86 protein-coding genes, 1 tRNA gene and 10 pseudogenes (2 of these 97 only partly in view) are annotated in these 115,343 nt (G+C 69.8%); 54 read left to right on the top strand and 43 right to left on the bottom strand.

Annotation, left to right across the window (positions count from 1 at the left end; all coding sequences use genetic code 11):
* Positions 1–266, top strand: the final stretch of a protein-coding gene (locus ACIP8Z_RS34030) for a S8 family peptidase (protein ID WP_402090293.1). 931 nt of this gene lie to the left of the window's left edge; only the last 266 of its 1,197 coding nucleotides appear in the window; its start codon lies beyond the left edge, outside the window; its stop codon occupies positions 264–266.
* 326 nt (positions 267–592) lie between these two features.
* On the opposite strand, the gene ACIP8Z_RS34025 is transcribed toward ACIP8Z_RS34030, so the two are convergent.
* A complete protein-coding gene (locus tag ACIP8Z_RS34025; RefSeq protein WP_402090292.1) occupies positions 593–1,729 on the bottom strand; it encodes a PI-PLC domain-containing protein in 1,137 nt (378 codons plus the stop codon).
* 263 nt (positions 1,730–1,992) lie between these two features.
* Between ACIP8Z_RS34025 and ACIP8Z_RS34020 the strand changes: the two genes are divergently transcribed.
* Positions 1,993–2,994, top strand: a complete 1,002-nt coding sequence (locus tag ACIP8Z_RS34020) for an MDR family NADP-dependent oxidoreductase (RefSeq protein ID WP_402090290.1) — start codon at positions 1,993–1,995, stop codon at positions 2,992–2,994.
* 38 nt (positions 2,995–3,032) lie between these two features.
* A complete protein-coding gene (locus ACIP8Z_RS34015; RefSeq protein WP_402090288.1) occupies positions 3,033–3,401 on the top strand; it encodes a MerR family transcriptional regulator in 369 nt (122 codons plus the stop codon).
* Positions 3,402–3,571: 170 nt separating this feature from the next.
* Here the strand turns inward: ACIP8Z_RS34015 and ACIP8Z_RS34010 are convergent, their stop codons facing one another.
* Positions 3,572–4,627: a hypothetical protein gene (locus ACIP8Z_RS34010; protein ID WP_402090286.1), complete on the bottom strand. Its 1,056-nt coding sequence runs from the start codon at positions 4,625–4,627 to the stop codon at positions 3,572–3,574.
* Between the two features lie 116 nt (positions 4,628–4,743).
* Here ACIP8Z_RS34010 and ACIP8Z_RS34005 point away from each other — a divergent pair, with 116 nt between their 5' ends.
* A complete protein-coding gene (locus tag ACIP8Z_RS34005; RefSeq protein WP_402090284.1) occupies positions 4,744–5,820 on the top strand; it encodes a hypothetical protein in 1,077 nt (358 codons plus the stop codon).
* Positions 5,821–6,008: 188 nt separating this feature from the next.
* Here ACIP8Z_RS34005 and ACIP8Z_RS34000 read toward each other — a convergent pair.
* Both ACIP8Z_RS34000 and ACIP8Z_RS33995 read right to left on the bottom strand, forming a co-directional pair.
* Positions 6,009–6,301, bottom strand: a pseudogene (locus tag ACIP8Z_RS34000) (transposase family protein); the annotation flags it as partial.
* 44 nt (positions 6,302–6,345) lie between these two features.
* Positions 6,346–6,969 carry a hypothetical protein gene (locus ACIP8Z_RS33995; protein WP_402090282.1) on the bottom strand — a complete coding sequence of 208 codons (624 nt, stop codon included), beginning with the start codon at positions 6,967–6,969 and terminating at the stop codon, positions 6,346–6,348.
* Between the two features lie 302 nt (positions 6,970–7,271).
* Here ACIP8Z_RS33995 and ACIP8Z_RS33990 point away from each other — a divergent pair, with 302 nt between their 5' ends.
* From ACIP8Z_RS33990 to ACIP8Z_RS33975, 4 genes and pseudogenes are all read left to right on the top strand, one after another.
* Entirely contained in the window at positions 7,272–7,853 is a 582-nt protein-coding gene (locus tag ACIP8Z_RS33990; RefSeq protein WP_402090280.1) for a dihydrofolate reductase family protein, read from the top strand.
* 386 nt (positions 7,854–8,239) lie between these two features.
* Positions 8,240–8,788, top strand: a complete 549-nt coding sequence (locus tag ACIP8Z_RS33985; RefSeq protein WP_402090278.1) for a hypothetical protein — start codon at positions 8,240–8,242, stop codon at positions 8,786–8,788.
* Positions 8,789–8,987: 199 nt separating this feature from the next.
* The gene (locus tag ACIP8Z_RS33980) at positions 8,988–9,203 is read left to right on the top strand and encodes a hypothetical protein (RefSeq protein WP_402090276.1); all 216 of its coding nucleotides are present in this window, start codon (positions 8,988–8,990) and stop codon (positions 9,201–9,203) included.
* Positions 9,204–9,327: 124 nt separating this feature from the next.
* Positions 9,328–10,329, top strand: a pseudogene (locus ACIP8Z_RS33975) (sugar ABC transporter substrate-binding protein); the annotation flags it as partial.
* Between the two features lie 1,336 nt (positions 10,330–11,665).
* Here ACIP8Z_RS33975 and ACIP8Z_RS33970 read toward each other — a convergent pair.
* Together ACIP8Z_RS33970 and ACIP8Z_RS33965 are read right to left on the bottom strand one after the other, a co-directional pair.
* Positions 11,666–12,133, bottom strand: a complete 468-nt coding sequence (locus ACIP8Z_RS33970; RefSeq protein ID WP_158710453.1) for a hypothetical protein — start codon at positions 12,131–12,133, stop codon at positions 11,666–11,668.
* Positions 12,130–18,882 (bottom strand): polymorphic toxin-type HINT domain-containing protein, encoded by a 6,753-nt coding sequence (locus ACIP8Z_RS33965; RefSeq protein WP_402090274.1) that lies wholly within the window; start codon positions 18,880–18,882, stop codon positions 12,130–12,132. Before ACIP8Z_RS33965 ends, ACIP8Z_RS33970 begins: the two co-directional genes overlap by 4 nt.
* Positions 18,883–19,391: 509 nt before the next feature.
* Between ACIP8Z_RS33965 and ACIP8Z_RS33960 the strand changes: the two genes are divergently transcribed.
* A complete protein-coding gene (locus ACIP8Z_RS33960; RefSeq protein WP_402090272.1) occupies positions 19,392–23,822 on the top strand; it encodes an FG-GAP-like repeat-containing protein in 4,431 nt (1,476 codons plus the stop codon).
* Positions 23,823–24,213: 391 nt separating this feature from the next.
* Entirely contained in the window at positions 24,214–25,755 is a 1,542-nt protein-coding gene (locus ACIP8Z_RS33955) for a M4 family metallopeptidase (RefSeq protein WP_078944737.1), read from the top strand.
* A gap of 149 nt (positions 25,756–25,904) precedes the next feature.
* Here the strand turns inward: ACIP8Z_RS33955 and ACIP8Z_RS33950 are convergent, their stop codons facing one another.
* Both ACIP8Z_RS33950 and ACIP8Z_RS33945 read right to left on the bottom strand, forming a co-directional pair.
* Positions 25,905–26,588, bottom strand: coding sequence for a maleylpyruvate isomerase N-terminal domain-containing protein (locus ACIP8Z_RS33950; protein WP_402090270.1), 684 nt, complete (start codon positions 26,586–26,588; stop codon positions 25,905–25,907).
* A gap of 35 nt (positions 26,589–26,623) precedes the next feature.
* Positions 26,624–26,779 (bottom strand): hypothetical protein, encoded by a 156-nt coding sequence (locus tag ACIP8Z_RS33945; protein WP_402090268.1) that lies wholly within the window; start codon positions 26,777–26,779, stop codon positions 26,624–26,626.
* A 218-nt stretch (positions 26,780–26,997) separates the two neighbouring features.
* On the opposite strand from ACIP8Z_RS33945, the gene ACIP8Z_RS33940 reads away from it, so the two are divergent.
* The 4 genes from ACIP8Z_RS33940 to ACIP8Z_RS33925 all read left to right on the top strand — a co-directional run bounded on the left by ACIP8Z_RS33940 (position 26,998) and on the right by ACIP8Z_RS33925 (position 29,449).
* A complete protein-coding gene (locus ACIP8Z_RS33940) occupies positions 26,998–27,546 on the top strand; it encodes a GNAT family N-acetyltransferase (RefSeq protein WP_402090266.1) in 549 nt (182 codons plus the stop codon).
* A gap of 11 nt (positions 27,547–27,557) precedes the next feature.
* Complete coding sequence (locus ACIP8Z_RS33935; RefSeq protein ID WP_402090264.1) at positions 27,558–28,223, top strand: M15 family metallopeptidase; 666 nt, start codon at positions 27,558–27,560, stop codon at positions 28,221–28,223.
* Positions 28,224–28,427: 204 nt separating this feature from the next.
* Positions 28,428–28,754, top strand: coding sequence for a GYD domain-containing protein (locus tag ACIP8Z_RS33930; RefSeq protein ID WP_030318902.1), 327 nt, complete (start codon positions 28,428–28,430; stop codon positions 28,752–28,754).
* Positions 28,755–28,906: 152 nt separating this feature from the next.
* Positions 28,907–29,449 (top strand): GNAT family N-acetyltransferase, encoded by a 543-nt coding sequence (locus ACIP8Z_RS33925; protein WP_030318904.1) that lies wholly within the window; start codon positions 28,907–28,909, stop codon positions 29,447–29,449.
* A 134-nt stretch (positions 29,450–29,583) separates the two neighbouring features.
* Here ACIP8Z_RS33925 and ACIP8Z_RS33920 read toward each other — a convergent pair whose 3' ends face one another.
* Positions 29,584–32,046 carry a glycoside hydrolase family 9 protein gene (locus ACIP8Z_RS33920; protein WP_402090262.1) on the bottom strand — a complete coding sequence of 821 codons (2,463 nt, stop codon included), beginning with the start codon at positions 32,044–32,046 and terminating at the stop codon, positions 29,584–29,586.
* Positions 32,047–32,278: 232 nt separating this feature from the next.
* Here ACIP8Z_RS33920 and ACIP8Z_RS33915 point away from each other — a divergent pair.
* Positions 32,279–32,728: pseudogene (locus ACIP8Z_RS33915) on the top strand (nucleotidyltransferase domain-containing protein); the annotation flags it as partial.
* A 152-nt stretch (positions 32,729–32,880) separates the two neighbouring features.
* On the opposite strand, the gene ACIP8Z_RS33910 reads toward ACIP8Z_RS33915, so the two are convergent.
* Positions 32,881–33,921, bottom strand: coding sequence for a hypothetical protein (locus ACIP8Z_RS33910; protein ID WP_402090260.1), 1,041 nt, complete (start codon positions 33,919–33,921; stop codon positions 32,881–32,883).
* A gap of 409 nt (positions 33,922–34,330) precedes the next feature.
* On the opposite strand from ACIP8Z_RS33910, the gene ACIP8Z_RS33905 reads away from it, so the two are divergent.
* Positions 34,331–34,507: a hypothetical protein gene (locus ACIP8Z_RS33905; RefSeq protein ID WP_402090258.1), complete on the top strand. Its 177-nt coding sequence runs from the start codon at positions 34,331–34,333 to the stop codon at positions 34,505–34,507.
* A 586-nt stretch (positions 34,508–35,093) separates the two neighbouring features.
* Here ACIP8Z_RS33905 and ACIP8Z_RS33900 read toward each other — a convergent pair.
* Both ACIP8Z_RS33900 and ACIP8Z_RS33895 read right to left on the bottom strand, forming a co-directional pair.
* Complete coding sequence (locus tag ACIP8Z_RS33900; protein WP_402090256.1) at positions 35,094–35,627, bottom strand: hypothetical protein; 534 nt, start codon at positions 35,625–35,627, stop codon at positions 35,094–35,096.
* A gap of 722 nt (positions 35,628–36,349) precedes the next feature.
* Entirely contained in the window at positions 36,350–37,822 is a 1,473-nt protein-coding gene (locus tag ACIP8Z_RS33895; RefSeq protein WP_402090254.1) for a carotenoid oxygenase family protein, read from the bottom strand.
* A gap of 1,193 nt (positions 37,823–39,015) precedes the next feature.
* Between ACIP8Z_RS33895 and ACIP8Z_RS33890 the strand changes: the two genes are divergently transcribed.
* The 3 genes from ACIP8Z_RS33890 (at position 39,016) to ACIP8Z_RS33880 (ending at position 42,110) form a co-directional block, all read left to right on the top strand.
* Positions 39,016–39,777 (top strand): hypothetical protein, encoded by a 762-nt coding sequence (locus ACIP8Z_RS33890; protein WP_355962281.1) that lies wholly within the window; start codon positions 39,016–39,018, stop codon positions 39,775–39,777.
* Between the two features lie 715 nt (positions 39,778–40,492).
* On the top strand, positions 40,493–40,879 hold the full coding sequence (locus tag ACIP8Z_RS33885; protein WP_402090252.1) for a VOC family protein: 387 nt from the start codon (positions 40,493–40,495) through the stop codon (positions 40,877–40,879).
* A 793-nt stretch (positions 40,880–41,672) separates the two neighbouring features.
* On the top strand, positions 41,673–42,110 hold the full coding sequence (locus tag ACIP8Z_RS33880) for a hypothetical protein (protein WP_402090250.1): 438 nt from the start codon (positions 41,673–41,675) through the stop codon (positions 42,108–42,110).
* Between the two features lie 162 nt (positions 42,111–42,272).
* Here the strand turns inward: ACIP8Z_RS33880 and ACIP8Z_RS33875 are convergent, their stop codons facing one another.
* Entirely contained in the window at positions 42,273–43,712 is a 1,440-nt protein-coding gene (locus ACIP8Z_RS33875; protein ID WP_402090248.1) for a sensor histidine kinase, read from the bottom strand.
* The gene (locus ACIP8Z_RS33870) at positions 43,709–44,431 is read right to left on the bottom strand and encodes a response regulator transcription factor (protein ID WP_402090246.1); all 723 of its coding nucleotides are present in this window, start codon (positions 44,429–44,431) and stop codon (positions 43,709–43,711) included. Before ACIP8Z_RS33870 ends, ACIP8Z_RS33875 begins: the two co-directional genes overlap by 4 nt.
* A gap of 64 nt (positions 44,432–44,495) precedes the next feature.
* On the opposite strand from ACIP8Z_RS33870, the gene murG reads away from it, so the two are divergent.
* The gene (gene murG, locus ACIP8Z_RS33865; RefSeq protein ID WP_402090244.1) at positions 44,496–45,647 is read left to right on the top strand and encodes an undecaprenyldiphospho-muramoylpentapeptide beta-N-acetylglucosaminyltransferase; all 1,152 of its coding nucleotides are present in this window, start codon (positions 44,496–44,498) and stop codon (positions 45,645–45,647) included.
* Positions 45,644–46,651: a GDP-mannose 4,6-dehydratase gene (locus ACIP8Z_RS33860; protein WP_402090242.1), complete on the top strand. Its 1,008-nt coding sequence runs from the start codon at positions 45,644–45,646 to the stop codon at positions 46,649–46,651. The genes murG and ACIP8Z_RS33860 overlap by 4 nt, the downstream gene beginning before the upstream one ends.
* Before the next feature lie 213 nt (positions 46,652–46,864).
* On the opposite strand, the gene ACIP8Z_RS33855 is transcribed toward ACIP8Z_RS33860, so the two are convergent.
* Positions 46,865–47,173 carry a WhiB family transcriptional regulator gene (locus ACIP8Z_RS33855; protein ID WP_402090240.1) on the bottom strand — a complete coding sequence of 103 codons (309 nt, stop codon included), beginning with the start codon at positions 47,171–47,173 and terminating at the stop codon, positions 46,865–46,867.
* A gap of 1,384 nt (positions 47,174–48,557) precedes the next feature.
* On the opposite strand from ACIP8Z_RS33855, the gene ACIP8Z_RS33850 reads away from it, so the two are divergent.
* The 3 genes from ACIP8Z_RS33850 to ACIP8Z_RS33840 all read left to right on the top strand — a co-directional run bounded on the left by ACIP8Z_RS33850 (position 48,558) and on the right by ACIP8Z_RS33840 (position 50,924).
* On the top strand, positions 48,558–49,481 hold the full coding sequence (locus ACIP8Z_RS33850; RefSeq protein ID WP_402090383.1) for an RNA polymerase sigma-70 factor: 924 nt from the start codon (positions 48,558–48,560) through the stop codon (positions 49,479–49,481).
* Between the two features lie 123 nt (positions 49,482–49,604).
* Positions 49,605–50,195, top strand: coding sequence for an NADPH-dependent FMN reductase (locus tag ACIP8Z_RS33845; protein ID WP_402090238.1), 591 nt, complete (start codon positions 49,605–49,607; stop codon positions 50,193–50,195).
* Positions 50,196–50,216: 21 nt separating this feature from the next.
* On the top strand, positions 50,217–50,924 hold the full coding sequence (locus ACIP8Z_RS33840; RefSeq protein ID WP_402090236.1) for an NAD(P)-dependent oxidoreductase: 708 nt from the start codon (positions 50,217–50,219) through the stop codon (positions 50,922–50,924).
* 780 nt (positions 50,925–51,704) lie between these two features.
* Here ACIP8Z_RS33840 and ACIP8Z_RS33835 read toward each other — a convergent pair.
* Entirely contained in the window at positions 51,705–51,908 is a 204-nt protein-coding gene (locus ACIP8Z_RS33835) for a hypothetical protein (RefSeq protein WP_402090235.1), read from the bottom strand.
* A gap of 482 nt (positions 51,909–52,390) precedes the next feature.
* Between ACIP8Z_RS33835 and ACIP8Z_RS33830 the strand changes: the two genes are divergently transcribed.
* The gene (locus ACIP8Z_RS33830) at positions 52,391–53,755 is read left to right on the top strand and encodes an NAD(P)/FAD-dependent oxidoreductase (RefSeq protein WP_402090233.1); all 1,365 of its coding nucleotides are present in this window, start codon (positions 52,391–52,393) and stop codon (positions 53,753–53,755) included.
* Between the two features lie 554 nt (positions 53,756–54,309).
* On the opposite strand, the gene ACIP8Z_RS33825 is transcribed toward ACIP8Z_RS33830, so the two are convergent.
* Positions 54,310–55,263 (bottom strand): transposase family protein, encoded by a 954-nt coding sequence (locus tag ACIP8Z_RS33825; protein ID WP_402090231.1) that lies wholly within the window; start codon positions 55,261–55,263, stop codon positions 54,310–54,312.
* Positions 55,264–55,359: 96 nt separating this feature from the next.
* Here ACIP8Z_RS33825 and ACIP8Z_RS33820 point away from each other — a divergent pair, with 96 nt between their 5' ends.
* Positions 55,360–55,656 carry a barstar family protein gene (locus tag ACIP8Z_RS33820; protein ID WP_402090229.1) on the top strand — a complete coding sequence of 99 codons (297 nt, stop codon included), beginning with the start codon at positions 55,360–55,362 and terminating at the stop codon, positions 55,654–55,656.
* A 21-nt stretch (positions 55,657–55,677) separates the two neighbouring features.
* Here the strand turns inward: ACIP8Z_RS33820 and ACIP8Z_RS33815 are convergent.
* A pseudogene (locus ACIP8Z_RS33815) lies at positions 55,678–56,536 on the bottom strand (IS5 family transposase).
* A 504-nt stretch (positions 56,537–57,040) separates the two neighbouring features.
* On the opposite strand from ACIP8Z_RS33815, the gene ACIP8Z_RS33810 reads away from it, so the two are divergent.
* The 4 genes from ACIP8Z_RS33810 (at position 57,041) to ACIP8Z_RS33795 (ending at position 59,183) form a co-directional block, all read left to right on the top strand.
* Positions 57,041–57,454 carry a phage holin family protein gene (locus tag ACIP8Z_RS33810; RefSeq protein WP_402090227.1) on the top strand — a complete coding sequence of 138 codons (414 nt, stop codon included), beginning with the start codon at positions 57,041–57,043 and terminating at the stop codon, positions 57,452–57,454.
* Entirely contained in the window at positions 57,451–57,939 is a 489-nt protein-coding gene (locus tag ACIP8Z_RS33805; RefSeq protein ID WP_402090225.1) for a DUF3618 domain-containing protein, read from the top strand. The genes ACIP8Z_RS33810 and ACIP8Z_RS33805 overlap by 4 nt, the downstream gene beginning before the upstream one ends.
* Entirely contained in the window at positions 57,936–58,202 is a 267-nt protein-coding gene (locus tag ACIP8Z_RS33800) for a DUF4235 domain-containing protein (RefSeq protein ID WP_402090223.1), read from the top strand. Before ACIP8Z_RS33805 ends, ACIP8Z_RS33800 begins: the two co-directional genes overlap by 4 nt.
* Positions 58,203–58,706: 504 nt before the next feature.
* Positions 58,707–59,183: an SMI1/KNR4 family protein gene (locus tag ACIP8Z_RS33795; RefSeq protein ID WP_402090221.1), complete on the top strand. Its 477-nt coding sequence runs from the start codon at positions 58,707–58,709 to the stop codon at positions 59,181–59,183.
* Positions 59,184–59,328: 145 nt separating this feature from the next.
* Here the strand turns inward: ACIP8Z_RS33795 and ACIP8Z_RS33790 are convergent, their stop codons facing one another.
* Complete coding sequence (locus tag ACIP8Z_RS33790) at positions 59,329–60,192, bottom strand: helix-turn-helix domain-containing protein (RefSeq protein WP_402090219.1); 864 nt, start codon at positions 60,190–60,192, stop codon at positions 59,329–59,331.
* Between the two features lie 145 nt (positions 60,193–60,337).
* Between ACIP8Z_RS33790 and ACIP8Z_RS33785 the strand changes: the two genes are divergently transcribed.
* The 5 genes from ACIP8Z_RS33785 to ACIP8Z_RS33765 all read left to right on the top strand — a co-directional run bounded on the left by ACIP8Z_RS33785 (position 60,338) and on the right by ACIP8Z_RS33765 (position 65,639).
* The gene (locus ACIP8Z_RS33785) at positions 60,338–61,225 is read left to right on the top strand and encodes an alpha/beta hydrolase (RefSeq protein WP_402090217.1); all 888 of its coding nucleotides are present in this window, start codon (positions 60,338–60,340) and stop codon (positions 61,223–61,225) included.
* A gap of 583 nt (positions 61,226–61,808) precedes the next feature.
* A complete protein-coding gene (locus tag ACIP8Z_RS33780) occupies positions 61,809–62,000 on the top strand; it encodes a hypothetical protein (RefSeq protein WP_402090215.1) in 192 nt (63 codons plus the stop codon).
* 1,463 nt (positions 62,001–63,463) lie between these two features.
* Positions 63,464–63,691: a DUF5133 domain-containing protein gene (locus ACIP8Z_RS33775; protein WP_402090213.1), complete on the top strand. Its 228-nt coding sequence runs from the start codon at positions 63,464–63,466 to the stop codon at positions 63,689–63,691.
* 558 nt (positions 63,692–64,249) lie between these two features.
* The gene (locus ACIP8Z_RS33770) at positions 64,250–65,161 is read left to right on the top strand and encodes an NAD-dependent protein deacetylase (RefSeq protein ID WP_402090211.1); all 912 of its coding nucleotides are present in this window, start codon (positions 64,250–64,252) and stop codon (positions 65,159–65,161) included.
* 359 nt (positions 65,162–65,520) lie between these two features.
* A tRNA-OTHER gene (locus ACIP8Z_RS33765) sits at positions 65,521–65,639 on the top strand.
* A gap of 100 nt (positions 65,640–65,739) precedes the next feature.
* Here ACIP8Z_RS33765 and ACIP8Z_RS33760 read toward each other — a convergent pair.
* On the bottom strand, positions 65,740–66,537 hold the full coding sequence (locus tag ACIP8Z_RS33760; protein WP_402090209.1) for an SGNH/GDSL hydrolase family protein: 798 nt from the start codon (positions 66,535–66,537) through the stop codon (positions 65,740–65,742).
* Between the two features lie 631 nt (positions 66,538–67,168).
* On the opposite strand from ACIP8Z_RS33760, the gene ACIP8Z_RS33755 reads away from it, so the two are divergent.
* From ACIP8Z_RS33755 to ACIP8Z_RS33745, 3 genes are all read left to right on the top strand, one after another.
* Positions 67,169–68,143, top strand: coding sequence for an ROK family protein (locus ACIP8Z_RS33755; RefSeq protein ID WP_402090207.1), 975 nt, complete (start codon positions 67,169–67,171; stop codon positions 68,141–68,143).
* A 129-nt stretch (positions 68,144–68,272) separates the two neighbouring features.
* The gene (gene manA / locus ACIP8Z_RS33750; protein ID WP_402090205.1) at positions 68,273–69,463 is read left to right on the top strand and encodes a mannose-6-phosphate isomerase, class I; all 1,191 of its coding nucleotides are present in this window, start codon (positions 68,273–68,275) and stop codon (positions 69,461–69,463) included.
* A 341-nt stretch (positions 69,464–69,804) separates the two neighbouring features.
* Entirely contained in the window at positions 69,805–70,629 is an 825-nt protein-coding gene (locus ACIP8Z_RS33745) for a cellulose binding domain-containing protein (RefSeq protein WP_402090203.1), read from the top strand.
* 64 nt (positions 70,630–70,693) lie between these two features.
* Here ACIP8Z_RS33745 and ACIP8Z_RS33740 read toward each other — a convergent pair whose 3' ends face one another.
* Entirely contained in the window at positions 70,694–71,740 is a 1,047-nt protein-coding gene (locus ACIP8Z_RS33740; protein WP_402090201.1) for a LacI family DNA-binding transcriptional regulator, read from the bottom strand.
* Positions 71,737–74,136: a glycoside hydrolase family 2 protein gene (locus ACIP8Z_RS33735; RefSeq protein WP_402090199.1), complete on the bottom strand. Its 2,400-nt coding sequence runs from the start codon at positions 74,134–74,136 to the stop codon at positions 71,737–71,739. Before ACIP8Z_RS33735 ends, ACIP8Z_RS33740 begins: the two co-directional genes overlap by 4 nt.
* A gap of 273 nt (positions 74,137–74,409) precedes the next feature.
* Here ACIP8Z_RS33735 and ACIP8Z_RS33730 point away from each other — a divergent pair, with 273 nt between their 5' ends.
* The 3 genes from ACIP8Z_RS33730 to ACIP8Z_RS33720 all read left to right on the top strand — a co-directional run bounded on the left by ACIP8Z_RS33730 (position 74,410) and on the right by ACIP8Z_RS33720 (position 77,695).
* Complete coding sequence (locus ACIP8Z_RS33730) at positions 74,410–75,735, top strand: ABC transporter substrate-binding protein (protein WP_402090197.1); 1,326 nt, start codon at positions 74,410–74,412, stop codon at positions 75,733–75,735.
* Positions 75,736–75,854: 119 nt separating this feature from the next.
* Entirely contained in the window at positions 75,855–76,832 is a 978-nt protein-coding gene (locus tag ACIP8Z_RS33725) for a carbohydrate ABC transporter permease (RefSeq protein ID WP_402090381.1), read from the top strand.
* Positions 76,829–77,695, top strand: a complete 867-nt coding sequence (locus ACIP8Z_RS33720; protein WP_402090195.1) for a carbohydrate ABC transporter permease — start codon at positions 76,829–76,831, stop codon at positions 77,693–77,695. Before ACIP8Z_RS33725 ends, ACIP8Z_RS33720 begins: the two co-directional genes overlap by 4 nt.
* Before the next feature lie 76 nt (positions 77,696–77,771).
* Here the strand turns inward: ACIP8Z_RS33720 and ACIP8Z_RS33715 are convergent, their stop codons facing one another.
* Complete coding sequence (locus ACIP8Z_RS33715; protein WP_402090379.1) at positions 77,772–78,803, bottom strand: LacI family DNA-binding transcriptional regulator; 1,032 nt, start codon at positions 78,801–78,803, stop codon at positions 77,772–77,774.
* A 130-nt stretch (positions 78,804–78,933) separates the two neighbouring features.
* Here ACIP8Z_RS33715 and ACIP8Z_RS33710 point away from each other — a divergent pair, with 130 nt between their 5' ends.
* Both ACIP8Z_RS33710 and ACIP8Z_RS33705 read left to right on the top strand, forming a co-directional pair.
* Positions 78,934–79,194: a hypothetical protein gene (locus ACIP8Z_RS33710; RefSeq protein ID WP_402090193.1), complete on the top strand. Its 261-nt coding sequence runs from the start codon at positions 78,934–78,936 to the stop codon at positions 79,192–79,194.
* Positions 79,195–79,635: 441 nt separating this feature from the next.
* Positions 79,636–81,396 carry an ABC transporter ATP-binding protein gene (locus ACIP8Z_RS33705; RefSeq protein WP_402090191.1) on the top strand — a complete coding sequence of 587 codons (1,761 nt, stop codon included), beginning with the start codon at positions 79,636–79,638 and terminating at the stop codon, positions 81,394–81,396.
* Positions 81,397–81,453: 57 nt separating this feature from the next.
* On the opposite strand, the gene ACIP8Z_RS33700 is transcribed toward ACIP8Z_RS33705, so the two are convergent.
* On the bottom strand, positions 81,454–82,758 hold the full coding sequence (locus ACIP8Z_RS33700; protein ID WP_402090189.1) for a cellulase family glycosylhydrolase: 1,305 nt from the start codon (positions 82,756–82,758) through the stop codon (positions 81,454–81,456).
* Positions 82,759–83,665: 907 nt separating this feature from the next.
* Here ACIP8Z_RS33700 and ACIP8Z_RS33695 point away from each other — a divergent pair.
* Positions 83,666–83,917 (top strand): hypothetical protein, encoded by a 252-nt coding sequence (locus ACIP8Z_RS33695; RefSeq protein WP_402090187.1) that lies wholly within the window; start codon positions 83,666–83,668, stop codon positions 83,915–83,917.
* 198 nt (positions 83,918–84,115) lie between these two features.
* On the opposite strand, the gene ACIP8Z_RS33690 is transcribed toward ACIP8Z_RS33695, so the two are convergent.
* The 6 genes from ACIP8Z_RS33690 to ACIP8Z_RS33665 form a co-directional block, all read right to left on the bottom strand.
* Positions 84,116–86,041: an acyl-CoA synthetase gene (locus tag ACIP8Z_RS33690; RefSeq protein ID WP_402090185.1), complete on the bottom strand. Its 1,926-nt coding sequence runs from the start codon at positions 86,039–86,041 to the stop codon at positions 84,116–84,118.
* A gap of 176 nt (positions 86,042–86,217) precedes the next feature.
* Complete coding sequence (locus ACIP8Z_RS33685) at positions 86,218–87,450, bottom strand: amidohydrolase (protein WP_402090183.1); 1,233 nt, start codon at positions 87,448–87,450, stop codon at positions 86,218–86,220.
* Positions 87,447–88,235, bottom strand: coding sequence for an ATP-binding cassette domain-containing protein (locus ACIP8Z_RS33680; protein ID WP_402090181.1), 789 nt, complete (start codon positions 88,233–88,235; stop codon positions 87,447–87,449). The genes ACIP8Z_RS33685 and ACIP8Z_RS33680 overlap by 4 nt, the downstream gene beginning before the upstream one ends.
* A 34-nt stretch (positions 88,236–88,269) precedes the next feature.
* Positions 88,270–90,171 carry a dipeptide/oligopeptide/nickel ABC transporter permease/ATP-binding protein gene (locus ACIP8Z_RS33675; RefSeq protein WP_402090179.1) on the bottom strand — a complete coding sequence of 634 codons (1,902 nt, stop codon included), beginning with the start codon at positions 90,169–90,171 and terminating at the stop codon, positions 88,270–88,272.
* On the bottom strand, positions 90,171–91,199 hold the full coding sequence (locus ACIP8Z_RS33670; protein ID WP_402090177.1) for an ABC transporter permease: 1,029 nt from the start codon (positions 91,197–91,199) through the stop codon (positions 90,171–90,173). The genes ACIP8Z_RS33675 and ACIP8Z_RS33670 overlap by 1 nt, the downstream gene beginning before the upstream one ends.
* A complete protein-coding gene (locus ACIP8Z_RS33665) occupies positions 91,196–92,764 on the bottom strand; it encodes an ABC transporter substrate-binding protein (RefSeq protein WP_402090175.1) in 1,569 nt (522 codons plus the stop codon). Before ACIP8Z_RS33665 ends, ACIP8Z_RS33670 begins: the two co-directional genes overlap by 4 nt.
* Positions 92,765–92,870: 106 nt before the next feature.
* Between ACIP8Z_RS33665 and ACIP8Z_RS33660 the strand changes: the two are divergent.
* The 3 genes and pseudogenes from ACIP8Z_RS33660 to ACIP8Z_RS33650 all read left to right on the top strand — a co-directional run.
* Positions 92,871–93,044 (top strand): annotated as a pseudogene (locus ACIP8Z_RS33660) (AsnC family transcriptional regulator); the annotation flags it as partial.
* 78 nt (positions 93,045–93,122) lie between these two features.
* Entirely contained in the window at positions 93,123–93,935 is an 813-nt protein-coding gene (locus tag ACIP8Z_RS33655; protein WP_402090377.1) for an Lrp/AsnC ligand binding domain-containing protein, read from the top strand.
* A gap of 152 nt (positions 93,936–94,087) precedes the next feature.
* Positions 94,088–94,279, top strand: a complete 192-nt coding sequence (locus ACIP8Z_RS33650; RefSeq protein WP_402090173.1) for a hypothetical protein — start codon at positions 94,088–94,090, stop codon at positions 94,277–94,279.
* Between the two features lie 382 nt (positions 94,280–94,661).
* Here ACIP8Z_RS33650 and ACIP8Z_RS33645 read toward each other — a convergent pair whose 3' ends face one another.
* The 5 genes from ACIP8Z_RS33645 to ACIP8Z_RS33625 all read right to left on the bottom strand — a co-directional run bounded on the left by ACIP8Z_RS33645 (position 94,662) and on the right by ACIP8Z_RS33625 (position 101,212).
* The gene (locus tag ACIP8Z_RS33645; RefSeq protein WP_402090171.1) at positions 94,662–96,239 is read right to left on the bottom strand and encodes a long-chain fatty acid--CoA ligase; all 1,578 of its coding nucleotides are present in this window, start codon (positions 96,237–96,239) and stop codon (positions 94,662–94,664) included.
* Positions 96,240–96,317: 78 nt separating this feature from the next.
* The gene (locus tag ACIP8Z_RS33640) at positions 96,318–98,027 is read right to left on the bottom strand and encodes an aldehyde dehydrogenase family protein (RefSeq protein ID WP_402090169.1); all 1,710 of its coding nucleotides are present in this window, start codon (positions 98,025–98,027) and stop codon (positions 96,318–96,320) included.
* Positions 98,028–98,157: 130 nt separating this feature from the next.
* Positions 98,158–99,513 carry an MFS transporter gene (locus tag ACIP8Z_RS33635; RefSeq protein WP_402090167.1) on the bottom strand — a complete coding sequence of 452 codons (1,356 nt, stop codon included), beginning with the start codon at positions 99,511–99,513 and terminating at the stop codon, positions 98,158–98,160.
* 53 nt (positions 99,514–99,566) lie between these two features.
* Positions 99,567–100,490, bottom strand: a complete 924-nt coding sequence (locus tag ACIP8Z_RS33630) for a TauD/TfdA dioxygenase family protein (RefSeq protein ID WP_402090165.1) — start codon at positions 100,488–100,490, stop codon at positions 99,567–99,569.
* Positions 100,491–100,609: 119 nt separating this feature from the next.
* Positions 100,610–101,212: a TetR/AcrR family transcriptional regulator gene (locus ACIP8Z_RS33625; protein ID WP_402090163.1), complete on the bottom strand. Its 603-nt coding sequence runs from the start codon at positions 101,210–101,212 to the stop codon at positions 100,610–100,612.
* A 121-nt stretch (positions 101,213–101,333) separates the two neighbouring features.
* On the opposite strand from ACIP8Z_RS33625, the pseudogene ACIP8Z_RS33620 reads away from it, so the two are divergent.
* Together ACIP8Z_RS33620 and ACIP8Z_RS33615 are read left to right on the top strand one after the other, a co-directional pair.
* Positions 101,334–101,453, top strand: a pseudogene (locus tag ACIP8Z_RS33620) (IS5/IS1182 family transposase); the annotation flags it as partial.
* Positions 101,454–101,636: 183 nt separating this feature from the next.
* Positions 101,637–102,068 (top strand): cupin domain-containing protein, encoded by a 432-nt coding sequence (locus ACIP8Z_RS33615; protein ID WP_402090161.1) that lies wholly within the window; start codon positions 101,637–101,639, stop codon positions 102,066–102,068.
* A gap of 247 nt (positions 102,069–102,315) precedes the next feature.
* On the opposite strand, the gene ACIP8Z_RS33610 is transcribed toward ACIP8Z_RS33615, so the two are convergent.
* Both ACIP8Z_RS33610 and ACIP8Z_RS33605 read right to left on the bottom strand, forming a co-directional pair.
* On the bottom strand, positions 102,316–102,441 hold the full coding sequence (locus tag ACIP8Z_RS33610) for a hypothetical protein (RefSeq protein ID WP_402090388.1): 126 nt from the start codon (positions 102,439–102,441) through the stop codon (positions 102,316–102,318).
* An 81-nt stretch (positions 102,442–102,522) separates the two neighbouring features.
* The gene (locus ACIP8Z_RS33605) at positions 102,523–103,590 is read right to left on the bottom strand and encodes a tyrosine-type recombinase/integrase (protein ID WP_402090159.1); all 1,068 of its coding nucleotides are present in this window, start codon (positions 103,588–103,590) and stop codon (positions 102,523–102,525) included.
* Between the two features lie 428 nt (positions 103,591–104,018).
* Here ACIP8Z_RS33605 and ACIP8Z_RS33600 point away from each other — a divergent pair, with 428 nt between their 5' ends.
* Positions 104,019–104,753 (top strand): dienelactone hydrolase family protein, encoded by a 735-nt coding sequence (locus ACIP8Z_RS33600; protein WP_402090157.1) that lies wholly within the window; start codon positions 104,019–104,021, stop codon positions 104,751–104,753.
* A 310-nt stretch (positions 104,754–105,063) separates the two neighbouring features.
* On the opposite strand, the gene ACIP8Z_RS33595 is transcribed toward ACIP8Z_RS33600, so the two are convergent.
* The 4 genes and pseudogenes from ACIP8Z_RS33595 to ACIP8Z_RS33580 form a co-directional block, all read right to left on the bottom strand.
* Positions 105,064–108,285 carry a Tn3 family transposase gene (locus tag ACIP8Z_RS33595; RefSeq protein WP_402090155.1) on the bottom strand — a complete coding sequence of 1,074 codons (3,222 nt, stop codon included), beginning with the start codon at positions 108,283–108,285 and terminating at the stop codon, positions 105,064–105,066.
* 111 nt (positions 108,286–108,396) lie between these two features.
* Positions 108,397–108,489: pseudogene (locus tag ACIP8Z_RS33590) on the bottom strand (IS5/IS1182 family transposase); the annotation flags it as partial.
* Between the two features lie 286 nt (positions 108,490–108,775).
* Positions 108,776–109,576, bottom strand: coding sequence for a maleylpyruvate isomerase family mycothiol-dependent enzyme (locus ACIP8Z_RS33585; protein ID WP_402090153.1), 801 nt, complete (start codon positions 109,574–109,576; stop codon positions 108,776–108,778).
* A 296-nt stretch (positions 109,577–109,872) separates the two neighbouring features.
* A pseudogene (locus tag ACIP8Z_RS33580) lies at positions 109,873–110,689 on the bottom strand (transposase); the annotation flags it as partial.
* Positions 110,690–111,106: 417 nt separating this feature from the next.
* Between ACIP8Z_RS33580 and ACIP8Z_RS33575 the strand changes: the two are divergent.
* Both ACIP8Z_RS33575 and ACIP8Z_RS33570 read left to right on the top strand, forming a co-directional pair.
* The gene (locus ACIP8Z_RS33575) at positions 111,107–112,126 is read left to right on the top strand and encodes a hypothetical protein (protein ID WP_402090151.1); all 1,020 of its coding nucleotides are present in this window, start codon (positions 111,107–111,109) and stop codon (positions 112,124–112,126) included.
* A gap of 13 nt (positions 112,127–112,139) precedes the next feature.
* On the top strand, positions 112,140–113,225 hold the full coding sequence (locus tag ACIP8Z_RS33570) for a hypothetical protein (RefSeq protein WP_402090149.1): 1,086 nt from the start codon (positions 112,140–112,142) through the stop codon (positions 113,223–113,225).
* Positions 113,226–113,631: 406 nt separating this feature from the next.
* On the opposite strand, the pseudogene ACIP8Z_RS33565 reads toward ACIP8Z_RS33570, so the two are convergent.
* Positions 113,632–113,775, bottom strand: a pseudogene (locus ACIP8Z_RS33565) (HNH endonuclease); the annotation flags it as partial.
* A 228-nt stretch (positions 113,776–114,003) separates the two neighbouring features.
* Between ACIP8Z_RS33565 and ACIP8Z_RS33560 the strand changes: the two are divergent.
* Together ACIP8Z_RS33560 and ACIP8Z_RS33555 are read left to right on the top strand one after the other, a co-directional pair.
* Positions 114,004–114,936, top strand: coding sequence for an SMI1/KNR4 family protein (locus tag ACIP8Z_RS33560; protein WP_402090147.1), 933 nt, complete (start codon positions 114,004–114,006; stop codon positions 114,934–114,936).
* 125 nt (positions 114,937–115,061) lie between these two features.
* Positions 115,062–115,253 (top strand): annotated as a pseudogene (locus ACIP8Z_RS33555) (IS5/IS1182 family transposase); the annotation flags it as partial.
* A 36-nt stretch (positions 115,254–115,289) separates the two neighbouring features.
* Here ACIP8Z_RS33555 and ACIP8Z_RS33550 read toward each other — a convergent pair.
* Positions 115,290–115,343, bottom strand: the final stretch of a protein-coding gene (locus ACIP8Z_RS33550) for a transcriptional regulator (protein ID WP_402090145.1). The gene runs 642 nt beyond the window's last position; the window shows 54 of its 696 coding nt (coding positions 643–696); its start codon lies beyond the right edge, outside the window; the stop codon is at positions 115,290–115,292.

Genomic DNA, 115,343 nt, shown 5'->3' with positions numbered 1-115,343 from the left:
TCTCCAACCACGGCCGGTGCGTGGACCTCTTCGCGCCGGGCCAGGACGTCGTGTCGGCGAAGCTGGGCGGCGGATCCGTCGCCATGAACGGCACATCCATGGCCGCCCCGCACGTGGCCGGCGTCGCCGCGCTCTACAAGGCCCAATACCCCGCGGCGAGCCCGGCCGAGATCGGCCAGTGGCTCGATGGCAACTCCACCAAGGGCGTCCTGAACAACCTCAGCACCGGCACCCCCAACAAGCTGCTCTACACCGGCGGCCTGTAACCCGAGGCTCCGCCCACGCCCTGGTCGCGACCCGGGCGTGGGCGCGCCTTCTGTCTCGCCTCGCGAGCGCCGCGGTCCCGGTCGGACGGCGGCGTCCAGACCGAGTGGGGATTTGCCGCTGGTGGCGGCCCTCGTTGCTCGGAATCCGCAAGAGCGGCGTGGTCGCGGTCTTCTACGGCGTCAACATGCTGACCCCTCCGACGACAGCGCAGGCCCCTGCCAAGCCCCGTCAGCGAGTGCGGGAAGGCGGGCACGCGGCACGGTGAGCGGCGGCCCGCCCCGCCCGTGCCGGGAGGAGCGGTTCGCCTGGATGTGCCGGCGGGGTCTCAGTCGCGGGCGTTGAGCTCCGTGACGATGGAAGCCGGCGTGTGCCCGCTGCTGTCGGACGTCCGGTGGAAGTCGACCGAGACGAAGTTCGGGTCGCGGCCGCCGGCCGCCGGGCGGCACTGATGGTCGATGCGGTCCCGAAGTTTGGCCCCGTTGTCGAGGGCCGCGTTGATGAGCGTGGGCACGTTCCGGTGGTGGCTCATGGTGAAAAGCCGCCGGAAGCCCGGTTCCTGACGGTCCAGCGGTACGTCGGGCCACCGGCTGACGCAGGAGAGGTCGTTGCCGAGGTCGCCGAGGCTCCAGAAGTTGCTGACGGTCCAGGCCTTGTCGTACATGACACCCAGGTGCTCACGGTCGGGCTCGTCGCTGAAGATCAGCAGGCGCTTCCCGGAGCCGACGAGGTCGGTCATCCTCGGCCACCCCTGCTGGCGCACGTTCCACGCGTCGGGCCGGAAGAGCAGCTGGTCGAGGCCGCGTACCCGGCCGAGCGAGTTCCCCAGCTGCTGGGCGCTGACATAGTCCTCCAGGAAGATGGTCACCACCTCCTGGGGATTCGCCGCGAGGAAGTCCACCACGGTCTGCACGCTGCTGTGGAAGGGCTGCCGGGGCAGCGCGTACGTGACCCCGGCGAAGGTCTTGCACTCGCCATGACAGAGGTGGACATCGCTCGGGTAGCAGTCGCTGCCGAAGCTGACGACGCAGAGCCACGTGCTGCGCTCGTACCAGTGGGTGTCCAGGCTCAGTCCGCGCACGCCGTTCTCGAGCTGGTGACGTATGGACTCGGACTGGGACACTGAACTCCAGCGTGAGTCCTCGTAGTTGGTGAACGAGTTGTGCGTCCCGAGGAAGGAGACCTGGTCGAGCCGTCGGTCGCCCCAGCGAGCCCGGGCCTGGGACACGGCGGAGCCGTTCGCCGTCGCGGCGACGGCAGAGGGGGCCGCGACGGATCGGGCGGGTGGGGGCGGTGCGGCACTGGCCAGGGCAGGCGTCCCGAGAAGACTCAGCAGCAGAAGGAGGACGAAGGAGAACCGGACGGGTCTCCTCAAGGCTGCGGCCCCGACCGAGCGCGGTCCGAACCGCGGGGCCTCGTAGAGACGGGCACTCCAAGATGGCATGTCCATGGTCGGCATCGGCATGGACGGAGCGTAGCGCCGGTGACGGCCGGGCACTACTGAACTACCGGCCAGTCACATGTACGGTGTACCGCCTCGTTCCGACGGGCGCAAGACTCCGGCCGCTGGTGGCCCAAGCCGTCGGCCGAGAGATCGGCGAACAGCGAGCCACCCCCCGCCGCGCCGCGAACCGGGCCGACCGAGCGCGATCGGCTCATCGCTGGCAATGCGAGGCCCGGAGCACAGGCCTTGCCCTTGACCCATGGGTCAAGGCTTAGCGTCCGGTCATGAACACGACTCATCACCTCGTACGCCTGGTCCGTCGCCCCGCGGGATTGCCGATCCCGGACGACTTCGCCCTCGAACAGGCACCCGTTCCCAAGCCCCAGGACGGCCAGGTACTCGTCCGCAACACCCATTTCCTGGTCTTTCCGGGCTTGCGCACGCTCTTCGGAGGCGAGACCCGTGATGTGCCGCTGCCGCCGCTGCGCCCTGGCGACACCCTCTTCGGGCCCGCGATCGGCGAGGTCGTCGACGGCCCGCTGAAGAAGGGGCAACTGGTCCTGCACCTTCAGGGCTGGCGGGAGTACGCCACGCCCGGCGCCGACGAGTGCAGGCCGTTGGAGGGCGTCCTGCCCGACCCGGTGGCCCACCTCGCCCAGGGCTCCGCAGCCTACGGCGCGCTGACCCGCCTGGCCGAGGTACGAGAAGGGAACACTGTGTTCGTGACGGGCGCCGCCGGCGCTGTGGGCAGCCTGGCGGGCCAGATCGCCCGGCTGTTGGGCGCCGCCCGAGTCATCGGCAGCACCGGCTCACCGGCAAAGGCCCGGCGACTGGAGCGGGAACTCGGTTACGACGCCGTGGTGCTGCGCGAAGGGGCCTCGATCGGCACTCAGCTCGCCGAGGCCGCACCGGAAGGCATCGACGTCGTCCTGGACACCGTGGGCGGCGAACAGTTGACGGCCGCCGTCCATGCGGCGAACCGAGGCGCCCGGTTCGCCCTCGTCGGCGCACTGGACGGTCAGCTGTCACCGGACCGCGCGGGCGGGAGTGCTCCGGCTGTGCTCGACACGTTCCGGTTGTTGACCAGGGGCATCAGGATCGCCGGCTACAACGGCGCGGATCATCCGGATGTCGAGGCGGAGTGGGAGGCCCGCTTCGGGGACTGGCTGCGGGCGGGCGACATCCGATTCCCGTACACCGCGGTCCATGGAATGGAGCACGCCCCGGAGGCGTTGCCCCGACTGATCGCCGGCCGCTCCTTCGGCGCGGCGATCGTGGAGCTGTAGGACACGGATCGTGGAGCTGTACGACACGGGGAGCGGGCATGCGGATCGGTGAAGCGGCGGCGGCGGCCGGCACCACCCCACGTGCTCTGCGTTTGTACGAGGCCCGCGGCTTGCTCCGGCCCCCGCCACGTACCCCGTCCGGCCAACGCGAGTACGGCCACGCCGATGTGGCACGCGTACGCGTCATCCGTAACCTGCTGGCTCTGGGCCTCACGCTGGAGGACCTTCGCCGGCGTGCCCACCGACTGGACCTCCTTGTCCAGGACCCCGCGGGGTCGTGTGGCAGTCGCCCAGGTGAGTTCAGCGGCGTCGTGGCCGATCGCCTGGCAGCCCTGGACGCCGAGATCGCACGCCTCACCCACCTACGGCAGAGCCTCGCCGCAGCGGCACGCGGGCCCGGGGAGTGAGAGAGCGCGCCGCAGGCGAAGCGGCGTGCGCACAACCTGCGGGGCTTCGCGATGCAGGTGACGGCGGTGCGGTTCCTCGGGCGCTCCATGTCGGCCCTGCGGCTTGCTCGGGCGTTGCATGCCCGGCCCTGCGGCAGGCGGTCGGGACGACAGGGGACCGGCCGAGGGCGCTACTCGGTGCCGCGGGCGTACTTGAGGGTGCCTCCGTTCACCCAGGCGATGTGCGCCGTGCCGGTCTGGTCGTACGCCAGGGACGGCCAAGCGGCTGTCGCCGTGTCGAGAGTCGTCACGTCCCACGTGTCGTTCGCGCTCCGCAGGGCGACGCGCAGGCCGCCGGCGTCCACGTACGCGACACGCAGGCGATGGGTCGGCGTGGCGGCCAACGAGGGTCGGGCACCGCGAGGTACGTCGCTCGCCACGATCTCTTTGCGTGCCGGGGGCTCGGCCCGGTCGCGGATCCACACGGCGATCTGCTTGTTCTCGACGTCGTAGTAGCTGATGGCGTCGCGGCCGACGAGTCCGGGGACCATGGAGGTGAACTCGCCACGGGCCGTGGTCCCGTCGAGGAGTTGCTTCGCCCACTCGAAATCGCCCCGTATCGCGAGCTTGGGGCGCTGGAAGGTGTCTGCGCGGTCGTCGAAGTAGGCGATGCCGATGATCTCGTCGGCATCGAACACGAGCGAGCTGTGCAGGCCCGCGTCATGAGGATCGCCGGGAAAATCTACTTCCTCCACATGCCCTTTCCACGTCAGTCGACCGTCCTCGGGCGTCTTCGCGACGTAGGCCAGCCTCGGGTGGAAGAGGTCGTGGTAGGAGAGGTGCGGGGTGTCCTTGAGTCCGGTGTCCAATCGGCCGGGATGCAGCCGCAGCGAGAAGTGCTGGGCGCCTCGCGGATGAATTCCGCCCTGGGTGGGTACTTCCTCGAATTTCCAAGTCCCGTTCTTCACACCGTAGACGAGATGATCGTTCTGCCGATCGCGGAAGGCGACATGGGGTTTCTCCTGGGAGTCCAGGGCAAGGCAGACGCGGTCGTCCCCGCCGGTGGTCTCCGCGTCGGGCGGCAGTTCTTCCTGGACCCAGCCTCCGCCGCTCTTGTGCGCATAGCGGATGCGACCTGTCGGACTGGTGTAGACGACGTGCGGAATGCCGGTCTTGGAGGCGAGGAGGGTGAGCTGCCCCTGCACCGAGGACGAGTCCACCGTCTCCGCTTGGAATGTGACAGCCATGTCTTCCACGCTAGGCCGCCGTGGGACATGGCGCCCGCCGACGAGAGACGCCGTCCCGACGGGGCTAGGCTGGAGAGGAGGAAGCCGCCAACAGCGCCCCGAGGGCGGGTGTTCCCATGGTTGAGAATTTCACCTTTGACATGGTGGATGATGTGGGGGGACTGGTAGGCAATATCTGCCTGGCTCTGGACCGTGATGGAATTCCCCACATTGCCTACAGGGCGCACCGGCCCGTGGGCAACATCATGCTGGCGAGCAAACGGTCCGCGGGATGGACGGTGGAGGACACGGGCGCCGTTTCGCCGCCCGAGGCGAATCGTGTTTCGTTCGGGATGGACTCTCTGGGGTGCCCCCACATCGCCTATCGAGACTCCTCCAGCGGCCACCTGGGTTACATGGTGAAGGCCGACGGGTCCTGGAACCGCGAGCACGTCCCGACTTCGGGAGGCCTTTTCCCGCAGTCCGTCATGGACGTCTCCATGCAGCTGCACCCCGGAAAGCACGACGAAAGCATGCGGGACACGCCGCACATCGCTTTCCGGGAAACCTTCTCCACGCAGGCCCTGTGCTACGCCACCAAGATCGACGGTACGTGGCGAGGCCATGTGAAGGTGCTCGACGACCTGCCGCTCCGCACCACCGGGCTCTTCAACTCGCTGGCGTTCAGCAACGGCGAAGGGCTGCGCATCGCCTACTTCGACGAGCTGGAGACGAACGAAGGCGTGGGACGACGGCAGCTCAAGCTGGCCGAGGTGTTCAACGACGAGTGGACCGACGGCGTCATCGACGAGGCGGGTTCGGCCGGACAGAACGCCTCCCTGGCCGGTCACGGCGAAGGTGACATCTGCGTCGTGTACTGGGACGGCGAGACGGGAGAGCTCAAGGCGTGGCTGAAGCCGTTCGCCTCCCCGGTTGTCAAAGAGGCGGTTGCCACCGGGCTCACGCGGAACACTTCCCCGTCCGCGGAGTTCAACTGGCGTTCGGAGCTGTGCGTCGCCTACGGCGACGGCCGGCTGAAGCTGGCCAAGCGGGCGATGCACGGAGACGCGGCCGGCAGGTGGAGCACGCAGACGGTCGACGCCGAAGGCGGTGCGTGGCCCTCCGTGGTCTGTGACAAGGACAGAACCCACCTGGCCTACATGAAGGACGGTCGGCTCTGGTACGCACTCGGGATACGGGACGACACGCCCTGACGGCAGGGTTCTGGCTCACTGCGCCGAGCGGATCCACCAACGGGTGATCCGTCATCTCCGTCATCTCCGTCATCACGGAGGTGGCCCTGTGCGAGATTTCAGCGGCGGTACGCGGCTGCCGCGATCTCGTTGAACGATCGGATCAACGGGTTGGTGTCACCCTCGTGCCACACCGCCACCACCCGGCACCGCTTGCGGGGCTGGAGCGCGAGCATCGGAGCGAGGTGGACGATGATTTGGTCCGCAGCCGTCTTCGACACCCCGAACAGCGGCGCGAGCTGCCGCATGGTGAGGTCGTGGGCCAGTAGGTCGCGACCAGCAGTGCCCGGTCCTCCAGCGGCAGGCTCCACGGCCGGCCCTTGCGGACCTCGTCCACGCCCTGATGCCGCAGAACCGTCACCAGCTTCCCGAAGGCGCGAGGGCTCAGCCCGGAGAACGGGGCTGTCCAGGGAGATTCCGACGCCGTGATCACACCTGCCATATCAAGGTCGTTTCATGGGTGATCGGCGGCCCGGCCCGCTCCTCTCAGCTGCCGCTCAGCGGAGACGTCCACACGGGGTCGTGGCGGGATCTCCTTGTGAGGTGGGCCAGAAGGTGTTCCGCCGCGATGGAAGCAGTGTCTTGCGGCGTGCCAGTCGCCGTCAGGGCGGCGATCAGCCTTGCTGATGCCGTTTCCTGCACGTCCGGGTCGGTGAGGAGGGGCAGCAGTAGCAGGAGGCGGGTGGCTGGGTCCTGGACGCCTTCGTCCGCAAGCGACGGATTGTCAGCGATCTGGGTCAGTTCGGACCAAGTCAGCCCAGCGCCCGAGAAGTCTCCGTCCCAGCTGGCGATCTGCTCGGCGTAGCTTCTTCCTGGATGGGTGATGAGGTAGTCGGTGCCGTAGTCGCCATCCAGATTGCGGTAGATCACCACGGCTCCAGGGCCGTCATCTGCCGGCACCCTGAAGACCGGCCAGCGATCAGGATCGAAGAGGGCCTCGGACAGGGCATCGACATCGGCGCCGTCCTCACCGAACCACTCCGGAACCGGGCGCTCGGCACACTCCCCGTCGCTGCACATCGCCAGGAGGTAGTTCGACCAGAAGCCCGGCTGGACCAGCAGCGACTCGCCCGGCAGCAACGGGCCGACTTCGTATCCCTTGATCAGCACCCCTCGATCCTGTCACCAGCCACTGACACGATCCGATCCGGGATCGGCAACGGGGCGCCGTCCAGGTGCGGGACAGCTCTCAGCCGGTGAGCCGGCTACTTCGACCAGGTCCGCTTCGGTCACGAGTTCGGGGCGTTCGCCGGGCTCACGCCGACCTGGTACGTCGAAGTCCGGCGGCGGTTCCCGCGCGAGCATCCCCGGCTGTGCGCTGGACGGCTGGCCGCTGCCGGCCGAGTGATTTCTTACGAGGGCTACAGCTCATGACACGTTAACTTGGGCACCCGAAAGCAGAGGAGAGCCTCGTGGGCAAGGTGGTCATGTACAGCTCGGTGTCGGTGGACGGCTTCGTCGCGGACCAGAATGACCAGCCCGGTCCGCTGTTCGACTGGTTGTCCAGTGGTGACGTCCCGTTGGATGAGAGCGGGGTGCTGAAGGTGTCGCAGGCGTCCTACGACTACACCCGGCCGTACTGGGATCAGATCGGAGTCACGATCGTCGGCCGTCACGTCTTCGACCTGACGGACGGCTGGGACGGGAAGCCGCCGGGCGGTATCGACCACGTGGTCGTCGTGACGCACCGGCCGATGCCCGAGGGCTGGGACCCCGAGGCGCCGTTTCACTTCGTCGACGGCGTCGAGGCGGCCATGGCCAAGGCGCAGGAGCTTGCGGGTGACCGCTTGGTCGAGGTCGCCGCCGGCGACGTCGGTGGCCAAGTGCTGGCCGCCGGCCTGGTCGACGAGGTGCGCATGGACGTCGTACCCGTCGTGTTCGGGTCCGGCAAGCGCTACTTCGGGTCGGTCCACGCGCAGCACCTGTTGGAGGACCCTGACGTGGTGATTCAGGGCAACCGGGTGCTTCACCTGCGCTATCGGGTGCGCCGTTGACCGATCTGAGCGGGTACGCGAAGAAGTGCACTGTGAACGGCCGGGACACAAGATCGGGCCTCAGGCTGCGTCTGCGGCTTCGAGCGGGCCGGGTGCCCGTGTCGGCGGAGGGAGTGTTGGGGGTTGTTTCCCGACTGACCCGATCGCGGCCCGTGTCGTGAGGCAGCCCTGTGGTCTGTGGGTTCGTTCGCCGTCTCAGCTCTGCGTCGGAACTCGTCAGCGCCGCTGACCGGCAGGCAGCAGGCGAATCGGTGCCGTCCCTGCCTCGGTGGGCCTGGGATCGCCCAACCAGGTGTCCTCCGTCCGGATCGTCCGTGGGACGGGTGAGGCAAGTGGGGGAAGGGCTGACGGGGTATCCGAGCGCTGCCGAGTTGAGGAGACCGAGTATGGCCCGCACCCTCGCCGTGATCATGGTCGGCGCCACCGCGCTCGCCCTCCCCGGGCCCGGGCCCGAGCTGGGCAGGGCGGCGGCGGACATGGCGGTCACCTATCGGGTGACCGCTCCGTACCAGCAGCACGCGAACGGTGTGCGGGCCGGTTACAGGCCCGATCAGTACTGCGTCTTCGACCGGGCGGGTGGCACGGGCGCGCTCGGCTACCCTCATTTCAACCACGCGCACGACAACTCTACGGACCCTGCGCAGCCCACCGCGCTCTTCTACGAGGACGACGGGAAGGGCGGCAAGCGGCTCGTCGGAGTGGAGTGGCTGGTGTACGACCGCGACCAGAACCTGAAGACGGACGATGACCGGCCGAGTATGTTCGGCGTGCCGTTCAAGGGCCCCAACCGTGGCAACTTCCCCGGCCAGCCCGTCCACTACGCCCTGCATCTCTGGTTGTGGAAGAAGAACCCCAGGGGTCAGTTCACCACGTACAACCCGGCGGTCACCTGCCTGCCGGGGACGACCCGCCCGCAGCCGCGCCCGTCTCCGTGACGTCGGTCCGTCGTCCGAAACCCGAGCCGGACCGGGTCCTCATCCGAGCCGAGCAGGGCCCGCCACTCAGCAGTCACAGGCCTCGACCGCGGCGCGCACGTCGTCGTGACGGTCGCGGTCGGAGGATTCCGTTCACAGACCGCGGTGGTCGCTTCTACCCGCGTCACATGATGACGGGTGAGGACGTGTTGACCGGGAAGTGACCGCGCACCTCGCCCTGACCGTGAGCGAGGAGGTCACCTACGAGTTCACCGTCGAGGTCCAGCTTCCCGCGTACATCGTCAACAACCCGAACGCCCTGCGCGACTACCTCGCCGACAACGAGGACCTCTGGCTCGACGACCTCGACCCCCTGAGCGGCGTCACCATCAACGAGCGCAGCCTGGACGACGTCGAACTCACCCTCGCCGCCTAGACCCCCGAGAGCCGACACGCGGGCGCCGAGGGCGCCCAGGAAGGGCAAGAACGCATGCCGGAGTACAGCGTCACCTGGACGATCGAGATCGGCGCCGACACGCCCGTACACGCCGCCTACGAAGCTCTCACTCGCCGCCTGCGGCCAGGCCGGCGGCGACGAAACCGGTGACAAGGGCAGCTCGACCAAGATCGGGCTCCTCCTTCCGGAGAACAAGACCGCCCGGTACGAGGCGCTGGACAGACCGCAGTTCGAGGAGGCCGTCAAGGGCGCCTGCCTCACCTGCGAGGTCGTGTACAACAACGCGGTCTCCGACGTGGTCAAGCAGAAGCAGCAGTTCGACCAGCTGGTCGCCGACGGCGTGCGGGTCATCGCACTCGGCCCGGTCGACGCGACCAAGGCCGCCGGCTGGGTCAGGGAGGCCCAGGGCAAGGGCGTCAAGGTCGTCGCGTACGACCGCATGATCGAGGGCGCGGACGCCTACGTCAGCCACGACAACAACAAGGTGGGCGAGCTCCAGGGCGAGGCCCTGCTCGCTGCCCTCGGCGGCAAGGCGGCCTCCGCCAACGTCGTAATGATCAACGGCGACGAGAAGGACCCGAACGCCGGTCTCTTCAAGCAGGGCGCACACACCGCCCTCGACGGCAAGATCGCCTACGAGGCGTCCGGCGAGTGGGACCCGAAGATCGCCGGCGAGAAGATGTCCGCCGCGATCTCCTCGGTCGGCAAGAACAAGATCGGCGCGGTCTACTCGGCCAACGACGGCATGGCCGGCGGCATCGTCACCTCCCTGGAGAACGCCGGCATCAAGGGCATCCCGGTCGGCGGCCAGGACGCCGAGATCGCGGGCATCCAGCGCATCATCGCCGGCACCCAGACCTTCACCATCTACAAGAGCCCCCTGCAGCTCGCCCCCAAGGCCGCCGCGTTCGCGGTCGATCTGCTGATGGATGTGCCGCTCCGCGCCAAGAGCGAAACCAACGGCGTCCCGTCGAACCTCCTCGACCCGGTGGTCGTCGACAAGAAGAACATCCAGTCCACCGTCATCGAGGAGGGCATCTACACGGCCGCCGAGATCTGCACCCCAGAACTCGCCGACGAATGCACCAAGCTGAGCCTCAAGTAACCTTCGGCCCATACCAGGATAAACCGGGCTGTCCGCCCCGCCGAGGTGTCCACCGCCCCGGCGCTCTCCGCCCCCTTCCCGGTCCCGGGGGTCGGCCGCGGCCATGCTCCTTGTAAAAGAGGTGAAGTCTCAACACGGCGGCGGCTGCCTAGGTTTCAGGCGAGAGCACCTGCCGGCGGGCTTCGCCATCACGTGTTGCCCGGGGAACGCGTGATGTGAGTGAAGGGCAGGAGCACCTGAGGCAGCCGGGGCTCGATCGTCCGTGCGGAGCCCACCCCGTTCGCTTCAGGTGACGTCGTGTCGATCAGAAGACCGAAGCCGCGTGGGCGCCCGAAGGCCGTCCGCGCTCATCGATGGCGGCCTCACAGGCACCTTGTGGTGCGGCGAATCCGCGGCGTCACCGCGAGGGCTCACGCAGCTGTCCGTCGTGCCAAGATGAGCGGATATCGTTCGAGCACGGACATACGGTTCTTCCACTGCCCTTCGAGAATCTCCTGGCGCTTGCCGGCACGGGAGAACCCGCAGGGCTGTGTTGTGGCTAATGCCGAGCGCCAAGGCAGGACCGCATGCCGTCCCGCGGCGGTCGCCGCACGTGAATGGTGGCGTGCTGGACACGGGAGCGCTCGTTGGGGGACGGCGGTTTCCGCGACCTGAACGGCCTGCCGTGTCCCCCAGCCCGGCTGAGGCGCTTTCTGCGAGGAAAGGCGCACGACCCCGGCATACGATTCGACACCGGGCCGCCGCGCCGGGCACTCGGCCAGGCCCGACGCGTCCCCATCGACACCGACTGCTCGCGGCGTCACCCCCTCAGGCTCAGATAGCGCATGGATCAGGCGCAATGGCGTACTCCGCCTGATGTACGTCCCGAGAAAGGGGCCAAGCGGGCGCAGGCTCGGCCTGCCCGGGTAATGCCGATCACCGGCAGGGTGGAACGCAGCCGCGCGGTGGGCTGGCCACGCCGCCCAGGTCGTAGTCTGCGTGGAGCAGCGGCAGAGGGACCTTCGTATCGCCGTCGACATGGGCGGCGGAGGAGTCGCTAAGGATGCGCCTCGATGAGGACGGACCGCCACGCGTTGTTGCGCTTGGTCGTCCGTCTCGATGCGATACCGGAAGCACCCCTTCGGCAAATTCTCAACCTCAACCCAGGAATTTGGCCGTCAGTCAAGGAGGGCGAGGGCGACCTCGTCGCCGAGTAGTCGCGTCGGGCAGAAGACCCTCAAAGGAATCCCCCGGCACGCGTCCACGCGCGCCGGGGGATTCCTTGTTCAACCCTTTAGCCGAACTTGATCGCCAACCTCAGGGGAGGTTCTCGGCGAGCGCCACCCCAGAGTCGAGTTCACCTTTCTGCGCGAAGAAACCTCTCGAGGCCCCGGACGCGGGCCTTCATGTCCCCCCGGTCGAGACCGGCCGCATCTAGGTGAATGAGGATCACCGCGCTTTCGCGGCACTCAGGAAAGGTCTTCAGGTATTCCCGAATGCACGCATCCAAGGTCGTGAACATGTGGTCCTCGACCTCTGGATCTGTTGCGCCAACCCCTGACGTCCTGCCTGGTCCCGGAGGTGTAGCCAGGATGATCTCCGGCACGTCACCGTCAGTGGTGTTGAGCAGAACCTGGGCCAGCCCAGCCTCGGGGATCCCCCCATACTGCTCATGAGCCAGAGGCCACCACACCACTGCGGCATCGCAGCCAGCACCCGTATCAGGCACGATGCCGACCCTGAACTCCAGGCAGTCATAGCTCGCTAGCGCTGCCCGACAGACATCGACGGTCCCCTTGGTCGCTGACGCGATGACATATTTCATGGGCACCCAACAGCCTTGCTCATTCCCGTCATGATTCGGGGCCTGCCCAGCTTTGAAAGCACATCGTCCTCCAGAGCCACTCCCCCATCGACCACATCCGACGTGTGCGGCATGATCGATTTGGTTGGAATATCAGCCTTCTTGATGATCGTACGAATCATCGTATAGGGGCCGTCCTTCTCACCTCGGAGAGAATATGCCCGTCGCGCGAACTCGGCCGCACCGTGCTCCGTGTACGAGAAGTACTTCACCCCTTGGGTGCTCCTGAAAGAGCGATTGCTCTGAATGTCAGCCAGCTCCGCTGCAGTGACTCCACGCCACAGATAGATCTCGCCAGGACCGGGTCCGCTCTGATTGTGAACAAGGACCGGAGTCGCGCCCACCAGCACGTAATACGTATGGATGCGACTGACTGTCAGATCAAACGTCCGCTGCTGCTTCGTGTAATGCCGGACCGCTGTGGCCTCGACGGCCGAGCCGTTCGACGCACGCAGAGTCGTGCCGGCGGTGATCTCACCGGCGTCGATCCACTTCTTCAGGCTGACCGACCAGAACGGGTGGGTGTCCGTGGCGATGATCTTCGCCTTGGTCGCACCCGCCTTCACCGTGAGCTCGGTGAAGGCCTTGTCGTCCTCCGTGACGATGACGTCGAGGATCTCCTCGCCGCGGGTTTCTCCCGTGTCCGGGTCCGTGGCCAGCACGGTGTCTCCGACCGCGATGTCCTCGATGTTCTTCGACGTGCCGTCGGCCAGCAGGACCTTCGTGCCCGGGAGGAAGCTGTGCTTCCCGACCGGACAGGTCTTGCCCACGGTCTCGGCGACTTCCTCCGTTCGTTCCGCGGCCTTCTCGCCCTTCGCGAGCTTGGCGATCGCCTTGAGTCCCTTGACGGGCTTCAGGAAGGGAATGTCGGTCGCCGCCCAGCCGCACTGGGACCACGGGCCGTCGCCGATGCAGTCGGACCAGGCCTCGACGTCGGGGAGGATGAGGCTGCCGATGACCGGGCCGATGTACCGCTCGTAGAACGTCACCGGCGGAGGCGGGTTGTCGATGAACTTCATCTGCGTCGCGCGTCCGCGTCCCTTCGACGTGGCGCGGTCCGACCAGATGACCTGGTTCGCGGTGAAGGTCGAGATGTTCTGCTTGTAGCGGTAGCTCCAGCCACCGTAGTTGTCCACGAACCAGCCGCTACCGGTGGAGCCGTTGTAGTGGCCCGCCCCGGTCGTCTCCCGCTTGTCGTTGTAGTCGGCGCCGCCGACCGGGCCGTCGGGGCGGAGGCCCGTCGGGTCGCTGAACGAGACGGGGTTGTTGTTGCCGTAGCTGTAACCCTGCGACTGCTGCGGGTCGTTCAGGTCCAGGATCGGGTCGACGCTGATGAAGCGGCCGATGACCGGGTCGTACTCTCGGGCGCCCAGGTGGGTGAGCGAGGTGTCCGGGTCCTTGGTGCCGCCGACGAAGCCCTTGTCGCCGATCCAGTTCGTCGGCTGGGTGCCGCGCGGGCCGCCGAAGAGGGTGGTCTTGCGGCGGGTGATCGCCTGGCCGGCGTCGTTGCTGATCTGGGTGCTGCCGGTGCCGTGGTGGTCGGCGAGCAGGAAGGTGAGCTTCCCTCCCTTGTACATGGCGCCGCCGCCGTAGTACCGGGTGCCCGTGACCTTGCCGGCCTTGTCCTTGTGGAGCTCGTTGCCGCCGGGCAGGTACAGGGTCGTGCCGGTGGAGTCGCGGCGGATCAGCCGCTGTCCGTCGGTGTCGTAGAGGTAGCCGGTGGTGTCGGTGACCTTGGTCGTGGACTTGAGGTGGCCCTCGTCGTCCCAGACCAACGTCTCCAGGTCGGCGTTGCCGATCTTCCGGGTCTCGGTGTTGCCGGCGGCGTCGTAGGTGTACGTCTCCGTGCGCGGGTCGGCGCCGGTCTGTGTCACCGACGGCAGGTTGTGCGTGCCGGCCTTGGGTGCGGCGTAGTCGCGGGTGATGTCCGCGGTGGGTCCCGAGGTGGTCTTGTGCTGGACCTCGGTGTCACGGTTGCCGACGGCGTCGTAGGTGAAGCTGGTCCAGTAGGCGTCCGGTCCGCCGACGACGCTGTCGGACGGGGCGGAGGCGCAGGTCGTGCCCGTGTTGGTCCAGGCCTCGGTGATCCGGCGCAGGGCGTCCAGCTGGACGCACTGGGTGTCCGTGGTGCGGGCCGCGTCCTGGCCGTAGCCGGTGGCGATGCGGGTGATGTTGCCGGCCGGGTCGTAGGTGTAGGAGGTGTCCTCCACCCGCTGCGGCGCGGTGTCGCGGTCGGTGAACGCGCTGGTGACCTGACCGGTGTGCTCGTCGTACTGGGTGGTGGTCCACACGTGGCGGCCGAACTCGCCGTACTCGGCGCGGATCGGACGGCCGTAGTGGTCGTAGGTCATGTCCGAGACGAGCGCGGCGCTGCTCGTGTCGGTGACCGTGCCGACCGTGTCGAGCAGTCCCGTCACCGCGGTGTAGCCGTTGCTGACGAGCTCGTAGGGCAGATCGGCCATCTCCGGGTGCTCGACGTCCTGCACCGCACCGGTGTTGGCGTTGTACGAGGTGTACCACTCGTACGTGCCGGCGAGACCGGTCTCCGACGCCGGGACCGTGACCCTGGTGATCGACGGCTGGTAGGCGTTGTTGTATTCGGCGGCTTCGGCGACGAAGGCGTTGCCGGCGTCGTCGTAGCGAGTGGCCTTCCAGGGCTGGCCCTTGGCTCCGGTCGGGTCGTAGCTCCAGGCCGCGAGGAGCTTGGTGCCCTTCTTGAGTGCCGTGCGGCGGCCGAGGTCGTCGTAGTCCGTGTGCAGGGTGATCAGGCGGGCGTCGGTGACGTCGGTCGGCCGGTCGGCCTTGTCGTAGGCCGTGACGGCCTTGCCCTTGTCGGGGTCGACGGCCAGGGTCTGGCGGCCGCGCGTGTCGTACCCGTACGTCCAGTCGACGCCGGACGGGTCGGTCACCTTGGCCAGTCGGCCCTTGTCGTCGTACGTGTAGTGGGTGGACTGGGCCGAAGTCCGGGCCGCGTCGGTGTACTGCTTCAGCTCGACGGTGCGGTTGAGCGCGTCGACGACGGTCGTCGTGGCGATGCCGCCGGCCGGCGGGACGACCGTGGTCGTGTCACCGGTGTAGGTGTAGGTGGTCTTCTTGGTCGGATCGGTGTACCGCTTGGCGGTGACCGTGGTGGGCCGTCCGAGACCGTCGAACTCCGTCTCGGTCGACGACGGGTACTGCGTCTGCTGCCCGGTGACGAGAACCGGCTCGGGTGCGCCGGTCGCGAAGTAGGTGCCGGAGTTGACGATCGCCTCGCCGCGGGTGTTGTAGAACACCTCGGTGATCAGGCGGCCGGCCCGGTCCGGGGACTCCTCCTGCGTCTGGAGCGCCCTGAGCAGGCCGTCCTGGAACGCGTAGCTCGTGCGGTACTGGTTGTCGTGGGTGAGGGTCTTCGTCGTGACGACGACCGGCCCGTTGTTCCGCAGCAGGTACTCGTACTGGAAGTTCGGCGCCGTCGGGTAGGTCGCCTGGGCCCTGCCGGGCAGCCACGCCTTGGTCACCCGGCCCAACGGGTCGTAGGCGGACGTGGTGACCTTGCCGTTGGTGTCGGTGACCTTCGTGGGCAGCGCGCGCCGTGCCGAGAGCACGGTGGTGATCGTGTGCCCGAGCGGGTTGGTGACGACGGTGCTGGTCGGGACTTCACCGGTGGCGGGGGTGAAGCTGGAACGGCTCACCTTGCCGTAGGCGTCGGCCTCGGCCAGCTGGCGGCCGTAGATGTCGTAGCAGAGCTGAGTGCTTCCGGTGCCGCAGACGCTCGGGGTGGAGGACGTGACGTCGTATCCGGTGCCCGTGCCGTTGATCTGCTCGGACTTGGTCACGAGGCCCTTGGTGGGTGCCGCGTGCAGGGCAAGGCCGTCGTAGTAGGTCCGGACGTCGTCGATCACGTCCGCGGGACGCGACACGGTCTCGCCACAGGCGACGGCGACGGTCTCACTGCGGGAGACCTTGTCCAGGATCGTCGAGGTGCCGGTGCGGGCGTACGTCGTGGTGGTGCACTTCTCGTCACCGGTCTTGTCGACGTCGCCTTCCTCGGAGAGCGTCGTCACCAGGCCGTAGGAGTCGAAGCCCTTGACCGACCGCGTGGTGCGTTCGCCGCCGGTGACCTTGACCCGTGTCTCCTCCGTCTGCGTGCCCGTGAAGTACGCCTCAAGGGCGGGCAGTCCGGTGCGGGCACGGGCCGCCGTCACGGCCGAGCGCCACGGGACGTATGACGAGGCGCTGACGAGCGGTCCGCCGTCGCCGTCGTACGTGGCCTTGTCGCGGAGCATGCCGGCGAACTGCTCACGGTCGGTCACGGCGACGCCGGCGGAGTTCTTGACCTGGGCGCCGTCGATGCCGCGGAAGTAGCGGGCCTCGGAGAGGGTCTTCTTGTCGAAGCCGGCGCCGGTGCGGGTCTGGACGAGGTGGTAGCCGCGGGGCATCGAGTACGTGCGGTTCTCCGCCTTGGTGAACTCGTCCTCGCTCTTGGCCCATTCGGCGCCGCCGACGTAGGCGTACTCGGTGACGACGTCCGGCGTGCCGGCGATGTTGTCGCCCTCGATGACCCGCTGGACGGGATAGGTGTTGAACCAGTCGTGCTCGGGGTCGGGGCCGTCGATGACCGTCTTGACGGTGTAGCAGCGCGTGCCGTTGGTGTCGTCCGTGGGGGGCAGGGAGGTCGCGGTGCAGTCGGGGTCGTAGTAGTCGACGCCGACGGTGCCGCCGGACTCCGTGGTGATCTGCGACATCCGCATGCGGATGAACGGGGCCAGGCCGTCGCCGAGCTTGTCGACACGGTTGGGCTTCTGCACCGGCACGAACGTGATCATCGGCACGTCGGCGACGGCCGCGCCGTCGGTGGCGGTGCGCTTGATGCCGTGCAGCCACATCGGGGTGGAGATGCCGTCACCCGACGGGGGGAACGTCTGCGTCAGATGCCAGGAGTCGACGGCCGTGTAGGCGCCGCCGGTCAGGACCTGCGTGGAGATGTCCGTCAGCCGCATGCTCGACCAGAAACTGGGCGAGTACTGCCCCTTGCACTCCGTCGCGCTGTCCTTGCAGTACAGGTCGAGCGGGGTGTCGGGCCAGTTCAGCGCCTGGGCGACGTCGAACGTGCAGTTCGCGTCACAGCGGGCCTTGGAGGTGAAGGTCACCTTGCCCATGGCCTTGGCCGCGTAGGGCGCGGAGTCGCGCAGGCCGTACTCGATACGGTCGAGGTAGCCGCCGCGGTCGTAGGGGGTCTTCGTCGACGCGCCGGTGGTGGCGTTGACGTTGCGGCCGTAGTTGTTGCTCTCCTGCTTCCAGAAGTAGGCCATCGCGTTGCCGCTCGGGTCCACCACGTAGTCCAGGTTCCAGCGCCAGGCCTGCTGGCACCAGGAGGTCGCGAAGGAGGAGGTGGCGCACGGCTCACCGCTGTGGTTGCCGAAGACCGGGGTGGTCAGGACCGAATCGGTCACCGGGTTGCCCGTGGCCCATCCGGGAAGCTTGTGCCTGCCGAAGAAGTACTGGGTGCCGTCGAGCGTCGTCACCTTCCAGTACTCACCCGCACCCGCGACCGTACCCGTGCCCGCGTCACCGTTGTCGGCACCGCTGAGCTTCTCGATCCTCTCGCCGCCGTCGGACGTGGGGTGCCAGCCCTTGACCGGATCCAGGACCAGCTCGGTGGTCTTCCCGCCGAGCGAGAGCGTGGCGTTGTCGCTGAACCAGCACTGGTCGCCGACCTTGGTGGTGTTGGTACCACCGTCCTTGTCGTCCTCACAGGACTTGTAGCGGCGCTCGATGTAGCCGGGCTCGTAACCCCAGCCGTCACCGATCCACCCGGCCTGGTTGTTCGACGCCGACGTACGCCCGTCGACAGCCTGCGAACTGTAGCCGAGCGTGACGCCGGGCTTCAGGCCACCGGGGACGGTCGGGACTCCGACCGGGTAGCTCCAGGTGAAGCCTCCCGTCGAGCCGCCGGCACTCCACGCACCGGACGGTTCGAGCGAGGTCGCCGAGAACGAACCGCTGGAACCCGAGGGACCGGCCGTCGCCGCGAGGACCGTCATGCCGGACGCCGCTGCCGCCGCCGGGGCCGATGCGGTGGTGGCCGCGCGGGCTCCCGCCGACACCGGAGCCACCGCTGTGAGCGTACTGTCGGCCGTGTCGTTGGTCGTCGCGAGCGGCTTCGCCACCCGACAACCGGCCTTCTCCGGAGTCGTGAGCGCGCAGGACGGCAGCTGGACCAGCCGCAGTCGCGCCGCCCAGTCACCGCCGTAGGCGTTCTTGAAGGCCGCGTAGTCGACGCTGACGCGCGCCCGACCGGCAGAACTCACACCGTCAGCCCTGCCGACAGTGAGCAACAGCCCCTCGACACCCGCCTTCTCAGCGGCGGCACGGGACTCCACGGAGATCCTCGCCCGGGTCACGGCCGGTGCGCCGACGCCATCGCGGGCGCCCTCCGCCGTGTCGGCGACGGCGGTCACCGAGACCGGCAGTTCACGCGCCACACCCGCGGCACGGCCCAGCGGCGTCCGCCCCGCCGAGACGCTCACCGTCTGCACGCCAGGCTGCGGCCACGCCGCACGGACGGGCGCCTTGACGATGCTGACGTCCGGACGCTTGGCTCCCCCCGCGCGAAGCGGTTCGACCGGTACCGGCTTCGGCTGCTTCAGACCGGGCAGCGAGGTGCTGATGCCCGGGTCCTGTTCTGTGAGTGCGACGGAGGTGGCCGGCAGCAGTCCCACTGCCATCACCGCGGACAATGCCACGGCCCACCCTCGCGTACGGAAATTACCCACTTACTCCCACCCCTTGCAATCCAATAAATCCGGGAGGGAGCGTAACAGGGGGCACTCTCATGCAATCAGAATCGGAGATTATTTCCCATTGAATGCAACTGGCACCGCAAGGTTCCGATGAGCCCTGTTACCGCACAGCTGTCCCACAGAGTCCCAGGTCGGGGCCGATCGGCACATGGCATCCGAACCCTCCCGAGTTCCCCGATCTTGCCCGTCTTTACACCGTAAACACATAGCCTTTCCAGGCGCCTTATCAGGCCCGGCGCAATCGGAGCGGCCCTGTAGAGTCGAGCCACTTCGCGCGCACTGGAGTGATTTTCGGGCGCCAGGACGAGCGAAATCGGGACACAAGCAAGGGGAGGAATTAAGGCGTGTCCATGCCAAGAAATAAAGGCTTCAGACGTGGCAGGGGGGCTGCGCTGATACCGGGCGTCCTGGCCGGCGCCATGATGACGTCCGTCATGGCGGCGGTGCCCGCAGGGGCCCTCGCCCCGCAGGCGCCCCCCGCGGCGGCCGCGAGCGCGCCGGTCGTGAACGACCCCGTGGCCGACGGCTCGCTGAGCGAGGAGGACTACGCGCTGCAGCAGGCCGCCACGACGGGACAGCCCTTCGAGGTCGTCTCCCGGCGGACCGAGAGCTCCGAGACCTGGGCACAGCCCGAGGGTTCGTTCAAGGTCACCGAACACGGCACGCCCGTACGGTTGTGGCGTGAGGGGGAATGGGTCGCCGCCGACCCGACCCTGGAGTTCGCCCCGGACGGGTCCGTGGTCACGAAGGCCACCGACATCGCCACGAAGTTCTCCGGCGGCGGGACCGCACCCCTGATCCAGGGCGCCATGAACGGCCGCACGCTGACACTGACCTGGCCGAACGCGCTGCCGAAGCCCACTCTGGACGGCAACGTCGCCACATACGCCGAGGTACTGCCGGGCGTCGACCTCCAGCTGAAGGCGGAGGTCGAAGGCTTCTCCCAGGTCTTCGTCGTCAAGACACCACAGGCCGCGCAGAACGCAGAGCTCGCCCGGCTGCAGTTCGGTATCGCCGCAGACGGTCTGACGGTCGAGAAGGACGCCGAGACCGGGAGCCTGACGGCCAAGGACCCGGCCGGCCAGATCGTCTTCTCCAGCTCCGCCCCGATGATGTGGGACTCCACCACGACGACCAGCCAGCAGGCCGCGGCGACCACCCTGCGCGGCGCGATGGCGATGACGACCGAAGCCACGGCAACCGCCGGGGCGTCGGACGACGGTAGCGCCTTCGACCCGGGGCTGGGCGCGCAGGACGCCGTGATGCCCACCGAGCTGACGTCGGACACGCTCACCATCACTCCGGACCAGGAGCTCCTGACCGGCGCCGAGACGACCTACCCGGTCTACATCGACCCCAGCTGGGGCTTCGGCGACCGCCAGAAGTGGAACTGGACCCGCGTCTACAAGGCGTACCCGGGACAGTCGTTCTGGAACTCCAAGGATCCCGTCCGCGTGGGCTACGAGGCCCAGACCGGCGGCTCCGACCGCGTCTCACGGTCCTTCTTCCAACTCGACGTCTCGCACCTCAAGAACACCGAGGTCAAGTCCGCGACCTTCCGGGTGAAGAACACGTGGTCCTGGTCCTGCCAGGCCCGTGAGGTGCACCTGTACCCGACCGGCGCGATCAACTCCAAGACCAACTGGACCAACCAGCCGGGCAAGCTGACGACCTCTCCTCTCGACACGGTGAACGACGCCAAGGGCTGGGTGCCTCCCTCGGGCTCCTCCTCGTCCTGCCCCGCCGGCAACCTCGAGTTCGACGCCACCAGCTGGGTCAGGACCAAGGCGTCCGAGGGCGCGGAGAGCATCTCCTTCGGTCTGTACGCCGACGAGAACGACACCTTCGGCTGGAAGAAGTTCGACCCCAAGACCGTCGTCCTCGAAACCGTCTACAACACGCCCCCGGAGCTTCCGGAGAAGCTCGGCACCAGCCCGGCCACCCCGTGCGCGAGCGGCGCGACCCTCGGCAACGCGACGGTCGGCCTGTACGCCACGATCAAGGATGCCGACTACGGCAACCTCAGTGCCGAGTTCGAGCTCTACGAGAACAAGGCCGGCAGCAGCACTCGCGTGTTCACCAAGACCGTCCCCGCACTCAACGGCCGAGTCGCCACACTGTCCGTGCCGGTGGCGCTGACCGTCGGGGGCACCGGTATCACGTACTCCTGGCGCGTGCGTGCCGTCGACTCCGACAAGGCGGAGTCGGCCTGGAAGAACGCTCCCTGCGCCTTCAAGTTGGACCGTCAGCGACCGGGCACCCCGCCCAAGATCGTTTCGCCCGTGGGTGCCGACGGCAAGCCCGTCTTCCCCTCGGGTGACGCGGGATGGCCGACGCCGACGGGGCCGGCCCGCCAGAAGGCGACCTTCACCTTCCAGCCGGTCGAGTCGGACGTCAAGAAGATCTACTGGTGGACCGACTCCGACCCGGACGTCAAGGAGGTGTCGCCAGCCGGCGGCGTCTACGCGGGCCTGGTGTCGATCCCGTCCTACGGCCCCCACATGATCTACGCATACAGCGTGGACGCGGCCGGCAATCGCTCCGACACCGCGACCTACCTTTACTACGCCAACAAGGACCAGGAGCGGGACGAGTCCAACGACGTCAACGGAGACCGCTTCAAGGACATCTGGAGCCCCGACGGCAACGGAACCCTGATCGCCTACACCGGCCACGGCGACCGAGCGTTCTCCACCATGAACGCCGCCTCCGGAGCGGCGACCTTCCCGGGTCAGCAGGTCTCCGCGGTCGGCGACTGGCAGGGAGACGGCTTCAACGACCTCCTCGCCCTCGTGCCCAACCCGAACCAGAACGGAGCCAAGGACCTCCAGGTCTACAAGAACAACGGCTCCGGGCTCGTCAACGCCGAGGAGGGCCCCCTGACCCTCCGGACGACATCGTCGACCCCCAACTACTGGTCCGCGGCCGACCAGGTCATCGGCGGCGACTTCGACGCGGACCCTGAGGCGGAGCCCGACGTCCTCGTCAAGACGGCCGACAAGCTGTGGTTCTACCGCGGCACCCGCGCCGCCACGATCGGCTTCGGCAGGAGCGGTGGCCTCGCCCTCGTCGGCGGCCCCGAATCGCAGTGGAACAAGTACACGATCGTCTCCACGGGCGACATCAACGGGGACGACCTGCCGGATCTGCTGCTGCGCGACGACGCCACCGGCGACCTCCTCCGCTCGTACGCCACTCCCGACCCCGCCAACCCGGGGAGGATGAACCTCGCCACGTGGGGAAGGAACCGAGTCAAGGTCGGCAGCGGTCTGACGAAGGCCCTGTACCCCCAGCTCGGCGTCTCCGGCGACCTCGACGGCGACGGCTCCGGCGACGGAATCGTCGACGGTGACGGGATCATGGACCTGTGGGCCCGCAAGGCCGACAACACCATGGTCGGCTGGCGCGGCAAGGGCACGCCGACCAACCTCACCGGGTTCGACGCCCCGTACGTCATCGACGGCATCACCGGCGGCATGCGCCTGGCGCCCAAGACCGTGATCGCCTCTGGTCACTCCGTCACGGCCCAGTCCTCGACCCTGACCATGGGACTCGACGGCAAACTGTCCATCGCGAACAAGGCCGGCGCCAAGGTCTGGAGCAGCGCAGCAGGAACGCCCGGTTCCTTCGCCCGCGTCGAGAACAACGGCAACCTCTCCGTCTGCGACGCCGACAACAGCTGCCCGTGGACCACGGGCGCCGTCAACCTCGGGGAAGGCTTCGCCGTCCTCAAGGACTCCGGCGACCTCGTCGTCTACAACGACAAGAGCCAGGCCCTCTGGTCCAGCGGCACCTCCGTCCGCCACGACCACAACCGCGACGGCCGCAGCGACATGGCCAACTGGTACGACTACTACGACGGCCACGACTCGGTGCACGTCTTCACCCCGGCCTCCAACGGCAAGTTCGAGACGTCGCCCCGTGCGGGTTGGTCCGTCCCCGCCGGCGAGTTCTACTCGGAGCACATGAAGCGCGTCACCGGTGACTTCAACGGTGACGGCGTGGGCGATCTCGCCAGCATCTACGGTTACAGCGACGGGCGCGTCTCGCTGTTCACCTGGCTGGGCAAGGGCGACGGCACGTTCGGCAGCGCGACGAGGTCCTGGACCGCCGATCCCGGCCACTGGTACTTCGAGAACATGACCCCGTACAGCGGCGACTTCAACGGCGACGGGCGCGACGACCTCGCGGTCTGGTACGACTACTCGGACACCACCGACACCCTCTTCACGTTCACCACCACGGTCACCGGCACGTTCAACCACCCGGTGCAGTACTGGCGCGGCCTCACCGGCTGGGAGCAGTCCCGCGCGAAGACCGTCAGCGGTGACTTCAACGGCGACGGACGCGACGACCTCGCGACCTTCTACCACCTGCCGGACGGAAGCGAGAAGATCCGCATCTTCTCGGCCACGGTGAACAGCACCTTCGTCCCCGCCGACAAGTGGAGTGCCACCACCTGGGGAGACTGGAACCGCACCACGATCCACGCGGGCGACTTCAACGGTGACGGACGCGACGACGTGGCCGCCTGGTACGACTACGCGGACGGCACCGACGGCATCCACATCTGGACGAGCACGGTGGCCGGTGGTCTGGCGAACGCATACCCGGCGTGGACCGGCGCCAAGGACTTCATGTTCCGCGGGAACATCAAGCTCGTCACCGGCGACTACAACGGTGACGGGAAGGACGAGTTCGCCGGCCTGTACGGGTACGACGTCGCACCGAACACGGGGGCCGTACGCACGTTCACCTGGCTGGCGAACGCCTCCAACAAGCTCGACGCTCCCATGGACAGCTGGTACGCCGCCCCGGGCAACTGGAGCTTCGACCGGGTGACGTTCTTCGAGAAGCAGCTCTGACACCCATCGCACGGTGTCCGTACGATCCCTCGCCCCCGTCCCGCAGCCAGCGGGACGGGGGCGAGGCGCTTCCGTCGCGACCTGCGGCCCCCGTCCCTGCCCCTGCCCCTGCCCCTGCCCCTGCCGGGAGGAACGGGCCGGCTCCCGAGGAGGATCGGGCCGACGGAGCGGTCAACTGGCCGCATAGCGGACACGGTTCTCTGTCCTTCGGACAACAGATGGTCAAATCCTTGTTGCATACCTGTCAAACGGGCTCTTTCGCTGGCACGCTCGCAGCCGCACCACACCCCCCACGATCCCCACGCTTTTCAGCGAAGGAGCCCGCGTGACCCGCCAGCAGTCCTCGCACCGCCGCACCGCCACCGCCGCCGCCCTGATCGCATCGGCCGCCATGGTCGTCGTCGGAGTCCAGACCGGATCCGCCAGCGCCGATGTCCAGCGCGAAGCCGGCGCGACCGCGCTCGTGCTCTCCGGCACCCAGCGTGCCGCCGCCGTCCAGGAGGCCCAGGCAGGAGCCGCCGCCACGGCCAGGGCCATCGGCCTCTCCGGCCAGGAGAAGCTCCTCGTCCGGGATGTCGTCAAGGACGCCGACGGCACGGTGCACACGCGGTACGAGCGCACCTACGAGGGTCTCCCCGTCCTCGGCGGCGACCTCGTCGTGCACCAGAAGAAGAACGGCACCCGCGCCACCACCAAGGCGACCAACGCCCGTATAGCCGTGGCGAGCACGGCCCCGTCGGTCACGGCCACCACCGCGGGCAAGGCCGCCGCGGCCTCCTCCGACGCGCGGTCCGCCGCCCCCGCCTCGTCCCGCAAGGTGATCTGGGCGGCCACCGGCAAGCCGACGCTCGCCTGGGAGACGACCGTCACGGGCGTCCAGGCCGACGGCACCCCGAGCGAACGTCACGTCATCACCGACGCGACCTCGGGCAAGGAGCTGTACTCCTACGAAGCGATCGAGACGGGCACCGGCAACACCCAGTACAGCGGCCAGGTCACACTCGGCACGGCGCCCTCGTACACCCTGACGGACACCGCGCGCGGCGGCCACAAGACGTACGACCTGAACGGTGGCACCAACGGCACCGGGTCCCTGTTCACCAACGGCACGGACACCTGGGGCAACGGCCTCGCGACGAACCGGGAGACCGCCGCCGCGGACGCCCACTACGGCGCGGCCGTCACCTGGGACTTCTACAAGAACGAGCTCGGCCGCAACGGCATCCGCGGTGACGGTGTCGCCGCCTACTCCCGCGTCCACTACGGCAACGCGTACGTCAACGCCTTCTGGTCGGACTCCTGCTTCTGCATGACGTACGGCGACGGAGCCGGCAACCTCAAGCCGCTGACCTCCCTCGACGTCGCCGGCCACGAGATGTCCCACGGCCTGACCGCCTCCACCGCCGGCCTGCGCTACAGCAAGGAGTCGGGCGGCCTCAACGAGGCCACCTCCGACATCCTCGGCACCTCGGTCGAGTTCTACGCGGCCAACACCACGGACGCCGGCGACTACCTCATCGGCGAGAAGATCGACATCCGCGGCAACGGCACCCCGCTCCGCTACATGGACAAGCCGAGCCGCGACGGCAACTCCGCCGACTACTGGTCCAGCAGCGTCGGCCGCCTCGACGTCCACTACTCCTCGGGCCCGGCCAACCACTTCTTCTTCCTGCTGTCCGAGGGCAGCGGCGCCAAGACGATCAACGGCGTCTCCTACAACTCCCCCACCAGCGACGGCTCCACCCTCACGGGCATCGGCCGCACCAAGGCCTACAAGATCTGGTACAAGGCCCTCGCCACCTACATGACCTCCTCCACCAACTACGCCGGCGCGCGCACGGCGACCCTGTCCGCGGCCACCGACCTCTACGGCGCGGGCAGCGCCGAGTACACCGCGGTCGCCAAGGCCTGGACGGCGATCAACGTCAAGTAACACCTGGTGGGTCGCCCGGCACGCACGAAGCCGGGCGGCCCGCCCACCCCCTGCTCGTCATCCGAACCGGATGATCCGCTGGACGTGGCGGATACGGGACTCGCAGGCCGAGCGATCGCCGGTTGCGCGGGGTACGGGCAGGTGCGAGGTCAGCCCAGGGCGATCCAGCGGACGCCGAGCTGTTCGATCTGTGCGGCCTCCGCTTCGTTCAACGGCTCGCGGCCCGTGGCCCTGCGCAGGAAATGAGGACGGCTCCACCCCAGCCTGTCGGCCGCCGCGGCGTGCTCCGGGCCGAGGAGCAGCTCCGTCACGGCGTCACCGGCCGCCGGGGTGAGCCAGGCTTCGCGTCCGAGTGCGTCGGCCAGGTCGAGGCCGTGGACGGCGACCTCCACGACACGGGTGAGGAGGAACTCCGACAGGAGCATGGCGTCGCCATGGCGTGTCCGGACAGTCCGAGCGTGTGCTTGGGTCCGGCACAGCCTGTCGCATCGCCGCCACGTCGCGGCGAAGTCCTCGGCGAAGGCGGCGCCGTCGACGGGTCCCGCCGCCCGGTCCTGGGCCAAGGCGATCCGCATGGCATTGGTCCGGGCTGAGAAGCGGTCGTCCGGACGGTAGTACTCCACCGCGGAGGTCTCCGCTTCGTCGGGTGCCGGAGCGTCCAGCATGGCCGGGAGCCAGTCGATCACCACGGCAACGTGCCCGAGCAGGTCGCGTACGGTCCACGGTGTGCAGCGTGTCGGGAGGTTCCACGCAGCCTCGGAGAGTCCGGCCACGGCGCCGCTGAGGGCTCCGCATTCCTGCCGGAAGGCTTCGAGCACCAGGTCGTGGTCCACGCCGTGCCGCCCTCCGTCCGTTCGCCGCAGCACGCTCACTTCGCCGTCCCGTCGAATCGACGACGCGGGCCGGCTGCCGACCGGAGCCCGCTCCACGGATGGACGCCGTAGCCGTCCTGCCCGATGAACTCCCTCTCGTACAGGTCGAGATCCTCGGCGGTGACGGGACGCAGGGCGATCTCATCCGACATGGAACGGCTCCAGATTCTCTCGGCCGGGCGGTTCGCACCCTCGTGACGGCCGTACGGACAACGGCTTCCCGCTTCGCACTTCTCAGATCATCGACACGCGCGCCGCGGTGGTCCCGGTTGCAGACTGCTGGAAAAAGATCACCACGGCCTGATCACCACGGCGGATCCGGGCTTCTTCGCCGATCGTTCTGACGGGGCGTGCGCTAGGGTTCCGGGCCATGATCGAACCTGGAACCTTCGCCTGGCCACCCGCCCCGATAGCGACCGAACGGCTGGTGCTCCGCGAGTCCGAGCCACGGGACCGGGCGGCGTTCGTCGAGCTGTTCGCCTCACCGGATGTGGGCACCTACATCGGTGGCGCCCAGCCCCGCGAAGAACTCGAGCGCGCGATGCCCGACGTACCTGGCCGACGTCCCGGCTGTTTCGTGGTCGAACTCGACGGAACGATGATCGGCGTGATCACCTTCGACCCCCGCGGTACCGAGCGCCCGGGGCATGTCCGCCCCGAGGCCGGTGAGGCCGAGCTCGGTTACCTGTTCCTGCGGGCGGCATGGGGACGCGGTTATGCCTTCGAGGCGTGCGCGGCGGCACTCGACTGGTTCACCGGCGCGCGTCCCGGCGAACCCGTGGTGCTCTCCACCCAGAGCGCCAACGACCGCGCCATGCGCCTCGCGGCGAAGCTGGGCTTCACCGAGGTCGAGCGGTTCGAGGAGTACGGCGCCGACCAGTGGTTCGGCGTGCGTCCCCCGGCCACGCGGGCCGGATGAAGGGCAGCGCCGTGAACGAGATCGTGCTGATGTCGGATCCGAGGGTCGCCGCCGTACCTGTGATCGAGTCGGGGGAACGTCTCGTGGACGTCCGCATCGGCGGCCGGCTGCTCGTCGACACCCGCAAGCAGGACCCGGCGGACGCCTTCGCCCACCTGCGGGAAGGTGTGCTGGAGCGGCTGCTCACGGCGCAGACGCTACTTCCGGCGGGCATGCGGCTGCTGTTCGTCGAGGGCTACCGGCCCCCTTCTCTCCAGCAGGAGTACTTCGAGGAGTACGCCGGCCGGCTGCGAGCCGACAACCCCGGGTGGTCCTCCCATCAGATCCACTCGGCGGCGAGCAGATACGTGTCACCCCCCGACATCGCGCCGCACAGCGCCGGCGCGGCGGTCGACCTCACCCTCGCCGATGCCGACGGGTACGAGCTGGACCTCGGCACGCGCATGAACGCGGACCCGGAGGAGAGCGCGGGCGCCTGCTACACCCACGCCACGAACATCACCGACGAGGCCCGCGCGCACCGGAAGCTGCTGTGCACGGTGCTCACGGCCGCGGGGCTGGTGAACTATCCCACGGAGTGGTGGCACTGGTCCTTCGGGGACCGTTACGCGGCCTTGACGGCAGGCGAAGCCGCGGCCCTCTACGGTCCGAAGGAGCTCGACGCGAGACGCGGCTGACCGGTGCCCGGTGCCTGTGAACCGGGCGGTGAGCCGGCGCTGCTCGGCGCCCCGTACCTCCTACCGGGTGAAGAGCAGCGCCACCAAGCCGCCTGGTGTGGCCGTCACGGTCGTCGTCCCCGGCCGTTCAGGGGACACACGGGCCGCATCCGGGGCGTTTCCCGCCGCGCCGGGCATCCCTTGGTGGAACGAAAGGGAAACGTGATGCCGCTCTATCTTTCGAGGTTCAGCTACACACCGGAGACCTGGGCGAGGCTGACCGGCCACCCCGAGGACCGCGCGAAGGCCGCTCAGGCGTACATCGAGTCCGTCGGCGGGAAGCTCCACGGCTTCTGGTACGCCTTCGGCACGCACGACGGCTACAACCTGTGGGAGGCCCCTGACAACGTGTCCATGGCCGCGGTCGCGCTGGCGATCAGCGGCGGTGGCGCGCTCAGCTCGTTCGAGACGACAGTCCTCCTGACCGTCGACGAGACCATGGATGCGCTGCGCAAGGCCGAACGGGTCCAGTACCGGGCGCCGGGTGCGTAGCGTCCAGGCCGACGCGCTCTCCGGTGACGTGACGAGGCCTGCCCCGTGGGCAATTGAGTCGCGCGTGAGCCGCCCCGCGATCTACCCTCGCGGCCATGACGTCTCCCGGTGTACTCGAAGACTCCCGGAACGATCCCGGTGGTGCCGGACTCGTGATCCGGCGAGAGACCGCTGACGATCACCGAGATGTGCGCGAGGTTCATACGCGCGCGTTCGGTGACAGCGATCGGGTTCCCGGGCTCGTGGAGGCACTTCGCGTCGCGGAGGCCGCATGGGCGCCGATGTCCTTCGTGGCCGTCGTCGATGACCAGGTCGTCGGGCATGTCCTGCTGAGTGCGACGCGGTTGGACGCCCCGCGCCGGATCGTGGACGTCCTGTCGCTGTCACCACTGGGCGTGGTCCCCGAGTTCCAGCGGCGGGGCATCGGTACGCAGCTCATCGCCCACGCCCTCCAGGCGGCCGACAGCCAGGGTGTGCCCTTGGTGTTCCTGGAGGGTTCGCCGCACTACTACGGCACGCGCGGCTTCGAGGGAGCCGGTGCGGTGGGCTTTCGCTCGCCGTCGCTGCGTATTCCTGAAGCCGCTTTTCAGGTCGCCCGGTTGTCCGCTCACGAGCCGTGGATGACGGGCACCTTCGTCTACTCCGAGGCTTTCTGGGCCTTCGACTGCGTCGGCCTGCGCGACCCCGAGGCCTGAACCGAAGGGCTACCCGACCTCCCGGCGGCCCGGCGACCCGATGCGGTGATCGAAAAGAGCGCCGCTTCACTCCAGCTGATCTCCGGCACCGGAGCCGCCGCCGGCAGAGGCCGGCGGCGGACTCATCGAGCGCCTCAGGAGCAGATCGCACCGTTCAAGGCGAACCGTGCGGGTGCCGCGTTCACACCCGCGTACGTCGCCTGGAACCCGAAGGAAGCGCTCGCGCCTGCCGCCAGCGTGCCGTTCCACCCGGCGTCCCGGGCGGTCACGGTGCTGCCCGACTGACTCACCGTGGCGTTCCAGGCGCTGCTGATCCTCTGGTCACCCGTGAAGGCCCACCCGAGGGTCCAGCCGGAGATCGCCGAGGCGCCGGTGTTCTTCACGGCCACTGTGGCCGTGAAGCCGTTGCCCCACGAGTTCTCCACCCGGTACGTCACCGCGCAGGACGCCCTGGGCGGCGCGACGTCGTCGTCGGCCTCCGTCGCGGTGAAGGTCGCCGCCGATACGCCGGTGCCACCGGCGGTGAACGTCGCGCTGCCCGCGACCGTGTCGCCGTCCTGCGCGGCGGACACGGAAACCTGCTGCGCGGCGGCCCAGTCGGCGGGCGTGAAGACGAGCGTCGAGCCCGTGGTCGCGGTGAGGTCCTGGTCGCCCGCGGCGCGGGACACCGTCACCGTGACGCTCTGCGCGGGCGCGGCCGACAGCCGTACGCTCACGGAGGCGGCGCCGCCTTCAGGCACGGTCACCGCGGCGGGCGCCACCTGCACCGCGGGTGTCGCCGGAAGGCCGCGCCGCTCCGCGGCGAACGCCGCCAGCCACGCCAGCGAGGAGTTCCAGTTGATCGCCACCTCGTTGGTGGAGTACGAACCGATGTCGTCGATGTAGCAGGCCGCCGGGGCGCAGCCGTTCAGACGCTCCTTCGCCACCGGGTCGTCGAGCCCGGCGTTCGGCCCGCCGGCGAAGGAGCCGGCCGGCGGGTGGGGCAGGGAGGCGTCGTTCTGACGGGCCCAGAAGCGGTGGTGCTGGTTCTCGGAGGCGCGTTCGCCGTAGCCGGTGACGTAGGAGTGGTCCAGGGCGTTGCGTCCCAGCAGGTAGTCGAGCGACTCCAGGGCGCCCGCGCGGTAGCGCTGTGCACCGGTGATCTCGTAGGCGACGGCGAGGGTCATCGCGTTGTTGGCGACAGCGCTGTTGGATCCCCACCCGTATCCCGTGACGGGGATCGGCACCGCGTAGCCCCCTGCGGCCATGGTGGAAAGGTGCCCGTCGGCGGCGGCGGTCAGCAGGCCTCGTACACGCGTCAGGTCGTCGGCGGGCAGGGTCACCCCGGGGACGGTGGCGAGGGTGATCCGCCCGAGGGTGCCCGTGCCTCCCCACCAGAACGCGTCCGCGGGCTTCGTGTGGTGCGGAGAGGTGGTCACGGCGTCCCGGTACCGCGTCTCGCCGGTGGTGGCGAGCAGTTCGGCCCCGGCCCAGTAGAACTCGTCCGAGACGTCCGTGTCCTCGTACGCCCCGCCTCCGGCGTTGTCGGTCGCCGGGGCGAGCGCGTTCGGGTCGGCCTCGGCCGCCGTCCAGGCCCGGCGCGCGGCGTCCAGACAGCGGGTGGCGAACGCGGAGTCGTAGGGTGCGTATACCCGGGCGCACTGGGCGGCCGTGGCCGCCAGATTCAGCGTGGCGGCCGTGGACGGACGGTGCAACTCGCGCTGCTTGTCGTCGAGTTCGGGACGTGTGGGGAGGCCGGTCCACTCGGTGTCATGCATCTTGTGGAAGGCCATGCCGGCTGACGGCTTGCCTGCCGGGACCTGCATCCGCATCAGGAACTCCAGCTCCCAGCGGGCTTCGTCCAGCACGTCCGGCACTCCGTTGCCGCGCTCGGGCACCCGCAGGGTCGCATCGCCGAGTGCGGCGTCGCCGCCCGAGCGACGGGCCCGCTCGAAGGAGTTGACCACCTGCCAGGTCGCGATCCCGCCGTTGACCACGTACTTGCCCTGGTCGCCCGCGTCGTACCAGCCGCCGCGGACGTCCAGCCGGTAGTCGCACACTCCGGCCTGGCAAGGCACGCTGGTGTCGCCCTTGTTCGGTGCCACACCCAGGTGGCCGGCGGGGCGGGCGTACTCGCCGCCCACCAGACCGGCGTCGATCGCGATGCCGCTGCGCTGCTGATAGAAGAACGACATGCTGTCGGTGCGCAGGCCGTCGTACAGCGCGGCGGAGATGTCGAACGGGTGACTGGTCTGTCCACTGACGACCAGGGTGAAGCCTGACCCTGTGCCGGTGTAGCCGCCGAAGTCCACCAGGTGCGTCGACTGGCCGGACGCCTGGTCGGCGCCTCTCACCGTGGTCGTACCCGACGAGACCTGCGCGCCGGTCGCGTCGCGAAGCTGCCAGGCGAGCGGAGCGGTGGCCGAGCTGATCAGGGTGGCCCGCTTCGGCCCGTCCGGCAGGTAGCCGAGCTGGTTGACCCGGACGGGGAAGTCGGCGGGCGCCGCGAGGACCGCACCGCTGTCCGCGCCGGTGGTGTCCGCCGCGGAGGCGGTGGTGGCCAGGGTGCCGGCGGCCAGGGCGAGACCGGTGAGCGCGACGGTGGCGCGACGTAACACGCCGCGGAGGATGACAGGAGGCAAGGGTGGGGGCCTTCCACGAACGGGAGCAGATCGATGGGAGCGCTCCCATCGATTCATGAAGCCAGCGTTGCAGGTGTCCCGTCAAGAGACCTGCAGGGAAAGAGTGTCGATCGGGCCGGGCCACCGCGCCTGGCCCGGATGCCGCCTTGGTCGGCTCCCGTGAAACGCCGGGCGGCGCCTCCGCGTGTCCGTTCTGGCTCTGCTGTGACGGGCAGAGGCTGATGTCTGGATCGGTGGAGGATGGGGAATTGACGCTTTCATCGGCGAACAGGCCCGACATCACCGTGACTTGCACCTGATGCATCGGCATGACCAGGAAGCCGTCGTGGTGGCGGCTCTCTCCGAGGCGGGTTCCGAGGAGAGCACGAGCTGGAGGCCCATCCGGTTCGTTGTCACGGCTCCGGACGGCCGGGAGATCGACCTGCATCCCCTCGTATTCGCCGACGACGGCTCGGCGGTGCAGGCGTCATCCGAACCGGAGCGCCCCTTCGTCTGTCCCTCCTCGGGTTTCGTGACCGGCACTGTCAAGGGGAAGAGTGTCCTGTGTCTCTCCGCTGAGCAGCAGGTCTTCTTCCATCAGGGATACGAGCCCTCGGACCGCGATCGGCATGACATGGCGCATCTTCGGCGGGTCTTCGGAATCGCCACCCATTTCTGACGAGCGTTGCCGAGCCTGCCCCCTGGACAGTCGATCTCTCGCAGACCCGCCCCGGGCCGATCACACACATGGGAGTGGGGTGCGTTGCATGAGCGCCGAAGCGTGCGGCCGGGCCGCACTCGTCGGAGAGCCCGAGCGCCCTCCGAGAATGGCTAGGAAGACCGTTGGTCGTCGGCCCGTCTGAGGAGAGCGAGCACGGAGCGGTGTTCCTCAGGCGAGTAGCCGGAGGGCCTGTATCCCGTCATCGCGGTCTCCTCGTACTGTTGCCGCTGTACCTCCGCGTACGCCTGGAGGACGGCGCGGGCCTCGTCCGGGGTGCAGTCCAGTGCGGCTGCCACCTCGTTCCATGTGGCTCCCAGCTTCAGGGCGTCGTGCAGGGTCCAGGGGCGGTCCGACAGGACCGAGTGGTTGATGGTCTCGCCCAGGGCGAGTACCGCGAGGGCGTCGCCTGCGGTGGCGGTCTCGCCCGTGTGGCAGCCGGCGGGCACGTGCCAGTCCATCAGGCGGTGGTGGTGTTCAAAGTACTTCTCGGCCTTCTGCTGCAGCAGGATCCCGTATCCCACGTCGTCCGGCCGACGGATCACCCGGGCCTGCCACTCGTCGTGCGAGCCCGGGGAGCGGGTGTGCGCGACGCGGCCGGTGGCAGAGGCCCGCGGGTACGGCGGCGCCGAGGGGCGTTGGTGTGCCTCCGAAGAGCTGTCGCGCCGCCTCCCACCGTGCTCCGGTGCCTCCTCCGCCGTGATACCTACTGCATCGCCCCGCACCGGCTCCGCTCCAGAACGGCGCGTGTCGCCGGCTCGCGCGTCGGGCTTGGCGGAACCTCGCTCTGGCGTGTCGTCACGACCGGCCCTTCTCGCGGCGGACCGGATCAAGGCGACCACAACGACCAGCGCCCCCAGGTGCGCCCCGGCTCCCGCAAGCAGGAACGACCACGGGGATTCACCCTGGTTCGCAGCCTCCAGGCCCAGCGCCACGGAAGCCGCCAAGGCGACGATCAGGCCCACCCAAGGCAACAGGGCCATCGGCAACGCCCACGCCTTGGGGAGCTGGTCGACGTTGACAACCACCCAGAGGGCGATCAGGTTGATCAACAGACCGAACCCGGCCAGCACGGCCACGGTGGACAGGTAGAGCATCGGCCAGTCCTGCGACGCGCAGGAACTGCTGCTCGCGTAATACATGCCTGAGTTCATGGACTCCCTGCCGTTCGGCCCGCTCGACAACCACCCACCAGCGTAGGAACAGGCCGGCGCCCCACCATGAGCGCCTGTACTCAGTCCGGCCCGCTCTGGTACTCGATCTGACGACGATTCAACAACCTTCGGTGGGACGTCGGTTGGGGGGTGCGGGCCCAGCGAGGCAGCGGCCACAGCCGACCGGCTCCCGGACAACCTCGACGCAACCATCAACATGCGCGAGCACTGGGCTTTGCCTACTCCTGTGGTTTCGGCGATGCGTGGAACGACGCCGACAGGAACTCCGGGGGGACTCCCGCTGGTAGCAGAAGCTTGGCTGCAGCGCCTCCGCGGCCGGCTGCGTGCCCGGCAAGAAGTCGTTGGACGCGCTTGTGTTCCCTGAGCTGCTCTGGTCGTTGAACCTCACATGCGCCTGTTCCTCTTGATCCTCACCGTGGCTTTCCTCGTCGGAGGGCTCGTCCTCCTGGCATTCGCCAGTACGACGGCGGCGGTGGTCTGTGCGGTCTACCTCGTCGTCGTGATCCCGCTCGCCGTGCTCGTCGGCCGGGCCGTCAAGCGCTCCGGCCCCCCGTCCTCTGACTGAGGGAGTTCTCGTGCGTAGCGCCGTACCTCCTCCGCCGTGAGCTTGCTGCCGTGGTTGAGAGGGCGGAGGAGGAGGCGAAGAGTCCGGCGGAGCGGCGGGTGCTGCTGGCGGCGGGCGCCGGCTGGAGAGTGAGTATGTCGATGAGCTCACTGTGCTCGGCATCCGTTTCCCGATGCGTCGAGCGGTCCGGTAACGAGCCTGGGGCAGCGGGCAGCGGGCAGCGGGCAGCGGGCAGCGGCCGGCAGGCCACCGCTCGCGACGCTCGCCGGACCCTCGTCTTCGCCCTGACCCGGTTCAAGCCGCTTGCGCGGCTTGATCCCCTACGCCGCCGAGACAGACGGGGACCCACGTACTCACATGGTGGAGCACCGCCAACCGTCGCACGGCTGGCGGTCTTCGTCGACGCCGCGGACCGGTTCCGCGTAGAGCGGCTCGACCAGGTCGGCGTCCATGGCGCGGCTCCAGCGCCGTGGGGGAGTGGCTGGAGAGCTTCTCCCCCACAGGGCGTCGGACGACGAGCGCGACCACCAGGCAGCGTCCTTGGGATCAGGAGCGCAGTCGCCTGGCGTCGTGCCGCGGGGCATCGTCAGTCGGGGAAGGAGTAGTAGAGCGCCTCGCTGTAGAAGGACGCGAAGTGCCTCTCCCAGTCGGCTCGGAGTGAGGCGAGCCAGTCGTCGTTCTGGCCGGCGATTGCCGCTTCGGCCTTGGCGACGGCGTCGGGGATGTCGTGGGACGCCAGGCGCTGCACGCTTCCTGCCGGATCGTCATCCGACATCGAGACGATCTCCCCGGTCTCGAGGATGAAGTACTTCGCCTGCTGCTTTTCGAGGTGGGCCGTGGTCCTGGCAACGCATTCGGTGAACTCTGCGTCGTCCTCCAGGCCCTTGCCGACCGCGCGCAGGAGGTCGCGGAGCAGGGCCGCGCCGTCGGCGTAGTCCGCGGCGATGCCGATGGGAGGGTTCCAGATCATGGACGGGACGATCGTCGTTCCGCGCCCGACCATGAGTTTGTGCGCGAGCGGGATGTCCCAGTTGTGCTCGGATATGCATCGGACCCGCTTGGGGATTTCCGCCTCGTTCGGTATCGAGTCCGCGGAGTAGAGGTATGAACGGTTCGCCATGGTGGCGACGCTAACACCGGGGACTGACAACGCCGACGCCGCCTGACTCCTGGCGCGCGGTCAGAACGCGCGGGAGGGCCTTGGGCGGGCCGGGTGGGTGGTCGGTCGGCCTGCGGCGGAGGGCGGTGGGTGTCCCGCCGACGGCGCAGTAGCGGATCACCTGCTGTTCCCGTCGGTACACCTGTCTGTCTGTCTGTCCGCAGTGGACCAACTGCGGTTGTCGTGCACGGCGGTGCCCCTCGTACGTGTACGCGCGGTCCTCGAAGCCGAGGCCCGATCTCGGCCGTCGCCCGCCGGGCGGCCCGCGACTCCATCCCCATCGCTGACCAGGACGCGGCTGGGCCCGGCACGCGGACTGGGCCCCTCTGGCAGCACCCCTCTCGCACGCGGGGCGCGCTGAATGTCGTCGGGCGCTTCTCCAGCCGGTCTCGTGGCCGCAGCCGTGCTATGTCCGGCAACCCGCCCGCTCAGTCTCCGAAGGTCCTCTGAGTCCTGTCGCCGCTGGCCGCCCGCGTCATGAAGTCCGGGGACGACGTCGCCCGGCGCCGGTGGAGTCGCCGCACCGTCGGGCCGACCGCTTCCGGCGTCGAGGCGGTCAGCTTCCGGCCACCGGGTGGGCGTTCCGCCCGGCCGTAGGGCGGTGGCCATGGTCCGGTCGAGCAGGCGGTGCGCTCCTCGGGGGAGCCGGCGGAGGCGCGCCGGGCAGCAGTCCCGGCTGTACGTCACGTGGCCTCGGGCGGCGCACCGTGCTCGGTGGCTTGGCCGCCTTCGGTGGGTAGCCAGCAGCCGTGCAGGCCGAGTGGGACCCGGACGGGTATGCGGGCGCGTGCCACCGGCCCGGAGGCGGGGTCCTCGGCGGGCATGACCAGGAACCAGCTCGATCCGTCGGTGCGGTCGGTGGCGAAGGTGAGCCAGTAGCCGTGTTCCTCGGAGTCGGTGCCCGGCTCGGGAGCGAAGACCGGTTCGCCGACCGACAGGTCCCCGGCGTCCCACACGAGGGCGGTCCCCGTCCGCGCGTCGTGGAAGCGCACCGCGTCGTACTCGCCCGCCAGCAGGTCGGTCCGGCCGGTCGAGGTGGCCAGTGCGGTGTGCCGGTGGCGCCGGCCGATGAGGCGGTCGTCGATGCGGGGGAACTCCACTCGGGCGTCGTCCAGCAGGGTGCGGCTCATGGTGCCTGCCGTGGGGTCGATGCGTGCCCGTGCCAGACCGCCGCTGACCGGGTCCTGTGCCGTCCCCGGTGCGCTGCCGACGGTCAGCCGGCTCCACTGCACGTAGTCCAGGACCACCGGGTCGTCCGCGCCGGGGCCGTCGTCGTAGGCGTTCACGGTGTGCCACAGCCAGAATGCCTCGTCGGCCGCCCAGCGCGGCGGTCCGCCGTCGCGGGGGATCAGGACCACGCGGGTACCCCGCTCGGGCCGCCAGGCCAGGAACGAGCCGCCTGCCATGGCCGCGTCCAGGTCGAAGAAGGCGGGCGCGAGGACCAGGACGGCGTAGCGTCCGGTCAGGGCCATGTCGTGGATCATCATCGGCTCGTCCACACCGTCGACGGGGGTGGGCCCGCTCGTGACGGTGCCGTCAGGGCCGATGACCGACCAGGTCAGGTACGGAGGCTCCAGGCCGTAGCAGAAGACCACCATCTCGCCTGTGACCGGGTCGGTCTTGGGGTGGGCCGTGATCCCCGCGGGCAGGGCCCCTTCGAAGTCCTCGCGGCCGAGGGTCTCCAGCCCGGCGCCGATGCGGTACGGGCAGTCCGACTCGGCGAGGGCCAGCATCCGGCCCCCGTGCCGTACGACATTGATGTCGGGCAGCTCCCGGAAGGTCCCCGCGAGCTGCGGTCCGACCTGCTCGGCATCCGGCATGATCATCGACTCAAGGCCGCCCCACAGGGCCCGCCCGGCCCGTTCCTCGGCCTCCAGGGCGGGGGTGCGCACGAAGCGGTTGCGGTAGCGGGCGCGGCCCTCCGAGAGCCACACCCCGTGCAGCATTCCGTCGCCGTCGATGGGGTACAGGAACGAGCCGATCGGCGTGAAGCGGGGATTGGGTCCGTTGCGCAGGTACAGGCCGTCCAGGGCGGCCGGGATCTCGCCCGTCACCTCCAGCTCGGCGGCGTCGACCTCCTCGGTCACCGGCGCGAAAGAGCCCAGCAGGTGGGGGACGCGGGTGGGGTCGAAACGGGTCGGGGTGTGCGTGTTCACGGAACCTCCCGGAGTGCGGGTACGGCACCTGTGCGGGTACGGCACCTTCGTGCACCTTCCAGTGAAACGCGGCATGGAACCCGGTGCCAGCGGCTGGCACGGAACCCGGTGCCAGCGCCGGGGAAGTCAACGTGCTGTGGCGTCCGTCCGTGCCGAGATGGCTGCGGCACTCCGCCGGCCGGCTTCTTCCGGACCCCGGGCGAGCTTCCCGCAGACCGCGGCGACTTCCGGCCCTGCCGTCTCTCGGGTCACCGCGGTGTCCTCGACATCCAGCAGCAGCACCAGCGGCGCTTCCGCAGCCTCACGGTGCGTTCACCCCGATGGCAGGCGGCACCTCCCGTATCCGTGACTGGCCGGGCTCATGATCGTTACCCGCAGTGGCAGCTCCGAGGGCAGTGACGCACCGCCCTCTCGCGCCCTGAACGCGTGTCCGACGTCAGGTCGTCACGGGAGGAATGACGAGTGGGTGGCTGGATCAACATCGGTCTCGGGGCTGCGGCGGCGCTGTGCCCGCTGCCGCACCACGGAGACGTGGCCGTCATCATGGATCACTCTCCTGCCCACGGCCACCTGGTGGTGTGTGCCCCGGACGTCTGGGTCGACATGGGCTACGGCGACGAGGTAGCGGAAGTCCCGCGCCCCACGTGCGCTCCGACGACTCCGCCGCCCACGGCACCGCCCTCTCCCCGGCCCACGGCGGCGCCTTCTCCGTCGCCCACGGCACCGCCTCATCCGTCACGGCCGTCACCACCGTCCCCGGCCCCGTCGCTCCCCGAGCCTGCGCCGCCGAGGACGCCCGTGCTCTCGCCACCGGAAGCCGCTCCGGAACCCGCCGCTCCGGTGCCCGCGGCACCCTCGGCACCGGCCCCCGAGTGGGCACCACCAGCGCCCCAGGTGCAGAGCATTGCCGCCGCCGCTCCGGCGCAAGCGCTCACGGGATTCCGGTGGGAGCCGCGGTCGCACTACACGGGGGGCCCGTCCCGTCCCGCTCCGGCCAAACTCTCGATGACCATGTCCACGGTCGTGATCACCCTGCCGGCCGTTCTGGCCGCGGCCGCCCTGCGGCCCGGGTCCCGTCGCCGCGGCCGCGGCTGACCAGCTGCCTCTCGTCCGGCCGCCGGGCCGTGACCGGCCCACCGCGTCCGCCCCCTCGTATCTCGTACACATCGCCTCGCTCGTCATGGAGTTGTGCAATGCCGGAATGGCTCGTCTACACCCTGGCCTCGGTCCTGGTCTGCGTTCTCGTCGTCACGGCGACCGTCCTGCGGCACCGCCGCGTGGCCGTCGACGAAGACACGTCCGAGACACCGGACGTGCTGGAGTACATGGTCATGATGGTCGGCGTCGTCTACGCCATCGTGCTCGGACTGGCGATCGCCGGCGTGTGGGAGGCCCGTACCGCGGCGGAGGACACCGTCCAGCGCGAGGCCCAGGCCCTGTACGAGATCGATCAACGCCTGGACGTCTACCCCGCCGCATTCCGGACACAGATCAAGGAGCACATCGACGCCTACGCCCGGCACGCGGTCACCGCCGAATGGCCCGCTCTGAAGGACGACCTGCCCGTGGACGACACCGGCGCCGAACTGCTGGGCCGCATCCGGAGCGACATCGCTCATCGCACCCCGGCGGACGAGCTCCAGGCCCAGGCCTACCAGCCGCTCCTGGACCAGGTGGCGGCGGCGGACGACGCCCGTCACCAGCGCCTGGACACCTCCGGCACCACCCTGCCCGCAGCCCTCTGGTTCGGCCTCGTGGCCGGTGCCCTGGTCACCCTCGGCCTGCTCTACACCCTGCAGATCCGTCGCTCCGCGCGCGAACTGCTGCTGGCCACCACCTTCAGTGCCCTGGTGGTCTTCCTGCTCTTCCTCGTCTGGAGCTTCGACGCGCCCCTCGGCCACTCCGGAACGGACTCCGCCCAGCCCTTGAGCGACCTCCTCACCACCGCGGTCTGATCAGGACCGCGAAGGAACGCGGCACCGCACGCCGTGAAGCCGGGCCCATCAGCAGCGGCGGGCTGGTACGCCTCGGTGGCGGTCCCCGGCCCGGTGGGTGCCGGGGACCGGCGAACGGGACGACCGAATTTCAGCCGCGTGCCGGCTTCCGCGGCAGCGACCTGCCCGAGCCAGAGACTGAGATGTGGGCTGGTGCTGTGGACGGCGGAGGATGTCCCGATGCGGACGGAGCTGCCGGCCCTGCTCGTCGGGCGGGTCCACGACGACGGCTTGCTTGTTGCCTACGCCGTCCAGACGGAATCGGAGCCAGACGTACCGCATCCGGATCCGGACCTCCAGCGGAAGTGCCGGTGAGTGCCCGCCTTACATCCCCCGAGAGGCGGGCACTCACTCTGCCTCCACCACGCGATCCGGGCTGATCCGGTGCCTGACCAATGGCGCCGCGCGGGACGGCGCTCCGAGGGCATGGAGTACGCCGGCAGGCATGACGCCCACGAACCAGCCGCTCCTGCTGATTCGCCCTTCCGCCCGGGGCCGGGCAATTCTGGCGCTGCTCGGGATGCCGGAGGCTCCCGCTGCCCTGAGCACTTCGCAGCGGGGGAGGGGCGAACGGTCTGGCGGAAGAGAACACAGCAGGTGACGACGCTCCCCTGCATCAGGTGCGCGAGACGAACGATGCGCTCGGTGGTGCAGCGTGCTCTGAGAGGATCGAGGCATGGCGGACTCACCCATGCAGATCAATGCCCTCATCGTCGATGCCACTGATCCTGAGCGGCTTGCCGCGTTCTGGTCCGAGTTGCTCGGCAGGCCAGTCGTGGGCCGCATGGGACCGTACGTATGGCTGCAGCGCGACAAGGGTCTCGGCTTCGGCTTCCAGCGAACCGGCGAGCCCAAGTCAGGCAAGAACCGGATGCACTTCGACATCACCTCGCCCAACCCCACCGCCGAGCAGCAGCGTGTCGAGGAGCTCGGTGGGCGCCGGCTGGAGGAGTACGCCGTCGGCGGGTTTCTCGTGATGGCCGACCCCGAGGGCAATGAGTTCTGCATCATCCCCGAGGGCCCGTTCGAACTCGATGACGAGGGTCGCGCCGACTACCTCTGACATTCCGTCCCGCCTGAACTCAAGGGCGTGCGCCACCGCCTGGAAACTGCCGCGCCCGTCTCGGCGTGCAGAGGCGACGGAGATACTTTTCGGCATTGACCGGTTGCCTGGCGCTGCCCAGGCAGGTGGGCAGCTTGACCACCGAAGGCGGAGACCGGCCATAACGGGCTCCAGCCCGATCCGCACCGGCACTCCGAACCGGATCGGCTGGAGACGGTGCCGAGCATCCGGATGGTGGTCCTGAACTCCAGCGGCGCTACCGGACCGCATGGACGCGTGGGTCCGTCGCGTCTCCCGCTGAACTCTCCCAGCCTGCCTCGTCCATCACGTGGCGGGCTGCTGCCGTCGGATCCGTTGCCCGGGGGCCGGCGGTCTGAGCGCCGGGGCCGGGGGTGCGCCGGACAGCCTCGCGTGCCCCTGCCGGGGAGGACGGGCGCGGGGCGCCCGGGTGCCGTACGGATCCGGGCGGCAGCCCCTCGTGCGGGCGGGCGTGCCCCATGACGCCGAGGGGGAGGGGGCGTCACGGGGCGGGCCCGCTCCGGAAGGCCCACCCCCCAAGGTGTGCGCTTCCGATACCAACCGTCTGACCCGACTCCCTCTGCTCAAACGCCCTTTCCTGCAGAAGTTCTGAAAGCGTCATGCCCCGCAGGAGGAGCGACAGGAACCGGGCGCTTGGTGAGGCGGTAACCTCGCCCGGAGGCGACGCCGGTGCGTGTCCTCGCGCACCTGTACGGCAGCGTGGCGGTCTGCGCCAGCGGGTGAAGGGTGTGCACGCGGAGGGGGAGAACGGCCCATGTCCATGTGGTTGACGCTCACCAAGATCGAACCTGCGCTGATCGAGCAGGCTTTGGAGGGGCGCGGACCCCTCGTGCGTGGCTCGAAGGGAGACTCCTTCGCATGCGACTACCGCGTCATTGATGCCGTGGCCGAGGGGCGTGCCGAGGTCGAGACGGGCGCGGCGGACTGGACGAGCGTCTACCCGTGGCTTGCGGCATCGGTTGGCCACGGCTGTGCTGCCGTGGATGAGCATCGGCTGAGTGACGCGTCAGGTTTCGTTCTCACCCCCGATGAGGTGTGCCGGGTTGCCGAGGGCCTCATAGCTGAGGGGTGGGCCACCACAAGCGCAGCGGTGTGGGCCGCAAGCAGTCAGGACCGTGGGCTGGAGGATCTGGGCCCGTTCTTCGCTGCGGCCGCCGCTGAGGAGAAGGCGGTGCTGGGCAAGATCGGCTGAACTCGTGCGGCTACTTCTCGTGAGGCACCCGATGCGGCCAACGCAGTGACCGGAGGCCCTGAGGGTCTGCCCCTCAGGTGCTCTCGTTGCCCTGTTCGGCATCAGCCACTCCGCTCCGCCGTCCTGCGCCACGGCCACGGTCGAGATCAACCCCATGGCCTCTTACGGTCGGCCGCTACCGGGCGGGCCCTCCGGGTCGAATGTCAGTGTGAACAGCGCCCCGCCGCCCGGCGCCGCCCCCGCAGTCAGCTCCGCCCCGTGCGCGCGGGCGATCTGCCGGGCCATCGCCAGGCCAAGGCCCGAGCCTGGCAGGGCGCGCGCCGCCTCGGCGCGGTAGAAGCGGTCGAAGACATGCGGGAGGTCCGCGGCCGGAATCCCCGGACCGTGGTCCCGGACCGTCAGCTCCAGCCCGCCCGGACCGCCGCCCTCGCTCCCGTACGCGCTCAGTGCCACCTCGACCGGAGTCCCCGGCGGGCTGAACTTGGCCGCGTTGTCCAGCAGGTTCGTCAGCAGCCGGGCCAGCCGCGCCGGAACAACCGGCCGGACCGCCCGCGCCGCACCCGCCCCCACCTCCAGCAGGAAAGGGGTCTGCGGCCAGTGCGTCCGGGCCATGGCCACCGTGTGCTCCGCCACCTCGGCGATCCGCACGTTCTCCAGGAGCGGCAGCGGCTCCTCGTCCCGGGCCAGCTCGATCAGGTCGTTGACCAGCCCGGTCACCTCCCGGATGCCCCGCCCCAGCGCCTCCGCCGCCCGTTCGCGCTGTGCGGGCGTCAGCCGGTCGCCGCGGGCCAGGAGCTCCGCGTTGGTGCGCAGCGCGGTCAGCGGGGTCCGTAGCTCGTGCGAGGCGTCCGCGACCAGCCGGCGCTGGGAGCTCACCGACTGCTCCAGCTCCCCGAGCATCGTGTTGAAGCTGGCCGCCAGCCGGGTCACCTCGTCCTGCCGGCCCGGCGGTCCCGGCGGCAACTCGATGCGGTGGCGCGGGTCCCGGGTCGCCGCGATCCGCTCGGCGGTCGAGGTCAGCCGGGCCACCGGGGCCAGGCCCGCGCGCGACACGGCGTACCCGAGCAGCCCGGCCAGCAGCACCCCCACCCCGCCGACCGCCGCCAGCAGCGCGGCCGCCTGCCGCACGCCCTTCTCCACCGGGTCCGCCCGCAGCGCCACCTGGAGCGCCCGCCCTTCCCCGAACGGGGTGGTCAGCATCCGCAGCGGCTGCCCGAAGCGGCTGACGTTGCTGTAGTACGGGGGCCGCTTCCCCGCCGCGACCTCCCGTACGGGGGTGGAGACGGGCAGCAGATAGGGGTCGGCCGGGTCCGCCGCCGGGTCGGCCGGGACGATCTGGGCGCAGGCGGGCGCGGAGAGGTATCGGCACTCGCCCGCCACGACCTGCGGGCCCTCGCCCCGGTTCTCCTGGATCACCCGGGTTGCGGACTGGGTGAGGGACAGGTCGAGCTGGTGCAGCAGTTCGTAGCGGATGACGAAGAACGCCGCCGCGCACACCCCGACCGCGACCAGCGCCACCGCCGCCGAGGCAGCCAGCGCCAGGCGCGTACGGAGCGGCCGCCTGCGCCGCCAGCGGGCGCCCAGCCCCCGCACCCCGCTCACGCCACGTCCAGCCGATAGCCGAGCCCGTGCACGGTGTGGACGAGGCGCGGCTCGCCGCCCGCCTCCAGTTTCCGCCGCAGATAACCCACGTACACCGCGAGCGAGTTGGAGTCGGGCCCGAAGTCCTGGCCCCAGACCCGCTCCAGGATCACCTCGCGCGGCAGCACCTGGCCCGGGTGGCGCAGCAGGAGCTCCAGCAGGGCGGCCTCGGTGCGGGAGAACTCCACCGGGCGGCTGCCCCGCCGCCCGGTGCGCGTCACCGGATCCAGCGTCAGATCCGCGAAGGCCAGGTCCCCGCCCGGGGCGGGCGGCGCGGCCCGCCGCAACAACGCCCTTACCCGCGCCACCAGCTCGTCCAGCGCGAACGGTTTCACCAGATAGTCGTCGGCCCCCGCCTCCAGCCCGTCCACCCGCTCGCTCACCGACGACAGCGCGGTCAGCACCAGCACCGGCGTCCGGTCCTCCACCGCCCGAAGCCTCCGGCAGACCGCAAGCCCGTCCAGCACCGGCATCATCACGTCCAGGACCAGCGCGTCCGGCTGCCAGGCGGCCACCGCCGACAGCGCCGCCAAGCCGTCGCCGACACCCCGGACCTCGTACCCCTCGACGCTCAGCCCGTCCTCGACGGCGGCCCGTACGTCCGGCTCGTCCTCGGCCACCAGGATCCTGCTCGTACTCCGCAGACCGCTCGCGCTGCTCGCGCCACTCATGCCGCTCATACCGTGAAGCCTGCCAAACCGGACTCTTAGAACCCTCTTAATCCGCTTCCCGAGAGTGGCGGCCATGCGCACACCACTCTCCGTCGTCATCGGTGCGGGCGGCACCGGCGGCCACATCTATCCCGGTCTCGCCCTGGCCGAGGCCCTGCGCCGCGCCGACCCCGACGCGGTCATCTCCTTCATCGGCACCGAACGCGGTCTGGAGACGACCCTGATCCCGGCGGCCGGATACCGACTGCACACCGTCGACATGATCCCCTTCGACCCCGCGCTCGGTGCGAAACGCTTCCTCCTCCCGGCCGCGCTCCTGCGCTCCGGTGCCCAGGCCCGCTCCGTCCTGCGCGCCCAGAAGGCACAGGTCGTCGTGGGGATGGGCGGGTACCCGAGCGCCCCGGCGATCGTCGGGGCGAAGATGGCCGGGCTGCCCAGCGTCATCCACGAGTCCAACGCGGTCCCGGGCCGGGCCAACCAGTTCGCCGCCCGGCTCACCGAGCACATCACCGTCGCCTTCGACGGCAGCCGCGCCCACCTGTCGGGCGGCGATCGGGCGCGGACCGTCGGCATGCCGATCGCCGCGTCCCTGGCCGCCCTGGACCGGCCGGCCCTGCGCGAGGAGGCCCGGCGCGCCTTCGGGATACCCGAGGAAGCACGGGTCGTCCTCTTCAACGGCGGCAGCCTCGGCGCGGCCCGCCTCACCGCTGCCGCCGTGGGCCTCGCCGCCCGCTGGCGAGGCCGCGGGGACGTCCACCTCCTGATCAAGACAGGCCCGGCCGCGCTCGCGGAGACCCGGCGCAAGCTCATCGACGAGAGGGTGGGGCCCGTCGCCCAGGCGGTGCCCTACCTCGACCGGATGGACCTCGCCTACGCGGTCGCCGACCTGGTCGTCTGCCGCGCGGGCTCGGCCACGATCGCCGAACTCGCCACGACCGGGGTGCCCGCCGTCCTCGTGCCGTACCCCCATGCTCCCGGCGACCACCAGACCCACAACGCCCGGGTCCTCTCCGACGTGGGCGCCGCCCATCTCGTACCCGACGCCGAGACCACCACCGACCGGCTCGCCCAACTGATCGACCCGCTGCTCGCCCACCCCGCGCGGCTCGCCGTGATGGAGCGCGCCGCAGACCCCGGAAACCACGCCCGCGCCGCCGACCTGCTCGCGGAGACGGTCATCCGACTCGCCGGAAAACCCACCACCACAAGGGAGCTCACCCCATGAACAGCACGACCATCGACTGGAACGGCCGCACCGTCCTGGTCACCGGAGCCGAGGGCTTCATCGGCTCCACGCTCGTGGACCTGCTCGTCCACCGCGGCGCGCGGGTCAAGGCGTTCGTCCACTACAAGCCGTATGCCGACAAGGGCCACCTCGCCCGCTACCTCGACGACCCGCACGGCCCGGTCGAGTTCATCGCCGGTGATGTCGGTGACGCGGGCAGGGTCATGGACGCGGTCGAGGGCTGCGACACCGTCTTCCACCTCGGCGCGCTCATCGGCATTCCCTACAGCTACGACTCCCCGGGCGCTTACGTCCGCACGAACATCGTCGGCACCGAGAACATCGCCGAAGCCTGCCGCCGTCACTCCGTCCGACGACTCCTGCACACTTCCACCAGCGAGGTGTACGGGACCGCGCTCACGGCCCCGATCAGCGAAGACCATCCCCTCCAGCCGCAGTCGCCCTACTCCGCATCGAAGATCGGCGCGGACATGATGGCCCTGTCCCACTGGCACGCCTTCGAGCTGCCGGTGACGGTCGTACGGCCGTTCAACACCTACGGGCCCCGCCAGTCGGCCCGGGCCGTGATCCCCACGATCCTCGCCCAACTGCACTCCGGGGCACGGGAGATCCGCCTCGGCTCGCTGACCCCGACCCGCGACTTCACCTACGTCACCGACACCGCGGCCGGATTCCTGGCACTGGCGGGCTGCGACCGGGCACTGGGGGAGAGCGTCAACCTCGGTACCGGCCGGGAGATCTCGGTCGGGGACCTCGCGAGGGCCCTCATCACCGCCTCCGGCCGGGACGCCGAGATCGTCGTGGACCCGGCACGGCTGCGGCCCTCCGGCAGCGAGGTGCACCGGCTGCTCTCGGACAACACACGGGCCCGCACCTGGGCGGGGTGGGAGCCGGAAGTCGGCCTGGAGGAAGGCCTGGAGCGGACCTCGGCCTGGGTGGCGGACCATCTGCACCTCTTCGCCCCGGGGCGATACCAGGTCTAGCGGTCCTGCCAGGGGGGCGTCCGGCTCGGAACCGCCGGACGCCCTGCCCGCCGCCACGGGCGAGGCGAACTGCCGAACTTCCCCATGGCCAGACCTGGCCTCCGGAACAACGAGAAGGCCGCCGTGACCGGCTTCACTCCGGTGTCAGCGCACGCGAAGCGATCGATACGTCCATGTTCGCCCACTACGGGACGGGAAGGGTCCAGGGGTGGGTCAGGCGGTATCACGCTTCACCGGTGACGCTCCCACCTCGTGCTCACGCCTGGCGGCATCCAGCAGCCGACCCCAGGAGCGCACGAGGGGTCGACGCTTCAGCAGGGCGCGTCGCTCTCGTTCCGTCATCCCGCCCCAGACACCGTGCTCGATCCGCTCGTCCAAGGCATGAGCCAGACACTCGACCCTGACAGGGCAACCGGTACACAGGGCCTTCGCCCGGTTCTGCGCCGCCCCTTCGACGAACAGATCGTCCGCATGGGCCGTCCGGCACAAGGCCAACACCATCCAGTGCTCACTCACCCGCATCCACCCAGCCCACCCCAGTCCCACACTGCCCCCGCTCCCGGCCCCCTGCATCGCAGCCCGGCCGGCGTCCACTTCAAGGCGCTCGCGGCCCCCCGCCCCGCAGCCTGCTCGACCTCACCGCCACCTGAGCCGATACCCGGCTGCGACCACGGGTCACCGCCACCGGAGCCGCGACCACGGCATCCCCGGGCGAGGCCGCCCGTGATTGAGACACGGTGACCGGCCCGCACCACGGCGGGTGCGGGCCGGTCTCCACCATGCCCGGGCCTGTGCGGACGGGGGAGACCGCAGGCCCTGAAGAAGCGGCCGTGACATCCGCTCCGGGGCTCTTGTGCCCCCAAGCTGCGCCCCCATGCACAACCCCGCCATGATCTTGAGGACGGCCACGCGCATGAACCCCCGTCCGTCCCCACTCGGTGCCGAACTCCGTGTGAGCGGGGCCCGACCTCGGCGCAGCCGCAGACGTCTGCCGCAGTGGGGGAACCCGGATCGCAGCCGCGGATCGGTCAGGGGGAGAAGTACGTGCTCGGGTAGTAGGCGAACGGTGCGGGCATGCCATGAGGCGACATGGACGGCGCACCTGACTGCTCCCGGGATCTTGGATCGTCCGGGGCGCGGCCAACTGAGTCGGTGTGGGACTGTCCGCGGCCCCTGCTGCTGACGGTGGACGATCGTCATGTGACGGTCACGGTGGGAACTTTCGTGGTGGCGGACACGCACGTGCAGCTACAGGCTGTCGACGGCGGTGCCCGCGCCGGCGGGACGCCGAGGCCGCGCTGGATCGGCTTTCGAAAGGGCTGGCACCGCACATGGCTGGTATCCCTTTCCACCCTCGGGCCGTAGACCGCAGGGGGCGAAGAAAGCGACTGCTGGAACTGCGGTCTGCCCGCCACCCACCGCAGCACCCAGCGCGGCTCCGCGTCCCTCACCGACGCCATCGGTACCCAGGTCCTGGGCGACCACCTCACCACCGCCGTACAGGACCTCGTCGACCGCCAGCCGCCCATCACCGGTGGTTCGGCCCGCCGAGGGCGGTGGCGCACGTGGTGCGGACGGAAGCACGTGTAGAGGTGGGCCATCGCCACGGGGCTGGGCGGTGTGCCCAACTGGGCCGGGCGAGTTCCCTCGGGGCTGTGTCACAGAACGCCGCGCTGTCTTGTCTGGAGGGTGATGAAGACAGGCACCGACTCAGGCGGATGGTGGGCATGCGGGTGTTGGTAGTGGGCGGGAGTTCGGCTCTGAGGCAACAGTCGGTGCCTCGGCAGGGTGCGCCATGGGCGGCAGCGAACGAGGGGCACGGCTTCGGCGGTGCCTCAGCAGGGCGAGAGTCGTGCCGGCCGTCTCGGCGCACGAACCGGCAGCAGCGTTCCGCGTCGGAGCCGGCATGACGCGGGCGGAGGAGTTCCAGGATCTGCGGCCGCTGCTGTTCTCGATCGCTTACCGGATCCTGGGCAGTGTGAGCGAGGCCGAGGACGCCGTTCAGGAGACCTGGCTTCGCTACGAGACCTCGCAGGCTCCCACTGCCTCCGTCAAGGCCTACCTGGCGACCGTGGTCACTCGGATCGCGATCAACGTGCTCAACTCCGCCCGCGTCCGGCGCGAGGAATACGTCGGACCGTGGTCTCCCGAGCCGCTGCTGACCGATCCGTACCAGGATCCGGAGCGTGCGGCGGAGTTGACCGACTCGATGTCGATGGCGGCGCTTCTGCTGCTGGAACGGCTCACTCCGCTCGAACGCGCGGTGTTCGTGCTGCGCGAGGTGTTCGACTTCGGCTACCAGGAGATCGCCACCGCGGTCGGTCGCTCGGAGGCGGCGTGCCGTCAACTGGCGGCCAGGGCGCGTCGCCACATGGCGGAGGGCCGACCGCGGTTCGAGGCCGACAGCCGCGCGTGCGCGAGGCTCGCAGCGCGGTTCTTCGACGCCTTCACCGAAGGAGACGTCGACGGGCTACGAGAGCTGCTCGCCGCGGACGTGCAGTTGGTCGCGGACAGCGGTGGCAAGGCCCCGCAGTGGGCGACCGGGTTCTTCGGCGCCGACCAGGTGATTCTGGTGCTTGCCGCCTTCATTCCGCCGTTCGTACGGATCGGCGGACTGATGGAACCCTGCCAGGTGAACGGCCAGCCCGGCGCGATCTTCCGCGACCGGAACGCGAAGATCGTCAACACCTGGGCCATCGACATCCTCGACGGGCGGATCCAGGCGATCCACACAGTGAGCAATCCCGAGAAGCTCGGGCACATGGGCCCCGTCGCGGATGCCTGGACGGTCTTGCGCGAGATGGAAGAGGCCATGAGGAGCGCAGCCTGAGCGGAATCACCGCTCACGCCTCGGCGGGCACGGCGCGGCCGGATCACGCGCGGCCAGGCAGGCCCCGCAGGGGTGCTCGGCACGCCGGCGCAGAGGATCCCTTCAACGAGACCAGGAGGTCACATGATCAAGATCGGCATCATCATCGGTAGCACCCGTCCCGGCCGAAACGGCCACGACGTGGGCACATGGGTGAGGGATCTGGCTGCCGCACACGCCGGATCCACCGCGCGCTTCGACCTGGTTGACCTGTCCGAACACGCGCTACCTCTGCTCGACGAAGCCGTCCCGGCGGCCCAGGCCCCCGGTCGGCAGCCGCACACCGTGCGTTGGGCCGAGCGCGTCGCCTCGTACGACGCGTTCATCGTGGTCACCCCTGAGTACAACACCGCCCCACCGGCCGCCCTGACCAACGCCATCGACTACCTCTGCCAGGAGTGGGCGGGCAAACCTGTGGCGTACGTCGGTTACGGCATCTTCGGCGCCGTGACGGCGGTGCAGCATCTGCGTGCGCAGGCGGGCGTGCTGCGCATGGCCGACATCGGGCCGCAGGTGGCGCTGACACTGCGCGAGGACTTCAGCGGTCTCACCGACTTCCAGCCGCGGGGCCTGCACACCGTGCAGTTGCACGCTCTCGTGGATGAACTGCTCGCGTGGGCACAGGCGCTCCGCCCGCTCCGCGGGGCTCCCCTGAGCCTTCACCCCACGGCGTAGAACAAGGAGGAATCGATCATCGTGCACATCACCATCTTCGGGGCGAACGGCCAGACCGGGCGCCTCCTCACAGGCCAGGCGCTCTCCGCCGGGCATCGCGTCTCCGCAGTCACCCGGCAGCCCGCCACGTTCCCGCTGCGCCATGAGCGGCTCGAGGTGGTCGGTGCCGATGTACGCGATGCCGCTGCTGTCGATGCCGTCGTGGCGGGGACGGACGCAGTGCTGTCGACGCTGGGCGTCCCCGCGGGGAAGGAAGCGATCAGCACCTATTCCCGAGGCACTTCTGGCATCGTCACGGCGATGAACCGGCATGGGGTCCGCCGACTCGCGGTGGTCAGTTCGAGCGGAGTGGAGGCGCGCACCTACTCCGAAGGCGGCTTCCTGTTCAACCGAATCCTCCTGCCCTACGTGACGCGGGTGCTCGGCAGGACGCTGTACGACGACATGCGGCGGATGGAAGCCGTCGTGCGGGCCAGTGACCTGGCCTGGACTATCGTGCGCCCCGGCGCGCTCTACCACCTGCCATCGGTGACCGACCACACTCTCGTCCAAGGCCACGCCGATGGGAGGTTCACCGCTCGCGTGGACCTGGCCGCCGCCCTCTTGAGGTTGCTCGACGACGACCGCCACGTACGTTCCACCATCAGTGTGGTCACCACCGTCGAGAACCCCACCGTGCTCCGGTGGATCCACCGCGAAGCGCTGATGAGGAAGGATCGGCCGGCCTGACGACGAGGAGGCCCGGCTCCGATCCCACGCCCGGCGCTTGCATGGGCCGACCTGGTCGTCGCGATGGCAGCGCGAACGAGGCCTCGGCCTGGGCTTCCAACGGACCAGCGAATCAAGTCGGGCGAGAACCGGATGCACTTCGACATCACTTCCCCCGACCCGCTCGCCCAGTAGCAGCGTGTCGCAGCGCTCGGCGGCCGACGGCTGGGGGAGTACGCCGCCGTGGGGTTCCTGGTGACGGCAGACCCCGAGGGCAATGAATACTGCATCCTCCCCGAGGGCCCGTTCGAACTCGATGACGAGGGGGCGCGCGGACTACCTCTCCTGACGCTCTGAGGGAGCCGGGAGCCGGGAGCCGGGAGCCGGGAGCCGGGAGCCGGGAGCCGGGAGCCGGGAGCTGCGGTGCTGCGGCGCGGGGTCGGGGTCGGGGTCGCAGTCGGCGTCAAGGCGGGGGAGTGGCGCCCGGATCTTCCCCCGGGCGCCTGGAGCCGCGGGCCCGCTGGGCGAGGGAGAAGCGGTCGACAGAGGGCCGGAATACCCATGTCCACCTGCGAAGCGACATAGGCGACGGCGACGGGATCCGGGAGTTGTTCGGAGTGACGGGGCAGGCTCTACGCCTCCTGGACATCACCGGGACACGCCCCCCTCTTCGGCACTCGACCTGCCGCGGCAGGCCACGGCCACTGCGTCATGGACGCTCCATACGGATGCGGTCCTGACGACGAGAAGCGGGATCACGAACCGCGTGCACCCGGTGTGGCCGTGGTCGCCCCGGGGCGTTCAGCGACCTCCGGCGTGCTGGGCCACTCGCTTGGCAAGGTCTGCAGCAAGCCGGCTGGCCGCGTAGCCGTGATGCGTGGTGTCGAGGGACACCAGTCTCTGCAGGTAGCCGATGGTCTGCAGTACCTCCGAGGTGGTCAGCAGAGGCAGGCGGGGGTCTTCGGTTTCCGTGTGGTTGCCGGTCATCGGCTCAGCAGTCTTCATGGGGGTTGATACTGGTCTGTCCAGGCCGCGACTGGAAGAACCCGCGCCGTCGGCAGGCCATCACTGCACCGCACCGGTGTCGATCCGGCCGAGACCATCTCATGGACATGGCCGGCGTGATCGGCGACATCCTGGCCGTCGGCGCAGGCTCCTCCGGCCTTGCCTCGCCATCGTCGAGGCCCACGACCACGTGCTCCCCGTCCGAAAGTGCGCCCCCCCCGGGCCCGGCAGCGGCTCCCTGCTCGATGACTTCGTGCCGGAGCTCCACTGGCGGACGTACGCGGAAACGGCACCGTCCACGGCGGCCCCGACCACGTACGCCCCACTGTCGTGGACCGTGTACGCGAGCGCTTGCGGAAAGGTCCGTAGCCGGTGCATCTCGCACCGCGCGGAGGCCGAGGCAGTTCCACCGCAACGTGCATGGAACGGCCTGCCGGGGAAGGCGTGCAGGGGACGCGTACACCCGAGAAGGGACGGACACCATGGCACGACCGAGGATCGTGGTCGTCGGCGCGGGCTTCGCCGGCGTCGCCTGCGTACGCCGCCTGGAGCGGACGCTGTCACCGGGAGAGGCGGAGATCCTGCTGGTCACTCCGTTCTCCTACCAGCTCTACCTGCCCCTGCTGCCGCAGGTGGCCTCCGGGGTGCTCACCCCCCAGTCCGTGGCCGTGTCGCTGCGCCGCAGCCGCCGCCACCGGACCCGGATCGTGCCCGGTGGGGCCGTGGGGATCGACACCCGGGCCAAGGTCTGCGTCATCCGGAGGATCACCGGGGAGCTGGTCGACCAGCCGTACGACTACCTGGCGCTCGCGCCGGGGAGCGTGACCCGCACCTTCGACATCCCCGGCCTGGCGGAGCACGGTCGGGGCATGAAGACGCTGGCCGAGGCGGCCCACCTGCGCGACCACGTGATCGCCCAGCTCGACCTGGCGGACGCCGCAGCACCAGGCTCTGCGGAACGGGCCTCACGACTCGGGTTCGTCGTGGTCGGCGGCGGCTACGCGGGCACCGAGACGGCCGCCTCCCTGCAGCGGCTCACCACGAACGCCGTCGGCCGTTACCCTCGGCTGGACCGGCGCGAAATCAGCTGGCACCTCGTGGACGTGGCCCCGAAGCTGATGCCCGAGCTCGGCGACCGGCTGGGCCGGGCAGCCCTCGATGTGCTGCGCCGCCGAGGCATCGAGGTTTCGCTCGGTACCTCCGTCGCCAAGGCGGGCCCCGAGGACGTCACTCTCACCGACGGCCGCGTGCTGCCCTGCCGCACCCTCGTCTGGACCGCCGGCGTCGCCGCGAGCCCGCTCGTCGCCACACTGGGCGCCGAGACCGCCAGGAGCGGCCGGCTGGTCGTCTCGCCGGACCTGCGGGTGCCGGGGGCGGAGGGCGCGTTCGCCTTCGGCGACGCCGCCGCCGTGCCCGACCTCGTCGGCGGCGGGGACGGCGTGGTGTGCCCGCCCACCGCGCAACACGCCCAGCGCCAGGGCAAGGTCGCCGCGGACAACCTCGTCGCCACGCTCCGGGGCACGCCGCTGCGCGCGTACACCCACAAGGACCTCGGGCTCGTCGTGGACCTCGGCGGCCGCGACGGCGTCTCCCGGCCGCTCGGCATCGACCTGCGCGGGATGCCCGCCCAGGCCGTGGCCCGCGGCTACCACTGGGCGGCACTGCGCACCGGCGCCGCCAAGACCCGGGTGATGACGAACTGGCTCCTGAACGCGGTGGCCGGCGACGACTTCGTCCGGACCGGATTCCAGACGTACAAGCCAGGGACGCTGCGGGACTTCGAGTACACGGAGGACTACCTCACCCCGGAGGAGGTACGGGCCCGCGTGGCGACCGAGGGAGGCTGACAGTTCCGGCGAGCGAGCTCGCCGTCGGGGGCAGCCGGACCACCCACGGACCGACTCCTGGTTCCGGCGACTCCCGCCGGACACCGGGCAAGGACGCGGCCATCGCCACGGCGCGGCCGCGCCCAGCATCCCGGAGTGATGCCGCGGTGCGGGAGGTTGGGAGACCAGGCATACGAGAAGGCGGTGACCATTCGGTCCAGCAGTCTCGTACGGGCGGCCGGTCGTTCGTCAGGAAGGGCCCGGCACCGGATCAGGCTGTGGTCGGCGCATAGGGTGAGGCCGCGCCCGAGGTGGTCGCGGGAACACTCGTGCGGCGCAGCAGATCCCGTTGATCTGGCATCGTCGCGAGTGTCCGGCGCCGGCTCGGTCAGAGGGTGACGCCCGGGCCGCGGGTGCCGAACCGAACGGACTGCTCTTGGGCCGCACATGTTGTCCCCGCCTGGCTGCGCGTGTTCTCCGACCGCGGAGCTCTACCCGCTGGGGCGCGTCCCCGACCTAACGAGCTCGTGCATGGTTAGCGGTACGACGTCGAAAGGTGCAGGTCGGTCGGGTGATCACTGTGCCTGACGGTCCGTGCGGGTGGCGGTCTGCTGGTGTGAGAGCAGGCCGGCGACGGCTTGGATCGTGTCGCTCATGTGCTCGCGTCGGCCGTGGTGCCGGGCGAGTGCTCGCCAGTTCTTCAGGTGTGCGATGCCGTGCTCGACCCGGATACGACGTGAGGAATGCGCCTTGCGCTGGCGTTCGTAGATCTCCTCGTACCACTCTGGCGGGTTCTTCTTGAACTTGCGGTGTGGGGTCACCACGCGGCCGCCGGTCTGGGCGCCCAGGCCCTGATAGCCCGCATCGGCGAGTATTTCCACGGGCGGGCCGTCAGTCAGGTGCTTGACCAGACCCAACTGCCGGGCGTGTGTGATGTCGGCACAGCTTGCCGGCTGGGTTGGACTGCAGAACAGGAGCCTGCCGCTGGCGTCGGTGAGGATCATGGCCTTGACGGCGTTCTGCTTGTTCTTGCCGGAGATGAACTTCTCCCGATCCTTGCGGCCGGCGGCGGGCCTGCGGACCCGGATCTCGGTGCCGTCGACGATCCCGGTCCGCCCGCTGGACCCGAGGTGTTCGATGACCTCGGCGAGGGTGCGGAGCCGGACACCGGCCGCGATGGTGCAGCCCCGCTCGGCGAGCAGCGGCCGCACCTCGCCGACGGCGCGGGTGATGGTGGAGCGGTCGACGCCGAACCAGCAGGCCAGCACGTCGTGAGTAGCTCCGTGGCGAAGGTGGACGAGGGTGGCCAGGAGCCGGTCGATGAAGACCAACTGGTGCTTCGCGCCAGCGCCGACGGCCCGCTTCCGCGGCCTGGACTCCAGTCTCGCCTGGTGTCGCTCGTGCCATAACGGACCCACCTCGGCGACGAGTTCGGCAATCACCTCGGCCGACAGCCCTGTGATCCTCCGGTCACTGATGATCGCTGCACGAGCCCCGTTCCTCACCACACGAACATGATCAGCGATCACGATCTAGCGTCGTACCGCTAACCGTGCACGAGCTCGTTAGAGCCTGTCTCTTTGACCGGTGAGTGCCTCGGGGTGGGGGCTGGTTAGTCTGCTGCGATGACGGACAGCGAGCTGGTCGTTGACCTGCGCGGTCGACTGATCGAGACACTCAACGACTTCTGGGATGCGTTGACCGAGCCTTGCGGGTTGCCGGAGTGGTTTGGCCGGAACCTGGACGCGTGGTCGGACACGATCGAGACCCGGGGGATCTCTGAGGTGATCGACAGCCACGCCGTTCTGATCGTGCACGTCGACCAGCGGGGTCTCTTCAATGGGGGCCGGCGGGAGGCCAACGCCCTGGCCAGCATCTTTGACGGAGAGCGGAACCGGCTCGTCGTCCATGGGCCGGCCTGACGAATCCTTGGGACGCCTTGCTCAGCGCCGGGTCCAGATGAGGATGGCCGCAAGGTGGAGTGCGGCCTGGTAAGCGATGGCGAGCTTCTCCGTCCGCATGGCGAGGCCGCGCCACTGCTTGAGACGGGCGATGCACCGCTCAACGGCGTTGCGCTCCTTGTATGTCTCGACGTCGAAGCCGGGCGGCCGGCCTCCGGCGCGGCCTCGCCGCAAGCGGTGGCAGATCTGGTCGGCGGGCTGTGGGATGACCGCGCGGATGCCGCGTCGACGGAGGTGCCCACGGATCGCGCGGGAGGAGTAGGCGCGATCCGCAAGGACGACCGCAGGGCGGGTCTTGGCCTGGCGAGTCCGCTGCGCGGGATCCGGATTCCGGCCATGACCGCCTCGAAGGCCGGAGCGTCACCGGCCTGGCCTGCGGTGACGTGGATGGACAGAGGTCGTGCCCGGCTGTCACTGACCAAGTGGACCTTCGTACTCAGGCCACCGCGGGAGCGTCCGAGCGCGTGGTCCTCGGGTTCGGACCGGCCGGACGCCCCTTTTTCCTGGCTCCGGCCGAATGCTTGTGAGCCCGGCAGACGGTGGAGTCGACCGAGACTGTCCAGCCCACGTCATCACCGGCATCCGCCACTGCGAGGACCGCCGCGAGGACGCGTTCCCATGTGCCGTCCATGGCCCACCTGATCAGGCGTTTGTGGGCGGTCTGAAAGGGACCGAGCTCTTCTGGCAGGTCGCGCCAGGGTGAGCAGGTGCGGTACTTCCACGCGATGGCTTCCAGGGTCCGGCGGTGGTCGGCCGACTGTCGTCCACGGACCGGATCGGCCGGCATGAGCGGCTCGATCCGGTCCCACATCGCATCAGTGATCACTAACCGGACAGGCATATCCGATCAACTGATCAACCCATCAAAGGGACACGCTCTAGGTGTCCCTCCGGTGGTGCGGCCGGTCCAACGCGCGGCGGGTGCGCCGTGTACAGGCTCCCCTCACGGCCGCCCGCGAGATCTCGGTGCTCCTGAGTGAGCTCCTGCGTGAGGGCCAGCCCGGGACGGTGTGGTGAGACAGGCACGGCGCGGACGGTCCGGCGCCGCGTCGCCTGCGGCCGCCGCCCGAGGGGCAGGGCCCAGCACCCCAAGGCCATGCAGATCACCCCAGGGCTGCTGTCGAGTCACCTTTCGCACAACGCCCCTGTAGTCGCCCGGGTGCCGACGCCGTTGCGGGGTAGGCGTGCCGTGACAGCGACATGACCCCTTTGAACCAGGAACCGCATCGTCTCGGTCAAGCGCGGCGCCGATGCCACCAGCCAGGACACCACCAGCGCTGACCGCGGCACCTGACCGACGTGTCGCCCATTCCGGCAGATCGACGAAAGGCAAGGTGTCCCCATCATGAGCAGGGCAGAGCGGCAGCCCCACGCCGCGGACGACTCGGTCGGCGTCCTGGTTTCGCGCGCCTCACAGCAGATATCCGAGCTGGTACGCGAAGAGATGCAACTGGCCCGGGCGGAGATGACCCAGAAGGGCAAGCGCTACGGGAAAGGCGGCGGCCTCTTCGGCGCCGCAGGAATCATCGGCTTTCTGGCCCTCCAGGCCCTGACGGCAACCTGCATCGCCGCTCTCGCGCTGGTCCTGCCGGCGTGGGCGTCCGCCCTCATCATCACCGTGGCCCTGGGGATCGTGGCGGCCGTGACCGGCCTGGCCGGAAGGAAGCAGATCGCGCGGGCCGGAACCCCGGCTCCCGAGCAGACCATCGACAGCGTGAAGGCCGACCTGGCCGAGATCAAGGAGAAGGCACACCGATGAACGACGACGCCCGAACCAACATCGGCACCCCCGCCCCTACCCCTGCCGACCTCGGCTCTGCCGAACTGCGCGAGCAGGTCGAACGCACCCGTGACGAGCTCGGCCGGACCGTCGAGGCCCTCGCCGCGAAGGCCGACGTCAAGGCGCAGGCCAAGGAGAAGACGGCCGCCTTCAAGGGCCAGGCCGCCGAGAAGGCGGCACTGGTCTCTGAACAGATCCGCGAGACGGCGGGGCACGCCGCCCAGGCGGTGAAGGACAAGACCCCCGACTCGCTCCAGCAGAAGACCGCGCAGGCAGCGGCACACGCACGCGAGAGTGTGGCCAAGGCGGGCCAGTACGCGGCGGACAAGACGCCCGACCCGCTTCTGGAACAGGCGGGGCACGCGGCGACGGCCGCACGCGCCAACCGCACCCCGCTCCTGGCGGCCGTTGCCGCCGTAGTGATCTTCGTCCTGGTCCGCCGCAACCGGGGACGTCGCCGATGAAGGCATCCAAGATTGCCTACATGCCCGTCGGGCTGGCCCTGGGCGCCCTCAGCGGTGTGCTCGCAGGCGCCGCGTTCAAGCAGGCGTGGAAGCGCATCGAGGGCGAGGGGGATGCTCCTGACGCCACCGATGAGGACCGCACGTGGAGGGAGATCCTGCTTGCCGCAGCCATCCAGGGTGCGATCTTCGCCGTGGTCAAGGCCTCGGTCGACCGGTCGGGGGCCGTGGCGATCCGGCGTGTGACGGGAACCTGGCCGGGCTGATCAGTCGCGGTGCCGGCCGCCTTCCCCGCGTGCCGGCACCGCGCCCGACGCACCCCCTGACCCCCTACCGGCAATCGGCAACGCTCATTTCGCGGAGCAAGCCGTGGCCGCGTGTCACGGTCTGCCCGTCCGTACCGCGGCAGCTGTCACCGCCGGCGTTTGCACAGGGCGCAGCTCACGGCCCGCGACCGCCGCGCCCTCAGGGCCGTGCGCCGAACCCGGCATGCGCCTGCGTGTCGCCGCCACGGTCGCCCAGGCCCAGGCCTCTCCGCTCGGGCTCAGCGCCGGCTGCACATTGCGGTCGGCTGCTCCGGCGGCCGTCCCCGGGGGCCGCTTGCCGGACGAAGAAGTGATCTTGCAGCAGAGGCCGGTGCGGCCGATCCGTAGGCTGCCTGCCATGGCGCGATTCGATGAGGTCATGGCGAGGTTCTGGGGTGAGGGCGATCACGGCGTCCAGCAGCCACTGACGGAGGAGATGGTGCGAGAAGCCGAGCGTGCGCTCGGGTGACGCTGCCCTCGGCCTTGCTTGACCTTCTGCGAATCCAGAACGGCGGCATCGTGGCCGCTGAGCACGATGCGTTCCCCACCAGTCGGCCGACCTCGTGGAGCGAAGACCACGTCCCCTTCGAGAGCCTGATGGGCATCGGGCGAGGCGACGGGATGACTTCGTTGCTCCACACCCCGTACTTGGTCGAGGAGTGGGGCATGCCGGCACCCCTTGTGCTGCTCTCCGGCGACGGGCACTGCTGGATCGGGCTCGACTACCGAACCTGCGGGCGCGATGGCGAGCCTTCGGTCACTTGGTTCGAGACCGACCTCGCCACGGAGATCGTCCTGGCTGGAGACTTCCGCTCGTTCGTCGAGGGGCTCGCCGCGGGCAGCACCTACGGTGAAGGCCCGCCTCAGGCGGGGCCGGTGATGCAGAGTGACCAGCCTTGGTCCAGGGATTCCCCTTCATTCGGTCGAGGCGGCGATGCGTAGACGGTGAAGACGGGCATGCCAAGGCCCACCAGCTGAGGGCGTCCGTCGGTGGGGATGTTCGTGAAGAGACGTTCTAGGGTCTGTTTCGTCAGTGGTGATGGTCGACTGCTGCTCGACGTTTCAGTTGCGGCGATGCTCAGGAAGGTCACGGCCTCTGAGCCGTGCCGCGAGCCAAAGCGGCCAGTCGTTCCGCGTCTGGAGTGCCGGGATCGGCCGACCAGAGCACGAGCTGCTGCTCTGGGGCACCGGCGTAGCGGAAGGTGTCCCAGTCCAGGGTGAGTTCGCCGACGGTGGAGTGCGCGATGCGTTTGCTGCCGAAGTCCTGGTGGGCTACGCGGTGCTCGGCCCACCAGGCCCGGAAGTGCTGGTCGGCCACGGCCAGCTCGCCCACGAGGGCGGTGAGGGCCGGGTCGGTCGGGTTCGTTCCGGCCTCCATCCGCAGGACCTCGACACAGGTGCGGGCCACGTCCTCCCAATCCGGGTAGATGTCGCGCATCACCGGGTCGGTGAAGACCATGCGGACGTAATTGCGCTCAGGCTCGGACACGGCCGCGAAGTCGCACAGCAGTTCCGCCGCCAGCGGGTTCCACGCGAGGATGTCGAGTCGCGGGCCGAAGACAATGGCGGGTGTGCCGGTGAGCTGACCGAGCAGCCGGGTCAGGTGCGGGTGTGCTTTGGGGCGGGCGGACCGGCGCGGTGTCTTGCGGTGTCCGGCCCGCGCGGCCTGGGCGACCAGTCCTTCCGCGTACGTCCTCTCGTCGCCGTCCAGCCGCAGCTCCCGAGCGAGGGAGTCGAGTACCGGCGCTGACGGTGCCAGTCGGCCCTGTTCGATGCGTACGTAGTAGTCGGTGCTGATCGCGGCGAGCTCGGCCACCTCCTCGCGGCGCAGTCCTTGCACTCGGCGCTGGGTGTGCGCGCGCTCGGGGAGCCCCACCTGTGCGGGTGTGAGTTCGCCACGGCGGTGCTTGAGGAACTCGCCGAGCTCGCGAAGATGGGCGGAACCAGTCATTCCTTCAGCATGGCACCGGGGAGAAGGCTCTGCCTGGGAAGGATCCTTCCTAGGAAGCAACGCGACCTTCCTGCGCCAGGCTGCCGGCCGGAGAGTGGATACGGGCCCGCAGATCGCCGGCCACACGATTCCGCAGGAGCAGCACATGAGGACTGACGTCCGCTTCCCGACCAACGGCCTGCAGCTCGCCGGCCACCTCTACCTCCCCGACGGCGTCGACGGTCCGCTCGCCGCCATCGTCGTCGGCCATCCCACGACCGGAGTCAAGGAGCGGGCGCCGGCGGCGTACGCGACGCGCCTGGTCAAGGAGGGATTCGCCGTTTTGACCTTCGACGCCGCCTTCCAGGGCGAATCCGAGGGCATGCCCCGGGGCCTGGAGGACCCCTTCCAGCGTGCCGAGGACTTCCGCGCGGCGGTCTCCTACCTCACCACCCGCCCCGAGATCGACCCCGAGCGCATGGGTGTGATGGGTGTGTGCGGCTCCGGAGCCTACGTGCCCTACGCCGCCCAGACCGACCACCGGATGAAGGCCGTGGCCGGCGTGTCCGGGACCGACGTCCCCTGCTTTTTCCGCGGCGCCGACCCCGAGGGCTGGCAGCAGATGGTGGCGAACTCCGGGAACCTCCGCAGCGCCGAGGCCGCCGGCGAGCCCGCGGCGACGTTCGCCGTGCTGCCGGAGACGGTCGACACCGACACCCCCGCCCCGACGGCCGAGTTCGTCGACTACTACAAGACGCCCCGCGGCCACCACCCGCGCTCCACGGGCGACATGGTCGTGCGCAGCGCCGACCTCCTCGACCAGTTCGACTCCTTCGCCGACGTCGCCAAGATCGCGCCCCGCCCGCTGCTCATGATCGCCGGAACCGAGGCGGTGACCCGCGGGTTCTCCGAGAAGGCCGTCGCCGACAGCCCCGGCAACGCCGAACTGTTCCTCGTCGACGGCGCCACCCACGTCGACCTGTACGACCGCGACGAGTACGTGACCCCTGCCGCCGCCAGGCTGGTCGAGTTCTTCAGCAAGCACCTCGCCTGAGCCGGCGAGCCTGTGCGGGCAAGAGGCGGGAGGGCGCTGGTCGCAGCCACTCTCCGATGGCCGCCTCGTCGCTGGTGACCTTCGGGCTCGGCGAGGACGAGCCCGCCCGGCTCGGATCCTACGATGCGTTCGGAGCGGTCGGATACGTCCACGGGGCGGTCTGGATGCTGCGTTCAGGCCGGGGGTTCCTCACGGTGGATCCCGCCGACGGGACCTCGCCGTGGTCGGTCGAGGCGGATCGGAGGATGGTAGCCGACCCGCTGCCGTGCACCGGCGGTCTCCTGGTGGGGGATGCCAACGGCGGCATCCGGAGGTTGGGGCCCGACGGCCGGATCGTGGATGGGTGTTCCCTGCCGGGGCGGCGCCTGGACACGCTGGCCGCGGCCGGCGACGGCGGGCTGTTCTTCGCGGCAAAGGGCTCCTTTGGCTCCTTCACCCTCACCCCGGAAGCCCGGCGGCCGACCACGCCCGGAGCTCTCTCCTCACCTCCTTCGCATCCTGGCCAGGACCCGGCCGTGGTCGCACATGTGTGCAGCAGCAGCGCGCGGGCATACGGACAGCACCTCTCGGAAGGAGCCCCACGATGCTCGGCATAGCAGCCGCCGTACTGTTCTTCATCGCTTTCCTGATCAACGCCGCGGACATCGGCACCAATGATGTGTTCACCTCGACGAACGTGATGCTGCTCGGGCTCACGGCCCTGGCCCTGCATGTCGCGGGCATCGGTGCCGGCCGTACCGGCCACAGCGGACGCCGGCCCTGGTCCCGCTCCTGATCCGGGGCACCCTGCGACTTATGTGTGCCTTGTGGTGATGGTGAGGCAATGGGGGCAGCGGTGATGGCTGACCAGATGCGCGGCTGCCTCCGAACCAGTGGTGTCGGGGCTGCCCCCGCCGCTTCCGACCCCACGCCCACCTGACCGCCCGAGACCGCTTGCGACTTCCGCGCATCGAAGCTGTGCCGCCGAATCCCTGTCCTGTACCCTCGCGCAAGGCCCCAGAGGGGGGCCGGTTCCGTCATGCCCGGGGAAGCGACGGGCCGGCCGCAGCCCCGGCGGCACCCGCCCCGTGGCCGGGTGTGCATGACGACCGTACGGAATCTCGCCGGCTTCCAGCAGCTTCTGATGGCCCAACAGCGCGCAACGTGACTCCGCCAGGCGGCCTGAACGACCAGGACTCCGCCACCCCACTCCTCGTAGTCACCGCGCTCACGAACCGGTCGAAGGCCGACCAGGGCCCGGCCGGGTGGCTGCCAGAACTGCCCGACGCACACTGCCGCTTCGTCTGCGAGTGGGGCGCACCAAACTCCCCTGAGGCCTGGCAGCCGACCCGAGCGAAACCGACGCGCAGACCGACTTCACCGAGACCTGCGAGACCAACGCCGTCCACCACACCCCGTCCCGTAGCCCAAAGGGGAACGTACCGCGCCCCCCACACCGGGGATCACTGGCGTGGGGGCATACATGGAGGCGTACCAATTCTCTGCTGGGCGTCACGCGGACTGGCGACCCACGGAACTCGGGTTCGGCCGCAGGCGACCGTCCGTCGACCTCAACGTACGCGGGCACAGGATTCGAAGCCGCCCCAAATCACTCTTCGCCGCCACCTGTTCGTACGGGACCGCCGCAGTCGACCGAGCGCAGCCCGATGGCGTCGAGCGCATGAGCAAGCACCCGCCGACCCGGTTCCCCGAACCGGCCGTCCCGTGTCTCCCCACGCGTGAACGCTGACGACATGCTCGATACGTACGACAAGCACAGAAGGGCCAAGGCAAGAGAAGGCGGGACCAGGCGAGTGGACGCTGCTGGTGGGGTTCCAGTGGAACCGGTATGAGTCGCGATAGTCCACCGCGGGCTGCTACCGCAGATGCCGCGGCACGCCGCAGCGCCCCGGCGGTACGGGGTCCGCTGTTCGGTGTCGCCGCGCACCGCGGGGACGTCGGGCGACGGTGGCGGATGGTTGCGGAGGTGCCCATGGCTGTCCGCGGCATGCCTGCGACGCGCTGAACTCCCAGTTGTGGTGCAGGGCGAAGAACGAGGCGAAGAGCAGACAGGAACGGCGCGCGCTGCGGAGACGAAGAGGAGTTCACCGCGCCGCCGCGCCGCCGCGCCGTCCCCCGGTCCGGCCGCCGGAGACGTGTGGGGCCATCTCTCCGGGTGTTGGTATGCGCGCGGGAAACCGGGGTAGACGCGGCTCCGAGCCGGGCGGTCGGCGCCCAGGCGGTGAGGAGAGATCCACTGTGCTGATGGCCCATCCTGTGGTGCTGAGCAAGCTGGTCGAGGAGTACGAGGCACTGAGCGTGCTGCACGCGGAGGACGGGAACTGCGAGGTGCGTCGGCGCATGGAGGACCTCGCCTACACGCTGTGTGTCTCCACCGGCACCCGTGACGTCGACACCGCGCTGATCGCCGCCCGCCACCGTCTGCCCGGAGCACGCCCTGAGGACGACTCGGTCCTGATGGCCTGAACCGGTCCGACCTGCGCCGGGGAGGGGCGCGGGCCGGGCCGGAACAGCCCGAAGGCGCCTGCCGGGCAGGGCCCGGCAGGCGCCCCTGTCGTGCCCCGTGACAGGAGGCCGGAACCTCGCCGACGAACGCTGTTCCGACGCTCCGCGGGCCGGCGACCTCGGGGCCACCGGGGCGGGCATGAGGATCTGCTCCTTGATGTGCAGGACGGAGTCGACCGGGCTGGTCGTCCGCACGCCCGGTGGTCGAGGCCTGGCTGTTCAGGTCGATCAGCCACTGGTTGAAGTCGACCGGCATGGGCCGATCGGGCAGGGGCTGGGAGGTCTGTACCCATGCCAGGCATTCTCTCGACGCCGTGGAGATGATTTCGCCTGTGCCGGATCGACGACTGGGCATACTTGAGCCGCCTGGCCAGGGGTTCTGGTGAGGAACAGCGCCCAGACGTGGCTTCACGGTCAAGGACGGAGCGCAGCTCGGACCGTAGTCCGGTGTACGTGGATGCGACCGGTATCGACGGCATGTGATCCGAAGGAACCGACCTGGCTCCGTACCCTGGTGGCATGCGTATGCGCCCTACTTTGAGCTGGACCCCGACCGAGGACCTGCTGCCGGGCACGACCGATCTGGAGCCGGTCGTCGCCGCACTGCGCACTGGCGGTGTCCTGGTGCTCAGCGGAGCGGGCATCTCCACGGAGTCAGGCATCCCCGACTACCGGGGTGCGGGCGGAAGCCTGAGCCGACACACGCCGATGACTTACCAGGAATTCATCGCCGACGGTCAGGCACAGCGCCGGTACTGGGCGCGCAGCCACCTCGGCTGGCGTACCTTCGGCCGCGCCCGGCCCAACACCGGGCACCTGACGGTGGCTGCCTTCGGACGCCACGGACTGCTCTCGGGGGTGATCACCCAGAACGTCGACGGCTTGCACCAGTCGGCCGGCAGCGATGACGTCGTGGAACTGCACGGAAGTCTGGAACGGGTGGTCTGTCTCTCCTGCGGCGCCTTCAGCCGGCGCGGCGATCTCGCACGGCGGCTGGAGGAGGTCAACGCAGGTTTCGAGCCGATGGCGGCCGGAATCAACCCGGACGGTGACGCCGACCTCAGTGACGAACAGGTCGGGGACTTCCGCGTGGTGCCATGCGCTGTCTGCGGAGGCACTCTCAAGCCTGATGTGGTCTTCTTCGGCGAAGCCGTTCCACCGCGGCGTGTCGAGCTCTGCCGTGAGCTGGTGGATCAAGCAGCCTCGCTGCTGGTTCTGGGGTCCTCCCTCACCGTGATGAGCGGGCTTCGGTTCGTTCGCCAGGCGGCCGAGGCGGGAAAGCCGGTGTTGATCGTCAACCAGGACCCGACCCGCGGCGACCGACACGCGGTCGCGCGGGTAGCACTGCCCTTGGGGGCGGCCCTCACCACCATCGCCGCCCGACTGGACGTTCCCGTGGACAAGCACGTGGCGGGCGAGCCGCGTGGGTGAGACCTGGGCAGGGGAACGGAGGCGGCCGCGCAGCTGCTGGTGACGACCGGGGTGCGGCAGGGGCCATGATGCCCAGACTGGTGTGGTCGGGCAGCGGGCCCGGGACGACCAGCCCGCTGTTCGGTGTCGCCATGTAGGGCAGGGATGACGGCCGCCCGTGGAGGGTGGCCGTCGTGGTCACCCACGGGTGTCCGCAGCAGGCCCGCGACAAGGGTCCGACAAGTGGGGCCGGTCACCGATCACGCCGCAGTGGTTCACCGCTTCACAAGGGTCGTCGCGTCTCGGATAAGGACTCGTCCGAGACGAACGACGTCTCTATTCTGAGTGGGAGCGGGCCTGCGCGTGGTCCCGCAGGTTGCGTGCCGTGGCAGAGCGGTCCAATGCGATCGCCGTGGGGGAGGGCCCCTCCGCGGCGAGTGACGGCGACGGGGCGGCCCTGCCCCCGTCTGTCTCGCGGGTTCGAATCCCGTCGGCATCGCAACCGTGCTGGATTGGGCAATGCCCCAAACTCCGTAGGAAGGGAACGCCCACCCCGCTCGGCCGCGCGTCGCGCTACGGCCGCGCGGCATTCTGGTTGTTCAGGTGCTGGCCGGTGGCATCCCCACAGGCAGCAGCTCCGGGCGCCGGGCGACGCGGCCGTCGCCTGAGGAACGGCCGCGGAGGCGGCGTACCAGCCAGGGACCGAGGAACCCGGCGGCCCAGCGCAGTTCGGCGGCTGCCATGCGTACCGCGCCGGCGGTAGCAGCCGTGTCGGGAGCCAGCTCCCGGGTCCAGGAGTCGTCGCTGCCCGGCAGGCCGAGCGCGTGTGCGAGGGCGGCGGCGATCCGGTCGTGTCCCAGCGGGCTCGCATGCAGTCGGTCCGCGGCCCAGAGACGCCGGTCGGCGGCTGCGGCGTGCGGAGAGGTCTCGGCGAGAGCGACGCCGTGCCGGGCGGCTGCCAGCCGAATGCGGTCGTTGAGGGCGGCGATCCGGGGTGCGACGGGGCGCGCGATGGGCGCGATACGAGCGATGTCGGGGAACGTGACGGTCGCGACGTGTGCGCCCGCTCCGGTGAGCGCGGCGAACATCGCCTCCACATGAGCGGCGGTCTCGTCCGGGTCGAACCGGGGTCGCAGCAGGTCGTTGACGCCGGCGATCACAGTGGCGATGTCGGGGCGGAGGGCGAGCGCGGGGCCGAGCTGCTCCGCGCGGACCTGTCCGGCCAGCCGGCCCCGGACGGCCAGGTTGGCGTACCGGACCTCGGGGCTCACCGTCGCGATTCTTTCGGCGAGGCGGTCAGCGAAGCCGCGCAGCCCGGTGAGGTCGTCACCGTCGCCGACCCCCTCGGTCTGGCTGTCGCCCAGCGCGACGTACCGCACGTACTGACCGTTGCTCATGCGCCATCCGTCTCTCCCGCGGCCTCGGCGTGCCGCACCCGGCACATCATACTAAAGAAAGTGAGTATTCATTTCGTCGAATAGGTAAAGCCGGCTGACACGGACTGGATCCCCAGATCGCGCTTCCGGCGACCCTTGCTCCCGGATCTCGTCACCGGTGATCCGGTTCGAGGGCCACGGTGATGCTTTCGCGTGTTCCTCGACAAGGCCCGCGCTGGGGGAGGGGCCGTCGGCGAGGATCACGTCCGGTGTGATCCGGGGCCGACCGACTGGCCGGGGCACCCGTAGTCTGCGCCGACCAGCGCACCGAAGGGCCTGGGGCTCGGCACCTGTTGATGCGCGGTTGACGCGCGGACGTTGCCCTGCGGGGCGCCTCCGGTGCCTGAGTCGGCGTTCGAGGTATGCGTCGCGGCGGCAGTCTGTCGGACGGTGCCCCACTGGCCGGGCTCCGCCCTCCGTGCGTGTGAGGTCGGCGCCGGTGGTGCGCCTGGGCGATGGATCGGCGGGAGGCCCTCCACGTCTTGCGCCGCCATGTGACTTAACCGGATCCGTTTCCCTCTAGACAACGTTGTCATCCACTCGGCAGAGTGGGGCCCTGCACGGTTCGGACGGTTCTGGAGAGGGTGCGCGGATGGTGTACGGAGCGCTGGACATCGGTGGTACGAAGATCGCCGGGGCGCTGGTCGATGCCGAGGGGTGCGTGATGGTGCGGGCCCAGCGGCCGACGCCCGCGCGTGAGTCCGCCGAGGCGGTGATGGCCGCGGTGACCTCGGTGGTGGACGAGCTGGCCGGCCGTCCCGAGTGGGCTTCGCTGTTCTGCCTGGGGATCGGGAGCGCCGGACCGGTCGACACCCTCGCGGGCACGGTGAGCCCGGTCAACATCCCGGCCTGGCGTTCCTTCCCCCTGGTGGAGCGGGTGCGGAGCCATCCCGCCGTCCCGGCGGGCATCGAACCGGTCCTCGTCGGCGACGCGGTCGCCATGACGGCGGCAGAACACTGGATCGGTGCGGCGAAGGATGCGGCGAACGCCCTGTGCATGGTCGTCTCGACCGGCGTCGGCGGTGGCCTGGTCCTGGGAGGCGCGGTACATGCGGGTACGACCGGGAACGCCGGTCACATCGGGCACATCACCGTCGACCAGAACGGTCCTGAGTGCCCCTGCGGCGCCCTGGGATGTGTCGAGCGCTACGCCAGTGGTACGGCGATCGCGGCATACGCCCTCGAATCTGGCTGGACGCCCCCGGTCGGTCTGTCCGCCACGGCCCGTGAGGTCGGGGTCTCGGCGCGTGCCGGTGACCCGAAGGCGCTCGCCGCGTTCGACCGCGCCGGCCGCGCCCTGGCCGCCGCCGTCGCCGCGACGGCCGCGCTCGTCGAACTCGACCTGGTCGTCGTCGGAGGCGGGGTCTCCCAAGCGGGCGAGGTGCTGTTCGCGCCCCTGCGGCACCACCTGAAGTCGTACGCCGTCCTCGACTTCACCCGTGACGTCCCGGTAGCGCCCGCCGGGCTGGCCCTCGACGCGGGACTGATCGGCGCGGCCGCCGCCGGCGTCACCGCCCGCGGGCTGTCCCGCGCCGGAGCCGGCACGAGGGGGCAGAGGGCCACCTGACGTCCACCCTCCACCGGATGCTCGCGGGGCCTTCTCATCGTGCCCGCGTACACCGGCACCGAGCCCCCCTGGCGGGCGCCGTGGCGTCCCCGTCCTCCCACCTCGCCGCACGTACTCGAGGAGACCACCGTGTACCTGCTCCGCAACACCGTCCAGCCCTACGACTGGGGCTCCCGCACTCTGCTGCCGGAACTCATGGGCGTGCCGCCGACCGGAGCGCCCCAGGCCGAACTCTGGATGGGCGCCCATCCAGTGGCGCCCTCACGAGTGGTCAGGGGTGAAGCACTGATACCGCTGGACCGGGTCGTCGCCGAGGATCCGGAGGGCGAACTCGGAGCGGTCACCCTGCGCCGCTTCGGGCCCCGCCTCCCCTTCCTGGTCAAGCTCCTTGCCGCTGACGCTCCGCTCTCCGTGCAGGTGCACCCGGACCTCGCCCAGGCCAAGGCCGGATTCGCCCGGGAGAACGCGTTGGGCGTGCCCCTGGACGCGCCGCACCGCAACTACCGCGACGACCAGCACAAGCCCGAGATGATCGTGGCCCTCACCCGGTTCCGGGCCCTTTGCGGCTTCCGGAGCCCGGCGGACACCGCCGACCTGCTCGACTCCCTGAAGGTGCCCGCGCTGCGCCCGTACGTCGAGACCCTGCGTGCTGTGCGTGGGCCCCAGGCGCTCGCGGAGGTGTTCCGGGCCTTCCTCCGCCCGCCGACGGGCCTGCTCGAGGCTGTCGCCCGGGGGCTGGCGGTCGCGGTGGCGGGCTCGGAAGAGCCTTGTGTCGCCGCCTACGACCGAGTCGCGCAGGTGCACCCGGGCGACTCCGGGCTGTTGTCAGCGCTGATGCTCCGGTACGTAGAGCTGAGCCCCGGCGAGGCCTTGTTCCTCGGCGCTGGAATCCCGCACGCGTATCTGTCCGGGCTCGGGGTGGAGACCATGGCGAGCTCCGACAACGTTCTGCGGTGCGGACTGACCTCCAAGCATGTCGACGCGGAAGAACTCACCCGGGTCGTCCGCTTCGACGCACCCCCGGCGCGCGTCCTGACCCCTCGGGAAGAGACGGGTGAAGAGGTGTATCCGGCGCCGGTGGACGACTTCCGTCTGGCGCGGTACGTCCTCCGCGCCGGTGAACCGAGGCGGCGCGTGGCGCTGGACGCCCCGCAGATCCTCCTCTGCACCACGGGGACCATGACCATCTCGTCATCCGAGGAGACCCTCGACATCGGCCCAGGGCAGGCCGTGTACGTACCTGCGGGTGACGAGGCCGTTCTGGCAGGGGCCGGCGTGGCCTTCCGCGCCACGACGGGCACTGCGGAACGCCTCGGGTGAGCTGGGCAGTAAAACCATCCCTGAACTTAACCGGTTATGTCCAGTCTCTTGTTATCGAGCACCACGGCACCTAGCCTCAACTCGGCCGCCAGAAAGGGCAGGAGAAATCGCCGATGCACCAAGGCGACGACCTGGGCCCGTATCTGCGGTCAATCCCCACTGCCTGGAATCGAGCCGCCGCAATATCCGGGCAGTGGGGCCCGCGGCGGTCCGCCCACCATTTGCCCATCATTCGGAGGCTCGCCCGGGGCCACCGACCCCGATCAGCCGCGCTCCCACTCCGTGTCAGGCACCACCGCCCCTCCACACCCCCGGGCGCGGTGCCGAGTTGGGGGCACCGCATGAACAGGACACGGGTCTTCTCGACGGCGACGCTGCTCGCCCTCGCCGCGACGATCACCTCGGGCCCCGTCACCGCCCAGGCCGCCGAGCGCTCCGACGGCTTCCACGTCGTGGGCGGACGGCTCGTCGACGCCACCGGCAAGGACTTCGTCCTCCGGGGCGTCAACCACGCCCACACCCGGTACACGGACCGCACCGGGCAGTCCCTCGCCGACATCAAGGCCCTCGGCGCCGACTCGGCCCGGATGGTCCTCGGCTATCCGGGCTGGTCCTGCAGCGGCAACGGCGGCGTCGAGTACCTCGACCTCGCCGACGGCTTCGACGCCGACCGGCTCACTGCCCGGGGCGAACGACTCTTCCACGGTCCGGATGGCATCCGCCGGACCTCCCAGGAGGCCGGCGTCCACCGGCGCGGCTGCTCCATCGCCCACCGCCTGGACGAGCGGGGAACCGGCTTCGACGCCGACATCACCGTCCGCAACACCGGCGAACAGCCCCTCAAGGGCTGGAAGCTCGACTTCACGCTCCCAGAAGGCACCACGGTGAACTCCGTCTGGAACGCTTCCGTCACCCAGATCGGTCGACGGGTCCGCGCCACCGGCGAGTCCTGGACCGAGTCCGTCCCGATCGGCAGGGCCGTGAGCTTCGGCGTCAACGTCGCGGGCCCCGGTGCCGTGCCCCCTCCTTCAGTCTCGACGGCGTCCCCTGCGCCAGGGGCTGCCCCCCGCCGTCCCGCCCCGCCGCACCGGGCGCGAGAGGAGCGGGGTCCGTCGGTACGCCCGGCTCCGGAACCCGTTCCTCGTCTGGTTCCGTCGCCCTCCTGAGGGGACGCACAACGTTGAGGGGCCGCCCGCAACCGGGCAGCCCCTCGACGTCGTGCCTGTCCGCCTACGTACGTCGGGGCGGGCCTGTCGACCCTCTCGGAGTCAGGGACGGGGTGGGTACCTGGCGGGCGCCCTTGTAGGTGCCTTCGATGATCTCGAACAGGGTCCGGGCCACCTCCTCCCCGAAGTGGTGCACGTCGTGACTCATCGCGGACAACGGTGGATGCGTCAGCCGGCACAACTGCGAGTCGTCCCAGGCCAGGAGGGAGACGTCGTCGGGAACCGAGAGACCCATCTCCGAGGCGACCGCCGCCCCGGCGACGGCCATGATGTCGTTGTCGTACACGATTGCCGTCGGCCGGTCCGGGGACATGAGGAGACTGCGAGTGGCCCGAGCCCCTTCCTCTCCCACGAAGCCGGTCGCCACCTGCCGACCTCCGTCCAGGCCCAGCTCGGCCATGGTCGCCTCGAAAGCAGTGGCGCGGATGCCGCTGTGGCCCAGGCCGGCGGGGCCGCCGACGCGGGCGATCCGCCGGTGCCCGAGCGCGGCCAGGTACCGCACCGCCTCCGCGGCCGCGGAGGCGTCGTCCGTCCAGACCGAAGGGAACCCGCCGGTCAGCGACGGGTGTCCGACGGCCACCACGGGCATGCCGAGGGCCCGTAGGGGTGTGATCCGCGCGTCGTCCTGGTGGAAGTCGACGAGGATCGCCCCGCCGACGGTTCTGCTGCGCCACCACTCCTGGTAGAGGGTGGCCTCCTCGTCCAGGTCGCGGACGAGCCGGAGGAGGAGAGAGCAGGAGCGCCCGGCGAGGACGTCCTCGATGCCGGAGATGAACTCCATGTAGAAGGGTTCGAGGCCGAGGAGCCGGGCCGGCCGGCAGATCGCCAGGCCGACTATGCCCGCCCGCTGGCCGGAGAGGTTGCGCGCAGTCTGGTTCGGGCTCCAGCCGAGCTCCCGGGCCGCCGCGAAGATACGCTCACGGGTCGTCGGGGACACGCCGGGCCGGTTGTTGAAGGCGATGGAGACGGCGCCCTTGGACACCCCGGCCAGCGCGGCGACATCGTTGATCGTGACACGCTGGGCGGGGACGCGAGAGGCTGGGGCGCTCACACCGCTCCCACGCTGAAGAGGGCCCCCCGCACGGCCTCCGGGTCGTCGCCCGCCCAGCCGCGGACCGCGATCCGGACCTCCTCGCCCGGCAGCAGGGTGACAAGCCCGCGGTCGGCGCTCGCCGCCGGTGCCAGCCGGTCCGCCTGGAGCAGGAGATCCCGGATGAGGGTTCGGGCGGCGACCACCACGACCGATCCACCGTCGCCGGTCGGCTCGACCCGGAGGTCGAAGAGCGGCACCGGATACGCGAACTCCTTGTCGTACACCGGAAGGTGGACCGAGCGCAGGCCGTCCGCGTCGGCGACCAGGAGCTCCTTCGCGGAGTCCGCGTCCGGCAGCAGCGAGCCCGGGACGACCAGCCGTACCACCGTCCGGGCGGCGGCCTCCAAGTCGAACACGGCCTCCCGCAGCACCACGCCGTCCGCGCTCAGGCGGCGCAGGGTGACGGTGGTGCGCCAGGTGGTCCCGGACTGGTTGTCGAGGACCAGGACCGGACCCTCCTCGGTGGGCACGAGACTGAGGAGCCGGTCGGCGTAGACGCGGCGCAGCTCGTGATAGAGCGGCTTGCGGTGCCCGTCGCCGTCGATCGCGGCCCAGGAGCTCACCGGCCAGCAGTCGTTCAGCTGCCATACCACCGTGCCGGCACAAAGCGGCCAGTGAGAGCGCCAGTGCTCGATGCCGGCGGCGACCGCGCGGGCCTGGACGACCTGGGCGAGGTAGTGCCAGCGGTCGAAGTCGCCCTCGGGCAGGCCGAAGTGGCGCTCGATGCCGCGGTTCAGCTTGCCGTTGCCGTCCTCGGCCTTCTGGTGGTGCAGCATGCCGGGGGAGTCGGGGGAGAGGTTCTCGCCGGGCAGGGCGCGCCGCAGGGTGCTGATCGCGGGCGGTGCCTGCCAGCCGAACTCGGCGCAGAAGCGGGGGACGTCGGCCCGGTACTCGGCGTAGTCCTGCCTGTTCCACACCTCCCACGAGTGGTGGGTGCCGTGCCGGGGATCGTTGGGGTGGTGGTCCCAGGAGCCGGACCAGGGGCTGCCGGCGGTGTAGGGGCGGGTGGGGTCGAGCTCGGCGACGATCCGGGGCAGGATCCCCAGGTAGTAGCCCTCGCCCCAGGAGTCGCCGGCGAGCGGGGCCTCCCAGTCCCAGTCTCGGAACCCCCAGAGGTTCTCGTTGTTGCCGTTCCACAGGACGAGGCTGGCGTGCGACATCAGTCGGACAACGTTGTCACGCGCCTCCGCCTCCACTTCCCCGCGCAGCGGCTGCTCCTCGGGGTAGGCGGCGCAGGCGAAGAGGAAGTCCTGCCAGACCATCAGACCCAGTTCGTCGCAGATGTCGTAGAAGGCGTTGTCCTCGTAGATCCCGCCGCCCCAGATGCGGACGAGGTCGATGTTGGCCTCGGCGGCCTGGGTGAGTCGGGTGCGGTAGCGCTCGGGGGTGACTCGGGACGGCAGCACGTCGTCCGGGATCCAGTTGACCCCGCGCGCGAAGATCCGTACGCCGTTGACGACGAAGGTGAAGCCGGTGCCGTGCTCGTCGGTGGAGCGGTCGACGGCAACGGTACGGAAGCCGATCCGCCGCGACCAGGAGTCGAGCGGCCTCCCGTCCTCGTCCAGGAGGTCGACGGTGAGTCCGTACAGCTGCTGGGAACCGTATCCCCGCGGCCACCACAACTCTGGATCGGACACCTCCAGGCGGAGCACCGCCTCCGCGCCCTCGAAGGAAGTCTCGGCGGCCACCCCGGCGACCGTGGCCCGCAGTGTGAGGGGGCGGCCCACCCCGCTGTCGGTGCGCGCGGTCACGACCCGCAGCTCGACGCGGCCGGTCGTGCCGTCCACGGTCACCAGCGGGCGGACCTCAGCGAGCCGCGCGGTCGACCAGCGCTCGATCCGCACGGGCCGCCACATGCCGGCGGTCACGACGGTCGGGCCCCAGTCCCAACCGAAGGAGCAGGCCATTTTGCGGATGTACTGGAACGGCTCCGGGTACACGTTGGGCCGGTCGCCGGTGAGGGCGCGGACCCGCTCGGCCTCGTCGTAGGCCGAGTCGAAGCGAACCTCCAGCTCACCGGCCCGTCCTGTGATGTCGAAGCGGTGGACGCGGTGCATGTTCCGGGTCGAGCCGAGGGACACGCTGTCGAGCAGGACCTCGGCGGCGGTGTCCAGGCCATCGAAGACCAGCTCGCTCCGCTCGTGCCCACCGTCGTGGGCGGCGAGGTCCGTCACGTATGACCACGTCCGGCGCCCGACCCAGGCGATCTCCGTCTCGTTCAGCCCGAGGAACGGGTCCGGTATCACCCCGATGGCGAGCAGGTCAGTGTGGACACAACCGGGCACCTGCGCGGGGAGCAGTGCGTCCTCGTGGCGCAGGCTCCACCCCTCGTGCAGCTGGGTGACGTCCTTCATGGTGTGCGGCTCCAATCGCCTGGCAGTGGGCGGGATGCGTGTACGGGCCGACAAGTTAGCCGTACGTTTACTCAACTGTCCATGAACCGGTCAAGTTTGGCCCTCCATAGCGCACTGCCTATCGGTCGCGGGTCATCCGCACCTGGCAATCGGCTGCCCCGGGTAACGATTAGGCATCACGCTGGAAATCAGTACTTTACCGGTTCACGACCGGCTGACATAGTGCCGTCATCCCACCGATGACCTGAGCCGTGACTTTGAAGGAGTTGGGCCATGGGGAACAAGAAGACGACGACCGCGCTCTCGGGCGCTGTGCTGGTCGCCGTGACGCTCGCGCTGTCGGCGTGCGGCGGGGGCGGCGGTGCCACCGGTGAAGTGGCCGCTCCTCCGGCGGATCCGAAGGAGGTATCCGGCGAGATCAAGGTCCTCACTCAGCGGACCGATCTGGCGCAGAACGGAACGCTGGAGAAGTACGCGGCCGAGTTCAACAAGATCTATCCCAAGGTGAAGGTCACCTTCGACGGGATCACCGACTACGAGGGGGAGGTGAAGATCCGTATGAACACCAAGTCCTACGGTGACGTGCTCTTCATCCCCGGTGCGGTGGCCAAGAATGACTACCCGAAGTTCTTCGCTCCCCTGGGGACGACCGAGGAGCTGTCGAAGTACCGCTTCAGCGACAAGACCGAGGTGGACGGCAAGGTCTACGGCATCGCCCAGTTCGGAACCGCCAACGGGTTCGTGTACAACAAGGCGCTGTGGAAGAAGGCCGGTGTCACCGCCTGGCCGAAGACGCCGCAGGAGTTCATCGCCGGGCTGAAGGCGGTCAAGGACAAGACCGGCGCGACTCCGTACTACACCAACTTCAAGGACGGCTGGCCACTGGTTCAGTGGACCGCCAACAACGGCTCGGTCGGTTGCGACGCCCAGGCGAGCAACAAGCTGGCCGGCCCGGTCTCGCCGTGGAAGGAGGGGGGCGAGCTCCGCACGATCGACGGTCTGCTCCACGACATCGTCAAGCAGGGCTTGTCGGAGAAGGACCCGACCACCACCAACTGGGAGAACTCCAAGTTGTTGCTGGCCGACGGCAAGATCGGCGCGATGATGCTGGGCTCCTGGTCGATCACGCAGATGCAGGGCGTGGCCAAGGACTCCGGGCTCAATCCGGAGGACATCGGTTTCATGCCCTTCCCCGTCCAGAAGGACGGGAAGTTCTGTGCGGCGCTGGTCTCCGACTACCAGCAGGCCGTCAACGTGCACTCGGACAACAAGCCCGCGGCGCGTGCCTGGGTGGACTGGTTCACCGAGAAGTCGGGCTTCGCGCAGAAGGAGGGCGTCGTCTCCGCAGTGAAGTCCGCTCCCATGCCCGCCACGCTCAAAGAGTTCGTTGACAACGATGTCATATTCTTCGACCGCTCGGAGGCCAAGACGGCCGCGGTCAACGACATCGACGACGCCGCAGAGATCGGGCTCAACAAGCAGGACTACCGCCAGAAGTTGATCGACACGGCCCGCGGCGCCGAAAAGGGCAGCCTGGAAGACTTCTTCGCCGGCCTGAACAAGAGGTGGGACGAGGCGGCGAAGACCGCCGGTAGCTGATACCGGCGGAGTGGGCCCCGGCCGTACGACGTCGGCCGGGGCCCCTGGACCTTCCGCGGCAGCGGACACGAAAGGCCGACATGACCCAGACCACCGACACCGCACCAGAGGGCGCCGCCATGACAGGGCGATCCAGCAAGGACAAGAACAATGCCGACACGGGGGGCGACCGGCGCCGCCAGTCGGACCCCCGGCGCGGCCCCGCCGCCGGGCGGACACGGTCGTGGCGCGACTCGCCGCTGCGGCGGATCACGCCGTGGCTCTTCCTGGCGGCCCCGCTCGCCCTGCTGATCACGTTCACGTACGTCCCCGTCGCGAGCATGATCTCGTACAGCTTCACCGACTGGGACGGGGTGAGCCCGGACCGGGAGAACGTGGGGTTCGACAACTACGTGCAGATCTTCACCCGCCCCGAACTCTTCCGGGTGTTCTTCGTGAGCGGCTACTACCTTGCCGCGTCCGTGGTCCAGATCGTGGTCGCGCTGTACTTCGCGGTGATCCTCAGCTTCAACCTGCGGTTCAGAAATCTCTTCAAGGGGATCCTGTTCTTCCCCTACCTCATCAACGGCGTCGCGATCGGCTTCGTGTTCCTGTACTTCTTCCAGGACGGCGGCACGCTCGACTCCGTGCTCCACTGGCTCGGCGTGACGACCGATCATCCCTGGCTGGGCGACCCCACTTCGGCGAACATCTCCCTCGCGGGAGTCTCCGTCTGGCGCTTCACCGGACTCAACTTCGTCCTCTTCCTCGGCGCCATCCAGTCCATCCCTGGCGAGCTGTACGAGGCGGCGGAGCTGGACGGGGCCGGGAAGTGGCAGCAGTTCCGGCACATCATCGCCCCGAACATCAAGCCCGTGATCAGCCTGAGCGCCATCCTGGCGATTTCCGGCTCGCTGTCGGTCTTCGAGATCCCCTACATCATGACCGGCGGCGCGACCGGCACCCAGACCTTCGTCATCCAGACGATCAAACTCGCCTTCCAGTTCAACAAGACCGGCCTGGCCTCGGCCGCGGCCGTGGTGCTGCTCCTGATCATCCTGCTGATCACCTGGATCCAGCGCCGGCTCGTGCCCGACGACAAGGTGGACCTCGTATGACCTCCCGCGACCTCACCGCCACCCCGTACCGCACCCGTCGGCGCATACCCGTCGGGAGCGTGCTGACCTACCTGTCGCTGATCGCCGCCTCGATGGTCGTGCTCCTGCCGCTGGCCGTCGTCCTCCTGACCTCGCTCAAGACCGCAGAAGAGGTCGGTGAGGGCGGTGCGCTGTCGCTGCCGGGCAACTGGCTCAACCTCGACAACTACGTCACGGCCTTCAACGACGGCAAGATGCTGGTGGCCTTCGGGAACACCGCGTTCATCCTGGTCTTCTCGATCGGCGGGACGGTGATCATCGGTTCCATGACCGCGTACGCCGTTGACCGCTTCGACTTCCGGGGCAAGAAGCTCGTCATGGCCGGCTTCCTGATCGCCACCCTCGTGCCGAGCGTCACCACCCAGGTCGCGACCTTCCAGGTGATCAACGGCTTCGGCCTCATCGACACCCGTTGGGCACCGATCCTGCTCTACATGGGCACCGACATCGTCTCGGTCTACATCTTCCTGCAGTTCATCCGGGGCATCCCCGTCTCGCTCGACGAGGCCGCACGCCTTGACGGCGCCAACGCCTTCACGATCTACCGGAAGATCATCTTCCCCCTGCTCAAGCCGGCGATCGCCACCGTCGTCATCATCAAGGGGATCACGACCTACAACGACTTCTACATCCCCTTCCTCTACCTGCACTCCGAGGACCTGGGGACGATCTCCACCGCGCTCTTCCGCTTCAAGGGCCCCTTCGGGGCACACTGGGAGGCCATCTCGGCCGGTGCGATCCTGGTCATCCTGCCGACGCTGGTCATCTTCCTGCTGCTGCAGCGCTGGATCTACAACGGCTTCTCCCAGGGAGCCACGAAGTAGCCCCGGGAACGGAAGGACGAGACCGGGCCGTACGAAGGGACGGCCCGGCCCCGCACGTCTCCCCGTGGGCGGGAGTTCAGCGCGGGCCCGACTCCGGAGGCGGGGCAGAGGTGCTGCCCCGGGGCACGAAGCGGGCGTAACCCTCGCGCATGCTGCCGACACCCTCCCCGCCGATCAGGGCGAGCAGCGCGGTCGCGGAGCGAGCCCCGTACGCCGGGATGTCACGGCTGACCGCCGACAGCATCGGGCGCACCACCTGCGTCAGCGGCGACTCGTCCCAGGCGACGATCGACACGTCGGCGGGGATCGAGAGGCTCAGCTCTTGTGCCACCGACAGCGCGGCCACCGCCATGATGTCGTTGTCGAAGACGATCGCCGTCGGCCGCCGGGGCGAGATCAGCAGCGCCCGCGCGGCACGCGCCCCCTCGTCACCGGTGTAGTCGGTGTGCACCACGGTCGCCTCCGGGATCCCCGCCTCCTGGCAGGCCTCCGCGAGCGCGGCGTCGCGGACCACCGTGTGCGCGAGCCCGGCCGGGCCCGCCACCCGCGCGATCCGCTGATGCCCCAGCGTCGCCAGGTACCGCACGATCTCGTGCACGCTCTCGCCGTCGTCGGACCAGATCGCCGGCAGCCCCCCGGCCTCCTCCGGCGGGCCGATCGCCACCGCAGGCAGGCCGATGTCGTGGATGGCGCCGACTCTCGCGTCGTCGGTCTGCAGGTCCATGAGGAAGACGCCGTCGACCCGCCGTTCGCCCCACCAGCGTCGGCAGACCTCGATCTCCTGCTCCTGGTCGGCCGCCATCTGGAGCATCAGGGCGAACCCGTGCTCGGCGAGGACCGTCTCCACGCCGCTGATGAACTCCATGAAGAACGGCTCCACCCCGAGCGTCCGCGCCGGCCGCCGCACGACCAGTCCGACCGCCTGCGCAAGCCCGCCGGTCAGCGCCCGAGCAGCGCTGTTCGGCCGCCATCCCAGCTCCTCGGCGATGCTCTTGATCAAGGCACGGGTGCCCTCCGAGACTCCGGGCTGGCCGTTGAGCGCGTATGAGACCGCCACCTTCGACACACCCGCCCGACGCGCGATGTCCGCCATCGTCGGCCGCTTCACTGCCACCCCAGCTCCATCCTGAACCCTCGATACCCCGACCCTACCGCCAGGTCCTGAGCGCAGTGGCAGGTCTCAGCGGGTGCAGGGGGCGGGCAGATGCCCCCAGGTCGGGCTTCGATCGATCGCCCGGGTGAGTCGCTCCGCGGACACCCGGTTCCTCCTCCACTCCGTCCGACGAAGGGAACCCCATGAGTACGGCGCACCACGTCCTTCCACGGGCAAGACGAGCGGGCCAGCGGCTCCGCTCCTCGCGACGGTCCCGGCTCTCGTCGGCCTCTTCGTGGCCCGCCCGACTCCTGCCGCTGCCGACAGCGCCGACTCGGGCGACACCGAGACGCAGTACGTGGACAAGGCCCGCATCGACGTCCACTTCGCCCGCATGGCGGCCTAAGGCGTCGACGTCGCCCGCGTGTGGGTGTTCGGCCGCGAGAGGCGGCACGGCTTCGAGGAGTGCGAGGGCGGGTTCGAAGAGCGGCAGTACGCCGCCTTCGACTACAACGTCGAGTCGGCCAGGACCCACGGCAGCGCTGCGTCCTTCCGCTCCGACGCCTCGGATCTGCGTGAACCTGCGAGGTGGACAGCTGTTTTAGCCAGAGTTTCGCAAAACTTCGGAGTGGGCCCGTCGGCACTGGCACCGGAGGACCCGCGCGTCACATGCTTCTACGAGAGCACGCCGCCGTCCTCGCCCCAGGGAGAACCAGGCCGCCCCACGGCCGCGGAACCGGGCTGCCCCCGTGCGCGGCGGGCCTCGGCCCTGGCTCACGCCCCGCCACCGGACGCGTGCCACGGCGAGAGGCGCGGCCGGCCCCTACGAAGGAAGCCCGCAGAAGCCATGAACCACAGTCCGCTCGACCACCGTTACCGGGGGGAGCACCCGCTCCGCACCGTCCTCTACCTCTTCCGGCCCGATCGTGCACGGCTCGCCGGGGCCGTCGCGGTCTTCTTCGCGAAGCACGCGCCCGTCTGGCTGCTCCCGCCGGTGACGGCGAACGTCATCGACGTCGTCGTCGAGCACCGGCCGATCTCCGAACTCTGGTGGAACTGCGCCGTGATGCTCACGGTCCTCTGCCTGAACCCGCCGCTTCACCTGCTGTACGTCCGCTGGATGCACGGGGCGGTCCGCCGGCTCGGTCGCGACCTGCGGTCCGCCCTCGTGACCAGGATGCAGCAGCTCTCCATCGGCTTCCACAGCCGCACCAACTCGTCCGTGCTGCACGCCAAGGTGGTCCGGGACGTCGAGACGCTGGAGACGGGGCTCCAACAGACCGCGGACAACGGCCTGACCGCCGTCGCGACACTGACGGGCGGCCTTGCCGTCATCGCCGTCGTGACCCCGGTCTTCCTGCCGGTCTTCCTCGTCCTCGTCCCCGTCGCGGTGCTGCTCATCAGGGCCCTGCGCGCGCGGCTCGGCGAGGGGAACACCTCCTACCGGCGCTCGGTGGAGCGGATGTCCGCCTCCGTCAGCGACATGACCACCCTCATCCCCATCACCCGCGCCCACGCCCTGGAGCGCACTGCCCTGGGCCGCGTCGGGCGCGAGCTCGACCGGGTGCAGCGGGAGGGGACCCGGCTCGACCTGCTCAACGCCCGATTCGGGTCGTTCTCCTGGGTCGTCTTCAACGGGCTCGGCACGGCCTGCCTCGCCGGCGCGGCGCTCGTCGCCTACTACGGATGGACGTCGGTGACCCCGGGGGAGGTCGTCATGCTCAGCGCCTACTTCTCCACCCTCACCGGCGCTGTCACAAGCCTGCTCGCGCTCGCCCCTGTCGTGGGCAGGGCGGTGGAGTCCCTCAAGTCCGTCGGCGAGGTCCTCCAGGCGCCCGACCTGGAGGTCAACGACGGCAAGAGGCAGGTGGATTCGGTGGCTGGAGGGTTCCGGTTCGAGGGCGTGAGCCTCACGCACGGCGACGGCGACGAGCCCGCCCTGAGCGACGTGGACCTCGACGTGCCGATCGGCACCACCCTGGCGATCGTCGGCGGCTCGGGCGCGGGGAAGTCCACCCTGCTCAACCTGGTGCTCGGCTTCCACCGCCCCACAACGGGCCGGGTGCTCCTCGACGGCGAGGACATGGCCCGGCTCGACCTGCGAAGCTACCGCAGGTTCGTCTCCGTCGTCCCCCAGGAGTCCGTTCTCTTCGAGGGGAGCATCCGGGAGAACGTCACCTATGGCATGGAGCGCGTCGACGACGCGACGTTGCGGCGAGCGCTGCGCGACGCCAACGCTGCCGAGTTCGTCGATGCGCTGCCGGACGGCCACGACACCGTCGTGGGGGAGCGTGGCACCCGGCTCTCGGGCGGCCAGCGCCAGCGGCTCGCGATCGCCCGGGCCCTCATCCGGGATCCTCGGGTCCTGGTGCTCGACGAGGCCACGTCGGCGCTGGACGCCCGCTCCGAGGCGCAGGTGCAGGAGGCTCTCGCACGTCTGGTAGCCGGCCGGACCGTATTCGTCGTGGCCCACCGCCTCTCCACGATCAGAGGGGCGGACCGGATCGTCGTGCTGGAGCGGGGGCGGGTGGTGGAGTCCGGAAGTCACCTGGAGCTGCTCGCCCGCGACGCGGCCTACGCCCGTCTGCAGGCCACCCAGCTGGCCTGACCCGCGGTACGAGGCGGGTGCCCTCCCGTCGCCGAGGCCGGGAGGGCACCCCTGGTGTCAGTGGTCGGCGGCGCTGCCCCGGACGACGCAGGAGCGGCTGTTCTCCCAGCCCCAGCCGTCGCCGTCCGGGTCTGAGGAGCTGCCGTTCACGCAGTACGGGTAGCCGTTCGGAGCGTTCCCTCCGGTGCTGCCACCGCCGGATCCGGTGTCGGCGGCGCTGCCCCGGACGACGCAGGAGCGGCTGTTCTCCCAGCCCCAGCCGTCGCCGTCCGGGTCTGAGGAGCTGCCGTTCACGCAGTACGGGTAGCCGTTCGGAGCGTTCCCTCCGGTGTTGCCGCCGCCTTCCCCGCCTCCGAAGATCGTGGCGCGGGTCGAGGTGGCGGCGATGCCGTCGGCACCGTTGAAGAAGCGGTTGCCCCAGGTGGTGAGGGAGCCGGCGTCGAAGCCGGTGACCATGTCGAGGTACTCGACCCCGCTGCCGTTGCCGCTCCAGGACCAGCCGAGGTAGCCGACGCGGAGCGAGCGGGCGGTGGCCATGATGGCGTTCTCGTCGGGGTTGCCGTCGCTGTGGTTGTCGCCGAACTCCCCGACGACAATGGGCAGTCGGTTGTTCACGAAGTGGTTCAGGTAGTTCTGGACCTCGGCGGCGGTGTCGTACACGCCGTACATGTGGATGGAGAAGATCGTGTTGCGGCGCGGGTCGGCGGTGAAGACCGAGGCCGCGTTGGACCGCATGGTGTTCGACCAGTCCTGCCCCCAGTTGGGGGCGTCGACCATGAGCGCGTTCTCGATGCCGGCGGTGCGGAGCTTGCCGATGGCGTTCTTGGTGACGTCGCTCCAGGCGGTGTAACCGCTGTTGCCGAAGGGCTCGTTGCCGATGTTGACGACGACGTAGTCCTCCTGGCCTTGGAGAGCGCTCTTGACGCCCACCCAGTAGTCGGCGGCCTGGCCGAGTGTGGCGGCGGCGCCGTCCTCGCCGTAACCGGTGGTGTCGTGCACCTCAAGGACGCAGATGACCTTGTGGGTCTTGCAGTCGTTGATGATCGACGACACCTGGGAGGTGCTGGTCTTCGTCCAGCGGTCGCCGCTGGACAGGACGACGCGGACGGTGTTGGCGCCCTTGGCGGCGATGTCGGCGATGGCGTCGGTCTCGCCCGGGTACCAGGCGTGCGCGTGGTTCACCCCGCGCATCACGAACTCGTTTCCGCTGGCCTCGTAGATCCGGCCGTTGCTGACGTGGATGCCGCTGTCGGCGGCCTGGGCGGCTCCGGCGGTGCCGAAGACGGGCAGCAGCAGTCCGGCCACGCCGGCGAGTGTGCTGCCGGCTGCCGTGAGCCACGTCCTGCGCGGTGACTTGGTCATGCCTCTCCTCGTGAAGAATGGAGGGATGGAGGGAAAGAAGCCCCGTCCACGCAGAACTCTGACAACTAGACAACGTTGTCAGAGTTCTGTGACCGAGCCGCTGGTCTGCACGTCGGGGGTGTGTCCACCATGAGGCACCCGTGGTCGGATCCATGTCAAGCATGAAAGACGCTTTGATTGCGACGAGTTGAGATGGTGAAGTTGGTTCAGTAGAACCATGCTGAACCTTCGGTCGTTCTGGTGATTTTTTATCGCGAGCCGGTTGTTCGTCTACTGAACCGCGATATGCCGATCTGAACGGCTGCGGCAGGTCGCGCCCGTACTCGCAGCGCGGATTCGCGCCGCTACAGGTCCGGGCCAAGAGCAGCTCCGCGTGCCCGTGGCGTGGCCGCGCGAAAGCGCGGCGGGGGAGGGCTCCACGAACGGGTCAAGACCCACTGTCATCCGGTGGCGATGCCGAGCGGCCCCGGGAAGTCCGCCATGGAGCCCCCGGGGTACCGCTAGACGGGGGACACACAGTAGAAGTCCTCGTCGCTGCCGTTGGCGTCGATGCCGATCGAGCGAGACGTGCGTGTGATCCTCGCGGGCCTCGTCGTGCCGGAGCGGGCCCGGGTCCTGGCGATGGCGGGGAGTCGGCGAGCTCGCGGCGCCGCGCCTGGACGATCTGACGGCCGGGCGGGGCCCACCGGCTGTCTGCCGGCGGACACCCGGTGGGCGGAGCCTGATCTCTCCGTACGAGCGGGAAGGTGCCCGGGAAGCGCGGCGACTCGCCCAGCCGAACGAGGGTCACGGAGCGCGAAGCACTCCGAGCATTCGCGCGCGCGGCCTGTAACTCACGGTGCGGAGGGGGAAGCATGGGGTGATCCTTGAGGCAGTCGTGTGTTCGTCTACTGCCAGGAGGCTTGCCATGGCGCTTACCACCGTCGTTTCGATGACTGTGAGCGACAATGCGCTCGACGAGGCTCGCGAGGCTCTAAGGGGCCTGGCCGATAGCTCCAACGGTCCGGTGGAGAGCCCCATCCCCCGGGCTGACGGCCCGGGAACGAGAACCCAGTTGGTGCTGTCGCTGGCCGGCGATGTCCGGGAGCAGGTCGACGAGCAGCTCGCCGCGGTGCCTGTCCTCGCGTACGAGGTCAAGGTCGTGCCGCAAGAGCATTGAGTGCCCCGGTGGCATGGCCCCGACCCGCAGGGGTACGGCATTCTCGTACTCCGCGAGTGGGATGGCACCATGCCGCTACCGCTGCTTCGAAGGGTCTGACGCGGCACGCGGTGATCCGAAGCGCCCAGGAGGCGTCGTCATCCGTCGAAACGCGCGACACCCCGGCCCGAGGGAACGCGAGGCTGAGGCCGGGATGCGTCAGTGGCCGGGGTCGGCGAACGTCCAGTCCAGGCCGTACGGGGCGAGTCGGGCGGAGATCCGGTCCCGCAGGCCGGGTGATCCGGTCACGAGGGGCAGGATGACCGCGGCGCGACCGTCCGCGAGGACGCAGTGAATCTGCTCGTGACCGACGCCGGTGCCGAGGTCGGCCAGGGCGAGGGCCACGGCACGGCGGGTTGCGTCGAGGCGCAGGGGGACCTTGGAGGGTTTTCCGACGTCGGTCAGAGGCAGTTCGGGCAGGACGACGACGTCCTTGGGGGCCGCCGCACGCTCGGGTACGTGCTGTGCGGCGAATGCGATCAGCTCGGCGGATCCGATGGCGCCGGTGCCCGGGGCGAGGGCGACGTAGGCGACGGGCACTTCGCCGGCGTGCGGGTCGGGGCGGCCGACGGCGCTTGCGCCGGTGACGGCAGGGTGCCCGAGGAGCGCGTCCTCGATGACGGCGGGGTCGATGTTGTGGCCGCCCCGGATGATCAGGTCCTTCGCGCGGCCGAGCAGAGTCACGAATCCGTCGGGATCCACCCGGGCGAGGTCGCCGGTGTTGAGCCAACCGTGGCGGACGGTGCCAAGGGTGTCCAGATGTGGGCCTCGGGCGTCGCGGTCGACGACGTAGCCGGGGAAGACGGTGGGGCCGCCGACGGCGAGTACACCCGGCTCTCCGTGCGGCAGGTCGTGCCACTGGCCGTCGCCGTCGATGCGGACGGTCTTGACCCGCACGTAGGGGAGGCGCTGGCCGGCCGCTTCGGGACGGCTGTGTTCCCCCAGGAAGCTCCGGGTGGTCCCGCAGGTGGCCTCGGTCAGTCCGTACCCCTGGCACAGGGGTACGCCCGTGTGGCGCTCGAACGCCTCGCGCACGGTGGTGGGGAGGAGGGAGGCTCCGACGACGGCGAAGCGGAGGGAGCTGATGTCGGCGTCGACCGGTATCCGGGCGAGCGCCGCGTAGACGGTCGGCACCGCCGACAGGGTGGCGATGCGGAAGTGCTCGACGATCTTCCAGAAGTGTCGGAAGAGCGCCGGCTCGCGGTATCCGAGCGGCCCCGCCCAGACACTGTGCCGACCACGCAGCAGGGGTGCGAGAAGGGTGACGACCAGGGCGTTGACGTGGAAGAGGGGAAGGCCGGCGAACACGACGGAGTCGGGGGCCAGCATGCTGTTCGCCGCGATCATCCAGGCGTCGGTCACCTCGTTCGCGTGGGTGTGCGCGGCCAGCTTGGGGGCGCCCGTCGTGCCCCCGGTGTGGAAGTAGGCGGCCAGGTCTCCGGCCCGGGGAGGAACCACGCCGGGATGGAGCCCGGTCGGTCGCCCGGCCGCCGCGAGGTGGAGATAGCCGACCTCGACCCCGTCGAGGGGTTCGAGAACGGGCGCGGTATTGGGCGCCCCGACGGGACGCAGCGCGAACAGGGCGGTGCAGCGGAGCGACGCCGCGACGGTCCGGGCCGACCGCCATGCGGCGGGGTCGAGTTCCGGTCCGGCCGCGACCAGGATCCGTGCCCCGCTCAGGCGCAGGAGTCGTTCGACGTGCCCGGTGGTGAGAGCCGGGTTGACGGGTGCCGCGATACCTGTCAGTTGGGCGGCCAGGAGTGCGGCGGGCAGCAGAGCGGTGTGGGGCGTGAGAAGGCCCACCGCGGTGGTGCGGTGGACGCCGTACGCGTGGAAGAGGTTGGCGACGCGGTGCACCTGGTCCCGCAGCTGGGCGAACGTGGTGGGTTCGCCGTGCGACCAGCGTTCCGCGTCGGGCAGGGCGGTGAGAGCCGGCCGGTCCGGCCACAGGGCGGCGGCGCGGACCAGGACGTCGTAGGTGGTGCAGGGCAGGCCGCGGTCCCGGAGCGGGACGGACTCGATCGTCTTCAGGTCGGCCGGCTCGTCGTATGCCGGCCAGAGTGGATCGGTGTCAGGGGTGTTCACGGGAAGCAGCCTCTCGGAGGGACTGAAGGGGGCGGGAAGCGCGGGGCAGGTGAGCCGGTGGTGGCCGGCCGAGGCGATCGGAGGACCGGGATGACGGGCCTGTGCCCGGGCGCGGGGCTCGACGGGCGAGACGGGCCGAGGCGGAGGTCCGGTGCCCGGGCCGCGGGTCGCGGAGCTCAGTGGGTGAGGCGGGTGAGGGCCGCGGCCACCATGGCCTGGACGCCCGGGACGATCACGGCCGGACTGGGAGCGAAGAGTGGGCTGTGGTTGCCGGGGACGTTCCCGAACTTCTCCGTGAGGTCCGCACCCGGCGCGTCGGCCCAGGAGCGGTCCGGGGTCGCCGGTACGTGCCAGAAGTCGTAGGGAACCCCGTCGGGCGCGAGCAGGGAGAAGTCCTCGCTGCCCATCGCCGGGCCGAAGTCGAGGACGCTGCCCGCGCCGAACAGCTCGGTGTGGACGGCGGCGACATCCCGGTCGAGTGCCGCGTCGTTGACGGTGGCCGGGAACGCGATGCCGACGGTGATCTCCGCTGGCTTCACACAGCCTGCCGCCGAGCACTCGCCCGCTACGATGCGCCGGATGCCCGCCATCAGCTTCTCCTGCACTCGCGGCGACTGGCTTCGCAGGGTGAGGCCGAGTCGGGCCTCGGCGGGGATGATGTTGTTCTTGCTGCCTGCGTGTATCTGGCCGACCGTCAGGACGGCCGGCTCCTTGGCCGGGATCTCCCGGGCGACGACGGTCTGGAGCCGGGCGACGACGTAGGCGGCTGTCACGATCGGGTCCACGGTGGCCTCGGGACGTGAGCCGTGGCCACCGGAGCCGTGGATGACGATGTCGACCTCGATGGCGGCGGACATGGTCAGGCCGGGGGTGTGCGCGAAGAGGCCCGCGGGGCCGGGGGCCACGTGCTGTCCGAAGACCGCGTCGGGTCGCGGGAAACGGGTGTGCAGTCCGTCCGCGACCATGGCCCGAGCGCCTTCGCCGGTCTCCTCGCCGGGCTGTCCCACGATCACGAGCGTTCCCGACCAGGTGTCGCGCCCGGCGGCGAGCGTCTCGGCTGCGCCCGCGAGCCAGGTGACGTGCAGATCGTGGCCGCAGGCGTGCATGACACCGTCGTGCTCGGAGGCGTACGCCAGGCCGGTGGCTTCCCGTACCGGTAGGGCGTCCATGTCTCCGCGCAGCATGACGGTGGGGCCGTCGCCGTTGCGCAGGACGCCGACGACGCCCGTCCCTCCGACCCCCCGGGTCGTCTCGAAGCCCGCGGCGCGCAGTCGTGCGGCGAGCTTCTCAGCGGTGCGGTGTTCCCGCATGGACAGTTCGGGGTGGCGGTGCAGGTCGCGGTAGAAGCCCTCCAGTCCGGCCGTCTTGAGGCCGGCCGTGAGGTCGCGGGTGAGGGGGGCTGCGGTCATGCGGCACTCTCCTGGTCGGCGTCGGTCGGGCCCGGCACGCTCGCGAGCAGCCGGCGTGTGTACGGGTGGGACGGGGCGCGGTAGACGTCGCGGCACGGGCCCTGCTCGACGAGTTCGCCGTGTCGCAGCACGGCCACCTCGTCGCTGACGTGCCGGACGACGGCCAGGTCGTGTGAGATGAACACCAGGGTGAGATCGAGGGCCCGCCTCAACGCGGCCAGGAGGTTGAGGATTTCGGCCTGGACCGAGGAGTCGAGCGCGGAGGTGATCTCGTCCGCGATGACGACTTCAGGTTCGACGGCGAGGGCGCGGGCGATGGCGATGCGCTGCCGCTGGCCGCCGGAGAACTCGTGCGGACAGCGGTCCCCGGCGGAGGCGTCCAGCGACACCGTCTCCAGCCAGCGCGCCACGGTGGCCGCGTGTCTCCTCGCGTCGGCGCGCGCCGGGTCGACGGCCTCCGCGATCGCCTGGCCCACCGTCATGCGGGGGTTGAGGGTGGCGTACGGGTCCTGCGAGACGAGCTGGATCCGGCGTCGCACGGCCGTGAGGTCCCGGCCCTTGAGGCCGGCGAGGTCCCGGCCGTCGAGCGTGATCCGGCCCGTGCGGGGTCGGTTGATGCCGACGATCGTCCTGGCGACGGTGGACTTGCCCGATCCGGACTCGCCGACCAGGCCGAGCGTTCGCCCGGCCCGGACGCCCACCGACACCCGGTCGAGGACGGTCGTGGCGCGCGAGCCGTGTCCGAAGACCACGGTCAGGTCCTCGACCGCGAGCTTGTACGTCATGCGGGGTCACCTCCAGGGGCGTGGGGCACGGCGGTCACGCGTCGTCCCGCGTGGTCGCGGCCAAGGGGCTGGACGCGACGGCATGGCAGGCCACGCCGTCGATCGGCACCGGGCGTTCATGGGTGCATCTCTGGTGGACGAGGGGGCAGCGTGCGGCGAACGCGCAGCCCGCCGGGCGCTCGGCCGCGGTCGGGGGGCGACCCGCGATACTGGCGAGCGCCGGGGGCCCGGCTGCCTCGTCCAGGGCGTCGTCCCCGTGGTCGGCGAGGCGGGGGGCGGCTGCGAACAGGGCCTTGGTGTAGGGGTGTCGGGCCTGCCCGAGCCGCAGATCGCGTGCCGAGAGCTCCTCCACCACCCGGCCGGCGTACATCACGACGATCCGGTGGCACAGGGTGCTCACGACGCCGATGTCGTGGGAGATGAACAGCATGCCGGTGCCACGGCGTCGGTTGGTCTCGCGCAGCAGGTCCAGGACTTCGGCCTGCACCGTCACGTCGAGCGCCGTGGTCGGCTCGTCGGCCACGATCAGCTTCGGGCCCGGCAGGACGGCGGAGGCGATCATCGCGCGCTGCCGCATTCCGCCGGACAGTTCGTGCGGGTACCGCCGTGCCACCGCCTCCGGGTTCAGGATGCGCACCTTCCCCAGCGCCTCGATCGCCTTGGCACGCGCCTGTACCCTGCTCACCCCCTGGTGGGTGCGGAGCACCTCGGTGAGCTGGCCGCCGACGCGCAGGGCCGGATTGAAGGACGCCGACGGGTCCTGGAAGACGATGCCGACCTCGGTGGCCAGGCGCGCCGCGTCGACGCGGCGCGCGTCCAGGTCCAGGTCGTCCAGGAGGAGACGGGCGGCGTGGGAGGTGAGTCCGTCCGGCAGCAACCGGGCCACCGCCATCGCGGTGAGGGACTTGCCGGAGCCGGACTCGCCGACCAGGCCGACGATCTCACCGGGCATGACGTGGAAGGAGACTCCGTCCACGAGCCGGGTCCCGTCGGGACGTTCGACGCTCAGTCCGTCCACGGTGAGCAGTGCGTTCTCCGGTGCTCGCCCGGACGGTTCGGGGCGCTCGGCGGGCCGCGCGGCCGCCTTGGTCACCAGGCCGCCGCGGGGGTCGGACCCGGCGGCGAGCCCGTCGCCCACGAAGGAGGCGAGGACACCCGTCACCGTGATCGCGACGGCGGGGCCGATCGCCTCCGCCGGGTTGGTGTACAGCGTCTCCAGTCCGGTACTCAGCAGCGCGCCCCAGTCGTACTCCGGTGACTGCACACCGAGCCCCAGGAAAGACAGCCCGGACAGGGCGGTCAGGACCTGGGCGAACGCCACGGACAGCAGGACGAGCAGGGGACCCGCGATGTTCGGCAGCAGGTGCCGCGCCAGTATCCGGTGGGGCGGTACGCCCATCAGCCGCGCCGTCGACACGAAGTCCCGCTGGGCCACCGAGGCCGCCAAGTTGGCAGTGAGCCGGGCGAAGGCCGGGCAGCCGCCGAGGCCGATCGAGACGACGGCCGCCGTCGGGCCCGCGCCGAGAACGGCCGAGACGACCAGCGCCAGGATCAGTGCGGGATAGGACACCGTCACGTCGATGAGACGGAGCCCGAACTCGCGTACCCGCGGCCCCGCGACCCACACCACCGTGCCGAGCAGGATGCCTGCGGCGCCCGCGATCGCGGTGGCGGCCAGGGTCATCAGCAGGGTGAGCCGGGTGGCGACGAGGGTGCGGGCGAGGACGTCGCGGCCGAGGGCGTCGGTGCCGAGCCAGTGCTCGGCGCTCACGCCCTCACGGGCGGCACCGGACAGGGCGGTTGCCGCGTCGGTCCAGACCAGGGGACCGACCACCCCCAGCACGGCGATCAGGGCCAGGCCGGCCACCCCGGTCCACAGGGCCGGGTTCCGGCGCGGGGAGCGCGGGGTTGTGGGGCTCGGGGATGCCGTACGCATCAGTGACCACCCTTTCCGGCCAGAGTGCGTGGGTCGAGCAGAGCGAGCACCATGTCGACCACGAGGTTGAGGAGGGCCGCGAGCAGGCCGAGAACGAGCACGCATCCCTGGATGACCGGGTAGTCGCGGGCCAGGATCGCCTCGACGACGCGCTGGCCCATGCCTGGCCAGGCGAAGACGGACTCGACGATCACGGTGCCGCCGAGCAGGGAGGCGAGGATGAGTCCGCCGAGGGTCAGTGCGGCGGTGAGCAGGTTGGGGAGGGCGTGCCTGGTGTACAGCGTGAGCGGCGGCAGCCGGCGTCCGCGCGCGGTACGCATGTAGTCCTGGGCGAGGACGGAGGCGGCCTCGCGGCGCACGATGCGCGCCATCACACAGCATCCGGGCAAGGCGATAGCCGCCACGGGCAGGACCAGGGACGCCAGGGTGTCGGCGCCGGCAGCGGGGAATGCGCCCAGGGCGACCGCGAGGACGAGCACCAGGAGGGTGCCGATGACGTACTCGGGGGTCGCCCCCACCAGCGACGTGGTGAACGTGAAGGCGCTGTCCGTACGGCGGCTTCCGCGCACGGCGATCGCCAGACCCAGCGGTACGGCGACGAGGAGCACCACCAGGACGGCGAGGAGGGCGAGTTCGGCGGTGAAGGGCAGCCGGGTGGCGATGATGTCGGCGACCGGTTCACGCGTCTGGAACGACAGGCCGAGATCGCCGTGGAGGAGTCCGCCCGTATGGTCCGCGAACCGTGCGGACAGGGTCTGATCGAGTCCCAGTTGGCCGCGCAGCCGCTCGATGTCCGCGGGGGAGGCGTCGGCGCCGGCGAGCACGCGGGCCGGGTCGCCGGGGATGAGCTGGACGATCAGGAACGTGACGACGACCAGCGTGGTGGCCACGGCGACGAGACCGGCCAGTCTCCGCAGCAGGAAGGTGCCCCACGGGCCGAGGGCGAGGCCTCGGCGGGGCGCGGGCCGCCGCGGACCCGTGCCTTTCCGGGCCCCGGGTACGGGGGCGTGCACCGGTGCCGCGGTCACTCGGCGATCCGCAGCGTGACGGGGTCGAAGGCGCCTGCCGGGATGGTGGCCGAGACGCCCTCACGGAAGACGTAGTGGACGTTGACGGTGGCGAGCGGCACCACGTCGCCCGCCTGCAGGAGGGCTTTCTGGGCCTTCTGCCATGCGGCGCACTTGGCCTTCTGGTCGACGGTGGTGGTCGCCGCGCCGTACCCCGCGAGGAACGCCTTGTTGTCGACGGCACCGAAGTTGCGGCCGTCGGCCGGTTCGTCGCCGATGAAGTGGACGCCGCCGCGCGCCAGTTGTCCGTAGATCATCGGGAAGACCGTGAGGTCCCAGTCGCCCTGGTTGCCCATGACCTGCGTGGCCCAGGTGCCGTTGTCGGCATTCGTGAGCTGCACGTCCGCGCCGGCGGCGCGCAGGGCCTCCTGGACGTAGGTGTTGCCGGCGCCCTGGCCGACGGCGTTGGAGCCGACCAGCTTGATCTTGACGCCTTCGAGGGTCTCCTTCGCGGCGGCCGGGTCCGTCTTCGTGAGGAGGGAGGGGTCGGTGGAGACACAGGGCGCCTTGGCATCCACGTACGAGGTCATGACCTGGCCCGTGCCGCCGAAGACCTTGTTGAACGCGTTCGCGTCGATGGCCTGCGCCACCGCTCTGCGGATCTTGGGGTCGGCGCCCGGATGGCCCTCGCGCTGGTTGAAGGCGACGAAGTTGCGGATGAGGGGAGCCGCCTCGACCCTGAAGCCTCCCTTGCCGAAGCGGGCCGCGTCGGGTCCGGTGAACGCCCCGAAGTCGACGGCCCCCGTCTGGAGCTGGTTGGCGAGCGTCGACTCGTTCCTCACGACCGACACCCTCAGGGTGCCTGCCGGCCTGCCTGCGGGCATCGCCGCGTACTGAGGCCAGGCGTCGTACCCCTTTCGGAGTTTCAGCTCGTACGCCGATCCGCGCTCGGCCCCCACCAGCTCGTACGGACCGGTGCCCGCACCCGCCACGGCGCCTGTGCCGAGCCGGTCCCCGGCGGTGAGACCCGGAGAGCAGACGACACCGGTGGTGCTGTTCGCCAGGCCCGGAAGGAGCTCGCCCCACGGCGCGGCCAGTTCGATGCTGACGGTGCCGGCCTTGTCGTCGCCGGTGATCGTGGTCCCGGCGCCGGTGTTGCCCGGACCGAAGGTCATCGCGGCTCCCGCCGAGATCGTCCGGTACCGGGTGAGCGAGGCGGCGACCTGCGACGCGGTCAGCGGCTTGCCGTCCGAGCAGGTCACCCCCTTCTTCAGGGTGAACGTCACGCCGATCGGTGTCTGCTCCCACGTCCCGGCGAGCCGGGGCACGATGGCACCGCCGTCGTCCTGGCCGACCAGCGTCTCGTACATCAGGCGACCCACGACGTAGTCGCTCGCCGCCTGCTGCCTGATCGGATCGAACGTCGTCACGTCCGACGTGAGAGCGAGCCTGACGGTTGCCCCGCCCTGGGCGCCGCCCGCACCGCCGCCGTCGGCGGAGGAACCGGATCCGGTCGTACAGGCGGAGGTGAGGAGGGAGGCGGCGGCGACCGCGATGGCGCCGCTGAGGAAACGGGGACGGTGCATGACGTGACTCCGGGGAAGGAGGAGGCGATGTGAGGTGGGCTACAGGATCAGCCCCCTTCCGGCGACACCCCGGAATTGCAAGAATCCGTGTCCGGAGGTGGACCTGATGCGGGAATGCGCAACAAGCGCGCCTTGGGCGACGACCGCGACCGCCCTCGGTTCAACACTGGATGAACTCGACCTGGAGCTCATCACCGCCCTCCAGGTGGCGCCCCGCGCTCCCTGGTCCCAGCTCGCCGGCCCTCTGGGTGTGGACGCGGCCACCCTCTCGCGACGCTGGGCCAGACTCCGGGATTCAGGGACGGCGTGGGTCACCTGCTACACCGGCGCGTCCCAAGTGGCTTACGGAGCACTGGCGTTGATCGAAGTCAGCTGTCTGCCGCAGGACCGTGAGGCCCTCGCCGCCGATTGCGCCCGGCATCCACAGGCGCTCAGCGTGGAGATGGTGGCCGGCTCCAGCGACCTGCTGCTGACCGTCGCCACCCGTCACAGGGTCGCGATGGCCGACTACGTCCTCGCCCTCGGCAAGAGTCCCAGCGTGACGGGTACCCGCACCCACCTCGTGCAGCACCTGCACCGCGAGGCCAGTCAGTGGCGGTTCGACTCGCTCTCCCGAGACCAGCAGCGTGGCCTGCCCGGCTCCGGGGCCGGGCCTCGACCCGACCCCGGTCCCATCACCCCGGAGGAACGCCGTCTGATCCTCGCGCTCGCTCCCGACGGGCGCCGCTCCCTCGTCTCGCTCGCCACCGAGCTCGGTCGGCCCGAGGCGACGGTGCGGCGCATGCTGGCCGGGGTCCTGGGCAGCGGCAGGGCGGTGTTGCGCTGCGAGGCCGCTCAACCGCACACCGGCTGGCACACCAGCTTCACCGTGTGGATGAGTGTCCCTCCCGCCGAACTCGCCAGAGCCGCGGAGGAACTGGCGTCCTTGCGCGACACCCGACTGTCCGCGTCCACGGCCACCGAGGCCAATCTGCTCGCCGCGGTGTGGGCCCACGGAACCAACGACATCGCTCGCTACGAAGCCCGCCTCGCCGAGACCGTCCCGGACTTGCGCGTCCTCAACCGGGCCGTCACCCTGCGCTGGGTCAAGCGCATGGGCCGCATGGTGGGACCCGACGGCCGAAGCCAGGGGTGCGTGCCGATGGACCTCTGGGCGGACGCAGGCGCTTAGGCCGCGCACGTACGCGGGCTCCGGCGGATGGGTTGGAGGCATGGGAGGAGAAGGAAGCGGTCGTCGAAGGCCGGCAGGTCGATGCTCTGCGGCAGCTCCAGTCCATGCCCTCCACCGAACTCACTCCGCCCGCCTCGGGCTACATTCACCCGATGAGCATCGAGGAGCGAGTGAGCTGCGCGTTCTGCATGGAAACCACGGACGTCGGCCCTTGCGGTGATGGCGTCACGTTGGAGATCACGCGGCCCGGCGAACGGAGCACGCAGTTCGTCTGGGCCCACCTGAGCTGCCTCGACGAGCGACTTCACAAACAGATCACCCGAGGCCCATGGCTCGACGACTGAGACGCTTCTCGTGGCGTGATCGTGCGTGGACCAGGGGCAGAGCCGGCGGAACGGCGCGCTCTGCCGACGGTGGTTGCCGCCTGGAGAGCGAGCACGGCCACGAGCTCACCCTGCTCGGCGTCCGCCACCGCGCGGTGGGGCCGAGGACGCGGGCCTCGACGCGTACGGCGATACCCTTCCAACGGCGGAGCCACCTGCTGAGTGGTGGGGGTGAGGGCAAGAGCCTGCGTACCTTCATCACGCCCCGCAAAGCCGAACCATCTCCGGCCTCTGCCAGACGGATGGCCAGGACGCCCAGAATGTCATCCGCGGCCGAGTGCGGACTCTCACCGTCGACCGAGCCGGCCACGCGACACCGCACGTGTGGCCGAAGCCCGAACTCTCATCGAGTCGGGTCGATCGCGCCGTCCTGCGCCTCCCTCAGCTCGCGCTTGAGGATCTTGCCGGTGGCGTTCATGGGCAGGACGTCGCAGAACTCCACGAGGCGGGGGTACTTGTAGCCGGCCATCTCGTCCCGGCACCAGTCGATGAGCTCCTCCTCGGTGTGTGTCGAGCCTGGGACGCGGACCACGCAGGCCTTGATCTCCTCGCCGTGGCGGTCGTGCGGCACACCGATGACGGCCGCCATGCTCACGGCGGGATGGGTGAGCAGCACCTCCTCGATCTCGCGCGGGTACACGTTGAACCCACCGCGGATGATCATGTCCTTGGCGCGGTCGACGATGTAGAACCATCCGTCGGCGTCGCGGCGGGCGAGGTCACCGGTGCGGAACCAGCCGTTGCGCATCACCTCGGCGGTCGCCTCGGGCCGGTTGTAGTAGCCCTTCATGACGTTGTGCCCGCGGACGACGATCTCGCCGATGGCGTCGGCGCCCTGGAGCGGTGTCCAGTCCTTGTCGACCAGGTCCACCTCGACACCCCAGACGGGGCGCCCGATGGACCCGGGACGCACCTCCTCGCCGGGCGGCACGAAGGTGGCCGCCGGGCTGGTCTCCGAGAGGCCGTACCCCTCCATGATGGTGACCCCGAAACGCTCGCTGAACCGGCGGTGGATCTCGACCGGCAGTGCCGAGGCTCCCGACCCGGCCATCCTCAGGTTCTTCGCGATCAGCGACAGGTCGACGTCGGGCGCCTCCTCTTCGAGCAGCGCCCAGTACATCGTGGGAACGCCCGCGAAGAACGTGACGGCATGACGCTGCATCAGGGCGAGGGCCGAGCGGGCGTCGAAGCGGGGCAGCAGCACGAGCGTCGCCCGGGAGGCGATGCCGGCGTTCATCTGGACGACCTGGCCGAAGGAGTGGAAGAGCGGCAGGGTGATCAGGTGGACGTCGTGCTCGATCTCGCCGAACAGCTTGTGGCAGGTGAGGACGTTGAGCATCACATTGGAGTGGGTGAGCTCCGCGCCCTTGGGGCGGCCCGTGGTGCCGGAGGTGTACAGGATGACCGCGGTGTCACCGGACTCGGTGGCGACCGTCTCGAAGTCCGCACTCCGTCCGGCCAGTGCCGCGGTCAGGGTCTCGGCGCCCGCGATCGGGGAGACCTCGGAGGGGGCGGCGGTCATCAGGAAGAAGTCCTCGCAGCCGGGGGTCTCACCGAAGCCGGCCCAGCCCTCCTGCCCCATCGGGAGGTCCGCGGTGCCCTGGAAGCAGAAGTAGGCCTTCGCCTCGGAGTCGGCCAGGTGGTACGCGATCTCCCGGCCCTTGAGCAGCACGTTGAGGGGGACGACCACCGCGCCGGCCTTGAGGATGCCGTAGTAGACGATCGGGAACCACGGGAGATTCGGGCAGGACAGCGCGACCTTGTCACCGGGCCGGATGCCGCGCGAGTACAGCAGGTCGGCCACCTGGCGGGCGGCCGTGTCCAGCTCGGCGTAGGTGAGCCGCTGGGTGCCCAGCACGACTGCCGTGCGGTCGGGCACGGTGCGGGCGCTGTTCTCCAGCAGGACGGCGAGATTGAGCATGAGGTCTCCGTTGGGGATGCTTCGGCGCGGGGCCATGAGCGGCGGATACGAGGCCGGAAGGACCGAGGGCGGTCGGGGTCAGCCCCGCAGCGCGGCGGCGAAGAGCGCGGGCAGTTTCGTCAGGCTCGGCGCCGCCGTGAAGCGGATGAGACGCTCCACCGTGGTCAGTGCCGTGCGGTGGGTGACGAAGTAGGGCGGGCGCGGGGACAGCGACGGGTCGCCCGTGACCAGGCCCCGGGGAGCAGGTGTGAACGGGGCGCGCAGCACGGTCTTCTCGATGTCCTCGAGCATGAACGTGTTGTGCACGAAGCCGATGCCGCTACCGATGTCCTGGCGGGTGTGGCCGGGGAACGCGCCCCACGGGGTGAAGCCGAGGAGAAAGCCGACGCCTGACCAGCAGTTGACGCCCAGTGTGCCGTAGCGCAGATCGGCGATGGCGGTGCGCACCGCCTCCCGGTGGGTCTTCTCGGTCTTCGGGTGGACGATCAGCGTGGCGCCGCGGGTGCCGGGCAGGGTGTCGTTGGCCAAGTCGACGGCGTGGCGCAGGAATTCTCCCGGCGTCCCGCCGGGCAGGCGTACGACGCCCAGGGCGCTGCCGAAGACCTCGTCGGTGATGAGGACGTCGTCGCGGTGGTCGGTGATGTCGGGGACGAGCAGCCGGCAGTCGGCGCCGTGCGTCTCCGCCTGTGGGTGGGCCTCCCGTACCGCGGCGAGACGGCCTGCGGCGCCGGGGTAATAGTCGGTGCGTGGGGCCAGTTCACGCAGTACGCGCCGGATTTCGTCCAGGAGCCTTTCGGTGCCGTCCCAGTCCCTCGGCAGGACCAGGATCTGGCTGGCGATGCAGTTGTGGCCGGAGTTGTTCATCTTGCTGGTGACGATGTGCTCGGCCTGGAAGCGGAAGTCGGCTTCGCTCCACGGGCCCGGCGCCACGATGCACGGGCTGACGCCGCCCAGTTCGCTGCTGAAGGGCTTGGCGATCAGCGGGAGGTCGTCACGGCGGCGTTGCTCCGCGCCCTCGTCGGTCCCCCAGACGATGGCGTCGTGGGTGCGGTCGCTGCCGGTGACGTGGATGGTGTCGATGCCGTCGTGACGGGTGAGATAGGCGCCTTCGGCCGCGCCGCCGTCGACGAAACCCAGCCAGCCCCGTTCGACGAACTCGGCGAAGACGTACTCGAAGTGCGGGCGCAGATAGGCATTGACCGGGTTCATCTTGGCGATGACGACCTGGCCCTCGGCGTAGAGCTTGTGCAGGATGTCCAGCGCGGTGATGGCGGCGACGTTGCCGGCGCCGAGCACCAGGGCGACGGCCGGGGCCCCCTGCTTGCCCCGGTACTCGCCCGCGGCGCACGCCCGCGCCTGCTCCGCGGTGACGCCGGGGCGCATCCATACCTGGGCGGAGAATCCGTTGAGCAGCAGGGTGTCCCAGCCGGTGGCGGGGAAGACGTCCACGCGGGTGCGGCCGTTCTCCTCGTGGACGGCCTTGGCGTCCAGCGGATCCCTGCCCGCTGCGATCCGGCGCAGGACGTGCAGAAGCGCCGAGGCGTTCTGGACCAGTGCCCAGGGGCCGCCCGTCCAGTCTTCCGCCGCCCAGGGGGAGTCCGGTTCATAGCCCTTCGCCCGGGAACCCGCGGCGGCGATCTCGGCCGCGCGTGCGACGACGCGCGGCTGCAACCGCTCCAGGAGGGCGATGCGTTCGGTGAGCGGGGTGGTGGACCAGGACTCGGCGTTGCCGCGTACGTCGGCCACGGTGCGGTCGAGGAAGGAGGTGTCGAGGGCGCTGGTGTTCAACGTCGTCCCTGTCGGAAGGTCGGAAGGTCGGAAGGTCGGAAGGTCGGAAGGTGGGAAGGTCGGAAGGGCGGAGGTCGGAAGGGCGGGGCCTGCCCCGTGCGTTGCGCGAGGGGCGGGCCCGTACGTGTCGTCACACGGAGAGCAGGCGGGCGTCGCGGTCGGGGTTGATCAGCGTGACGGCGGCGGTTCCGCCCACCAGGAGCAAGGCACCGGTGATCAGGACCGCGTACTCGTAGCCCCCCGCGCCATGGGTGTCCACGAGGCTGCCGATCAGCGTCGGAGCGATCAGGCCGGCGGTGGTCACCACGGCATTCATCATGCCCAGGGCGCCGCCGCGACGATGGGCAGGAGCAAGTTCCATGATGGTGGTGGCGGCGATGCCGCCCATCGCTCCGGAGAGGCCGAACGAGCCGACCAGCAGGACCACCGTCACGGCACCGGCAGGGACCACGGGCAGGGCCAGACAGGAAGCACCGGAGACGAGCAGAAGGACGCCGCCGACCCCACCGCGGGCCCACCGGCTCGCGATTCCGCGGCGCAGCATCCATCCGGTCAGGCCCGCCTGCCCGAGCACCAGGATTCCGCTCAGACCCCAGAACAGCATCAGTAGCTGTGTGGACGCGGCCGAGGAGTAGCCGAGGCCGTCACGGAGGTAGGAGGGGAGCCACACCAGGGCGAAGGCGATCACCCAGTAGGTGCTGAAGTAGCCGATCGTGACACCGATCCAGGTGCGGGTCGCAAGGATCCGGCGGTATGGCATCCGGGGCTGTGCCTGGCCCGCGGCACCGGCCCCGGCCCCCTTGCCGGTCCCCGGCCCGTCGTCGCAGGCCGCCTCGGCCGGGGCGTCGTTGTCCGACGTGTTCGCGTACGGCCCTTCTCCGCCGAAGGGAATCCACAGCAGCGTCCACACCACGCCGACCAGCGCCACCGCGGCGACGGCCGAGCGCCAGCCGTGATGGTTGATCAGCCACGTGAGCACGGGAGCGGCGACCAGGACGCCCAGCGTGATCCCCAGGACGACCAGCGCCCCGGGCAGGTTGCGCCGGTGGTTGGGGAACCAGGACAGGGTCGTCTGCTGGGCGACCGGGTAGGCGGGCCCCTCGGCGGCGCCGAGGAGAACACGAGAGGCGATGAGCACCGCGAGCCCCCCTCCGATCGCCAGTGGCGCCTGGGAGACGGACCACAGAACGGCCATGATCAGCAGCAGCCACTTCGGCCGTACGCGGTCGGCGAGCAGCCCCACCGCGGCACCGGAGATCGAGAACAGCAGGAAGAAGGCGCTGCTGGCGAGTCCGAAGGCCGATGCCGACAGGCCGAGGTCTTCTCGGATCTCGTCCGCGGCCAGACCGAGCACGGACTTGTCGGCGAAATTGATCATCATGAAGACCACGAGTAGCGCCGTGACGATCCAGGCGCGGCGGCTCGTTCTGATCGGCGCGTTCGGGGGGTCGGCGGGCACGGCGGGTGCGACGTCGGTGTCGGTCACAGGGGCTCCGCGAAGACTGGATGGGGAGGGGAGGAGGGGCCGGGGAGGCTGGTTCAGGAGAGGCGGACGCCGGCGATGGCGATGCGCTCCATGACACGGCGCTGCGGGAAGTAGTCGTTGATCGCGTAGTGCTGGGTGGCGATGTTGTCCCAGATCGCGACGGAGCCCGGCTGCCAGCGGAAGCGCACCTGGTACTCGGGGATCCGGGCCTGGAGGACGAGCTCGCCCAGCAGTTCGCGGCTCTCCACGTCCGACAGGCCGACGATGCGGGTGGTGAAGGGCTCGTTGACGTAGAGCAGCTTGCGGCCGGTACGCGGGTGGCGGACGACCACGGGGTGCTCGACGGCCGGCAGGTTCGCACGGTGCGCGGCGAGCTGGGCCTCGGTCATCAGCGAACCCCAGCTGGGCACCCAGTCGTGCACCGCGGTGAGCTCTTCGATGCGGTCCTTCATGGACTCGGTGAGGTTGTCGTAGGCGGCCGCCATGTCCGCCCACATGGTGTCGCCGCCGGCGGACGGGACCTCGACGGCGCGGAGGACGGAGCCGAGTGCCGGCGCGGCCATGAACGAGTGGTCGCTGTGCCAGATGTTCTCGGTTCCCATGGCCATGGCGTCCTTGGCCAGCCGGGACACTCCGGCGGTGTCGCCCTTGGGGAAGAACGGGTTGGCCTCCGGCTCGCCCCACAGTGCGGAGAACGCGAGCTGGGACTGCGGGTCGAAGCCGTGCTGGTCGCGGAAGAAGAGCACCTTCCACTCCAGCAGCGCCTGCCGGATCTCCTCCGCGACGTCTTCGTCGATCGGGAGCGAGAGGTCGACGCCCTCGATCTCGGCGCCGATGTGCGGGGTGAGCGGGCAGATGTCCAGGAGCCGGTAGTCGGGCTGGGCCATGTCCGGCGCGATGCGGTCGAGCGTGCGCTTGCCGTAGTGCATCAACGGCTTGTCGAGCGCGGGGGCGGGGGTGGTGACGGCGCTGTCCATGAGAGTCCTCCGTAACGGCCGGGAAAATCGTTACCGGAAGTATCGTTATTGGGGTGTGGTGAGGCAAGGACTTGGCGGCACGAAAAAATGAGGCGTGGGAAAGCCGCTGGTGCCAGGCGTCAGCCGGTCGGGGCCACAGCTCGGGCCACGAGCTCGACCAGCGTCTCCACGAAGCGTGCGTCGGGCATCTCCTGCTCACCGATCAGCCGGAAGAGCAGCGGAGCGGCCACCAGAGTGGTCGCGGCCCGGACGTCGGTGTCCGGGTCCACGTCACCGCGAGCCATCCCCCGTTCGAGGATGCGCCTCGTCTCCCCAGTGATCCGCTCGGTGTACTCCGCGTACTGGCCCCGTCCCGCGCCCGTCTCGGCCGCCGCCCCGATCAGGCCCGCGATCAGCCGGTCCGACCCCGGTAGCCGATACGCCTCCAGGCGAGCGGTGAGGACAAGGCGGAGCTCGGCGCGGAAGTCGCCCAGATCAGGCACGGACAGGACGCCGAGACGGCTCTCGGCAGCGGCGATGATCAGATCCTGCTTGGTGGGCCACCGCCGATACATGGCCGGCTTGCTCACCCCGGCGCGGGACGCGACGGCGTCCATCGTGACCGCCCCGATCCCCTGCTCGGTGACAAGGTCCACGACCGCGGTCAGGACGGCCCCCGTGACCCGCTCCTCGCGCGGGCGCCCTGGCCCTCGTGCGGCTCCGTCCTGCTGCATACCCACCATGCCTAGAGCCTAAGGTCTCCGCCGGACCGGCCGGAACGAGGTGAGCTCTTCGACCGGACCGCCTCCGAGGGAACTGCACCGACGCTCTGGTGATCGACCTGGTGCGCACCCGCAGGGCTTGATCGAACGCTGCTTCAGCCGACTCAAGCAGAGCCGAGCCCTGGCCACCCGCGACGACGAACGAGCCCGCCGCTACCAGGCCATGGTCACCCTGGCCTGCCTCCGACTCTGGCTCCCATGACTTTCCGGACAGAGGTTGAATCACCCTCGTCGCCCCCACTGAGCGCGAGCGAGACCGCATCGCTGCCCAGTCCGCGCGTCGAGGTCTCGCGGTCGGGTCGTGCTGAAAACCGGCGCTGTCCCGAGTGCAGGAAGGCTGGCGTGAACTGCTCGAACGCCGCGTTCGCGCTGCTGTACTGCGCTCATGACAGATCAGAAGCAGTGCACCGTGGTTCGGACCGGGCGCTACCAAGGGGTCCAGGGCGGGACGTTCGGGGCAGGGATCAGTGCGCAGTCCGCGGGGGCTGAGCGGCTGTGTCTGCACCGGCTGGTCATGCCCGCTGGCAGCCGGGGCCGCCCTCACCTGCACGAGGGTCACGAGTCGGCCATCTTCATCCAGTCCGGCCAGGTAGAGGTGTGGCACGGCCAGGACTTGACCGAACACGTGGTGCTGCGCGCGGGCGACTACATCCACATCCCCGCAGACACCCCGCACATGCCCGTGAACACCGGCACCGAGGACATGGTGTGCCTGGTCGCGCGGACCGACCCCGACGAGCAGGAAGGGGTCCGGCTCCTGGACCTGCCTGCCTGGCTGGAGACCCGCGTGGGGCCCCTGCCCGTCGGGGCAGGCTGACGCCCCTCACCTGTCGGTCACTGTCTGGAGCGGCCAGTCTGTGGGCGGCCGCGCCGGCCCTGGCCGACGTTTCACTGGGACAGTCCGTCAAGATCACTCGTCCGCTGGACGCTCCGGTCAGCTACAGCCCTCGCGGCGTCCCGGTCCTCCATGATCACGGCCGTAGACCGGAAGGTGGAGGCACTGCGATCGAAGGCCAAGCGGCTGACGGCGCGTGGCTGGCTGATTGAGCCGGCAGCTGGCCGATTCACGCTCGCGAAGGACGTGGCCGGGCGACGCGGCGGGTCATGAGCATCGTCGTCGACCAGTAGACCATGGCCTCCGCGCTGACGATGGAACGCTCGAAGTCGCAGACGAGACGGCGACTTCTCATCAGGTGGGCGAAGAAGGGGTGTGACCGAGATACGCGCCAAAGGGGCAATGGGATGATCTTGAAGCCCTGATCCGCTCGGATCTACGTGCGGCGACGTGCAGCGGGGTCGCGTTCGGCGACGTGCCGAGCGACCGAGTCGACACCGGGCCGTGCGTATCGCTCCAGGGAGCGGACGGAGGCGTGGCGAGAGCGGGCCAGCAGCATCGGGGTGGAGGTGCCGCCTTCCGCGTCGTGCGTGAGGGCACTGTGACGTAGCCGGTGAAGCGTCCAGCCGTCGAGATCCTCGATGTCGTCGGGTGAGGCGAGGGGGTTGGCCAGCAGCCGCGTGTTCTCCTCGAAGATCTCCTCAGCGCGGCGGTAGGAGAGCCGGGCCCGGCCGGTCTCCGGGCACACGTCGAGCGTCGGTGTTCCGGCCGGCGCCTTGAGGTCAGTGAGGAACAGCGGGCCGCGGGTGCGGCGGGCGATGAGGCGGGGCAGGAGCTGGGCGGTGCCGGACTGCCAGTGAATCCACTCGATCGCCCCGCCCTTGGCGGTGATCTTCCCCCGCTTGTCCTGCGGGTACAGGTCTTCCACGTTCAGGCACAGCACCTCGTCGGCCCGTGCGGCGGACTCGTAGAGCATCTTCCACTGCGTCTTCTCCCGCAGCGCGACGTCGAGGCGCCACAGGGCAGCGATCTGATTCTCCGCGAGAGCCTTGGTGCGGTCCGGCGGAGCCGGCCGCCGCTCGATGCCGATCGTCGGATCGCACTCGATCCAACCCTGGCGCTGCCACCAGCCGATCGCCTTGCGCGCGTTGGACAACTCCCGGTTGACGGTGTCGGCGTCCATCTCGTCTGCCCGCGCCGCCGCCAGCTCGGCCAGCACCTCGGGCAGTACCGGGTCATCGATCGCGGCGACGGGGAAGACGGGCGGCTTCGCGCCCCGGCGGGCGGGTCCGGTCGGCGCCGGTTCACCTGTGAGCATCCACCCCCACGTCGTCAGCGAGATCCGGTAGATCCGCGCGGAGGACTTCGCAATGCCCGCGCCGGTGAGGTAGCGCTCGACCGCCGCGGTGTACGACGCGGGCGGGGCGGACATGGGCACGACGCGGGCGCGCGGCAACCGCAACGCGCCCCCGCTCCCGAGTTCGGTCACCGGTTCGATCGTCATGCCCGCTCCGCCCTCCCGGTGCTGCCGCAGTAAATGCGTACACCTCACCTCGGCGGCCGGATTGGTCCGCCGCAGGTCGCGATGATCACGGTAGGGGCTCCGCCGCAGTAAATCCGGCATTTACTGCGGCAGGCATCGGAACGCGCCACCATCCCCTCTTCTGGGCAGCATGTCGGCTTCGAGTCATAGCTGGACCGCGCTGTGAACTGCGGTGTCGGCGTCGGCTTTTGCCCGGTGGGCTATGCTCTGCGGCTATGACTACCGGGACGGCATTGCGCCACACACGGATTGGTGACCCGGCGCTCTTCTGAGCGCCGTACGGGCCGGTGCGGGCCCGCTGTTCGATCGAGAATCTTGCGCTGCTGCGCGGGCTCCGCCTCCGTCGTGTTGATCACAGGCTCTACACATCAACCACGACAGGAGAATTCATGCCCATCAAGACGCTGCAGATTCCCACCACGGACGGTCAGGCTGACGCCTTCGCCGCCTTCCCCGACAACGGCGAGCAGCACCCAGGTGTACTGATGTACGCGGACGGCTTCGGCATCCGGCCCGTGCTGAGGGAGATGGCCCGCGAACTGGCCGGGCACGGGTACTACGTGCTTGTCCCCAACATCTTCTACCGGCACGGCCCGGCACCGGTGATCGGCCTTCCCGAGCACATCGGAGAAGAGGTCCGGCCCGCGATCATGGCCCAGTTGATGCCGTTGATCGAGGCGCACACCGCCGAACGCGTCCTGAGTGACGCCGACGCCTACCTCAGGTTCCTAACCACCCAGCCCGAGGTCGCCGCCGGGCCGGTCGCGGTGACCGGCTACTGCATAGGCGGCCTCCTGGCGATGCGCACCGCAGCGGCTCACCCCGGCCAGGTGGCCGCTGTCGCCGCATTCCACGGTCCCGTGGGCGCGGACGGGCCCGCCGCCCTCGCCGAGATCACCGCCCAGGTCCACTTCGGCCACGCCGAAAGCGACCTGACACCCGAGGCCCTGGGCGAGCTCAACCGGGCACTGGACGCCGCGAAGGTCGACTACACCTCCGAGATCTACCCCGGTACCGTCCACGGGTTCACCATGTCCGACACCGACGCATTCAACCCCGTCGGGCTGCAGCGCCACTGGGAGCGCCTGCTCCCCCTTCTCGACCGCGCACTGGCCAACAGCTGAGGTTCCGGATCGGAAACCAAACCTGAAGTACACGGCGGCGACCAACAGACGGCCCGGCGGGCCGCACCGATGCCGGCATGGCCTGCCGCTGGCCCGCCCGGCCACCGAACGCTGGATGGCCGGGCGGGCCAGCTGGCTTCGTTCGGGAGCTTTCGGCCGGCGCGGCGCAATTGTTCGCCGTTGCCGCCGGGGCGTCCCCCGGCGAGTGGGGCATCCCAGGACGCGACGGCTGTCTCAGCCAATCAAGTCCACACAGGTCAGCGGCATCTGTGGCAACTGCCTTCACTGAGAAGAGACAATTCGTGGTCGGTCAGGCAGCCTGACCGAGACCGGCGGCGGTCAGGTCCTGCTCGCGCAGCGGGGTGAAGTCGACGTCGAGTTTCGGGTCGTACGCGTCGGGCTGGATGCCGAGTTCGTGGGTGCTGTACTCACCGAACCGGTTGATGTGTTCGGTGAGGTACGGCGAGATGTGCGCCAGGTCTTCCGGGTCGATCTCCCACCCCTCCTCCAGCAGCTGCCGCACGATCTCCGCGATGTCCAGGGCGTTGTGGAAGATCACCGCGTTCGTGAGCAGCGCGTTGAACTTCATCGCCTTCTCCTGCTCGATGGGGTCGTTATCGGCGATGACGCCGCGGTTGCCGAAGCCGATCCACTGGGAGAACCGGTTGAACGACTCCACCTTGTTGGTCGCCGCCGTCACCCGCCGGCGCAGCGGCGCGTCCGAGAGGTAGCGCAGGAGCTGGACGGTGCGGATCACGCGGCCGACCTCGCGGAAGGCCGCGTAGGTGGCGTTCTTCCGCGACCCCGACCGGAGCCGCTTGAGCAGCGTGGAGGAGGAGATGGTGCCCTCGCGTACGGAGACGGCCACCCGCATCAGGTGGCGGAACTGGGACTCGATCAGGTCGAAGTCGATGACGTTCTTGCCCGGCTCGCCGAACAGGGCGTCGATGTGTACGTACTCGCTCTGCTTGGAGGGCCGGTAGAAGGTCAGTTCCTTCCAGTTTCTGATCCTGGGCATCAGGTCGAAGCCCAGGAGGTGGGCGAGCGCAAAGACAGGGAAGCTCTGGCCCTGCGTATCCGCGTGCACGGTGGTCGGCTGCACCTCGCTGGTGTTCTTCAGCAGGCCCTCGATGATGTAGACGGCCTCCCACACACCGCACGGGATGAAGTGGGTGAACAGCGCGATGTAGGTGTCCGAGACGTGGTGGTAGGCAATGCCGCCCGGCTTGCCGTACCGCACGCTCGTCTCGGAGAGCAGGTTGTCGAGATAGGTATCCATGTGGGTGCCGTCCGCCGCGACGGCGGTCCCGTCGCCCCACGCCTGTGAGATGTCCAGGCGGGCGTGCGCGTTCACCAGGTCGGCGACCGCCTCGTTCAGCAGCACGATCGAGAAGTGCTTGTTGGCGACGTACGACAGCTCGTGTCCGCTCACGCCGGGGATGTGCCGGGCGGCCTCGTACGGGCCCATGTTGGTGCCCTTGACGAACGTGACGATCACGTAGCGGCCCAAGGGGTCGGTGAGCTTGGGCTCGTTGCCGGACGGCGGGCCGAAACGGCGCCACCACTCCACCCAGTACGCGGTCCGGGCCACGATGCCCATCAGGGAACGCTCCGGCATCCTGGCCTTGATCTCCTGCTCCAGCCGCTTCGCCGAGGGCCGCTGGCCGTCAGCCCGGAATGCCTTCAGCGACGGGATGCCTGTCTCCGGGTCGATGACCAGGCCGTCGTTCTCCGGGTACCCGGCGTCCGCCGCTGCGGCGGCGTTTCGCAGCTTGTCCTCCAGCTGCCGGCGGAAGAACTTCGCGTCGAACTCGGCGCTCTCGCCCGCCGCGGCGAGGCCGACCTCCACCAGGTAGGACCCCAGCGTCTCCTGGACGACCTCCCAGGCCAGCAGCTGCTCGGACCAATCGGCGTACTCCTCCGAGCCGACCACCGCGACGTCGCCGGTGCGCAGTTCCTCGGCGAGCGCGGTGAAGACCATCGCCTCGAAGTGCTTGCGCACGAACTGCCCGGTCCGGGTCTTGTCGAGGACGGCCTTGCGCCAGTTCTGGGTGGCGAAGGAGATGTCGATCTCCTTGCCCTCCTCGTTGAAGGCGGTGATGTACTCGCCGCGGGCCGCCTGGTGCCGCTGGGCGTGCGCGAGGGCGTCCAGCACCCGGCTGTCCTCGCTGGTCGCGGTGAACTTCAGCTTGTCGTTGTCGGCCAGGTCGAACATCACCGCCCGGTCCCGGCCGATCTGCCCGTACAGCAGCACTTCCCAGAAGTTGCCGTGATGGGCGGAGACCTTCTCGATCTGCTCGTACTGCTTCGCGAACCCGCCGAAGCCGTCCACCGCGCGGGTGACCGCGCCGAACCCGCCGGCCTGCACCACCTGAGCCTTCACCAGGGCGAGGACCGCCGGGGAGACCCTGCCCTCCAGCCGCGTCGCGACCTCGTCCACCGGCGCCTCCTCGTCCAAACCGTCCAGGGCCTGGCGGACTTCGGCGGTCATGGCCCCGGCCTTCGTGAGCGCCTCCTGGGCCGGGCCGCCCTCGTCGATGTGCTTGAGCACCGTGCGGTAGTTCCCGATCAGGGACTCGACGATCTCCCGCTCGGCGAGCCGGATCTCCTCCAGCTCCGCCTTGGCCTTCTTGATCTTCGTCGCCACACGCTTGCAGAACATCGTCGCCAGGTCGTCCCGCACCCGCATCCGCGCCTTGTGCGTCAGGGCCGCGACCAGCGCGATGCGTTTGACGGGGACGAAGTCCCGCAGCTCCGAAGCGTCCGCCGCGTCCGCCTCCCCGGCGAAGTCGGTGACCTTCCCCGCGGCGACTCCGTCCATCCACATGTCGGTGTCGCCGAGCCCGTCCAGCCATTCCAGACGCTTGGTCAGGTTCTTGAAGTGCGACCAGGTCGGGCCCTTGGCGGGCTTCTTCAGCCGGTTGAACAGCGTCGTCCCGTCACTGTCGCGGTCCTCCAGCAGTCGCATGAGCCCCGCCCGCTGAGCGGCGCTCATGCGGTCGTGGATGCCCGTGCAGATCGAGGCGTTCACCTCGGTGCGGATTTTCGAGGCCATCTTGTCGAAGGTCGAGAACCCGGGCAGTTCCAGCCCGGCCTCCACCACCTTCTCCAGCGCGATGTTGATCAGTTCCGCCGGGCGGTTCTTCGCCGCGGCCTCCTTGCGGATCGACTGCTCGACGATTCCCCGAGCCTTGGCTTGGTCGTACGTCACGCCGGCCTGCTTGCGGACCAGACCCCGGTGGTGCTTGGCGGTCCGCTCCGCCCGGTACACCGGCAGCGTGCCCTCCGGCAGCTCCACCGCACGCCGGACGAAGTCCACCACCATCTCTGGGACGTCCTCCAGCGCCGGGAAACACCCCATGCGCCGGTACGACTTCAGCATCAGCAGCAGCGCCAGCAGATGCTCATCGCAGTCCGTGGCATCGGCCGCCCACTCCAGCTCATCGCGGCGCGGGGAGAAGAACAGGTGCAGCTCATGCGCGGTGATGAGCCGCTTGAACCGCGGACACGCGGTCCGTTCAATCGATGTCACAACCCACCCCAGGCCCCAGACGACGCTCAACATCACCACCAACGACACTGAGCCGAATGGGTGACGGGCAGAGGGCGCTCAGGGCTTTAAGATCATCCCGTTGCCCCTTTGGCGCGTATCTCGGTCACACCCCAAGAACCGCTCGTCGATCCACCGCTTGGGCAGCACGACGAAGCCGCGCATGTCGTCGCTGCGCTTCACGATGCTGGAATCGACACCCTTCGAGCTGCCAAGAGGCCCTGCTCTCATGCACGGCAGCCACCGCAGTCACCCGATCGACTGACTTCCCGACGAGATCGGGACGACGGCAGTCGCGTCGCTTCTCGTGACCGCTGGGACGCACGAATTCGCACTGCCATCCAGGTGGACGGTCGGCTTGGTGACGCCCCGAGGCCGCCTCGCGGGTTCGAGCCCGGTGCCGCGACCGACGAACCTGGCGAAGAGTCGTGTCCTACCGGCTCGAGGCGCGGCCAACCACCCCCGCTACGTCCTACTTCTCCTCCGGCTCCCAGGCGCGGAGCAGGTCGAGCAGCCCTGCGTCTCCGTCAACGTGCAAGGAGTCGGCCTGGATCCGGTCGTACAGGTAGAGGACCAGCTCACTGGCCGTGCCGTGGACGGCGGCGCCGGCTGCGTCCGAGTCTTCGCCGGCCGCGGCGGTGGGCGCGGGGATACGGGTGATGCGTGCGCCGTCGCCGTCGACGGTGAGGCGCCAGGAGCGGCCCTCGGCGGCGTGGAAGTCGAAGGCCGTGGGCTTGTGCGGCCAGGCACTCGGCGTTGCGCAGACGGTGAACAGGAACTCCTCCACACCGTCGAGTGCCAGCTCGACCGGCAGCGGCTGCGGGGAGCCCCCGGCGAGCTGGGCGTCATAGGTGTGCACCGCGGTCTCCTGGACCCGGTGCCGGGCGGTGCCGCCGGCGGTCTGCGGTGACTGCGACGCGGGCCACCACGTCCAGCAACCGCTCTCCGGTCCCGCCGCGCGCAGGGCGCCCAGCAGAAGCTGCGTCGACGCGTCCAACCAGGCCAGCAGGGCCTCACGCTCCTGCGGCACTTCCAGCGCGGCGCGCGCGGCCACGGCCTCGGCCGGGGGAGCGTCGGCAGACCCCGCGCCGACGATGGCGGCCCAGAAACGGTCTCCCCCACCCAGGTGCTTCACCAGATCGAACAGCGTCCACCCGGGGCAGCTCGGCACCTGCGCGTCGAGACCGGGCGCGGCGGCGACCACGGCGCGGAAAGCGGTCGACCGTTCATCGATCAGTCGCAACAGGTCAGGGAACTCAAGATTCTTTTCCACGCCGGATGTCTATCACCGTGCTCCGGTGATCGAACAGGGATTGTCACAGTCGCCGCCGGCTGGCCATTGCTGACGTCCTCGCCTCCCACCGCTCGGGTGACACGCTGCGCACTGCCGCTACAACCGGCTGCGGACATGGGCCATCGACGGCACCTGCGAGCGGGTGTTCACCGCGCTGGTCGCACAGGCCGACACCGACGAAGACCTCAACTGGGCAGTCTCGGTGGCCTCCACCATCGCGCGCGTACACCAGCACGCCGCCGGAGCCCGCAAAAAGAGGGCCCCGCAGGCGAACCGGCAGACCACGCCATCTGCACGGCCTGGTGGATCTGCTCCGTGATGGTCAATGCCGACCGAGTACGACAGCCACCGGCCGCGCTGGGCGAGCCAGGCGACGAACTCGTGGGTTCCGCCTCCGGAGTCGGTGCGGATCAGGGTCCGGCGTCCGCGCCGGTGCTTCTTCGGCATTTGGGCCAGGGCGAGTTGGGTGGTGGTGATGTGGTCGGTGGCGGTGTTGCTGCCCGCGTTGCCCGGCCTGGGCAGGGCGGCCACCGGCGCCCGCTCCCGCCGCTTCCGTGGTCGACGAAGGCCGTCAGAGGACGGTGTCCGAAGGTCTTCGTCCAGGTCGCGGTGACATCCTGCTTCTCGGAGCGAGCCAGCACGAGCACCCCGTCCAGGTCCACGATCACCTGCCACGCGGCATCCGGCGCCGCAGTGCCGGCCAGCTTCCACACGTGCTCGCGCACGCCGGCCCGAGCGGTCCTGATCGCGGACAGGGTCTTCGCCGGCTGTGGCGAGGGCGTCGACGAGCCGGGAGACCGTGGGGTCGGAGGCCACCGGCCCGAACATGCCGGGCTCGGCCCGCGGCGTCCCGACATCCGCGAGGCAGTCCCCGCCCAGCGCGACCTCGAGGGCCACGTCCAGGAGGGCCTTGCCTGGATCGTGCACCGTCCGCGGCCGTCGCCATGGCGCAAGCGTCGCCGACATCGCCTGGTCCAGCCCGGTCTTGCGGACCGTCGCGACCAGCAGCACGGCCCGGCCTGGGACACCACCCACCCCACGGCCACCGCCCTCGACGCGGACGCGTGGGTAGGACCCGATGCGCTTCCTCACCTGAGAAGTGCCTCCGGCGGTGCCAGGAACAGGGACCTCGAAAATCCTCATTCTTGCTGGTCAGAGACTTCCCCACCTACCTGCCCACCCGTCGGACAGCCCGCTTCATGAAAACGCGAGGCTTGCGTGGTGCACGCGCCAGTTGCGTTCAAGGGAATGCACAGAAGCGTGTGAAGTGGCAATTGCAAGCGCCCGGACAGGGGTCACCGGGCGCAGGACTGGGGGCGTCGGCCACCGGACAGGGGCGCCTCTGGCTGCGCGTCGCACCCCGTCGGCCTCAGCGGCATCAGGCCAAGAGTGGAAGACAGTCTGTCTTCGCGTTCGCGCCGTCTCGGTCGCCGGCCGGGAACAGGGGTGGCGTGGGCAGCCCCTCCGGCGTGTGTCACGATCTCCCCAACCTGTGGGGGGTGTTGCTGAATGGCGCAGGACATTGCGCTGCGGCCGGTGGTGGATCCGGCCCTCGAGGACGCGGAGCGCGCGCTGCTGGAGAAGTCCGCCGACGGACTCTTCCCAGCCACGCTGCCGCTGCCCGAGGAGCCGGGGCTGGGCGGCCGTACCAAGGCGGACATCTGGACGGCCCTGGGGGTCTCCGCGGTGTGCGCGCTACTGCCGGTGACGATCCTGTGGGCGCTGATCGGCGTGTGGCCCGGCCTGGCCGTCGGGCTCGCGGCGCAGGCGGGGCTGATCTGGGTCGGGGTCCAGTTCGGGTTCGAGGCGTTCATCCTGACCGTCGTGGGCGTGCACCTGCTGGCCTGGCTGCTGATCGTCGTCCTCGGCTGCGGGACCGACGAGCGGCAGCGGGTGGCCCGGCTGCGCCACGGCCGCTACTACCTGGCCGAGGACTTCGGCGACGACTCCCTGCGCGAGCTGCTGGGCCACTCGCCGCTGCGCCGGATGGAGCGCGCCCAGGCCGCCGTGACGGCGGTACTCCAGTCGCAGGTCGACCGGGACGGGCTGCTGGACGACATCGCCAACGACGTGACGCTGCCGGCCCAACAGTACGAGATCGCCCAGCGCCTGGCCGAGCTGACCCGGCTGGCGCGGAAGGTGCGCACCGCTGCCGGGGACGCCTCCGGCTCGCGGGTGGAGGAGGTGCTGCGGACTCAGCGGCATGCGCTGCGGCTGTCGTCGAGCGCGTTGGAGGAGCGGGTGGAGGCGCTGGAGCGGTACGCCGAGAACACCCGCGCGGCGGACGCGGCGTACCGCGAGTGGGAGGCCGTACGAGAGCTGGAGCAACTCGGCGAGGACATGCACGAGCTGGTGGTGAACACGGTGCGGGACGAGCTGGCCGTCGCCGAGATCGAGGGGCTCGCCGACCGGTCCCGGCTCCAGGACCTGCACCGGGTTCTGGACGAGGCGCGGGAGGCGGGGCTGCTGGCCACGCGGTTCGCCGACGAGCCGGCCGACCGCCGGTCGGGCGACAGCGGCCGGGCGTGAGGGGGAGGACGACATGACGCAGACATCCCAGCCCAGACGCGAGTTCCACTCCGGCCGCGGCAAGAAGACCTTCGACCGGATCCCGGGCGGGTTCTACCTGGTCGGCGCCCTGGTGATCCTCTTCGAGGTGGTCACGCTCGGCGCGGTGGGCCTGGCCCTGGCCGTCGGCGACCCGAGCGACGACGGGGCAGCCCCGGACAAGGAACCCCAGCGGGTCGAGGTCACCTACATCGCGACGGGCGACCACCCCTCGGTGAACCTCACCGTCGGGGAGGCGAACGGCAACCACGAGCCCCACGGGGTCGTCATCCTGCCGTACCGCAAGACCGTCGAGCTGGCAGCGGGCGCCGACTTCTATCTGGACGTCAGAAGCCGCGAGGACCAGGAAGGGGGCACTCTCACGTGCACCGTGCTGGTCGGCGGCAAGGTGGTCCAGCAGGCGCACAGCACACCGGACTCCTCGTCCGCCACCTGCACGGGCAGCACCGCGGACGCCCCGCAGCGGGGCATCCCCGTGCCCACTCTCACCCCCGGCGCCTCCCCGCTGCCCGAGGAGCGGCGGCTCACCGGGACCGTCAAGGTGCAGGACTACCCGGGCGAGGGCTCGCCGGTCATCGGCACAGTCACGGACTCCTCCCTGGAGTACGCGGAGCTGGGCGGCACGTGGGACCGGAGCAAGACGCTGGATCCGATCTTCGACGGCTTCACCCGCAAGCAGGAGGGGCGCCAGCGCGCACTCGTGAAGTCCACGCAGGTCGACGAGGACATCATGGCCGCGGCCGGCGGCACCGGGGAGCTGCGGGGCGTGGCGGGCGCGGTGATGGACGAGCGGCGGCGCTACGAGTACCCCCGCGACCAGGCGATCCTGGTCGACGTCGCCTCGCAGCCGCTCAAGGTCGACGGACATGACGCCTGGCTGCTGGTCAGCGAGATCCACTTCCACAAACGCGGGGTGCCGTCCACGATGGACCTGAACGCGGTCCTCGTGGTCGACACCGGGCGGGTCCGCCCCTCGGTGCTGTGGGTCGTGCTGCCGGAGACGAACAAGAAGCTCTGGCCGGACCTAAACACTCTGGTCGCATCCGTCCAGGTCCGCTGACCTGCACCGATACGGGACGGGCCCGGGCGCGCGACGCGTCCCGGGCCCGTCCGGTAGAGCGCGACGCCGGCCGGGCACGGCATCGAGTCGGCGGGGACCAGGTCGACGAGCGTGCCCGACGCACGGGTGCGGTGCCAGACGATCGTGCAGTAGCGCGAGCGGAGCGACTGCTCGACGTGCTCGTACGTGGTGGCGGTGGCTGGCCATCCGTAGAGGAGCGTGACGTTCAGGCGCAGCACCTCGCGGTCGCGCTGGGCGGGGACTGCCTCGCGTATGTCGGGACGCTGCGGACACGCGGGTACGACCCGATGTAGCCGGCGGAAGCCAGCCTCTGGTTCTCGACAGCCCTGGCGACTACAACGCGGCTGCGGCCTGAGGCCCGGGTCACCGGGGCTGCGCGGCGTAGTTCCTGGTCGGGCTTCGACCGGTTCGTCCGCGCCGTGACAGCGGCGAGCGAGGTCGACGCGGCCTGGTCGTTCGCGTACGCCTCGCGCCGCGCGGCCGTCCATGCGCTCGCTCCGGAGTCCCAGGCCTCGCCGAGCGGAACCATGCGTTGTCTGCACCTCGGAAAGGTTGCCGCTGACGTCTGCGACTGGGTGATGTACGCCGAGTCCGTTGTGTGAGCGGCGCGCTATCCGGTACAGCGGCGAAGTGCCGCTGACAGTGATGACACAGGGGCACAGTGGCCATGTTCGACGCAGGCTGACGACAGCCCGGCGGCCCGACCGTGGGTTATGCTCGCGGCTCGAACGACCTCCCGACATGAGAAGACGTACCGGTGGACGCCAGGATCACCCGGATCCAAGCCAAACTCGCCGCACTGCCGACTGCGGATAGGGCCGTACTCGGCCCCGTGCTCACCGAGACCCAGATCTCGGACTTCGAGCACACCCACGACGTTCGACTGCCTGAGGAGTTTCGCCAGTTCCTCACCCGAATCGGCCACGGCGGATACGGTCCCACCTACGGGTTGCTGCCTATGGAGCAATGGGTCGGGCGTGCTGGCATGGGACAGCCCGCCGAACCGTTCCCCATCGCTCCCGACGTCGATGTCCCCACAGGTCCCGATGACCGGGGCGACCTCGCGGGCTCCTTCCCCGGCACCATCACAGTTGTTTACCGGGGCTGCAGCGACTTCACGCTGCTTGTCGTCACAGGACCCGGACGCGGGCGACTGGTGGAAGTCAACGCCGAGGGATTCTTCGCTCCACGGTTCTACGCCGATTCTGACTTCCTGTCTTGGTACGAGCGGTGGCTCGACTTCGTTCTGACAGGACACCGGGACCTCAACTGGTTCGCCGACCAGATGGCCGGCGACGAGGACCAACTCCTGGCGACGCTCCTGGACGACGAACTCCCGACAAGGCGGCGAGCAGCCGCCTACACGTTCATCACCTACCCAGCCCCGAGCGCCACCTTGCCCAGCACGCTCGTTCGGGCCCTGACCGCGGAAACTCACCCGGCCGTGAGAGGAACGATCCTTCGCGCCCTCGCCGCCCAGGGAGAACACGGCCGAGATCTGCTGACCACGGCGCTCGCCGATCCGGTCACCGATGTCCGATCCCTCGCTGCTGTGCTCATGGCGACGAACACACAACAGGGACGACAGCTGCCTACCCGGCGACGAGAAGCCCTTAGTCGACGCCTCGCGCACGAGACAGACGACTCGGTCCGCGAAACCATTCAGAGGATGCTCGAGCACTCAACCTGACGTCACACTCCCCGAGCCCCCGATCAGCGTCAACGGCGTACCGCTGAACTTCTGACCGGCAAGTGGTCCGGGCCAGGCCGTCAACGCGCACCTCACCTCGGTCTGTGAGTTTCATGGGGCGGGGTGATCTGCCCGAACGGGTCGGGCCGTGGAGGACGGTCTACGGACGTCACCGCCTGTGGTCGGCCGACGAACCTGGGAACGTCTGCTTCAACGGGTCCAGTTGCGGCCGGAGCGACGCCGCAGGCGGGATCGACGGGGAGACCTCGGTCGACGCCACCATCGTCCGCGCGCATCAGCATGCGGCCGGCGCCCGCACCCACCGGCCGGTTCTTGGGTCGCTCTCGGTTCGGCTACTTCGTGTAGTTGTAGACGGTCGCCCGGGAGACGCCGAGCTGGTCGGCGAT

This window comes from Streptomyces sp. NPDC088553 (assembly GCF_044752965.1).
GTDB lineage: Bacteria > Actinomycetota > Actinomycetes > Streptomycetales > Streptomycetaceae > Streptomyces.
This window is presented reverse-complemented; position numbering and strand designations above follow the sequence as displayed.

Coding starts and splice junctions, on each gene's coding strand:
- ACIP8Z_RS33770 (WP_402090211.1), top strand. CDS start 64,250: ATGCGTATGCGCCCTACTTTGAGCTGGACCCCGACCGAGGACCTGCTG.
- ACIP8Z_RS33605 (WP_402090159.1), bottom strand. CDS start 103,590: ATGACGATCGAACCGGTGACCGAACTCGGGAGCGGGGGCGCGTTGCGG.
- ACIP8Z_RS33855 (WP_402090240.1), bottom strand. CDS start 47,173: ATGCGGGTGAGTGAGCACTGGATGGTGTTGGCCTTGTGCCGGACGGCC.
- ACIP8Z_RS33575 (WP_402090151.1), top strand. CDS start 111,107: ATGGCGCAGGACATTGCGCTGCGGCCGGTGGTGGATCCGGCCCTCGAG.
- ACIP8Z_RS33880 (WP_402090250.1), top strand. CDS start 41,673: ATGTCCATGTGGTTGACGCTCACCAAGATCGAACCTGCGCTGATCGAG.
- ACIP8Z_RS33830 (WP_402090233.1), top strand. CDS start 52,391: ATGGCACGACCGAGGATCGTGGTCGTCGGCGCGGGCTTCGCCGGCGTC.
- ACIP8Z_RS33810 (WP_402090227.1), top strand. CDS start 57,041: ATGAGCAGGGCAGAGCGGCAGCCCCACGCCGCGGACGACTCGGTCGGC.
- ACIP8Z_RS33835 (WP_402090235.1), bottom strand. CDS start 51,908: ATGAAGACTGCTGAGCCGATGACCGGCAACCACACGGAAACCGAAGAC.
- ACIP8Z_RS33630 (WP_402090165.1), bottom strand. CDS start 100,490: ATGGACAGCGCCGTCACCACCCCCGCCCCCGCGCTCGACAAGCCGTTG.
- murG (WP_402090244.1), top strand. CDS start 44,496: ATGCGCACACCACTCTCCGTCGTCATCGGTGCGGGCGGCACCGGCGGC.
- ACIP8Z_RS33600 (WP_402090157.1), top strand. CDS start 104,019: ATGCCCATCAAGACGCTGCAGATTCCCACCACGGACGGTCAGGCTGAC.
- ACIP8Z_RS33730 (WP_402090197.1), top strand. CDS start 74,410: ATGGGGAACAAGAAGACGACGACCGCGCTCTCGGGCGCTGTGCTGGTC.
- ACIP8Z_RS33965 (WP_402090274.1), bottom strand. CDS start 18,882: ATGGCAGTGGGACTGCTGCCGGCCACCTCCGTCGCACTCACAGAACAG.
- ACIP8Z_RS33945 (WP_402090268.1), bottom strand. CDS start 26,779: ATGTCGGATGAGATCGCCCTGCGTCCCGTCACCGCCGAGGATCTCGAC.
- ACIP8Z_RS33800 (WP_402090223.1), top strand. CDS start 57,936: ATGAAGGCATCCAAGATTGCCTACATGCCCGTCGGGCTGGCCCTGGGC.
- ACIP8Z_RS33960 (WP_402090272.1), top strand. CDS start 19,392: ATGGCGGCGGTGCCCGCAGGGGCCCTCGCCCCGCAGGCGCCCCCCGCG.
- ACIP8Z_RS33615 (WP_402090161.1), top strand. CDS start 101,637: ATGACAGATCAGAAGCAGTGCACCGTGGTTCGGACCGGGCGCTACCAA.
- ACIP8Z_RS34015 (WP_402090288.1), top strand. CDS start 3,033: ATGCGGATCGGTGAAGCGGCGGCGGCGGCCGGCACCACCCCACGTGCT.
- ACIP8Z_RS33650 (WP_402090173.1), top strand. CDS start 94,088: ATGAGCATCGAGGAGCGAGTGAGCTGCGCGTTCTGCATGGAAACCACG.
- ACIP8Z_RS33720 (WP_402090195.1), top strand. CDS start 76,829: ATGACCTCCCGCGACCTCACCGCCACCCCGTACCGCACCCGTCGGCGC.
- ACIP8Z_RS33940 (WP_402090266.1), top strand. CDS start 26,998: ATGATCGAACCTGGAACCTTCGCCTGGCCACCCGCCCCGATAGCGACC.
- ACIP8Z_RS33675 (WP_402090179.1), bottom strand. CDS start 90,171: ATGCGTACGGCATCCCCGAGCCCCACAACCCCGCGCTCCCCGCGCCGG.
- ACIP8Z_RS33680 (WP_402090181.1), bottom strand. CDS start 88,235: ATGACGTACAAGCTCGCGGTCGAGGACCTGACCGTGGTCTTCGGACAC.
- ACIP8Z_RS33930 (WP_030318902.1), top strand. CDS start 28,428: ATGCCGCTCTATCTTTCGAGGTTCAGCTACACACCGGAGACCTGGGCG.
- ACIP8Z_RS33685 (WP_402090183.1), bottom strand. CDS start 87,450: ATGACCGCAGCCCCCCTCACCCGCGACCTCACGGCCGGCCTCAAGACG.
- ACIP8Z_RS33985 (WP_402090278.1), top strand. CDS start 8,240: ATGGCCCGCACCCTCGCCGTGATCATGGTCGGCGCCACCGCGCTCGCC.
- ACIP8Z_RS33745 (WP_402090203.1), top strand. CDS start 69,805: ATGAACAGGACACGGGTCTTCTCGACGGCGACGCTGCTCGCCCTCGCC.
- ACIP8Z_RS33725 (WP_402090381.1), top strand. CDS start 75,855: ATGACAGGGCGATCCAGCAAGGACAAGAACAATGCCGACACGGGGGGC.
- ACIP8Z_RS33610 (WP_402090388.1), bottom strand. CDS start 102,441: ATGAGAAGTCGCCGTCTCGTCTGCGACTTCGAGCGTTCCATCGTCAGC.
- ACIP8Z_RS33805 (WP_402090225.1), top strand. CDS start 57,451: ATGAACGACGACGCCCGAACCAACATCGGCACCCCCGCCCCTACCCCT.
- ACIP8Z_RS33625 (WP_402090163.1), bottom strand. CDS start 101,212: ATGGTGGGTATGCAGCAGGACGGAGCCGCACGAGGGCCAGGGCGCCCG.
- ACIP8Z_RS33570 (WP_402090149.1), top strand. CDS start 112,140: ATGACGCAGACATCCCAGCCCAGACGCGAGTTCCACTCCGGCCGCGGC.
- ACIP8Z_RS34025 (WP_402090292.1), bottom strand. CDS start 1,729: ATGCCGATGCCGACCATGGACATGCCATCTTGGAGTGCCCGTCTCTAC.
- ACIP8Z_RS33760 (WP_402090209.1), bottom strand. CDS start 66,537: ATGAGCAACGGTCAGTACGTGCGGTACGTCGCGCTGGGCGACAGCCAG.
- ACIP8Z_RS33910 (WP_402090260.1), bottom strand. CDS start 33,921: ATGAACTCAGGCATGTATTACGCGAGCAGCAGTTCCTGCGCGTCGCAG.
- ACIP8Z_RS34020 (WP_402090290.1), top strand. CDS start 1,993: ATGAACACGACTCATCACCTCGTACGCCTGGTCCGTCGCCCCGCGGGA.
- ACIP8Z_RS33665 (WP_402090175.1), bottom strand. CDS start 92,764: ATGCACCGTCCCCGTTTCCTCAGCGGCGCCATCGCGGTCGCCGCCGCC.
- ACIP8Z_RS33785 (WP_402090217.1), top strand. CDS start 60,338: ATGAGGACTGACGTCCGCTTCCCGACCAACGGCCTGCAGCTCGCCGGC.
- ACIP8Z_RS33700 (WP_402090189.1), bottom strand. CDS start 82,758: ATGACCAAGTCACCGCGCAGGACGTGGCTCACGGCAGCCGGCAGCACA.
- ACIP8Z_RS34005 (WP_402090284.1), top strand. CDS start 4,744: ATGGTTGAGAATTTCACCTTTGACATGGTGGATGATGTGGGGGGACTG.
- ACIP8Z_RS33890 (WP_355962281.1), top strand. CDS start 39,016: ATGCCGGAATGGCTCGTCTACACCCTGGCCTCGGTCCTGGTCTGCGTT.
- ACIP8Z_RS33850 (WP_402090383.1), top strand. CDS start 48,558: ATGACGCGGGCGGAGGAGTTCCAGGATCTGCGGCCGCTGCTGTTCTCG.
- ACIP8Z_RS33755 (WP_402090207.1), top strand. CDS start 67,169: ATGGTGTACGGAGCGCTGGACATCGGTGGTACGAAGATCGCCGGGGCG.
- ACIP8Z_RS33695 (WP_402090187.1), top strand. CDS start 83,666: ATGGCGCTTACCACCGTCGTTTCGATGACTGTGAGCGACAATGCGCTC.
- ACIP8Z_RS33905 (WP_402090258.1), top strand. CDS start 34,331: ATGCGCCTGTTCCTCTTGATCCTCACCGTGGCTTTCCTCGTCGGAGGG.
- ACIP8Z_RS33970 (WP_158710453.1), bottom strand. CDS start 12,133: ATGAAATATGTCATCGCGTCAGCGACCAAGGGGACCGTCGATGTCTGT.
- ACIP8Z_RS33885 (WP_402090252.1), top strand. CDS start 40,493: ATGGCGGACTCACCCATGCAGATCAATGCCCTCATCGTCGATGCCACT.
- ACIP8Z_RS33645 (WP_402090171.1), bottom strand. CDS start 96,239: ATGCTCAATCTCGCCGTCCTGCTGGAGAACAGCGCCCGCACCGTGCCC.
- ACIP8Z_RS33955 (WP_078944737.1), top strand. CDS start 24,214: ATGGTCGTCGTCGGAGTCCAGACCGGATCCGCCAGCGCCGATGTCCAG.
- ACIP8Z_RS34010 (WP_402090286.1), bottom strand. CDS start 4,627: ATGGCTGTCACATTCCAAGCGGAGACGGTGGACTCGTCCTCGGTGCAG.
- ACIP8Z_RS33735 (WP_402090199.1), bottom strand. CDS start 74,136: ATGAAGGACGTCACCCAGCTGCACGAGGGGTGGAGCCTGCGCCACGAG.
- ACIP8Z_RS33860 (WP_402090242.1), top strand. CDS start 45,644: ATGAACAGCACGACCATCGACTGGAACGGCCGCACCGTCCTGGTCACC.
- ACIP8Z_RS33845 (WP_402090238.1), top strand. CDS start 49,605: ATGATCAAGATCGGCATCATCATCGGTAGCACCCGTCCCGGCCGAAAC.
- ACIP8Z_RS33780 (WP_402090215.1), top strand. CDS start 61,809: ATGCTCGGCATAGCAGCCGCCGTACTGTTCTTCATCGCTTTCCTGATC.
- ACIP8Z_RS33900 (WP_402090256.1), bottom strand. CDS start 35,627: ATGGCGAACCGTTCATACCTCTACTCCGCGGACTCGATACCGAACGAG.
- ACIP8Z_RS33870 (WP_402090246.1), bottom strand. CDS start 44,431: ATGAGCGGCATGAGTGGCGCGAGCAGCGCGAGCGGTCTGCGGAGTACG.
- ACIP8Z_RS33820 (WP_402090229.1), top strand. CDS start 55,360: ATGACGGACAGCGAGCTGGTCGTTGACCTGCGCGGTCGACTGATCGAG.
- ACIP8Z_RS33790 (WP_402090219.1), bottom strand. CDS start 60,192: ATGACTGGTTCCGCCCATCTTCGCGAGCTCGGCGAGTTCCTCAAGCAC.
- ACIP8Z_RS33705 (WP_402090191.1), top strand. CDS start 79,636: ATGAACCACAGTCCGCTCGACCACCGTTACCGGGGGGAGCACCCGCTC.